The sequence below is a fragment of the Streptomyces sp. NBC_00249 genome, assembly GCF_026342355.1.
Taxonomy (GTDB): domain Bacteria; phylum Actinomycetota; class Actinomycetes; order Streptomycetales; family Streptomycetaceae; genus Streptomyces.
This window is the reverse complement of record NZ_JAPEMV010000005.1, coordinates 111,444-225,006: the sequence shown is the minus strand read 5'-3', so window position 1 is coordinate 225,006 and position 113,563 is coordinate 111,444. Positions and strand designations below refer to the sequence as shown.

At 72.3% G+C, this 113,563-nt stretch carries 102 protein-coding genes and 1 tRNA gene (2 of these 103 only partly in view); 57 read left to right on the top strand and 46 right to left on the bottom strand.

Features of this window, described 5'->3' with window-relative positions:
* From hsaD to OOK31_RS22745, 5 genes are all read left to right on the top strand, one after another.
* On the top strand, window positions 1-147 hold the 3' end of the coding sequence (hsaD, locus tag OOK31_RS22765; protein WP_267089148.1) for a 4,5:9,10-diseco-3-hydroxy-5,9,17-trioxoandrosta-1(10),2-diene-4-oate hydrolase. Its footprint begins 717 nt before the window's first position; the window shows 147 of its 864 coding nt (coding positions 718-864); the start codon falls outside the window, past its left edge; the stop codon is at window positions 145-147.
* A 13-nt stretch (window positions 148-160) separates the two neighbouring features.
* Window positions 161-1,054, top strand: coding sequence for a VOC family protein (locus OOK31_RS22760; protein WP_267089147.1), 894 nt, complete (start codon window positions 161-163; stop codon window positions 1,052-1,054).
* Window positions 1,042-1,542, top strand: a complete 501-nt coding sequence (locus OOK31_RS22755; protein WP_267089146.1) for a flavin reductase family protein — start codon at window positions 1,042-1,044, stop codon at window positions 1,540-1,542. Before OOK31_RS22760 ends, OOK31_RS22755 begins: the two co-directional genes overlap by 13 nt.
* Complete coding sequence (locus tag OOK31_RS22750) at window positions 1,539-3,212, top strand: FAD-dependent oxidoreductase (RefSeq protein ID WP_267089145.1); 1,674 nt, start codon at window positions 1,539-1,541, stop codon at window positions 3,210-3,212. The genes OOK31_RS22755 and OOK31_RS22750 overlap by 4 nt, the downstream gene beginning before the upstream one ends.
* 68 nt (window positions 3,213-3,280) lie before the next feature.
* The gene (locus OOK31_RS22745) at window positions 3,281-3,559 is read left to right on the top strand and encodes a hypothetical protein (RefSeq protein ID WP_267089144.1); all 279 of its coding nucleotides are present in this window, start codon (window positions 3,281-3,283) and stop codon (window positions 3,557-3,559) included.
* Between the two features lie 58 nt (window positions 3,560-3,617).
* Here the strand turns inward: OOK31_RS22745 and OOK31_RS22740 are convergent, their stop codons facing one another.
* Window positions 3,618-4,292 (bottom strand): HAD family acid phosphatase, encoded by a 675-nt coding sequence (locus OOK31_RS22740; protein ID WP_267089143.1) that lies wholly within the window; start codon window positions 4,290-4,292, stop codon window positions 3,618-3,620.
* A 245-nt stretch (window positions 4,293-4,537) separates the two neighbouring features.
* Between OOK31_RS22740 and OOK31_RS22735 the strand changes: the two genes are divergently transcribed.
* Window positions 4,538-5,497 carry an SMP-30/gluconolactonase/LRE family protein gene (locus tag OOK31_RS22735; RefSeq protein ID WP_267089142.1) on the top strand — a complete coding sequence of 320 codons (960 nt, stop codon included), beginning with the start codon at window positions 4,538-4,540 and terminating at the stop codon, window positions 5,495-5,497.
* A 43-nt stretch (window positions 5,498-5,540) separates the two neighbouring features.
* Here the strand turns inward: OOK31_RS22735 and OOK31_RS22730 are convergent, their stop codons facing one another.
* A complete protein-coding gene (locus OOK31_RS22730) occupies window positions 5,541-6,542 on the bottom strand; it encodes an NAD(P)-dependent alcohol dehydrogenase (RefSeq protein WP_267089141.1) in 1,002 nt (333 codons plus the stop codon).
* A 293-nt stretch (window positions 6,543-6,835) separates the two neighbouring features.
* Here OOK31_RS22730 and OOK31_RS22725 point away from each other — a divergent pair, with 293 nt between their 5' ends.
* The 3 genes from OOK31_RS22725 (at window position 6,836) to OOK31_RS22715 (ending at window position 9,861) form a co-directional block, all read left to right on the top strand.
* Window positions 6,836-7,657, top strand: coding sequence for a serine protease (locus OOK31_RS22725; protein WP_267089140.1), 822 nt, complete (start codon window positions 6,836-6,838; stop codon window positions 7,655-7,657).
* Window positions 7,658-7,892: 235 nt separating this feature from the next.
* The gene (locus OOK31_RS22720) at window positions 7,893-8,549 is read left to right on the top strand and encodes a response regulator transcription factor (RefSeq protein ID WP_267089139.1); all 657 of its coding nucleotides are present in this window, start codon (window positions 7,893-7,895) and stop codon (window positions 8,547-8,549) included.
* Between the two features lie 160 nt (window positions 8,550-8,709).
* Window positions 8,710-9,861 carry a sensor histidine kinase gene (locus tag OOK31_RS22715; protein ID WP_267089138.1) on the top strand — a complete coding sequence of 384 codons (1,152 nt, stop codon included), beginning with the start codon at window positions 8,710-8,712 and terminating at the stop codon, window positions 9,859-9,861.
* Window positions 9,862-10,166: 305 nt separating this feature from the next.
* Here OOK31_RS22715 and OOK31_RS22710 read toward each other — a convergent pair whose 3' ends face one another.
* Window positions 10,167-10,496 (bottom strand): transcriptional regulator, encoded by a 330-nt coding sequence (locus OOK31_RS22710; protein ID WP_267089137.1) that lies wholly within the window; start codon window positions 10,494-10,496, stop codon window positions 10,167-10,169.
* On the bottom strand, window positions 10,493-10,912 hold the full coding sequence (locus OOK31_RS22705) for a hypothetical protein (protein ID WP_267089136.1): 420 nt from the start codon (window positions 10,910-10,912) through the stop codon (window positions 10,493-10,495). Before OOK31_RS22705 ends, OOK31_RS22710 begins: the two co-directional genes overlap by 4 nt.
* Before the next feature lie 163 nt (window positions 10,913-11,075).
* Between OOK31_RS22705 and OOK31_RS22700 the strand changes: the two genes are divergently transcribed.
* The 4 genes from OOK31_RS22700 (at window position 11,076) to OOK31_RS22685 (ending at window position 18,201) form a co-directional block, all read left to right on the top strand.
* Window positions 11,076-11,399 (top strand): chorismate mutase, encoded by a 324-nt coding sequence (locus OOK31_RS22700; protein ID WP_267089135.1) that lies wholly within the window; start codon window positions 11,076-11,078, stop codon window positions 11,397-11,399.
* Between the two features lie 99 nt (window positions 11,400-11,498).
* Window positions 11,499-14,018: an aminopeptidase N gene (pepN, locus tag OOK31_RS22695; protein ID WP_267089134.1), complete on the top strand. Its 2,520-nt coding sequence runs from the start codon at window positions 11,499-11,501 to the stop codon at window positions 14,016-14,018.
* A 1,376-nt stretch (window positions 14,019-15,394) separates the two neighbouring features.
* Entirely contained in the window at window positions 15,395-16,795 is a 1,401-nt protein-coding gene (locus tag OOK31_RS22690; protein WP_267089133.1) for an aminotransferase class V-fold PLP-dependent enzyme, read from the top strand.
* Window positions 16,792-18,201: a lysine N(6)-hydroxylase/L-ornithine N(5)-oxygenase family protein gene (locus OOK31_RS22685; protein ID WP_267089132.1), complete on the top strand. Its 1,410-nt coding sequence runs from the start codon at window positions 16,792-16,794 to the stop codon at window positions 18,199-18,201. The genes OOK31_RS22690 and OOK31_RS22685 overlap by 4 nt, the downstream gene beginning before the upstream one ends.
* 83 nt (window positions 18,202-18,284) lie before the next feature.
* Here OOK31_RS22685 and OOK31_RS22680 read toward each other — a convergent pair whose 3' ends face one another.
* Window positions 18,285-20,096, bottom strand: coding sequence for a bifunctional UDP-sugar hydrolase/5'-nucleotidase (locus tag OOK31_RS22680; protein ID WP_267089131.1), 1,812 nt, complete (start codon window positions 20,094-20,096; stop codon window positions 18,285-18,287).
* A 140-nt stretch (window positions 20,097-20,236) separates the two neighbouring features.
* Here OOK31_RS22680 and OOK31_RS22675 point away from each other — a divergent pair, with 140 nt between their 5' ends.
* Both OOK31_RS22675 and pyk read left to right on the top strand, forming a co-directional pair.
* Window positions 20,237-20,953, top strand: a complete 717-nt coding sequence (locus OOK31_RS22675) for an SIMPL domain-containing protein (protein ID WP_267089130.1) — start codon at window positions 20,237-20,239, stop codon at window positions 20,951-20,953.
* Between the two features lie 146 nt (window positions 20,954-21,099).
* Window positions 21,100-22,527: a pyruvate kinase gene (gene pyk / locus OOK31_RS22670; protein WP_267089129.1), complete on the top strand. Its 1,428-nt coding sequence runs from the start codon at window positions 21,100-21,102 to the stop codon at window positions 22,525-22,527.
* Between the two features lie 36 nt (window positions 22,528-22,563).
* Here pyk and OOK31_RS22665 read toward each other — a convergent pair whose 3' ends face one another.
* The gene (locus tag OOK31_RS22665; protein WP_267089128.1) at window positions 22,564-23,136 is read right to left on the bottom strand and encodes an alpha/beta hydrolase; all 573 of its coding nucleotides are present in this window, start codon (window positions 23,134-23,136) and stop codon (window positions 22,564-22,566) included.
* A gap of 79 nt (window positions 23,137-23,215) precedes the next feature.
* Here OOK31_RS22665 and OOK31_RS22660 point away from each other — a divergent pair, with 79 nt between their 5' ends.
* Window positions 23,216-23,821, top strand: a complete 606-nt coding sequence (locus OOK31_RS22660) for a TetR/AcrR family transcriptional regulator (protein WP_267089127.1) — start codon at window positions 23,216-23,218, stop codon at window positions 23,819-23,821.
* Window positions 23,822-23,837: 16 nt separating this feature from the next.
* On the opposite strand, the gene OOK31_RS22655 is transcribed toward OOK31_RS22660, so the two are convergent.
* On the bottom strand, window positions 23,838-24,089 hold the full coding sequence (locus tag OOK31_RS22655; protein WP_267089126.1) for an EF-hand domain-containing protein: 252 nt from the start codon (window positions 24,087-24,089) through the stop codon (window positions 23,838-23,840).
* A 64-nt stretch (window positions 24,090-24,153) separates the two neighbouring features.
* On the opposite strand from OOK31_RS22655, the gene OOK31_RS22650 reads away from it, so the two are divergent.
* The gene (locus OOK31_RS22650) at window positions 24,154-24,612 is read left to right on the top strand and encodes a MarR family winged helix-turn-helix transcriptional regulator (RefSeq protein WP_267089125.1); all 459 of its coding nucleotides are present in this window, start codon (window positions 24,154-24,156) and stop codon (window positions 24,610-24,612) included.
* Here the strand turns inward: OOK31_RS22650 and OOK31_RS22645 are convergent.
* Window positions 24,609-25,397 carry a helix-turn-helix domain-containing protein gene (locus OOK31_RS22645; RefSeq protein ID WP_267089124.1) on the bottom strand — a complete coding sequence of 263 codons (789 nt, stop codon included), beginning with the start codon at window positions 25,395-25,397 and terminating at the stop codon, window positions 24,609-24,611. The genes OOK31_RS22650 and OOK31_RS22645 overlap by 4 nt on opposite strands.
* Window positions 25,398-25,482: 85 nt before the next feature.
* Window positions 25,483-25,565, bottom strand: a tRNA-Leu gene (locus OOK31_RS22640).
* A 92-nt stretch (window positions 25,566-25,657) separates the two neighbouring features.
* Here OOK31_RS22640 and OOK31_RS22635 point away from each other — a divergent pair.
* Window positions 25,658-26,311, top strand: a complete 654-nt coding sequence (locus tag OOK31_RS22635) for an ANTAR domain-containing response regulator (protein WP_267089123.1) — start codon at window positions 25,658-25,660, stop codon at window positions 26,309-26,311.
* 82 nt (window positions 26,312-26,393) lie between these two features.
* Here OOK31_RS22635 and OOK31_RS22630 read toward each other — a convergent pair whose 3' ends face one another.
* The 9 genes from OOK31_RS22630 to OOK31_RS22590 form a co-directional block, all read right to left on the bottom strand.
* On the bottom strand, window positions 26,394-27,110 hold the full coding sequence (locus OOK31_RS22630; protein WP_267089122.1) for an ABC transporter ATP-binding protein: 717 nt from the start codon (window positions 27,108-27,110) through the stop codon (window positions 26,394-26,396).
* Window positions 27,107-27,967, bottom strand: a complete 861-nt coding sequence (locus tag OOK31_RS22625; RefSeq protein WP_267089121.1) for an ABC transporter ATP-binding protein — start codon at window positions 27,965-27,967, stop codon at window positions 27,107-27,109. Before OOK31_RS22625 ends, OOK31_RS22630 begins: the two co-directional genes overlap by 4 nt.
* 3 nt (window positions 27,968-27,970) lie before the next feature.
* A complete protein-coding gene (locus OOK31_RS22620) occupies window positions 27,971-29,794 on the bottom strand; it encodes a branched-chain amino acid ABC transporter permease (protein ID WP_267089120.1) in 1,824 nt (607 codons plus the stop codon).
* Window positions 29,795-29,799: 5 nt separating this feature from the next.
* Window positions 29,800-30,729: a branched-chain amino acid ABC transporter permease gene (locus OOK31_RS22615; RefSeq protein WP_267089119.1), complete on the bottom strand. Its 930-nt coding sequence runs from the start codon at window positions 30,727-30,729 to the stop codon at window positions 29,800-29,802.
* 118 nt (window positions 30,730-30,847) lie between these two features.
* Complete coding sequence (locus tag OOK31_RS22610; protein WP_267089118.1) at window positions 30,848-32,077, bottom strand: branched-chain amino acid ABC transporter substrate-binding protein; 1,230 nt, start codon at window positions 32,075-32,077, stop codon at window positions 30,848-30,850.
* Window positions 32,078-32,377: 300 nt separating this feature from the next.
* Window positions 32,378-33,046 (bottom strand): Tat pathway signal sequence domain protein, encoded by a 669-nt coding sequence (locus OOK31_RS22605; protein ID WP_267089117.1) that lies wholly within the window; start codon window positions 33,044-33,046, stop codon window positions 32,378-32,380.
* A complete protein-coding gene (locus tag OOK31_RS22600) occupies window positions 33,043-33,444 on the bottom strand; it encodes a hypothetical protein (RefSeq protein ID WP_267089116.1) in 402 nt (133 codons plus the stop codon). The genes OOK31_RS22605 and OOK31_RS22600 overlap by 4 nt, the downstream gene beginning before the upstream one ends.
* A gap of 56 nt (window positions 33,445-33,500) precedes the next feature.
* Window positions 33,501-33,959, bottom strand: coding sequence for a PaaI family thioesterase (locus OOK31_RS22595; protein ID WP_267089115.1), 459 nt, complete (start codon window positions 33,957-33,959; stop codon window positions 33,501-33,503).
* A 54-nt stretch (window positions 33,960-34,013) separates the two neighbouring features.
* Complete coding sequence (locus OOK31_RS22590; RefSeq protein ID WP_267089114.1) at window positions 34,014-36,284, bottom strand: FdhF/YdeP family oxidoreductase; 2,271 nt, start codon at window positions 36,282-36,284, stop codon at window positions 34,014-34,016.
* Between the two features lie 143 nt (window positions 36,285-36,427).
* Between OOK31_RS22590 and polA the strand changes: the two genes are divergently transcribed.
* Window positions 36,428-39,148, top strand: coding sequence for a DNA polymerase I (gene polA / locus OOK31_RS22585; protein WP_267089113.1), 2,721 nt, complete (start codon window positions 36,428-36,430; stop codon window positions 39,146-39,148).
* 32 nt (window positions 39,149-39,180) lie between these two features.
* Here polA and OOK31_RS22580 read toward each other — a convergent pair whose 3' ends face one another.
* A complete protein-coding gene (locus OOK31_RS22580; protein WP_267089112.1) occupies window positions 39,181-40,050 on the bottom strand; it encodes a DUF4184 family protein in 870 nt (289 codons plus the stop codon).
* Between the two features lie 159 nt (window positions 40,051-40,209).
* Between OOK31_RS22580 and OOK31_RS22575 the strand changes: the two genes are divergently transcribed.
* From OOK31_RS22575 to OOK31_RS22565, 3 genes are all read left to right on the top strand, one after another.
* Complete coding sequence (locus OOK31_RS22575) at window positions 40,210-41,448, top strand: lytic transglycosylase domain-containing protein (protein ID WP_267089111.1); 1,239 nt, start codon at window positions 40,210-40,212, stop codon at window positions 41,446-41,448.
* Window positions 41,449-41,597: 149 nt separating this feature from the next.
* Window positions 41,598-41,738: an SPW_0924 family protein gene (locus OOK31_RS22570; protein ID WP_267089110.1), complete on the top strand. Its 141-nt coding sequence runs from the start codon at window positions 41,598-41,600 to the stop codon at window positions 41,736-41,738.
* 13 nt (window positions 41,739-41,751) lie between these two features.
* Window positions 41,752-42,747, top strand: a complete 996-nt coding sequence (locus OOK31_RS22565; protein WP_267089109.1) for a DUF3068 domain-containing protein — start codon at window positions 41,752-41,754, stop codon at window positions 42,745-42,747.
* On the opposite strand, the gene hrpB is transcribed toward OOK31_RS22565, so the two are convergent.
* On the bottom strand, window positions 42,737-45,268 hold the full coding sequence (gene hrpB, locus OOK31_RS22560) for an ATP-dependent helicase HrpB (RefSeq protein ID WP_267089108.1): 2,532 nt from the start codon (window positions 45,266-45,268) through the stop codon (window positions 42,737-42,739). The two genes, OOK31_RS22565 and hrpB, sit on opposite strands and share 11 nt — an antisense overlap.
* Window positions 45,269-45,272: 4 nt before the next feature.
* On the bottom strand, window positions 45,273-46,121 hold the full coding sequence (locus OOK31_RS22555; RefSeq protein WP_267089107.1) for a class I SAM-dependent methyltransferase: 849 nt from the start codon (window positions 46,119-46,121) through the stop codon (window positions 45,273-45,275).
* A gap of 369 nt (window positions 46,122-46,490) precedes the next feature.
* Between OOK31_RS22555 and rpsA the strand changes: the two genes are divergently transcribed.
* The 4 genes from rpsA to OOK31_RS22535 all read left to right on the top strand — a co-directional run bounded on the left by rpsA (window position 46,491) and on the right by OOK31_RS22535 (window position 50,354).
* Window positions 46,491-48,011: a 30S ribosomal protein S1 gene (gene rpsA / locus OOK31_RS22550; protein WP_267089106.1), complete on the top strand. Its 1,521-nt coding sequence runs from the start codon at window positions 46,491-46,493 to the stop codon at window positions 48,009-48,011.
* Between the two features lie 227 nt (window positions 48,012-48,238).
* Window positions 48,239-49,177 (top strand): PAC2 family protein, encoded by a 939-nt coding sequence (locus OOK31_RS22545; RefSeq protein WP_267089105.1) that lies wholly within the window; start codon window positions 48,239-48,241, stop codon window positions 49,175-49,177.
* Window positions 49,178-49,268: 91 nt separating this feature from the next.
* Complete coding sequence (coaE, locus tag OOK31_RS22540; protein ID WP_267089104.1) at window positions 49,269-49,883, top strand: dephospho-CoA kinase; 615 nt, start codon at window positions 49,269-49,271, stop codon at window positions 49,881-49,883.
* A gap of 60 nt (window positions 49,884-49,943) precedes the next feature.
* The gene (locus OOK31_RS22535) at window positions 49,944-50,354 is read left to right on the top strand and encodes a tetratricopeptide repeat protein (protein ID WP_267089507.1); all 411 of its coding nucleotides are present in this window, start codon (window positions 49,944-49,946) and stop codon (window positions 50,352-50,354) included.
* 4 nt (window positions 50,355-50,358) lie between these two features.
* Here the strand turns inward: OOK31_RS22535 and OOK31_RS22530 are convergent, their stop codons facing one another.
* Both OOK31_RS22530 and OOK31_RS22525 read right to left on the bottom strand, forming a co-directional pair.
* Window positions 50,359-50,619 carry a DUF6343 family protein gene (locus OOK31_RS22530; protein WP_267089103.1) on the bottom strand — a complete coding sequence of 87 codons (261 nt, stop codon included), beginning with the start codon at window positions 50,617-50,619 and terminating at the stop codon, window positions 50,359-50,361.
* Between the two features lie 71 nt (window positions 50,620-50,690).
* A complete protein-coding gene (locus OOK31_RS22525; RefSeq protein WP_267089102.1) occupies window positions 50,691-51,290 on the bottom strand; it encodes a hypothetical protein in 600 nt (199 codons plus the stop codon).
* A gap of 636 nt (window positions 51,291-51,926) precedes the next feature.
* Here OOK31_RS22525 and OOK31_RS22520 point away from each other — a divergent pair.
* Window positions 51,927-54,749 (top strand): DEAD/DEAH box helicase, encoded by a 2,823-nt coding sequence (locus tag OOK31_RS22520; RefSeq protein ID WP_267089101.1) that lies wholly within the window; start codon window positions 51,927-51,929, stop codon window positions 54,747-54,749.
* Window positions 54,746-55,951 (top strand): SWIM zinc finger family protein, encoded by a 1,206-nt coding sequence (locus tag OOK31_RS22515; RefSeq protein WP_267089100.1) that lies wholly within the window; start codon window positions 54,746-54,748, stop codon window positions 55,949-55,951. Before OOK31_RS22520 ends, OOK31_RS22515 begins: the two co-directional genes overlap by 4 nt.
* Here the strand turns inward: OOK31_RS22515 and OOK31_RS22510 are convergent.
* The gene (locus tag OOK31_RS22510) at window positions 55,932-56,480 is read right to left on the bottom strand and encodes a hypothetical protein (protein ID WP_267089099.1); all 549 of its coding nucleotides are present in this window, start codon (window positions 56,478-56,480) and stop codon (window positions 55,932-55,934) included. The two genes, OOK31_RS22515 and OOK31_RS22510, sit on opposite strands and share 20 nt — an antisense overlap.
* A gap of 127 nt (window positions 56,481-56,607) precedes the next feature.
* Here OOK31_RS22510 and OOK31_RS22505 point away from each other — a divergent pair, with 127 nt between their 5' ends.
* Window positions 56,608-57,300 carry a chaplin gene (locus OOK31_RS22505; RefSeq protein ID WP_267089098.1) on the top strand — a complete coding sequence of 231 codons (693 nt, stop codon included), beginning with the start codon at window positions 56,608-56,610 and terminating at the stop codon, window positions 57,298-57,300.
* Here OOK31_RS22505 and OOK31_RS22500 read toward each other — a convergent pair.
* Entirely contained in the window at window positions 57,293-57,964 is a 672-nt protein-coding gene (locus OOK31_RS22500; RefSeq protein WP_267089097.1) for a DUF2293 domain-containing protein, read from the bottom strand. The two genes, OOK31_RS22505 and OOK31_RS22500, sit on opposite strands and share 8 nt — an antisense overlap.
* A gap of 139 nt (window positions 57,965-58,103) precedes the next feature.
* Between OOK31_RS22500 and OOK31_RS22495 the strand changes: the two genes are divergently transcribed.
* Window positions 58,104-58,472: a cupin domain-containing protein gene (locus tag OOK31_RS22495; protein WP_267089096.1), complete on the top strand. Its 369-nt coding sequence runs from the start codon at window positions 58,104-58,106 to the stop codon at window positions 58,470-58,472.
* Between the two features lie 121 nt (window positions 58,473-58,593).
* Here OOK31_RS22495 and OOK31_RS22490 read toward each other — a convergent pair whose 3' ends face one another.
* Complete coding sequence (locus tag OOK31_RS22490) at window positions 58,594-60,039, bottom strand: WGR domain-containing protein (RefSeq protein WP_267089095.1); 1,446 nt, start codon at window positions 60,037-60,039, stop codon at window positions 58,594-58,596.
* Window positions 60,040-60,131: 92 nt separating this feature from the next.
* On the opposite strand from OOK31_RS22490, the gene OOK31_RS22485 reads away from it, so the two are divergent.
* Window positions 60,132-60,761: a uridine kinase gene (locus tag OOK31_RS22485; RefSeq protein ID WP_267089094.1), complete on the top strand. Its 630-nt coding sequence runs from the start codon at window positions 60,132-60,134 to the stop codon at window positions 60,759-60,761.
* Between the two features lie 284 nt (window positions 60,762-61,045).
* Here OOK31_RS22485 and OOK31_RS22480 read toward each other — a convergent pair whose 3' ends face one another.
* Together OOK31_RS22480 and OOK31_RS22475 are read right to left on the bottom strand one after the other, a co-directional pair.
* A complete protein-coding gene (locus OOK31_RS22480; protein WP_267089093.1) occupies window positions 61,046-61,948 on the bottom strand; it encodes a carbohydrate kinase family protein in 903 nt (300 codons plus the stop codon).
* Complete coding sequence (locus OOK31_RS22475) at window positions 61,945-62,877, bottom strand: pseudouridine-5'-phosphate glycosidase (protein WP_267089092.1); 933 nt, start codon at window positions 62,875-62,877, stop codon at window positions 61,945-61,947. Before OOK31_RS22475 ends, OOK31_RS22480 begins: the two co-directional genes overlap by 4 nt.
* Window positions 62,878-62,959: 82 nt before the next feature.
* Here OOK31_RS22475 and OOK31_RS22470 point away from each other — a divergent pair, with 82 nt between their 5' ends.
* Complete coding sequence (locus OOK31_RS22470; RefSeq protein WP_267089091.1) at window positions 62,960-63,745, top strand: class I SAM-dependent methyltransferase; 786 nt, start codon at window positions 62,960-62,962, stop codon at window positions 63,743-63,745.
* Between the two features lie 73 nt (window positions 63,746-63,818).
* A complete protein-coding gene (locus OOK31_RS22465; protein WP_267089090.1) occupies window positions 63,819-64,205 on the top strand; it encodes a cupin domain-containing protein in 387 nt (128 codons plus the stop codon).
* 3 nt (window positions 64,206-64,208) lie between these two features.
* On the opposite strand, the gene OOK31_RS22460 is transcribed toward OOK31_RS22465, so the two are convergent.
* The 3 genes from OOK31_RS22460 to OOK31_RS22450 form a co-directional block, all read right to left on the bottom strand.
* Window positions 64,209-65,498 (bottom strand): MFS transporter, encoded by a 1,290-nt coding sequence (locus OOK31_RS22460; protein WP_267089089.1) that lies wholly within the window; start codon window positions 65,496-65,498, stop codon window positions 64,209-64,211.
* 71 nt (window positions 65,499-65,569) lie between these two features.
* Window positions 65,570-66,133, bottom strand: coding sequence for a methylated-DNA--[protein]-cysteine S-methyltransferase (locus OOK31_RS22455; protein ID WP_267089088.1), 564 nt, complete (start codon window positions 66,131-66,133; stop codon window positions 65,570-65,572).
* A gap of 74 nt (window positions 66,134-66,207) precedes the next feature.
* Window positions 66,208-67,125, bottom strand: coding sequence for a glycerophosphodiester phosphodiesterase family protein (locus OOK31_RS22450; RefSeq protein WP_267089087.1), 918 nt, complete (start codon window positions 67,123-67,125; stop codon window positions 66,208-66,210).
* Window positions 67,126-67,326: 201 nt separating this feature from the next.
* On the opposite strand from OOK31_RS22450, the gene uvrB reads away from it, so the two are divergent.
* The 4 genes from uvrB to OOK31_RS22430 all read left to right on the top strand — a co-directional run bounded on the left by uvrB (window position 67,327) and on the right by OOK31_RS22430 (window position 73,397).
* Window positions 67,327-69,480: an excinuclease ABC subunit UvrB gene (uvrB, locus tag OOK31_RS22445; protein ID WP_267089086.1), complete on the top strand. Its 2,154-nt coding sequence runs from the start codon at window positions 67,327-67,329 to the stop codon at window positions 69,478-69,480.
* A gap of 88 nt (window positions 69,481-69,568) precedes the next feature.
* On the top strand, window positions 69,569-70,147 hold the full coding sequence (locus tag OOK31_RS22440; RefSeq protein WP_267089085.1) for a TerD family protein: 579 nt from the start codon (window positions 69,569-69,571) through the stop codon (window positions 70,145-70,147).
* A 45-nt stretch (window positions 70,148-70,192) separates the two neighbouring features.
* On the top strand, window positions 70,193-72,181 hold the full coding sequence (locus OOK31_RS22435; protein ID WP_267089084.1) for a TerD family protein: 1,989 nt from the start codon (window positions 70,193-70,195) through the stop codon (window positions 72,179-72,181).
* Window positions 72,182-72,413: 232 nt separating this feature from the next.
* Window positions 72,414-73,397: a TerC/Alx family metal homeostasis membrane protein gene (locus OOK31_RS22430; RefSeq protein WP_267089083.1), complete on the top strand. Its 984-nt coding sequence runs from the start codon at window positions 72,414-72,416 to the stop codon at window positions 73,395-73,397.
* Between the two features lie 40 nt (window positions 73,398-73,437).
* On the opposite strand, the gene OOK31_RS22425 is transcribed toward OOK31_RS22430, so the two are convergent.
* From OOK31_RS22425 to OOK31_RS22415, 3 genes are all read right to left on the bottom strand, one after another.
* Window positions 73,438-74,739 (bottom strand): MFS transporter, encoded by a 1,302-nt coding sequence (locus OOK31_RS22425; protein ID WP_267089506.1) that lies wholly within the window; start codon window positions 74,737-74,739, stop codon window positions 73,438-73,440.
* A gap of 227 nt (window positions 74,740-74,966) precedes the next feature.
* A complete protein-coding gene (locus OOK31_RS22420) occupies window positions 74,967-75,623 on the bottom strand; it encodes an MBL fold metallo-hydrolase (RefSeq protein WP_267089082.1) in 657 nt (218 codons plus the stop codon).
* A 10-nt stretch (window positions 75,624-75,633) separates the two neighbouring features.
* On the bottom strand, window positions 75,634-76,326 hold the full coding sequence (locus OOK31_RS22415) for a maleylpyruvate isomerase family mycothiol-dependent enzyme (protein WP_267089081.1): 693 nt from the start codon (window positions 76,324-76,326) through the stop codon (window positions 75,634-75,636).
* A 189-nt stretch (window positions 76,327-76,515) separates the two neighbouring features.
* Here OOK31_RS22415 and uvrA point away from each other — a divergent pair, with 189 nt between their 5' ends.
* Entirely contained in the window at window positions 76,516-79,515 is a 3,000-nt protein-coding gene (gene uvrA / locus OOK31_RS22410) for an excinuclease ABC subunit UvrA (RefSeq protein WP_267089080.1), read from the top strand.
* A 189-nt stretch (window positions 79,516-79,704) separates the two neighbouring features.
* Here uvrA and OOK31_RS22405 read toward each other — a convergent pair whose 3' ends face one another.
* Window positions 79,705-80,355, bottom strand: a complete 651-nt coding sequence (locus OOK31_RS22405; RefSeq protein ID WP_267089079.1) for an NAD(P)-dependent oxidoreductase — start codon at window positions 80,353-80,355, stop codon at window positions 79,705-79,707.
* Between the two features lie 68 nt (window positions 80,356-80,423).
* Here OOK31_RS22405 and OOK31_RS22400 point away from each other — a divergent pair, with 68 nt between their 5' ends.
* On the top strand, window positions 80,424-81,029 hold the full coding sequence (locus OOK31_RS22400; protein WP_267089078.1) for a TetR/AcrR family transcriptional regulator: 606 nt from the start codon (window positions 80,424-80,426) through the stop codon (window positions 81,027-81,029).
* Here OOK31_RS22400 and OOK31_RS22395 read toward each other — a convergent pair.
* Window positions 81,019-81,927, bottom strand: coding sequence for a carbohydrate kinase (locus tag OOK31_RS22395; RefSeq protein ID WP_267089077.1), 909 nt, complete (start codon window positions 81,925-81,927; stop codon window positions 81,019-81,021). The two genes, OOK31_RS22400 and OOK31_RS22395, sit on opposite strands and share 11 nt — an antisense overlap.
* Window positions 81,928-82,026: 99 nt before the next feature.
* On the opposite strand from OOK31_RS22395, the gene OOK31_RS22390 reads away from it, so the two are divergent.
* Window positions 82,027-82,461: a Rieske (2Fe-2S) protein gene (locus OOK31_RS22390; RefSeq protein WP_267089076.1), complete on the top strand. Its 435-nt coding sequence runs from the start codon at window positions 82,027-82,029 to the stop codon at window positions 82,459-82,461.
* On the opposite strand, the gene OOK31_RS22385 is transcribed toward OOK31_RS22390, so the two are convergent.
* Window positions 82,458-83,390, bottom strand: coding sequence for a hypothetical protein (locus tag OOK31_RS22385; RefSeq protein WP_267089075.1), 933 nt, complete (start codon window positions 83,388-83,390; stop codon window positions 82,458-82,460). The genes OOK31_RS22390 and OOK31_RS22385 overlap by 4 nt on opposite strands.
* A gap of 227 nt (window positions 83,391-83,617) precedes the next feature.
* On the opposite strand from OOK31_RS22385, the gene OOK31_RS22380 reads away from it, so the two are divergent.
* The 13 genes from OOK31_RS22380 (at window position 83,618) to pgi (ending at window position 99,671) form a co-directional block, all read left to right on the top strand.
* Entirely contained in the window at window positions 83,618-84,217 is a 600-nt protein-coding gene (locus OOK31_RS22380) for a papain-like cysteine protease family protein (RefSeq protein WP_267089074.1), read from the top strand.
* A gap of 5 nt (window positions 84,218-84,222) precedes the next feature.
* The gene (locus tag OOK31_RS22375; RefSeq protein WP_267089505.1) at window positions 84,223-85,005 is read left to right on the top strand and encodes a hypothetical protein; all 783 of its coding nucleotides are present in this window, start codon (window positions 84,223-84,225) and stop codon (window positions 85,003-85,005) included.
* Between the two features lie 363 nt (window positions 85,006-85,368).
* Window positions 85,369-87,399, top strand: coding sequence for an excinuclease ABC subunit UvrC (gene uvrC, locus OOK31_RS22370; protein WP_267089073.1), 2,031 nt, complete (start codon window positions 85,369-85,371; stop codon window positions 87,397-87,399).
* A 20-nt stretch (window positions 87,400-87,419) separates the two neighbouring features.
* The gene (gene rapZ, locus OOK31_RS22365; RefSeq protein ID WP_267089504.1) at window positions 87,420-88,391 is read left to right on the top strand and encodes an RNase adapter RapZ; all 972 of its coding nucleotides are present in this window, start codon (window positions 87,420-87,422) and stop codon (window positions 88,389-88,391) included.
* The gene (gene yvcK, locus OOK31_RS22360) at window positions 88,388-89,458 is read left to right on the top strand and encodes a uridine diphosphate-N-acetylglucosamine-binding protein YvcK (RefSeq protein WP_267089072.1); all 1,071 of its coding nucleotides are present in this window, start codon (window positions 88,388-88,390) and stop codon (window positions 89,456-89,458) included. Before rapZ ends, yvcK begins: the two co-directional genes overlap by 4 nt.
* Window positions 89,449-90,444 carry a DNA-binding protein WhiA gene (whiA, locus tag OOK31_RS22355; RefSeq protein WP_053681599.1) on the top strand — a complete coding sequence of 332 codons (996 nt, stop codon included), beginning with the start codon at window positions 89,449-89,451 and terminating at the stop codon, window positions 90,442-90,444. Before yvcK ends, whiA begins: the two co-directional genes overlap by 10 nt.
* Before the next feature lie 219 nt (window positions 90,445-90,663).
* Window positions 90,664-93,624, top strand: a complete 2,961-nt coding sequence (locus tag OOK31_RS22350) for a M14 family metallopeptidase (protein ID WP_267089071.1) — start codon at window positions 90,664-90,666, stop codon at window positions 93,622-93,624.
* Window positions 93,625-93,834: 210 nt separating this feature from the next.
* Complete coding sequence (gene gap / locus OOK31_RS22345; protein WP_267089070.1) at window positions 93,835-94,839, top strand: type I glyceraldehyde-3-phosphate dehydrogenase; 1,005 nt, start codon at window positions 93,835-93,837, stop codon at window positions 94,837-94,839.
* A gap of 131 nt (window positions 94,840-94,970) precedes the next feature.
* The gene (pgk, locus tag OOK31_RS22340) at window positions 94,971-96,182 is read left to right on the top strand and encodes a phosphoglycerate kinase (protein ID WP_267089069.1); all 1,212 of its coding nucleotides are present in this window, start codon (window positions 94,971-94,973) and stop codon (window positions 96,180-96,182) included.
* Window positions 96,183-96,187: 5 nt separating this feature from the next.
* Entirely contained in the window at window positions 96,188-96,973 is a 786-nt protein-coding gene (gene tpiA, locus OOK31_RS22335) for a triose-phosphate isomerase (RefSeq protein ID WP_267089068.1), read from the top strand.
* A gap of 135 nt (window positions 96,974-97,108) precedes the next feature.
* Window positions 97,109-97,339 carry a preprotein translocase subunit SecG gene (secG, locus tag OOK31_RS22330; RefSeq protein ID WP_267089503.1) on the top strand — a complete coding sequence of 77 codons (231 nt, stop codon included), beginning with the start codon at window positions 97,109-97,111 and terminating at the stop codon, window positions 97,337-97,339.
* Window positions 97,340-97,517: 178 nt separating this feature from the next.
* Window positions 97,518-97,853: an RNA polymerase-binding protein RbpA gene (locus OOK31_RS22325; protein WP_007263454.1), complete on the top strand. Its 336-nt coding sequence runs from the start codon at window positions 97,518-97,520 to the stop codon at window positions 97,851-97,853.
* A gap of 165 nt (window positions 97,854-98,018) precedes the next feature.
* Window positions 98,019-99,671, top strand: a complete 1,653-nt coding sequence (gene pgi / locus OOK31_RS22320; protein ID WP_267089502.1) for a glucose-6-phosphate isomerase — start codon at window positions 98,019-98,021, stop codon at window positions 99,669-99,671.
* 76 nt (window positions 99,672-99,747) lie between these two features.
* Here pgi and pgl read toward each other — a convergent pair whose 3' ends face one another.
* The 5 genes from pgl to tkt form a co-directional block, all read right to left on the bottom strand.
* On the bottom strand, window positions 99,748-100,530 hold the full coding sequence (pgl, locus tag OOK31_RS22315) for a 6-phosphogluconolactonase (protein ID WP_267089067.1): 783 nt from the start codon (window positions 100,528-100,530) through the stop codon (window positions 99,748-99,750).
* A 260-nt stretch (window positions 100,531-100,790) separates the two neighbouring features.
* On the bottom strand, window positions 100,791-101,801 hold the full coding sequence (gene opcA / locus OOK31_RS22310) for a glucose-6-phosphate dehydrogenase assembly protein OpcA (RefSeq protein WP_267089066.1): 1,011 nt from the start codon (window positions 101,799-101,801) through the stop codon (window positions 100,791-100,793).
* Window positions 101,798-103,327 carry a glucose-6-phosphate dehydrogenase gene (zwf, locus tag OOK31_RS22305; RefSeq protein WP_267089501.1) on the bottom strand — a complete coding sequence of 510 codons (1,530 nt, stop codon included), beginning with the start codon at window positions 103,325-103,327 and terminating at the stop codon, window positions 101,798-101,800. Before zwf ends, opcA begins: the two co-directional genes overlap by 4 nt.
* A gap of 2 nt (window positions 103,328-103,329) precedes the next feature.
* Window positions 103,330-104,448, bottom strand: coding sequence for a transaldolase (tal, locus tag OOK31_RS22300; protein ID WP_267089065.1), 1,119 nt, complete (start codon window positions 104,446-104,448; stop codon window positions 103,330-103,332).
* A 35-nt stretch (window positions 104,449-104,483) separates the two neighbouring features.
* Window positions 104,484-106,571, bottom strand: coding sequence for a transketolase (tkt, locus tag OOK31_RS22295; protein ID WP_267089064.1), 2,088 nt, complete (start codon window positions 106,569-106,571; stop codon window positions 104,484-104,486).
* A gap of 359 nt (window positions 106,572-106,930) precedes the next feature.
* Between tkt and OOK31_RS22290 the strand changes: the two genes are divergently transcribed.
* The 3 genes from OOK31_RS22290 (at window position 106,931) to OOK31_RS22280 (ending at window position 109,488) form a co-directional block, all read left to right on the top strand.
* The gene (locus OOK31_RS22290) at window positions 106,931-107,878 is read left to right on the top strand and encodes a heme o synthase (RefSeq protein WP_267089500.1); all 948 of its coding nucleotides are present in this window, start codon (window positions 106,931-106,933) and stop codon (window positions 107,876-107,878) included.
* A 30-nt stretch (window positions 107,879-107,908) separates the two neighbouring features.
* A complete protein-coding gene (locus tag OOK31_RS22285; RefSeq protein ID WP_267089063.1) occupies window positions 107,909-108,268 on the top strand; it encodes a hypothetical protein in 360 nt (119 codons plus the stop codon).
* Between the two features lie 122 nt (window positions 108,269-108,390).
* A complete protein-coding gene (locus OOK31_RS22280; protein ID WP_267089062.1) occupies window positions 108,391-109,488 on the top strand; it encodes an amidohydrolase family protein in 1,098 nt (365 codons plus the stop codon).
* A 15-nt stretch (window positions 109,489-109,503) separates the two neighbouring features.
* Here OOK31_RS22280 and OOK31_RS22275 read toward each other — a convergent pair whose 3' ends face one another.
* The 4 genes from OOK31_RS22275 to OOK31_RS22260 all read right to left on the bottom strand — a co-directional run bounded on the left by OOK31_RS22275 (window position 109,504) and on the right by OOK31_RS22260 (window position 113,454).
* The gene (locus tag OOK31_RS22275) at window positions 109,504-110,472 is read right to left on the bottom strand and encodes a heme A synthase (protein ID WP_267089061.1); all 969 of its coding nucleotides are present in this window, start codon (window positions 110,470-110,472) and stop codon (window positions 109,504-109,506) included.
* A 25-nt stretch (window positions 110,473-110,497) separates the two neighbouring features.
* Window positions 110,498-111,634, bottom strand: coding sequence for a hypothetical protein (locus OOK31_RS22270; RefSeq protein ID WP_267089060.1), 1,137 nt, complete (start codon window positions 111,632-111,634; stop codon window positions 110,498-110,500).
* 114 nt (window positions 111,635-111,748) lie between these two features.
* Window positions 111,749-112,531 carry an ABC transporter permease gene (locus tag OOK31_RS22265; protein WP_267089059.1) on the bottom strand — a complete coding sequence of 261 codons (783 nt, stop codon included), beginning with the start codon at window positions 112,529-112,531 and terminating at the stop codon, window positions 111,749-111,751.
* Window positions 112,528-113,454: an ABC transporter ATP-binding protein gene (locus OOK31_RS22260; protein WP_267089058.1), complete on the bottom strand. Its 927-nt coding sequence runs from the start codon at window positions 113,452-113,454 to the stop codon at window positions 112,528-112,530. The genes OOK31_RS22265 and OOK31_RS22260 overlap by 4 nt, the downstream gene beginning before the upstream one ends.
* Here OOK31_RS22260 and OOK31_RS39555 point away from each other — a divergent pair.
* Window positions 113,453-113,563 carry the beginning of a formate/nitrite transporter family protein gene (locus tag OOK31_RS39555; protein WP_353962694.1) on the top strand. 492 nt of this gene lie beyond the right edge of the window, so only the first 111 of its 603 coding nucleotides appear in the window; its start codon is at window positions 113,453-113,455; its stop codon lies off the right edge, out of view. The two genes, OOK31_RS22260 and OOK31_RS39555, sit on opposite strands and share 2 nt — an antisense overlap.

Genomic DNA, 113,563 nt, shown 5'->3' with positions numbered 1-113,563 from the left:
GACGGAGCCTTCCTCGCCCTCAAAGCCATCCCCGACGCCCGCCTCCACGTCTTCCCGAACTGCGGCCACTGGGCCCAGACAGAGGCCGCCGCCGAGTTCAACCGCCTCGCCACCGCCTTCTTTCAACAAGCACAGCTCACCCCGTAGGGAGCCCCATCCCATGGACATCCGCGCACTCGGCTACCTCCGCATCGAGACCGCCGACCTCCCCGCCTGGCGCACCTACGTCCTCGACGTCCTGGGCATGACCGAGGCCCAGGGCTCCACGGACGAGCTGCTGAACGTCCGCATCGACGACCGCATCCACCGCTTCCAGTTCGTCGCCGGAACCCAGGACCGGCTGCTCGCCGCCGGCTTCGAAGTGGCGAACGCCCGCGCCCTCGCCGAGGCCGCCGCCGCACTCGAGGCCGCGGGCCTGCCCGTCAAGCAGGCCGACGCCGCCACCCTCGCCGACCGCCGCGTCCAGGACCTGATCCACTGCGAGGACCCCAGCGGCAACCCCCTGGAGATCTACTGGGGCCAGGCCCAGGACCACACCCCCCTCGCCGCCCCCTACGGCAACCGCTTCGTCACCGGCGACCTCGGCCTCGGCCACGTGGTCCTGCCCGCCCCCGAAACCGAGGCCACCCTCGACTTCTACGAGAACCTCCTCGGCTTCCAGCTGCGCGACTCGATGAAGCTGCCCCCGGTCGCCGTCCCCACCGGAGCCCCCGGCAAGGACTTCCACCGGATGCACTTCCTCAGCCCCAACCGCCGCCACCACAGCCTCGGCCTCTACCCCGGCGCCCTGCCGCCCGGCATCGTCCACTTCATGGTCGAACTGGAGAGCCTCGACGACGTCGGCTACTGCCTCGACCGGATGAACCGGGCGGGCATCCCCATCGCCTCCACCCTCGGCCGGCACTCCAACGACCACATGGTCTCCTTCTACGCCCAGGCCCCCGGCGGCTTCCAGGTCGAGTACGGCTGGGACGGCCTCGTCGTCGACCCCGCCACCTGGACCGCGAAGGAGATCACCGCCGACAGCTTCTGGGGCCACCAGTGGAACGGCTGACCGAACCCCCGCTCGACCCGGCGCGCTTCCGCGAGGTCCTCGGCGCCTTCGCCTCCGGCATCACCGTCGTCGCCGCCCTCGGGGACGACGGCCGCCCGGCGGGACTCGCCTGCCAGTCCTTCGCCTCCCTGTCCCTGGACCCGCCGCTGGTCCTGCTCTGCGTCGGCAAGGGCTCCTCCAGCTGGCCCAAGGTGCGCGCCGCCGGCCGCTTCGGGGTCAGCATCCTCGCCGAGGAACAGCGGCAGGTGTGCGAGGCCCTCGGACGCAAGGGCGAGGACAAGTTCGCCGGCGTCGACTGGGAGCGCTCCGCGCACGGGGCCGTCCGCGTCCGCGGCGCCCTCGCCACCGTCGACTGCGCCCTCGACACCGTCCACGAGGCCGGCGACCACTACCTGGTCACCGCCCGGGTCCTCGAACTCGCCGCCCGCGACGGCGGATCGCCCCTGCTGTACTTCCGCAGCGACTACGCCACCGGAGCCTTCGGATGACCGACCCGTACGAGTACGACGCCGAGTACGACGTGGTGGTGGTCGGCTCCGGCGCGGCCGGACTGGCCGCCGCGGTCACCGCCCGGCTGCGCGGCCTCACCGCCCTCGTCGTAGAGAAGACCGACCGGTACGGCGGCTCCACCGCCCTGTCCGGCGGCGCCATCTGGGTCCCCGGCAACCTCCACCTCGACCGGGCCGGGCTCGCCGACACCCACGACAAGGCGCGCGCCTACCTCGACGCCACCGTCGGCGACCGGGTCCCGGACACCCGCAAGGAGGCCTACCTCGCCCACGGACCGCGCATGGTGCGGGAGTTCCACGACCGCACCGAGGTCCGCTTCATGTACACCCCGGGCTACCCGGACTACTTCCCCGAGGCGCAGGGCGGCATGGGCCAGGGGCGCTCCGTCGAACCGTGCATCGTGGACCTGAAGCTGCTGGGGGAGCTGGGCCGCGGAATGCGCCGGGCGGGCCTGCCCACGTACGGGCTGACCATGACCTCGTACGACTTCCGCTTCCTGAACATGGCCGGCCGGACCTGGGCGGGCCGCCGCACCTGCGTGAAGGTGGGCCTGCGGGCGCTCGGGGCGCTGGCCACCGGGCGCAGGCTGCTCTCCCTCGGCGAGGCCCTCGTCGCCCGGATGCGGCTCTCCCTGGACCGGCTCGGCGGGGACCTGTGGCTGTCGGCCCCGCTGACCGGCCTGGTCACGGACGCCTCCGGCCGGGTGAGCGGCGTACGCGTGACCCGCGCGGGCCGCGAGGTGAGCGTGGCGGCCCGGGGCGGTGTGGTGCTGGCCTCGGGCGGCTTCTCGCACGACCAGGCGCTGCGCGAGAAGCACCTGCCCGCCCCGACCTCCACCGCCTGGACCCACGCCTCCGAGGGGCAGACCGGCGACGCCCTGCGCCTGGGCGAGGAACTGGGGGCCGCCACCGACCTGCTGGACAAGGTGTGGGGCGCCCCCTCGGTGTGCCCGCCGGGCCAGAAGCCCTTCTTCCTCGTCGCCGACCGGGGCATCCCCGGCATGGTCATCGTCAACGAGGCGGGGGAGCGCTACGCCAACGAGGCGCTGCCGTACCACGCGTTCGTGGACCGGATGTACGCCGCCGACCGGCCCGAGGCGCGGACCGTACCGTCCTGGCTGGTCCTCGATGCCCGTTCCAAGGCCCGCTACCTCTTCGCGGGCCTCTTCCCGGGGCAGCCCTTCCCCAAGTCCTGGCGCGAGAGCGGCTTCCTGAAGCAGGCCGCCACCCTGGAGGAACTGGCCCGGGAGATCTCCGCGCCCGGCCTGCCCGCAGCGGTCCGCCGCTTCAACGCCTTCGCCGAGCGGGGCGTCGACGAGGACTTCGGGCGGGGGGAGAGCGTCTACGACCGCTACTACGGCGACCCGACACTGCCCAACCCGAACCTCGCGCCGCTCGACAAGGGTCCCTTCTACGCGGTCCCCGTGCACCCCGGGGACATCGGCACCAAGGGCGGCCTCGTCACCGACGGGGACGGCCGGGTGCTGCGCGAGGACTCCTCACCGATCGAGGGCCTCTACGCCTCCGGCAACTGCTCGGCGGCGGTGATGGGGGAGACCTATCCCGGTCCGGGCGCCACCATCGGCCCCGCGATGGCCTTCAGCTGGGCGGCGGTCAACGCCATCGCGGGCGAGCGCGGCCGCCCCTGACGGAGCCGCGTGTTCCGCCGTCGCGCGCCGGGAACATATGCCGGACACGTCGGTGAAGGGGGTAGAGCGTGATCCGGGACGGACGCTGGGCCACGATCAGTTCGGTGCTGTGCTTCGTGGTGTGGGGGGTGCTGGGCTGGATCCTGTTTGATCCGGACCTCCGGGGCGTCCAGGAGGGGCTCGGCTGGTGGATGGCCGCCATCGCCCTCGCGCCCATGCTGCTCGCCGGCGTGCTCATAGCCGTCAGCGACTCGCCCGATGACGGCGACGGCGCAACCACCGCCTGGGCCGACCGCCACGGCGCAGGCTGGCGGGGCGAGGACAGCTGCGGCGGGTGCGGGGGCTGAGGGACGGCGGGCCGCCGCAACCGGGCTGCGGGTGCGGCGGCCCTGGAGGGGCGCCGGGTCAGGAGAGCTTGCCGCCGTAGTCGGGGAGCTTGACGGTGCGCTCGGCGTGCCCGCCGACGAGGTCGCCCTCGTTGTTGCCGATGTTGGCGATGATCGTGTAGCCGCGGGCCTCGATCTCGGCGCGCTTGCCCGTCTTGTAGGCGCTGACCTGGCCGAACAGGTCGGGCAGGTCACGGACGTAGAGGCCGGAGACCGGGTATCCGACCGCCTTGAGGTTGCGCTCGGTGAGGGAGTACACGATGCCGGGGCGGGCGGTGACGAAGAAGATCGCCACCCCGCGGTCGTGCGCGTACCGGGTCAGCTCACGGACCTTGGCGATCGCGGGTGTCGGGGAGGTCCAGAACCAGTGGAAGTCCGTCTCCAGCGAGGTGTTGTCGATGTCGAGGACGATCGCGGGCTTCTCACCGGCGGGGGAGGCGGCGATCCGCTGCTCGATGGCGGGGCGGACCGCGTCGACGACGTCGGCCACGTCGCGCTGCCACGTCGCGTAGTCGATGCCGAGGAACACGGCGTTGCCGCCGGGCGCCGAGGCGGAGACGGCCGGCGCGGACGCGGCCGGGGCGACGGGGGCGGCCGCGGCGGCGCCCGCGGGCAGCAGGGCCATGACGGCGGCGGCCGCCGCTACGGTGGCGGCGGCGGTACGGGTGGTGCGGGTGCGGCGGGTGCTGCGCATGGGGGGGACGCTCCTCGGTCACGCTTGGCATGTACGCGATCAGACTCCGGGAGTGCCGTGGCTCATTTCTACTGGCCGGTAGCGAACATTTCGTGTCCGTCCGGTGAAGCGGTCTCCACATCCGCGTGATCCACACCTCTCCATTCGGATTCTCCTTGCACTGGCTGTAGATCATCCTGCAATCTTCGGTGTGAGCCAGATGGCATTCGGTCTGGCGTGTGATGTGCAGAGGAAGGGAAGGGCCCATGACCAGCGAGCGCCCCGCGCTGTACGAGCTGTTCGACGACCGGTTCCGCACCGGACGGTGCATGAACGGCGACGACGCGCTGGAGGTCCTGTACACCGGCTGCCGCTGGGCCGAGGGCCCGATCTACCTGCCCGCCTGGCGGCAGCTGATCTGGAGCGACATCCCCAACGACCGGATGCTGCGCTGGGACGAGGAGACCGGCGCCGTCAGCGTCTTCCGCCGCACCGCCGGACACACCAACGGCAACACCCTCGACCGCGAGGGCCGGCTCATCAGCTGCGAACAGGGCAACCGCCGCGTGACCCGCACCGAACACGACGGCACCGTCACCGTGCTGGCCGACCGCTGGCAGGGCAAGCGCCTGAACAGCCCGAACGACGCGACCGTCCGGTCCGACGGCTCGATCTGGTTCTCCGACCCGGACTTCGGCATCACCAGCGACTACGAGGGCTACCGGGCCGAGAGCGAGATCGGCGCCAACCACGTCTACCGCATCGACCCCGGCACCGGCGAAGTGAGCCTGGCCGCCGACTGCTTTGAAGCGCCGAACGGGCTGGTCTTCTCGCCCGACGAGAGCCGGCTCTTCGTCTCCGACACCCGCGCCGGAGTCATCCGGGTCTTCGACGTGCGCGACGACGGCACCCTCTCCGACGGCAAGGTCTTCGCCGACGCGGCCGCCCGCCCCCGGGCCCGCTTCGACAACCTCCGCTTCGACGACGGCGGCCGGCTGTGGGCCGCCGCGATGAACGACGGCGTGCACTGCTACGACCCCGACGGCACCCTGATCGGGCGGCTCGACGTCCCCGAGGCGGTCGCCAACATCTCCTGGGGCGGCGCCAAGCGCAACCGCCTCTTCATCGCCGCCGAGACCAGCCTCTACTCCCTGGTCATGGGTGTCACCGGCACCCACCCGGCCGGCCCGGGCCACCGCCCCTGGCAGGACACGGCATCCCGGTGACCCCCGGCGGGCGGGACGCTCGGGCCGTCTCTTCCGAGACGGCCTAGGGCTGCGCGACGACGACGTTCCCGACGAAACCGCCCGCACGGTAGTACCGCAGCGCCTGCGGAACCTCCTCGAAGGGGAACACCCGGTGCACCGGGGGCCGCAGCCCCGCACCCTCCACGGCCCGGTTCATCGCCTCGAACTGGGCCCGGCTGCCCACCGCGAGGGGCCGCAGCACCGCGCCCGCGCCGAACAGCGCCGCCGCACTCGGCGCGGCCGCGCCCAGCGAATGCCCGACGAAGGCGATCTCACCGCCGGGCGCGACCGCCGCCAGTGACTGCGGCAGGTTCCCCACGACGTCCACGACCCGGTCCACACCCCGCCCGCCGGTGCGGCGGCGCACCTGCGCACCCCAGTCGGGGTCGTCGCCGGTGACGACCACCTCGTGCGCGCCGAGCGCCCGCAGCCGCTCCGCCTTCCCGGGCGTCCTGGTGGTGGCGATGACCCGCGCGCCCGCCAGGGCCGCGAACCGGACGGCGAACAGGGACACCCCGCCCGACCCGAGGGTCAGTACGGTCTCACCGGCCGACGGCGGGCGCCCGCCGGTCACCGCGTTCCACGCCGTGACGCCGGTCAGCGGCAGGGCCGCCGCCTCCTCGAACGACAGGTGCCCGGGCAGCGGGACCAGCCCCCGCTCCCCGGCCAGCGCGTACTCGGTGAGCACACCGTCGAGGGAACTGCCCAGCTGGGCGGCGTTGTCCAGGGAGAACGGCCCGTCGAGCCAGTCGGGGAACACGCTCGCCGCGACCCGGTCGCCGGCCGTGACCCGGGTGACGCCCGGACCGACCGCGACGACCTCCCCGACCCCGGCGCACCCGGGGACCACGTCCGGCCGCACCGGCAGCGGGTACGTACCGTCCAGCACCAGCAGCTCCCGCAGGCTGAGCGCCGCCGCCCGCACCCGCAGCAGCACCTGCCCCGGCCCCGGCTCCGGTACGTCGTGCTCGCGCAGCGACAGCCCGTCGATGCCCGCGCCGGGGCGCAGGTGGTAGCTGCGCATCACGCCGTCCCGCGGTGGCGGAGGGCGGCGGGGGCGGTGACCTGGAGGGCGGCGGGGGCGGTGACCTGGAGGGTGACCTGGGAGGTTGGCACGGGACGTCTCCGATCGAAGGTCCGGCGGAAGCTGACGTGACCGATCCTCCGCCGGGCCCCTCCCTCCCACCATTCCCTCCGGGGGAATTGCCGCTGCGCCCGCCCTTGTGCGGTGCGGGGGCCCCGGGGCCGGAAGTTGTCCGAAAACACGTTCTTGTCGCCCGCCGGACCCGCATGTGTCATGGACGTGTCATTCACCCGATGGCAGCACGCACAGCCCAACCCCCCACGAAAGGCAGTGTGTTGACCGTGGCCAACCTGACGCGAATCCTCAAGCGCACCCTCGCCGTCGGCGCCGTCGCCCTCGCGGCCGTCAGCCTCCAGCCCTCCAGCGCCGGCGCCTCCCCGGCCCCCGTCGTCGGCGGAACCCGCGCCGCGCAGGGCGAGTTCCCCTTCATGGTCCGGCTCTCCATGGGCTGCGGAGGCGCCCTCTACACCCAGCAGATCGTCCTCACCGCCGCCCACTGCGTGAACGGCTCCGGCAACAACACCTCCATCACCGCCACCGCCGGAGTCGTCGACCTCAACAGCTCCAGCGCCGTCAAGGTCAAGTCCACCAAGGTCCTCCAGGCCCCCGGCTACAACGGCAAGGGCAAGGACTGGGCCCTGATCAAGCTCGCCAAGCCGATCAACCTGCCCACCCTCAAGATCGCCGACACCAAGGCCTACGACAACGGCACCTTCACCGTCGCCGGCTGGGGCGCCACCCGCGAGGGCGGCGGCCAGCAGCGCTACCTGATGAAGGCCACCGTCCCCTTCGTCTCCGACGCCTCCTGCCAGAGCTCCTACGGCAGCGACCTCGTCCCCGGCGAGGAGATCTGCGCCGGCTACAGCCAGGGCGGCACCGACACCTGCCAGGGCGACTCCGGCGGCCCGATGTTCCGCCGCGACAGCGCGAACGCCTGGATCCAGGTCGGCATCGTCAGCTGGGGCGAGGGCTGCGCGCGCGCCGGATACCCGGGCGTCTACACCGAGGTCTCCACCTTCGCCAACGACATCCGCAACGCCGCGGCCGGCCTCTAGCCGCTTCCGCCCCACCCCCTCGTCCTTCCGGCCCTCCCGCAACGGGCCGGAAGGACGAGGCGCAGTGCCCCGAATGTCCGTAACGTCGACCATGCTGTGGCGAGGCCGGAACAGCGCCGTCCCCGCCCCGCGGCACCCTCCCGACAGCCCGCCGCGCGGTTGCGGGCCCGCGCACGCGCAGGTCCCATGGGAAGAATCCGGCAGCGGCAGCGGGCGACAGTGGGGCAGGCAGCGCATGACGATCAGAGTGGTCATCGCCGACGACCAGGAAATGGTCAGAACCGGCTTCCGGATGATCCTCGAAAGCCGGCCCGACATAGAGGTCGTCGCCGACGTGGTCGACGGCGAAGCCGCCCTCGCCGCCGTCGCCGAGCACCAGCCGGACGTCCTCCTCCTCGACATCCGCATGCCCCGGCTCGACGGCCTCGAAGTCACCCGCCGCCTCGCCGGCCAGGACAAGCCGCGCATCGTCATCGTCACCACCTTCGACCTCGACGAGTACGTCCACGCGGCGCTCCACGGCGGAGCCTCCGGCTTCCTCCTGAAGGACGCGAGCCCGGCCATGCTGGTGGAAGCCGTCCGGGCGGCGGCCGTCGGCGACGCCCTCGTCTCACCCGCCATCACCGTCCGGCTGCTGCGCGACATGGCCCCGCGCATCCCGGCGGCCCAGGCCGCCCGCCGCCCCGCCGAACCCCTCACGGAACGCGAGCGGGAGGTCGTACGGTGCCTCGCGCGCGGGCTGACCAACGCCGAGATCGCCGGCGAGCTGTTCGTCTCCCTGTCCACGGTCAAGACCCACCTGGCCAACGTCCAGGCCAAGCTGGACGCCCGCAACCGCGTAGAAATCGCCGCCTGGGCCTGGGAAAGCGGCCTGGCCACCCCGACCCCATGACCCTGCGAATCCAGCCTCGCCGGCGTTTGAGGCGCGGGGTCCGGGGCGGAGCCCCGAAAAGCCCCGGCGCAGCCGCCCTCCCGGACCCCACCTCCCGCACGGACCCCCGTACCGCCGCACCAGGCGCGGCCCGGCCCCCGGCCGGGATCAGGGGCGGACGGTGAGCCCCCTCGCGACATGGGCCCGCAGACACCCGCACGCCGCCGACTGGATCCGGCTCCTGCTGTCCCTGGTCCTCCTCGCCCTCGTCACCTTCGAGGGCGTCGTCCTGGCCCGCCAGCCCAGCCTCCCGCACGCCACCGTCTGGATCTCCGGGATCCTCGTCTGCCTCAGCGCCGCGCCCTGGCCCCGCGTCCCGCTCCTCGCCCGCGCCTGGTTCGCCGCCGGCACGACCTGGACCGCCACCCTCCTCCTGATCTTCGGGAACCACCCCATCGTCGTCTGGGGCGGCGGCGAGGCCATCGCCCTCCTCGTCCTGCTCTCCCAGGTCCTGCTGCGCGCCCCCGCCCGCACCGCCGCCGTCCTCGGCCCCCTCCTCGGCCTCGGCTGCATGGCCGTACCCGTCCGGGACACCGACCCCGGCCGGTTCACGCTGCTCTTCTCCGTGCTGACCGTCGTCGTCGGCGCGTACTCGCTCCTGCTGCGCCTGCAGTCCGTCCAGCGGGTCCGCGAACTGCGCGCCGTACGCACCGCCGAGCGCCTCGAACTCGCCCGCGAGCTCCACGACCTGGTCGCCCACCACGTCACCGGCATCGTCGTCGAGGCCCGCGCCGCCCGCTTCACGCAGGTCTCCGCCGAACGCGCCGCCGAGATCTTCGGCCGGATCGAGACCGCCGGCGACGAGGCCCTCGGCTCGATGCGCCGCCTCGTCAAGATCCTCCGCGAGAACGACGCCGCGCCCGGCGCCGACCGCGCCCCCGTCGCCGGCCTCGCCGACATCCGCGTGCTCGCCGAACGGTTCTCCGCCACCGGCCCGCCCGTCGTCCTCTACGTGGAGGAGGGCCTGGAGCTCAGGCTCCCCGGCGACGTCGCCGCCACCGCCCACCGGATCGTCCTCGAAGCCCTCACCAACATCTCCAAGCACGCCGCCACCGCCACCCACGTCCGCATCGGCCTGCGCACCGTCCCGGCCGGCCTGGAAGTGCGGATCGCCGACGACGGGGGCCGCCCCGCCCGCCTCTCGGAGAAGGCCAGCGGCGGCGGCTACGGCCTCGCCGGCATGGCCGAACGCGCCGAGGCCCTCGGCGGCTCCCTCACCGCCGGCCGGCCCCCCGAGGGCGGCTGGCTGGTCACGGCAACCCTGCCCCTGTAGCCCGCCCGGCCTCCGAACGCACCCGGGCCGGGGGCGGGGTGGGGGGTCGTCCGGGGCTAAAACGTGATTTGTTGGCGCGCGGTACCCAGCACAACCCAGCCCGGATCAGGCGCCATAAATCATGCCCGCCCCGGGCGACCCCCCACCCCGTCCCCGTCCCCGCCCCCGGCCCACCCACCGACCCCGTCCCGCCCTGCCTGGACACGGCCAGGCCCGCCCAACGCCGCCCGATACCGCCGGTACCGCGCCGCACCCGCCCCGGCACCCCCTTCCGGTCACCGCGCGGCCCGCGCCCCCGCGCCCCCTCACCCCAGCGCGATGGCCCGCAGCGCGGCCAGGTGTCGTGCGTAGACGTCCCGCCCCTCGGCGGTCAGGGAGAGCCAGGTGCGCGGCCGGCGGCCGACCCGGCCCTTGTGGACGGACACCCAGCCCGCCTCCTCCAGCGCGGCGACCTGCTTGGACAGCACCGAGTCGCTGACCTCCACCAGGTCCCGTACGAAACCGAACTCCGCCTTGTCCAGCGGAACCAGCGCCGCCACCACCGACAGCCGCACCGGAGCGCTCAGCAGCGGCGCCAGATCGTGCCGGGGGTGCCGCCTGCCCGGTTCCGCGGCCTGCGGCCCCTCGTCCGTCACGGGGCGCCCCGCAGCTCGGACCGGGCGCCGAGCGCGGCCGGCAGCGCGCACACCAGCGCCGCCACCGCCGCGAAGCCCACATGATCGGTGAACACCGTGCTGCCGAGCACGACCGCGGCCGCGAAGGCCACCGCCCACACCCCGATCACCAGCCCGTGCCGCAGACCGAAGCCGCGCCGTATCACCCGCTGCCGCGCCGCGTACACGCTCAGCCCGGTCACCATCGCCGTGTTGACCACCGCGAAGACCGCCGCGGCCGCCGGCCCGTGCCACAGCAGTGCCATCGGCACCAGCACCAGCTGCCCCACGGCGAAGACCCCCAGGTAGCGCCCGTACCAGCCGCTCCCCGCCCGCGCGGCCCGCTCCAGCGCGGCCGCCCGGCCCAGTACGCCCGCCGCTTCCGCCGAATCGCTCATGACCCCGTTCCCCCTTCGTCCCCCGGACACCTCGTCACTTGCCACTCTGACGCCTACTTTCCAACTTGGCAAGTAAAAGGCCCCGGCGACCGGGCCGGGACATCCGTCTCACGGACCGGCCGACCGGGGAACCACCCGCGCCCGCCACGTATTCTCGGGAACCATGAACACCAGCGACATCGACGAGATCGACGAGAACGTCACCGCCGAACTGTCCCGCCTGCGCGACAGCATCGACAACATCGACGCGGCCGTGGTCCACATGCTCGCCGAGCGCTTCAAATGCACCCAGCAGGTCGGCCACCTCAAGGCCAAGCACCAGCTCCCCCCGGCCGACCCGGGCCGCGAGGCCAGCCAGATCGCCCGGCTGCGCCAGCTCGCCGAGAACGCCAAACTCGACCCGGCCTTCGCCGAGAAGCTCCTCAACTTCATCATCGCCGAGGTCATCCGCCACCACGAGACCATCGCCGCAGGCGAAGACCAGTAGCCACCCGGCCGGGGCGCGGGCGCGCCGCGCCCCGCCACCCGCCCCGCCCCACCGCATCACCCCTGCGCCGCCGCCCGGCCGTCAGGCAGCATGGGCCCCATGTCCGCACTGACGCGCAACGAAGCGCAGACCCGAGCCCAGCTCCTCGACGTCCACCACTACGGCGTCACCCTCGACCTCACCACCGGCGACGAGACCTTCACCTCCGCCACCGTCATCCGTTTCAGCGCCCGCGCCGCCGGTGACACCTTCGTGGAACTGAAGCCCGTCGAACTGCGCTCCGTCACGCTCGACGGCCACCCCCTCGACCCCGCCGCGCTCACCGGCAACCGCCTCCCGCTCACCGGCCTCACCGAAGGCCCCCACGAGCTGCGCGTCGACGCCACCATGCGCTACTCCCGCACCGGCGAAGGCCTCCACCGCTTCACCGACCCCGCGGACGGCGAGACGTACGTCTACTCCCAGATGTTCATGGACGACGTCCAGCGCGTCTTCCCCGCCTTCGACCAGCCCGACCTGAAGGCCGTCTTCGAGTTCACCGTCACCGCCCCCGCCCACTGGACCGTCCTCGCCAACGGCATCACCACCCGCACCGGCGACCGCGAGCGCGACGGGGCCGGCGTCTGGACCTCCGCCGCCACCCCCGTCATCTCCACCTACCTCGCCGCCGTCGCCGCCGGCCCCTGGCACAGCGTCACCACCGAACACGCCGGACTGCCCTTCGGCATCCACTGCCGCAAGTCCCTCGCCCCCCACCTCGACGCCGACGCCGACGAGATCCTCCACATCACCACCGCCTGCTACGACCGCTACCACGAGAAGTTCTCCGAGCCCTACCCCTTCGACTCCTACGACCAGGCCTTCGTCCCCGAGTTCAACGCCGGCGCCATGGAGAACCCCGGCCTCGTCACCTTCCGCGACGAGTTCGTCTTCCGCTCCGCCGTCACCGACACCGAACGCCAGCGCCGCGGCATGGTCATCGCCCACGAGATGGCCCACATGTGGTTCGGCGACCTCGTCACCCTCGCCTGGTTCGACGACATCTGGCTCAACGAGTCCTTCGCCGAGTACATGGGCTACCAGACCCTCGCCGAAGCCACCCGCTTCACCGGCACCTGGACCGAATTCGGCATGGAACGCAAGCCCTGGGGCTACGACGCCGACCAGCGGCCCTCCACCCACCCCGTCGCCCCCGGCCCCGACGACGTCCCCGACACCGCCTCCGCCCTCCTCAACTTCGACGGCATCTCCTACGCCAAGGGCGCCTCCGCCCTGCGCCAGCTCGTCGCCTGGCTCGGCGAGAAGGACTTCCTCGCCGGCATCAACACCCACTTCGCCCGCCACAAGTTCGCCAACGCCACCCTCGCCGACTTCGTGGACTCCCTCGCCGCCCACACCGACCGCGACGTCCACACCTGGGCCGAGAACTGGCTGCGCACCACCGGCATCGACACCCTCACCCCCCGCATCGAGGAGAGCGCCGGCGGCTGGACCCTCACCGTCGACCGCCACGGCAGCCGCCCCCACCGCATCACCGCGGGCGCCTACGAACTCGCCCCCGACGGCCTCCTGGAACGCGCCGAACTCCTCGACCTCGACGTCCCCTCCGAGGAGATCCTCTCCGTCAGCGGCCGCCGCCCCGACCTCCTCGTCCTCAACGACGGAGACCTCGGCTACGCCAAGATCCGCCTCGACGACACCTCCCTCACCACCGCCCTGCGCACCCTCTCCCGCATCCCCGACCCCCTCACCCGGGCCGTCGTCTGGGGCTCCCTGCGCGACATGGTCCGCGACGGCGAACTCGCCCCCGCCACCTACCTCGCCACCGCCGAGGCCCACCTCCCCTCCGAAGCCGACCTCGCCGTCGTCCAGGGCGTCCTCACCTTCGCCCGCACCCAGGTCGCCGACCGCTACCTCACCCCGGCCCACCGCACCGAAGCCCTCACCACCCTCACCTCCATCGCCCGCGTCCTCCTGCGCCGCACCGAGGACGGCAGCGAACCGGGACTGCGGCTCGCCGCCGTACGCTCCCTCATCTCCAGCGCCACCCAGCCCGACACCATCGCCGCCTGGCTCGCCGACGGCACCGTCCCCGGCGGCCCCGAACTCGACCCCGAGCTGCGCTGGCGCATCCTCGCCCGTCTCTGCGTACTCGGTGCCGCCACCCAGTCCGACATCGACACCGCCCTCGCCGCCGACCCCAGCGCCACCGGCCAGGAAGGCGCCGCCCGCTGCAGCGCCGCCCTCCCCACCGCCGAGGCGAAGGCCGCCGCCTGGCAGCGCCTCTTCCACGACGACACCCTGTCCAACTACCTCTTCAGCGCCACCGCCCAGGGCTTCTGGCAGCCCGAACAGAACGAACTCGTACGGGACTACGTGCCCCGCTTCTACCCCGACGCCGTCGCCCTCGGAGCCCGCCGCGGCCCCGCCATCGCCGAGGCCGCCGGCCGCTGGGCCTTCCCCGTCCACGCCGCCGACGAGGCCAACCTCCAGGCCGGCCGCGCCTGCCTGGAAGACCCCGACCTCATCCCGCTGCTCCGCCGCAAGCTCGTCGACCAGCTCGACGACCTGACCCGAGTCCTCCACGTCCGCACCGCCACACCCCCGCCCCGCCCCTGACCCACACCGCCCCCGACGGGCCCCCGCACGCCCGCCGCCCCTGCGGCCCACGGCCCCGGGGCGCCCGCCGTTCCTGAGGCCCACGGCCCCCGCGCGCCCGCTGTCCCTGCGGCCACGGCCCCGGGTGCCTGTCGGCTCTGGGGGTCACGGCCCCCGGGTGCCCGTCGGCCCTGGGGACCACGGCCCCCGTGTGCGCATCGGCCCTGTGGGGCACCGCGCCCGCGTGCCCTTCGGCTCTGCGGGTCACGGCACCGGACGCCCCGGGCCCGGCCGAAGACGGGCGGATCCGCCCCGTCGGGCAGCAGCGGCACCACGCAGCTGCCCGACGCCCCCCGGACCAGCCCCCACCCCCACCCCTGCCCCCTCAGCCCCGCCGGAGCCCGCCCACCCCCGGCCCCCCTTCAGCCTCGCCGGCGTTTGAGGCGCGGGGGTCCGGGGGCAGGCCCCCGGCAGCGGCGCCGCAGACGAACGCGGGGCCCGGGGGCGGAGCCCCCGGTTTCGGGAAGGGGCAGGGCGGGGGAAGCCGCCCGCAGGGCCCAACCCCGGCCCCGCTTCCGTACCCGCCATCCGCCCCCATGCCCACACCTGCGCCCGGCACCCGCCCCCGCACCAGTCCCCGCCATCAGCGCCCCGCCGCACCCGCGCCCGGTCCAGCGCCGCGCCCGCACCTCGCACCCACACCCGGCGTCCGCACCTAGCGCCTGGGCTCGGCGTCGGCGCCCGTGCTCGGTGCCCGCACCTAGCGCCTAGGCTCGGTGCCCGCACCCGGCCCCGGTTCCGTGCCCGCATCCCGCGCCCGTGCCCGGCACCCGCACCCCGCACCCGCACCCCGCACCCGCACGCCGCACCCGGCGCCCGCACCTAGCGCCGGCGTCCGCATCCCGCGCCCGTGCCCGGCGTCCGCACCCCGCGCCCGGCGTCCGCGCCCAACGCCCCGCACCCGAGGCCCGCGCCGCAGCTGCCTGCCCGCCCCCCCGACGCTGGGCAGCGCAGTCCCGTCACGACTCGTATCCCAGCGCGGGGAATTCAGGCATGCCCCTCCAGATCCGGCTGGCCGGGCGCCGCGCGCACAGGGCGGCCGCCCACGACCGGTCCGCCGCCCCGCGGGCGCGCCGAAGCACCCGCCGCCCAACGGCACTCCCGCCCGGCGCCAGCCGCCCCGCCGACCCAACCCCCGCCGGGCGACGGCAACGGCAACGGCTACGGCCGCGGCCGGAATTCGACCCCGGACAAACCCCGGCGGTTACCCCAAACGGGTCTGATCGTTGTACCACCCGGGTGTCCCGCCCGCCCCGGCACACCCCGCCCCGCGGAGCCCACCCCGCGCAGCCACCCCCGCGAAGGGGTCCTCACCCCGCCCGACCCCGGAGGCCCCCATGCCCGAACCGGCGCCGCCACCCGCACACCCCACAGCCCCCCTCGCCGGCGGCCCCGGCGGGCCCGACGCGCTGCGGCCCCTCCTCGACACCGTCCTCACCGCCCTCGCCACCGGCGCAGCCGAACGCGGCGGACCCCTCCCCGCCGGCGGCCCCGACACCGTCACCGCCCGCGTCCGGGCCGCCCTCGGCGAGGTGTTCCCCGCCCACGGAACCGGCGACCACGAAGCCCTCCGCACCCTCGTCCACACCCTCACCGCCGGCGCCGCAGACCCCGCCCACCCCCTGTGCGCCGCCCACCTGCACTGCCCGCCGCTCGCCGTCGCGGCCGCCGCCGACCTCGCCGTCAGCGCCCTCAACCCGTCCCTCGACTCCTGGGACCAGGCCCCCGCCGCCTCCGCCCTAGAAGCCGAACTCACCCGCACCCTCGCCGCCGAGTTCTACGACACCCCCCACCCCGACGCCCTCCTCACCACCGGCGGCACCGAAGCCAACCAACTCGCCCTGCTCCTCGCCCGCGAACGCCACGGCCCCCACCTCACCGTCCTGCACGGAGCCAACGCCCACCACTCCGTCCCCCGCGCCGCCTGGCTCCTCGGCCTGCCCCCCGCCGTCGCCCTCCCCACCCCCTCCGGCACCCTCGACCCCGCCACCCTCGCCGAGGCCCTCGCCACCACCCCCGGCCCCGTCCTCGTCACCGCCACCGCCGGCACCACCGACGCCGGACTCATCGACCCCCTCCACCCCCTCGCAGACCTCTGCGCCGCCCACCACACCGACCTCCACATCGACGCCGCCTACGGAGGCACCCTCGCCCTCAGCCCCCGACACCGCGACAAGCTGAGCGGCCTCTCCCGCGCCCACTCCGTCACCGTCGACCTGCACAAACTCGGCTGGCAGCCCGTAGCCGCAGGCCTCCTCGTCGTCCCCGACACCACCCTCCTGGCCCCCCTCGCCCACCAGGCCGACTACCTCAACCCCACCGACGACACCGAAGCCGGCCTGCCCGACCTCCTCGGCCGCTCCCTGCGCACCACCCGCCGCCCCGACGCCTTCAAGATCGCCGCCACCCTGCGCTCACTCGGCCGCGACGGCCTCGCCGACCTCCTCGACCGCACCTGCGCCGCCGCCCACCACCTCGCCGGACTCCTCGACGCCCACCCCCGCTTCGAACTCCACGCACACCCCACCCTCACCACGGTCCTCTTCCGCCCCACCCCCACGGACGACGCCCACCTCGCCGACCTGCGCCGCACCCTCCTCCAGGACGGCACCGCCGTACTCGGCCGCGCCACCGCCGACGGCCGCCTCTGGCTCAAAGCCACCCTGCTCAACCCCCACACCACGGCGCGGGACCTGGACGCCCTCGTCACCCTCCTGGAAGGCAGGACCCACCGATGACCGCCCACCTCGATGCACCCCACGACCTCGTCGGAATCGGCATCGGCCCCTTCAACCTCTCCCTCGCCGCCCTCGCCCACGGCCTCCCCCAACAAGGCGTCGGACCCCTCGCCACCGCCTTCTACGACCAGCGCAGAGACTTCCGCTGGCACCCAGGACTCCTCATCGACGGAGCCACCCTCCAAGTCCCCTTCCTCGCCGACCTCGTCACCCTCGCCGACCCCTCCAGCCCATGGAGCTTCCTCAGCTACCTCAAGCACAGGGAACGCCTCTTCCCCTTCTACTTCGCCCAGCAGTTCCACATCCAGCGCGCCGAGTACGACGCCTACTGCCGCTGGGTCTCCGGCCGCCTCCCCGGCCTCCACTTCGGCCACCAGGTCGACGCCGTCCGCTGGAACCCCGAACGCGACCTCTTCGAAGTCGACTACACCCAGCTCGACACCGACGGAGAAGCCGAAGCCCTCGGCCGCACCTACACCCGCCACCTCGCCCTCGGCATCGGCACCGCCCCCTACGTCCCCGAACCCCTACGCCCCCTCGCCGACGCCCCCACCGTCCCCGTCATCCACTCCGCCGACTACCTCGACAACCGCCAGCGGATCCTCGGCGCCGACCACGTCACCGTCATCGGATCCGGCCAGTCGGGCGCCGAGGTCTTCCTCGACCTCCTGCGCGCCCGCCCCCACGGCCGCGAAGGCCTCACCTGGCTCGCCCGCACCCCCTCCTTCGCCCCCATGGAGTACTCGAAACTCGGCCTCGAACACTTCACCCCCGACTACACCCGCTACTTCCACTCCCTCCCCGAACCCGTCCGCGACCAGCTCCTCCCCGCCCAATGGCAGCTCCACAAGGGCATCGACACCGCCACCATCGCCGCCATCCACGAGGAGCTCTACCGCCGCACCCTCCACGGAGGCTGGCCCGACGCCGTCCTCACCCCCGGAGTCACCGTCCGCACCGCCGGCCGCGTCGCCACCACCAAGGTCGAACTCCACCTCGAACACACCCAGCAGGGCACCCGCTCCCGCCTCACCACCGACGCCGTCGTCCTCGCCACCGGCTACCGGGAACGCCCCCTCACGAGCCTCCTCGCCGGCCTCGACCCCTACCTGCGCAAGGACTCCTCCGGCCGCCCCCGCATCGACGACCGCTACCGGATGGTCCTCGACCCCTCCGTCACCGGAACCGTCTTCGTCCAGAACGGCGAACGCCACACCCACGGCGTCGGCGCCCCCGACCTCGGCCTCGCCGCCTGGCGCAGCGCCGCCATCCTCAACACCCTCACCGACAAGGAGCCCTACCCCCAGCCCCACCGCACCGCCTTCACCACCTTCGGCCTCGAACAACGCGAACACACCCGCCCCCACCCCACCGTCGAACTCCTCCCCCTGGTCGACCACCCCTAGAACCCCCTCCCGTACCCCCGCCCGCACACACCGACGGCCGGGACCCGCCACAGCAGGACCCGGCCGCACACCCGCACAACGGACTAGAAGACCGGCACCCCGGCCCGCGTCAGACGCCAGTCCACCGAAGCGAAGGAGGCCGGGTCCACCGTCCCCTTCGCCTTCACCCACTGGATGATCGTGTTACGTATTTCGTCCGAGTTCGCCCACAGCTGCTTGGCCTGCGGGACGTGCGGGAAGTTCCCGCCACCCGAGGCCCGGTAGTTGTTCACCGCGAACACGAACCGCGCCGCCGGATCCACCGGCTTCCCCTGGAACGACAGCCCCGTGATCCGCGAACCCACCGGCTGCGCGATGTCGATGTCGTACGCCAGGCCGTACACCGCGTCGTAGTTGTAGTCCGGGATGTTCTCCGCGTTCGTCACCTTCGCCGGATCCACCGCACCACCCGCCGCGGTCTGCACGAAGTACCGCGCCGAATACTCCAGGTAGTCCTTCAGCTGCGCCCCCGTCAGGAGCCGCGCCTCCAGGGTGTTCTCGAACGGGTACAGCCCCGCCGCGTCCCGGATCGTCACCTGCCCGGCCGGTATCGCCGCCGTCCGCGAGAAACACGAAGCCTGCGACAGCACCGGCAGCGAGGCCCACTCCGAACCCGCCAGCGCCGTCTTCACCGTCTCCGCCTGCACGTGGTTGATCAGGTCGATGATCGGCACGTCCTTCACCGGACCCTCCGCGGAGGACATCGCCTGCGTCGAAGTACCGATCACCTGGTTGACGTACGCCACGACCTTGCGGTGCTCGTCCGACAGCAGCCCCGTGATCTTCGGGTCCTCGGCCACGGTGTTCGAGTTCAGCACCTTCGCCGCGACCTTCGCCACCGACCAGCGGCCCCGCTCCCACACCAGCTCGAAGTCGAACAGCGTCAGCCGCTGCCCCCACTTCAGCGGCTCCGACAGCACCACGTCCTTGCCGGTCGCCTTGTTCTTCACCCGGTACTCCGGGATCTCCGTGTGCGCGTGCCCCACCAGGATCGCGTCGATCCCCGGCACCTGCTCCGCCACCAGCGCCGCCGCGTTCTCGATGTACGGCAGCTGGTCACCGTAGGAGGACGTACCGCTCGACCCCGAGTGCGCGGAGACGATCACCACGTCCACCCCCATGGACCGCAGCCGCGGCACGTACTTCGCCGCCTGCTCCTCCAGCCCCGGGAACGTCATCTTCCCCTGCACGTTCGCCTTGTCCCAGATCGCGATCCCCGGGTTCGTCAGCCCCAGCACCGCCACCTTCACGTCCCGCCCGCACGGCGTCCGCAGCCGGTGCACGCTGTACGGCTCGAACGCCGGCCGCAGCGTCTTCGCGTCCAGCGCGTTCGCCCCCAGCAGCGGGAAGTCGCACTGCTCCTCGAACTTGCGCAGCACCGGGATCCCGTAGTTGAACTCGTGGTTCCCGAGCGCCGCAGCGTCGTAGCCGATCGCGTTCATGGCCTGCGCCATCGGGTGCACCGGACCCCGCCGCGCGGTGATCGGATCCACCTTCGCGTAGTAGTACGACAACTGCGTGCCCTGAATCGTGTCACCGGCATCGATCAGCAGCGTGTTGCGCCGCCCCTTCTCCGCCCGCACCTGATTCACCAACGTCGAGATCTTCGCCAGACCCACATCGTTGTGCGCCTTGTCGTCGAACTCCTTGTCCGTGAAGTAGTCCCAGTTGAAGACGTTCCCGTGCAGATCGGTCGTCCCCATCACCGTGAACGCGTACGTACGCGCCCCCTTCGACGACGCCGGCTGCGCGGCCGCCGGCGCGGCGGCGGCCGGGGAGCTCGTGGCCCCCGCCATCGCCACAGCCGCACCCGTCGCGGCCGAAGCCCCCATGAAAGTCCTACGGTCGAACGCCATGCCATCTCCCCTTGTGAGGCGTGTAATGAGCGTGAAACAACGCGCGTAGATTCTGACCCACCGGTAACAAGCCGCAACACCCCCGTCAGGTTTCGATCCGATGACCACACCCGTACGGACGACAGTGCGACAGTGAATCCATGACCCAGGACGCCCCGTACGACGCCCCGCACCAGCCCTACGGAACCCCCGAAGTCCCCCGCGTCGCCGTCCGCGGCGAGGCCCGCCTCGAAGTCGACCCCGAGATCGCCCGCATCGGCATCACCGTCAGCGCCCGAGGCACCGACCGGCGCACCGCACTCGAAGACCTCACCCGCCGCAACAACGCCGTCCTCGACCTCGTCAAGAGCTACGGCGACCCCGTCGAAAAACTCGAGACCGGCGCCTTCTCCATCACCCCCGAACTCACCCGCCACGGCCGCGCCGAACGCATCCGCGCCTACCACGGCCGCGTCCACATCACCGCCGAACTCAACGACTTCACCGCCCTCGGCGAACTCACCACCCGCCTCGCCGACCTCGAACTCACCCAGGTCGACGGCCCCTGGTGGGCCCTGCGCCCCACCTCACCCGCCCACGGCGAAGCCCGCCGCCAAGCCGTACTCGAAGCCGTCCAGCGCGCCCGCGAATACGCCCAGGCCCTCGGCGCCCAGCTCGCCGCCCTCGTCGAACTCGCCGACCTCGGCGCCGAGAACGCCTCCCCCATCGCCATGGCCGCCCCCGCCGGCATGCTCCGCTCCATGGCCTACGGCGCCGCCGAGGACGCCGGCGCCCCGCCCCTCGACCTCGAACCCCAACGCCAGACCGTCTACGCCCAGGTGAACGCCCGCTTCACCATGACCCCGCCCCAGCTCTGAAACACCTCCACCACCCCGTCCCGGGGGTGCTCATCGGAGCACCCCCGCGCACATTCAACATTTGTCAACAAGCTTTTGCTCAAAGGTTGTTGAGTGGACACCCGGAACCAATTTCCTACTGTCTGGTAGGGGCATACGCTCGCCCCATGCGCCGAGCAAAAATCGTATGTACCCTGGGCCCCGCCACCGACTCATACGACCAGATCAAAGCACTGGTCGAAGCCGGAATGGACATCGCCCGACTCAACCTCAGCCACGGCACCTACGCCGAACACGAGGAGCGTTACCAGCGCGTACGCAAGGCCTCAGACGAGACCGGCCGCAGCGTCGGCATCCTCGCCGACCTTCAAGGCCCGAAGATCCGCCTCGGCCGGTTCCGCGAAGGACCCGTACTCCTTGAACGCGGCGACGAATTCACCATCACCGTCGACGACCACGAAGGCGACCGCCACACCTGCGGCACCACCTACAAGGGCCTCAACGCCGACGTCACCACCGGCGAACGCATCCTCGTCGACGACGGCCGCGTCACCCTCGAAGTCACCGCCGTCGACGGCCCCCGCGTCCACACCACCGTCATCGAAGGCGGCATGGTCTCCGACAACAAGGGACTCAACCTCCCCGGCGTCGCCGTCTCCGTCCCCGCCCTCTCCGACAAGGACATCGAAGACCTCCGCTGGGCCCTGCGCACCGGCGCCGACGTCATCGCCCTCTCCTTCGTCCGCAGCGGCCGCGACATCGAAGACGTCCACCGCATCATGGACGAAGAAGACCGCCGCCTCCCCGTCATCGCCAAGATCGAAAAGCCCCAGGCCGTCGACAACATCGACGACATCGTCGCCGCCTTCGACGGCATCATGGTCGCCCGCGGCGACCTCGGCGTCGAAATGCCCCTCGAACTCGTCCCGATCGTCCAGAAGCGCGCCGTCAAACTCGCCAAGCGCAACGCCAAACCGGTCATCGTCGCCACCCAGATGCTCGACTCGATGATCGAAAACTCCCGGCCCACCCGCGCCGAAGCCTCCGACGTCGCCAACGCCGTCATCGACGGCACCGACGCCGTCATGCTCTCCGGCGAAACCAGCGTCGGCAAATACCCCATCGAGACCGTACGCACCATGTCCCGCATCGTCGAAGCCGCCGAAGAAGACATCCTCACCAAGGGCCTCCCACCCCTCACCGACCGCAACAAGCCCCGCACCCAAGGCGGAGCCGTAGCCCGCGCAGCCGCCGAAATGGGCGACTTCCTCGGCGCCAAATTCCTCGTCGCCTTCACCCAAAGCGGAGACACCGTCCGCCGACTCTCCCGCTACCGCAGCCCCATCCCCCTCCTCGCCTTCACCCCCGACCCCGCCACCCGCTCCCAACTCAACCTCACCTGGGGCGTCGAAACCTTCCTCGGCCCCCACGTCGACTCCACCGACGCCATGGTCGCCCAGGTCGAAGAAGAACTCCTGCGCATCGGACGCTGCGTCCCCGGCGACATCGTCGTCATCACCGCCGGCTCACCCCCCGGCGTCAGCGGAAAGACCAACCTCGTCCGCATCCACCACATCGGCGACCCCGTCCGCTGACCCACCACGGCGATACAGCCGCACCACCCACCGCGGCTACAGCACCTCCCGTATCAACCGCACCGCGTCGGGCAACACCAACCGGCTCTCACCCGTACTGGGAAAATGCCCGCCCGACGCGGTCACCGTCGCCGTAGCCCCCAACTCCCGCACGAACCGCATGATGTGCTCCGGAGTACGAACCCCCGTCACCGGATCGTCCGCCGCGTGCAACACCCGGAACTCCCGCGCCGCCCCACGGATCCGCGCCCAGTCGAACTCCGGCGAGAAGAACGGCGCCAACGCGTCGTACCCCACCTCGCCCGACATCGACGCCACGAACACCACCCCGGCAAAAGCCCCCTCGGCCGCCGTGTCGTGCCGCTGAAGCAACCGCAGCACATTCACCCCGCCCAGGCTGTGCCCCACCAGCACCGTCCCACCCGCAGACGCGCCCTCCGTCTGCACCGCCAGCTCCTTCAGCCACACCCCGGCATCCGGCGCCGCCGACTCCGAGAACGCCGGCACCCGCACCTCGTGCCCCTCACCCGAGAACTCCTCCGCCACCGACGGATACCAGTGCTCGGACGGCGCCATCCCGTACCCGTGCGCGATCACGATCCTGCTCATGACTCATCCCCCTGCTCGCCCTACCGTTTATCGAAACGCTACGCAGCGTTTCGATAAACGGTAGGGCTATCGTGATGGCGTGTCAACCACTCCCCAGAACCCGTCGCCCCGCACCGGTGGGCGACTCCGCAACGAAGACGCCCACCACTCCGTCCTCGAAGCCACCGCCGCCCTCCTCGTCGAGAACGGCTACGGCGCCCTCACCATCGAAGGCGTCGCCAAACGCGCCAACGTCGCCAAAAGCACCGTCTACCGCTGGTGGAAATCCAAACCCGCCCTCGTCATGGACGCCTACGCCCACGAAACCGCCACCCGCGTCCCCGAACCCGACACCGGCACCCTCGAAGGCGACCTCACCGCCTTCCTCACCGACCTCTACCGCATCGGCCACGACCCCGTCCGCGCCAAAGCCCTCACCGGCCTCATGGCCGAAGCCCAACTAGACCCCGCCTTCGCCGAAGCCTTCCGCGCCTGGGCCCGCACCCGCCGCGAACTCGTCGCCGGCCTCCTCACCCGCGCCCTCGCCCGCCAGGAAATCCCACCCACCACCGACCTCACCCACGCCACCGACCTGGTCTTCGGCCCCTTCTGGTACCGCCTCCTCGTCGAACACGCCCCCCTCGACCCCACCCAAGCCCAAGCCCACGCCGCCACCGTCCTGCACGGCCTCACCCACCGCCCCTGACGCCGGGCCCCAAGGCCTACCAGCCGAACCGCCGGTCCACCTCCGCCTCGAACTCCTCCAGCGACAACACCGCATCCCCGTTCTTGTCCGCCGCATCGAACAACGCCGACGACGCGTCCGCATCCCCCACACCCCAGAACGGCAGATCCCCCTGCGCGGCCAACGTCGGCCCCTTGCTCCGCAACGCCGAAATCACCTCCGCACGCGTCAGCTCACCGTCATGGTTCAGATCCAGCGCGTCGAACAGCTTCCGAGCCTTCTCGCTCATCGCGGAGTCCCCTTCATCTTCGATCCCTTGACCTCAACCAAACTCGAGGTCATACGTTCGCCATATGGAGATCAAGGAATACCCCGAAGAGCAGGTCGCTGCCCAGGCCATCGGCTACTGGACCGGCGCCGCCAACCGCATCATCGTCGGCGGCCTCCGCACCGCCCTCGCCGAGGAATCCCTCACCCAACCCCACTGGTGGATCCTCAACCACATCGCCGGAGCCCCGGACGAATGGACGGCCGCCACCCTCACCGCGAAACTCACCCCCTACGACGACCAGAACCTCGACTTCGACGCCATCCACACCGACCTCGCCGACCGGGGCTGGACCCGCACCTCGGGGGACCGCCTCACCCTCACCCCCGCCGGCGAAGCCGCCCGCGAACGCGCCCGCACCCGCAACGCCAAGGTCCACGCGACCATGCGAGCCGGCGTCCCCGACACCGACTACGCCGCCACCATCAACGTCCTGCGCCGCCTGATCCACAACCTCGGCGGCGCGAGCGACCTCCCGGCCTAATGCTTCGGCCCGACGTGCGCGTCCATCAGCGCGACGGATTCCTTCCGCGCGACGGACACGTTGAAGGGATCACTGCCCCGCGCCAGCACCGTCCACCGGACACCGACCTTGGTCAGGGTGTCGGTACAGAGCTTGCGGATGTCGTCCGACTTGTTGGTGAAGAAGTACCGCGGATACTCGTACCGCTTCCGCTCCCCACCGACCATCCGGGTGGTCCAGTTGGTGATCCGACACCCGTCGGAGTGGATCAGCCCCCGGATGAACTCCCAGGGGTGAGCGTCGACGATCTCCTCCTGCCAGTCCTCAAGGGTGATCCGGCGTTCGTGCTTCTTCCCGGGCCCGTGCTGGGGGAACAGGCACTCCAGGTGCTTCGAGTAGACCTTGATGTTGTGGCAGCCGACCTTGCGAACTCGGCAGACCTGATTCGCTGGGAAGACGCGGCGCATGGATTGCTCGGCCAAGTCCATCAGTCCAGGCCAGCCGTCATCGCAGGTGACCATCAGGTTGGGGACGCGGTGGCCGGAGTAGTGAGATATGTGGCCATCGCCCAGGTAGAGACCAAGCAGGTAGGCGTATGCCTCGGTATCGAGGGCGTCTCCGTGGCAATGCGGGCAAGCCGCCCGATGGGATCCGGGGCATTCGCCGCGTCTCGCGCGGTCCATGTGCTTCCAGTAGCTCACCGTGCCGAGGGGGATATCCAGTCGACGGGCCACCTCGCTGTTCGCCGTCCCCCCGCGCAGAAGGGTGAGTGCTGTTTGCCGGGTCTCCAGGCTGTGGAACTCCATGTCCACACTGTGAGTCACGCGTCATCGCCGTACGTAGCAAAAAGCGAACGTTCACGCGAAGGTGAACGTCCGCTTTTCGGACACGTGCCGAGTGCGGGACTCGAACCCGCAAGCCCTTACGGGCAGATGTGTTTGAGACATCCGTGTATGCCATTCCACCAACCCGGCAGGGCTGCTCGTCGGAGTGTACCGGGTGACCATGCGGCGGCGCTGCTAGGTAGGCTCATACAAGCAGCAGCGCCCCGCAACAAGGAGCCCCCGTGACCGCCGAGCACGAGTCGACGCCCACGCCCGACGCCGACCAGTCGCACGTTCCGCCGCTGACGACCCGGGTCGTCATCGCCGAGGACGAGGCTCTCATCCGTCTCGACCTGAAGGAGATGCTCGAGGAGGAGGGGTACTCCGTCGTCGGTGAGGCCGGGGACGGGGCGACGGCCGTGGAGCTCGCGCGCGAGCACCGGCCCGACCTGGTGATCCTCGATGTGAAGATGCCCGTCCTGGACGGGATCTCCGCCGCCGAGAAGATCGCGGAGGAGTCCATCGCCCCCGTCCTGATGCTCACCGCGTTCTCGCAGCGCGACCTGGTCGAGCGGGCCCGTGACGCCGGGGCCATGGCGTACCTGGTCAAGCCCTTCAGCAAGAGCGACGTCGTCCCGGCCATCGAGATGGCCGTCTCCCGCTTCGCCGAGCTGCGGGCGCTGGAGAAGGAGGTCGCGGACCTCTCCGCGCGCCTGGAGACCCGCAAGCTCGTGGACCGTGCCAAGAGCATCCTGCAGACCCAGTACGGGCTGTCGGAGCCGGCCGCGTTCCGGTGGATCCAGAAGACCTCCATGGACCGGCGGATGTCCATGCAGCAGGTAGCCGAGGCGGTCATCGAGGACGCCGAGGAGAAGAAGCGGGACGCCGCCAAGTAGCAGCCGAGTAGCAGCGGTACCGACATGCGTGAGGCCCGTCTCCCCCGAGGGGAGACGGGCCTCACGCATGTACGGGGAGGGGCTAGTCCTCGCCGAGGTAGGCCTTGCGGACGTCCTCGTTGACGAGGAGCTCGCGGCCCGGGCCGGACAGGACGACGTTGCCGATCTCCATGACGTGGCCCTGGTCGGCCAGGGACAGCGCGGCCTGGGCGTTCTGCTCGACCAGGAGGATGGTCGTGCCGTCGGCCTTGAGCTCGGAGATGGTGGCCATGATCTTCTGCATCATGATCGGGGAGAGGCCCATGGAGGGCTCGTCGAGCATGAGCAGCTTGGGACGGGACATGAGCGCGCGGCCCATGGCGAGCATCTGCTGCTCGCCGCCCGAGAGGGTGCCGGCGGCCTGCTTGCGGCGTTCTCCCAGGATGGGGAAGAGGTCGTAGGCGCGCTGGACGTCCTTCTGGATGCCTTCCTTGTCGCTGCGCAGGAAGGCGCCGAGGAGGAGGTTGTCCTCGATGGTCATGCGCGGGAAGATGTGCCGGCCCTCGGGGGAGTGGGCGAGGCCGAGCGAGACGATGTCGTGTGCGGCGACCTTCTTGAGCGACTTGCCCTGGAACCTGATCTGGCCGCCGCGCGGTTTGATCAGGCCGGACAGGGTGCGCAGCGTGGTGGTCTTGCCGGCGCCGTTCGTCCCGATGAGGGCGACGACCTGGCCTTCGTCGACGCTGAAGGAGATGCCCTTGACGGCTTCGATCTTGCCGTAGGCGACGCGGAGGTCCTCGACCTCCAGGAGTGCGGTCACCGGTCTTCTCCGTCCGTGCTGGTGATGCTGTTCGCCTCGGCTGTGTCGACCTCCGCGACTTCTTCGGCGCCGGGGGCGCCTTCGAAGGGTTCGCCGATGTAGGCGGCGATGACGCGCTCGTCGCCCTGGACTTCGGCGGCGGTGCCTTCGATGAGCTTTTCGCCCTGGACGAGGCAGGCGACGCGGTCGCAGAGGTTGAAGATGAAGCGCATGTCGTGCTCGATGACGAGGACGGCGATGCCCTTGTCCCGGATGGCGAAGATGAGTTCTTCGGTGGTCCGGGTCTCCTGCGGGTTCATGCCGGCGGTGGGCTCGTCCAGGAGGATGAGGCCGGGGTCGCTGGCGAGGGCGCGGGCGATTTCCAGCTTGCGCTGTTCGCCGTAGGGGAGGTTGCGGGCGAGGTGTTCGGCCTTGTGGTCGAGGCCGATGAACTCGAGGAGTTCCATGGCTCGCTCGCGGCTGGCGAGTTCTTCGCGGCCGAAGCTGGGCAGGCGCAGGAGGGCCGACCAGAGGCCTTCCTTGGTGCGGGTGTGGCGGCCTACGAGGACGTTTTCCAGGACCGTCATGTTGTTGAAGAGACGGATGTTCTGGAAGGTGCGGGCGATGCCGGCCGCGGTGACCTTGTAGGACTTGGGGGGCAGGACCGTGCCCTTGTACCGGACTTCGCCCTCGGTGGGGATGTAGAGGCCGGTGAGGCAGTTGAAGAAGGTGGTCTTGCCGGCGCCGTTGGGGCCGATGAGGCCGACGATCTCGCCGCTGCGCACGGTCAGGTCGACGTTCTTGACGGCGGTGAGGCCGCCGAAGCGCATCGTGACGCCGCGGGCGTCCAGGACCGTCTCGGTCGTGGTGGTGGTCATGGATCAGGCCCCTGTCTTGCCGAGGACTGTGGGCGCTTCGAGGTCCTTGTGGAGTTCGAGCTGGTTGCGCCGGTTGGGGATGAGGCCTTCGGGGCGCAGGCGCATCAGGATGACGAGCGCGATGCCGAAGACGAGGAGCTGGTATTCGCCGAGGAACTGGAGCTTGTTGGGGATCAGGAAGAGCAGGGATCCGCCGACGAGGGGTCCGGAGATGGTGCCCATGCCGCCGAGGACGACCGCGGCGAGCAGGAACGCGGAGTTCGGGGGCACGGCGTTGGCGAAGACGTACTGGTCCGGGGTGACGGTGTAGTTCACGTGGGCCTGTACGGCGCCGGCGAGGCCGGCGAGGGTGGCGCCGAGGGCGAAGGCGATGAGCTTGACGCGGAAGCCGTTGATGCCCATGGCTTCGGCGGCGGTCTCGTCCTCTCGGATGGCGACCCAGGCGCGGCCGATGCGGGATTCGGCGCTCCGGCGGAAGACCATGACCACGATGAGGGTGATCAGGAGCATCAGCAGGAAGTAGTTGGCGAAGCGGCCGATGGTGAGTCCGGCGATGGTGTGGCTGGCGCCGAAGTCGAATCCGAAGAGGTCGATGTTCGGGATGCCGGCGATGCCGTTGGGGCCGTTGGTGATGTCGGGGCCGGAGACACCGTCGAGGTTGTTCATCGAGATGCGGAAGATCTCTCCGAAGCCGAGGGTGACGATGGCCAGGTAGTCGCCGCGCAGGCGCAGGGTCGGGGCGCCGATGAGGACGCCGAAGACCATGGAGGCGACGGCTCCGACGAGGAGTGCGGCCCAGAAGGGGAAGTGCACGCCGAACGGGGAGTTGGGCGATCCGGAGACCAGGGCGGCGGTGTAGGCGCCGACGCCGAGGAAGGCGACGTAGCCGAGGTCGAGGAGGCCGGTGAGGCCGACGACGATGTTCAGGCCGAGGGCGACGGTGGCGAAGATGAGGATGTTGACGCCGAGGGTCGCGTACTGGTCGTCGGTCTGGGTGAGCGGGAACGCTGCGGCCGCGGCGAAGGCGCCGACGAGGGCGACGTTGCGGTGCTTGGCGGTGAGTGCGGTGAAGCGGGCGACCAGGCCGGCCTTGTTGAGGGCGGCGAAGCCGAAGGCCGCGGTGATCAGGAAGCCGATGAAGAGTTCCTGGTACGGGGTGGTGATGCCGTAGGTGAAGACGGCGAGGGCCAGGGCGAGGACTGCGGTGATGAGCAGGATCTCGGTCCAGGCCGGCAGCGGGGGCGCCGGGCGGGCGGTGCCGGTGGAGAGGGCGGCCTTGACGGTCGTCCAGCGGTTGCCGAGGTGGTGCTTGCGCTGCTCCCACGCGGTGTCGTCGGGGTCGGGGCCTTCGAGGACCGGGTGCTCGAAGGGGAGCGCGAGGGCGCCGACGAGGGCGAGGAGGGTGGTGACCGCGACGATGTAGCCGCCGGGCTCCAGGTTGACGACGCCGCCGAGGGTGGTGGTGATCGCGAGGATCGTGTACCAGGCGGTGGCGAAGGCGGCGGCGGCGGACAGCTTGAGGGCTGCGTCGGTGCCTGCGGGGGCGAGCCAGCCGAGGCCCTTGACTCCGTAGGAGGCGAGGCCGAAGAGGGTGGTGAGGGTGCCGCCGACGAGGACGAGCCACTGGAGGCCGCCGGGGTAGCCGTAGACGGTGAGGTCACCGGGGAAGGCGGAGGTCCAGGTCCAGGCGAGGAAGCTGGAGATGACGGTGAGGGCGCCGCCTGCGGTGGCGAGGGCGCGGGCCGTCTTCTCGGGGAGGGCGATGAAGCCCCGGGCGGGGGTGGTGGTCTTCACGGTGTCCGTGAGTTCTGCGGTGTTGGTCGTCATGGTTCTCACGCCCTGTCCGCCACGCGCTCACCCAACAGACCCTGAGGTCGGAAGAGGAGCACGAGGATGAGGAGTACGAACGCCCAGGTGTTGCCCCAGGACTGGCCGCCGAGCTGGCTCATGCCGGGTACGTCGGCGATGTAGGCGGTGGTGAGGGTTTCGGCGAGGCCGAGGACCAGGCCGCCGATCATGGCGCCGTAGATGTTGCCGATGCCGCCGAGGACTGCGGCGGTGAAGGCCTTGAGTCCGAGGATGAAGCCCATCCGGTAGTTGACCTCGCCGTACTTGAGGCCGTAGGCGACGGCTCCGACGGCGGCGAAGGCCGCGCCGAGGGCGAACGCGACCGTGATGATGCGGTCGGTGTTGATGCCCATGAGCTTCGCGGTGTCCGGGTCCTGCGCGGTTGCCTGCATGCCGCGGCCGGTGCGGGTCTTCTTGACGAAGAAGCCGAGGAAGGCCATGGAGATGGGGGCGGCGAGGAGGAGGAAGACGTCACCGGTCTGGATGGTGATGCTGCCGAGGTGGAAGGGGCCCCCGGGGATCTCGGGGAAGACGACGGAGGACCGCGCGTCGGGGTACCAGGCCCAGACCGCCTGCTGGAGGACGATGGAGAGTCCGATGGCGGTGATCAGCGGTGCGAGGCGCGGGGCGCTGCGCAGCGGCCGGTAGGCGAAGCGTTCCGCGCCGACGGCTATGAGGGTGGCGACGATGATGGCGCCGATGAGCATGAGGGGCAGGGCCACCCACATGGTGGTGCCGCCGGGGAGCATCAGCCAGACCGTGAGGGCTCCGAACCCGCCGGTCATGAAGATCTCGCCGTGGGCGAAGTTGATGAGCTGGACAATGCCATAGACCATCGTGTAGCCGATGGCGACGAGCCCGTACATGGATCCCAGTAGCAGGCCGTTGACCAGCTGTTGCGGCAGTTCGTGCACCGCAGGTCCTCCGAGTCTTTCGACGGATGTGACACCGCGCGGGGCGCTTGTGGTGCGCGCCCCGCGCGGCAAATGAGGGGTGAGGGGCTAGCGAGCTAGAGGGCTAGCCGGTGGGAGGTCAGCCGCCGTAGGTGCCGGACTCGACGGACTTCCACTCGCCGCCTTCGACCTTGTAGACGGTCAGCTGCTTGTTGGTGGCGTCGCCGAACTCGTCGAAGGAGACCTTGCCGGTCACACCGTCGAAGGAGACGCCCTGGACGGCCTCGAGGACCTTGGCGCGGGCGTCGGAGGGGAGCTTGCCGTTGTTGGCGTCGACGACCTTCTTGACGGCCTCGATGACGGCCCAGGCGGAGTCGTAGGAGTAGCCGCCGTACGCTGCGAACGGGTCCTTGTAGCCGGCCTTCTCGTAGTTGGCGACGAACTCCTTGGCGGACGGCAGGCTCTCGACCGGCGCGCCGACGGAGGTGGCGAAGTCGCCGATGGCGCCGTCGCCGGCGAGCTCGACGTACTTCTTGTCGTAGATGCCGTCACCGCCGACGAGCGGGATGTTGGCGCCGGAGGCCTTGATCTGCTTGCTGAGCGGGCCGGCCGCGGGGTACTCGCCGCCGTAGTAGACGACGTCGGCGCCGGAGTTCTTGACCTGGGTCACGATGGCCGAGAAGTCCTTGGACTCCGGGTCGATGTGGCCCTCGCCGACGACCTGGCCGCCGAGCTTGGTGAACTCGCCCTTGAAGGTGCCGGCGAGGCCGGAGCCGTAGGTCTTCTTGTCATCGATGATGAAGACCTTCTTCTTGCCCGCCTTGTTGAAGAGGTACTGCGCCGCGAACGGGCCCTGGATGGCGTCCGTGGTGGCGGTGCGGAAGTAGCTCTTGTAGGTGCGGGTCTTCTGGCCCTCGGCCCACTTGGCGCCCTGGGTCAGGGACGGGCTGGTGTTGGCCGGGGAGATCTGGGCCAGCTTGGCGTCGTCGAAGACCTTCTGCATGGACTCGGAGACCGAGGAGTTCAGCGGGCCGACGACGCCGAGGACGTCCTTGTCGGCGGTCAGCTTGGTGGCGTTCTGCTGGCCGGAGGAGGCCTGCGCCTGGTCGTCGAGGGCCTGGATCTTGAAGGTGACGCCCTTGACGTACTTCTTCTCGTTGGCCTGCTTGGCGGCGAGGTCCGCGGAGTTCTTGATGCCGAGGCCGAGGGCCGAGAGGTCGCCCGTCAGGGGGGCGTCGACGCCGATGACGACCGTGGTGCCGGAGCCACCGTCACCGGTGGAGCCGCCGTCGCGCGAGCCGCAGGCGGTGAGAGTGAGAGCGCCCGCGGCGAGGGCGGCGGTCACGGCGATGAGCTGACGAGAACGCACGATCAGTCCTTTCCTGGCGCCGCGTCCCCCGTGGGACGCGCCGAGTCGAACGCGGGGAACCGAACTGAAGGAAATCCGGCGGTCGCGGTAACTGGCCGTGACTCTAAGCGGGAGATCGGGGGATATGGAGGGCTGAGGCCAATGATGTGACTCTCTTGTTATGCCACGGCGTAATGCATAGCGGATCTCTGCGGGTGGAACGGGGGAATTCAGGCCGTTTCGTCGCGTCCGCATGCTGAGATGCGGCAGGTGCTTGGTGTGGTTTCAGTACTGTCGCACCAGGCGTCTGGGGGGTTTTGGTCATGACGGCGTCGGGATGGGGGTGTCTCGATCTTCGGGACAGGCCCTGGTCAGAGCGGTGGAAAGATCCCTGGCATATCGGTCACCGGGGATGTAACTGTGATCCTCTTTCTGGAATCCATTACTCAGGGTTACTTCCAGGAAAGGCAGCCCGGAATTCCGTGCTACATGCACGCAGTCATTTGTCCCGATCAGCACCGTGAGCTCGCGGGCCTCCCCGGGGGCGACCGTGACCGGTGCCGGTGGCCGGATCGTCACGCTCAGCGCCGGCGACGGCTGGGCGATCCGCTCCACCGAGACGGCCGGCCCGGAGGCGTTCCGCACACGGACAGTGAAGGCGAAGGCGGCGCCGGGAGGGGTCGGCTCCACCGGCTCCAGGTAGGTCAGGGACACCGACTGCGACGGCGCCGGCGGGGGCGGGGCCACGGGCGGCTCGGGCCGGGTGGTGTACCAGCGGGCGGCGCTCGCGGCCAGCAGCAGCGCCGCGGCCGTGGCGAGGGTCGCCCGGCGGTGGCGGGCGTAGCCGACGCGGAGGCGTTCCGCCGCCGCCCTGGCCGCCCGGGGCGTACGGGGGGCCGTACGCGGGCCCTCGTGGCTCTCGGGGTCCTCGCGGTCCTCGCGGTCCGCCGTGCCGTCCCCGGGCTCGACCGGGCCGATGCCCCCGCTCACTGCCAGGGCCCGCCGGTCGGGGCGCCCGAGCGGTAGCGCTCGGCGCAGCGGGCCGAGGCCTCGCGGGCGGTGAGGGCGCGGGCGGCGTCGCGGCCCTGGGTGCGCTGGACGGGGCGGGCCAGGTCGAGGACGGTGCGCAGGATCTCGTTCTGGCCGCCGGACAGGCCCATCGCCTGGTAGTCGAGGTGGACGGCGTCCTGGCCCTCGCCGCCGTCGAGGACGACCCCGGCCCAGTGGGTGATCAGTGCGGTGCACAGTTCTTGCGGGGTGGTGGTGTGCGGGGCGGGTGTGGCGGGGGTGGTGCGGGTGCCGCCCGCGCAGCCGAGGAGTGCGGCGGTCAGGAGCGCCGTCGTCGCGCACGCGGCCGTGGCGCGCAGCGGCGCCGGTCCGGATCCCATGCGGGAACGCTAGACCGGCGCCGGTGGTGGCACAACAGGTCGTATCGGCCCTGTTGTTAAGACTCCGTGTCGCGCAGCAGGCACGTCAGGCGGGCGCTGCAGACGCGGCGGTCCTGGTCGTCGGTGATGACGATCTCGTAGGTGGCGGTGGAGCGGCCCCGGTGGACGGGGGTGGCGACGCCGGTGACCAGGCCGGAGCGGGCGCCGCGGTGGTGGGTGCAGTTCAGGTCGACGCCCACGGCGATCTTGCCGATGCCGCCGTGCATCATGGCGCCGACGGATCCGAGGGTCTCGGCCAGTACGGCGGAGGCGCCGCCGTGCAGGAGTCCGTAGGGCTGGGTGTTGCCCTTGACGGGCATGGTGCCCACGACGCGGTCGGCGGAGGCCTCCAGGACGCGGATCTCCATGCGCTGGCCGAGGTCGCCCGCCGAGAAGAGGGCGGGGAGGTCGATGCCCAGGGCCGCGTACTCGTCGAGTACTTCCTGGGGGAACTTCACAGCGTGCTGCTGACCCATGGGCCGGCTCCGTTCGTCAACGATCGTTAACCATCTTGTCCTGGAGTCGTTCTATCAGGCCGGTTCGAAGCGCACGACGACGGACTTGCTCGCGGGGGTGTTGCTGACGTCGGCGGTCGAGTCGAGGGGGACCAGCACGTTCGTCTCGGGGTAGTAGGCGGCGGCGCAGCCGCGCGCGGTCGGGTAGTGCACGACGCGGAAGCCGGGGGCGCGGCGCTCCACGCCGTCCTTCCACTCGCCGACGATGTCGGTGTACGAGCCGTCGGCCAGGCCGAGCTCGGCGGCGTCCTCGGGGTTGACCATGACGACGCGGCGGCCGCCGGTGATGCCGCGGTAGCGGTCGTCGAGGCCGTAGATGGTGGTGTTGTACTGGTCGTGGCTGCGCAGGGTCTGCAGGAGCAGCCGGCCGGCCGGGACGCGCGGGTACTCGACGGGGGCGGCGGTGAAGTTGGCCTTGCCGGTCTTCGTGGGGAAGCGGCGCTCGTCGCGGGGGGCGTGCGGCAGCTGGAACCCGCCGGGGTGCGCCACGCGGGCGTTGAAGTCCTCGAAGCCGGGGACGACGCGGGAGATCCGGTCGCGGACGGTGGCGTAGTCCTTCTCGAACTCCTCCCACGGGGTGGCGGAGGCGGCGCCGAGGACGGCGCGCGCCATCCGGGCCACGATCGCCGGTTCGGAGAGCAGGTGCGGGGAGGCGGGGGCGAGGTTGCCGCGGGAGGCGTGGACCATGCCCATGGAGTCCTCGACGGTCACGAACTGCTTGCCACCCGCCTGGACGTCCTTGTCGGTGCGGCCGAGGGTGGGCAGGATCAGGGCGCGCCGGCCGGTGACCGCGTGGGAGCGGTTGAGCTTGGTGGAGACGTGGACGGTCAGGGAGGCGCGGCGGATCGCCGCCTCGGTGACGTCGGTGTCGGGGGTGGCGCCCACGAAGTTGCCGCCCATGGCGATGAGGACCTTGGCCTTGCCGTCGCGCAGGGCCTCGATGGAGCGGACCACGTCGTAGCCGTGCGCGCGGGGCGAGGTGATGGCGAATTCGCGGTCGAGGGCGTCGAGGAAGGCGGGCGCGGGGCGTTCGAAGATCCCCATGGTGCGGTCGCCCTGGACGTTGGAGTGGCCGCGGACGGGGCAGACGCCGGAGCCGGGGCGGCCGATGTCGCCGCGCAGCAGGAGGAGGTTGACGACCTCGCGGATGGTGGCGACGGAGTGTTTGTGCTGGGTGAGGCCCATGGCCCAGCAGACGATGGTGCGCCGGGAGGCCAGGATCATGGCCAGGGCGCGTTCGATGTCGGGGCGGGTGAGGCCGGTGGCGGTGAGGGTCTCGTCCCAGTCGGCGTCTGCGGCGGCGGCCGCGAGGTCCTCGTAGCCGTGGGTGTGCTCGCGGACGAAGTCCTGGTCGACGGCGCCCTCGGTCTCGATGACGAGCTTGTTGAGGAGGCGGAAGAGGGCCTGGTCGCCGCCGATGCGGATCTGGAGGAACAGGTCGGTCAGGGCGGTGCCCTTGAGCATGCCGAGGGGGCTCTGCGGGTTCTTGAACCGTTCGGTGCCGGCTTCGGGCAGCGGGTTCACCGAGATGATCTTCGCGCCGGCCTGCTTGGCCTTCTCCAGCGCGGAGAGCATGCGGGGGTGGTTGGTGCCCGGGTTCTGCCCGGCGACGATGATCAGTTCGGCCTGGTGGAGGTCTTCGAGGGAGACGCTGCCCTTGCCGATGCCGATGGTCTCGTTCAGTGCGGAGCCCGAGGACTCGTGGCACATGTTGGAGCAGTCCGGCAGGTTGTTGGTGCCGAACTCGCGGGCGAAGAGCTGGAAGAGGAACGCGGCCTCGTTGCTGGTGCGGCCCGAGGTGTAGAAGAGGGCCTCGTCGGGGGAGGCGAGGGCGCGCAGCTCCTCGGCGATCACCGCGAAGGCCCGCTCCCAGCTCACCGCCTCGTACCGGTCCGCGCCGGCCTCCAGGAGCATCGGCTCGGTGATCCGGCCCTGCTGCCCCAGCCAGTACCCGGAGCGGGTCTCCAGGTCGGCCAGGGGGTGCGCGGCGAAGAAGGCCGGGGTGACCCGGCGCAGCGTGGCCTCCTCGGCGACGGCCTTGGCGCCGTTCTCGCAGAACTCCGCCGCGTGCCGCTTGTCGCCCTCGGGCCAGGCGCAGCCGGGGCAGTCGAAGCCGTCCTTCTGGTTGACCTTGAGGAGGGTGCGCGCGGTGCGGGCGAGGCCCATCTGCTGCTGGGCGATCCGCAGGGTGTGCCCGATGGCGGGCAGGCCGGCCGCGGCGTGCTGGGGAGGCGCGACCTGCGGCGCGTCCTGTACGGGATCACCTGCGGGCGGCTTGGTGGCCATGTCGCTCCCCTTTGAGCTTCCTGAGTGTGCTGCCGCCGCACGGATGCGGCTTCGCGCGTATTCGCCTACACGTCCGATCCTGTCACGCTCCACCGACATCGCCGACGCCGGAATTGTCGGTGGGGGCGCCTAGGATCGGGGGCGTGGCAGAGACAGCATCGAAGAAGACCGACCAGACGACCGCAGCGGACCGCCCCCGCCTGATGCTCATGGACGGGCACTCCCTGGCGTACCGGGCGTTCTTCGCCCTGCCCGCGGAGAACTTCACGACGGCGACCGGCCAGCCGACCAACGCCATCTACGGCTTCGCGTCGATGCTGGCGAACACGCTGCGCGACGAGGCGCCCACGCACTTCGCGGTGGCCTTCGACGTATCGCGCAAGACGTGGCGCTCGACGGAGTTCCCCGAGTACAAGGCGAACCGCTCCAAGACCCCCGACGAGTTCAAGGGGCAGGTCGAGCTGATCGGCGAGCTCCTCGACACCATGAAGGTGCCGCGGTTCGCGGTCGACGGCTTCGAGGCCGACGACGTGATCGCGACGCTGGCGACGCAGGCCGAGGCCGCCGGCTTCGACGTGCTGATCGTCACCGGGGACCGGGACTCCTTCCAGCTCGTCTCCGAGCGCACCACCGTGCTGTACCCGACCAAGGGCGTCTCCGAGCTGACCCGCTTCACCCCCGAGAAGGTCGAGGAGAAGTACGGGCTGACCCCGCAGCAGTACCCGGACTTCGCGGCGCTGCGCGGCGACCCGTCCGACAACCTGCCGGGCATCCCGGGTGTCGGAGAGAAGACCGCCGCCAAGTGGATCACCCAGTTCGGGTCGTTCAAGGAACTGGTGGAGCGCGCCGACGAGGTCAAGGGCAAGGCCGGGCAGAACTTCCGGGACCACCTGGAGGCCGTCAAGCTCAACCGCGTCCTGACCGAGATGGTCAAGGACGTGGAGCTGCCCAAGACCCCCGCCGACCTGGAGCGCGCCCCCTACGACCGGGCCGCCATGATCGGCGTCCTGGACGTCCTGGAGATCCGCAACGCCTCGCTGCGCGAGCGGCTGCTCGCCGTGGACCCGGGCGCGGCCGAGGAGGAGGCGCCGGCCCCGGCGGCCGGTGTGGAACTGGACGCGTCGGTGCTGGGCGCGGGCGAGCTGGCGCCGTGGCTGGAGAGCCACGCGGGCGGCCCGCTCGGCGTCTCCACCGTGGACAGCTGGGCGCTGGGCCAGGGCAACGTCACCGAGATCGCGCTCGCCGCGGCCGGCGGGGCCGCCGCCTGGTTCGAGCCCTCCGCCCTGGACGAGGCCGACGACAAGGCCTTCGCCGCCTGGGCGGCCGACGCCTCGCGGCCCAAGGTCGTGCACAACGCCAAGGGCCTGATGCGGGTCTTCCCCGAGCACGGCTGGAGCCTGGCCGGGGTCACCATGGACACCGCGCTCGCCGCGTACCTGGTCAAGCCGGGCCGCCGCTCCTTCGCGCTGGACGTCCTGTCCAACGAGTACCTGCACCGGGAACTGGCGCCCCCGGCCGCCGACGGCCAGCTGGCCTTCGGAGCCGACGAGACCGCCGAGGCCGACGCCCTGATGGCGCAGGCCCGCGCCGTCCTCGACCTGGGTGACGCCTTCACCGCGAAGCTGCCCGAGGTCGGCGCCGTCGAGCTGCTGCACGAGATGGAACTGCCCACCTCCGAGCTGCTGGCCCGGCTGGAGCGGGCGGGCATCGCCGCCGACCGCGACCACCTGGAAGGCATGGAGCAGCAGTTCGCGGGCGCCGTGCAGCAGGCCGTGAAGGAGGCGCACGCGGCGGTCGGCCACGAGTTCAACCTCGGCTCGCCCAAGCAGCTCCAGGAGGTGTTCTTCGGCGAGCTGGACCTGCCCAAGACGAAGAAGACCAAGACCGGTTACACCACGGACGCGGACGCCCTGGCCTGGCTGGCCACGCAGACCGACCACGAACTCCCCGTGATCATGCTGCGCCACCGGGAGCAGGCCAAGCTGCGCGTCACCGTGGAGGGCCTGGTCAAGTCCATCGCCCCGGACGGCCGGGTGCACACCAGCTTCAGCCAGACCGTCGCCGCGACCGGCCGGCTGTCCTCCACCGACCCGAACCTGCAGAACGTGCCGGTACGCACCGACGAGGGCCGCGCCATCCGCCGAGGGTTCGTCGTCGGCGAGGGCTACGAGTCCCTCATGACCGCCGACTACAGCCAGATCGAGCTGCGCGTCATGGCCCACCTGTCCGAGGACGAGGGCCTCATCGAGGCCTTCGCCACCGGTGAGGACCTGCACACCACCGTCGCCTCCCAGGTGTTCGCAGTGGAGCGGTCCGAGGTCGACGCCGAAATGCGCCGCAAGATCAAGGCCATGTCCTACGGCCTGGCGTACGGGCTGTCCGCCTTCGGTCTCGCCCAGCAGCTGAACATCGAGCCCGCCGAGGCGCGCGGCCTGATGGACACCTTCTTCGAGCGGTTCGGCGGGGTCCGCGACTACCTCCAGCGGGTGGTGGACGAAGCCCGCGCCACCGGCTACACGGCGACGGTCTTCGGCCGCCGCCGCTACCTGCCCGACCTCAACAGCGACAACCGCCAGCGCCGCGAGGCCGCCGAGCGGATGGCGCTGAACGCCCCGATCCAGGGCACGGCCGCCGACATCGTCAAGGTCGCCATGCTGCGCGTGGACAAGGCCCTCACCGAGGGCGGCCTCGCCTCGCGGATGCTGCTCCAGGTCCACGACGAAATCGTGCTGGAGATCGCCCCCGGGGAGCGGGAGCGGGTCGAGGAGCTGGTGCGGCGGGAGATGGGCGCCGCCGTCTCGCTGCGGGCCCCGCTCGACGTGTCGGTGGGCGTCGGCGCGGACTGGGAGTCCGCCGCGCACTGACCCCGCCGTCGAGTACCGAGCGCCCGTCCCCGCTACGCCGTGGGGACGGGCGTCCGCGTCTCCTGGTCCGGGTGGTGGCGGTCCCGGCGGTCCCGGCCGGGGCGGTGGAGCAGCCGCACGAGGACCCCGTAGAGCAGCAGTCCCACGACGAAGCCGCCGCCCGCTCCGAAGCAGACCGTCGGGATGATGTCGAAGGGGGTGCGGATCTCCTCGAAGAACGTGAAGAAGCGCACCACCCGCACCGTCACCCCGACCGCCACGCACACCCCGAGCAGGGCCAGCGCGCCCCACACCTGCGCCGGGCGGAGCACCGGCACGGACGGCGGGGCGGGCGTGGCCGGGAGCCGGCGCAGCGCGCTCACCGCGAACCACACCAGGGCGCAGGCGGCCATCGCCGAAGTGCCGTACTGGAGCAGGGAGTAGAGGGGAAGGCCGAAGGCGGCGGTCCGGCCGAGCTCCGGCACGGCGTCCGTACCCCAGCGGTCGTGGTGCGTGAAGCTGTCCCACACCACGTGCGTGAGCGACCCGGCCACCGCCGACAGGTAGAACCACAGCGCGAGCGCGGGCCGCGCCCGGCCCCGCCAGTCCTCCCCGCGGACGAACGCGTACACCCGGCCCCGCAGTCCGCGCGGCAGGAGCGCCGTCAGCGGCTCGCGCAGCAGCAGCCAGCACGCGGCGAGGACGGCGGTGAGCACGGCGTCCGCGGTGGCCACGCCCAGCAGCGAGTGGGTGAAGGTGCCGTACGACATGAGGGGACCCGGCAGGACGGCGTCCGCGAAGAAGAAGGTGTCCGGCGCGAACGAGCCCAGGACCAGGGCCGACGCGACCAGTGGCCCCCGCGCCCGCCCGGTCCGGCGGACGGCCGGCAGGACGGCGGCCGCATGGCTGAGTGTGAACGGCACGGTGTCTCTCCCGGTGGTGCTCGACGTCGGGACAGTATGCGCGATACGACCCGAACCCCCTCGCGGTCGTGGGGATGTGGTGAACAACGCCGCACACTGCGTGCCCTGTGCAGGGAGTCGACGTAGGGTCACGCGGACGTCCAGGAGGGGAGCCCGCTCATGTCGGCACGGATATTCGGACGCGGCCTGCGCAGGGGTGCGGCCGCCGCTCTGGTCTCGGCGCTGGTCGCCGCCGCGATGACGGCCTCGCAGGGTCCCGGAGGCGGCCGGCAGCACCTCGCGGCCGCCGACGAGGGCCTCGCGCAGCCGGCCCCGGCGGCCGCGGGGGCCGGGGGAGACTCCTCCTACTACACCGAACTGCCGCCGCTGGTCAGCCCGCAGCCGCCGGCCGTGCTCCTGCCCGAGGGCGGGACCGTGGAGGCGGCCGTCCCGGCGGGGCCCGCGCCGGCACCGCGGGCCGTGGTGCCCGCTGTCGCCCCGGAGGCCGGACCGGTGCCGGCGGGCGCGCAGGGGATACCGGCGAGCGTGCTCGCGGCGTACCGGCGGGCCGAGCAGCGGGTGGGGGAGAACGACCCGGGGTGCGGGCTGCGCTGGCAACTCCTCGCGGCCATCGGCAAGGTCGAGTCGGGACAGGCGCGGGGCGGACAGGTGGACGCCGCCGGGACCACGCTGCGGCCCATCCTGGGACCCGTCCTCGACGGCAACGGCTTCGCGAACATCTCCGACACCGACGGCGGCGCCTACGACGGCGACGTCCGCCACGACCGGGCCGTCGGACCGATGCAGTTCATCCCGTCCACCTGGGCGGCCTGGGGGCAGGACGCGGACGGCGACGGCCGCCGCGACCCGAACAACGTGCACGACGCCGCGCTGGCCGCCGGCCGCTACCTGTGCGCCGGCAGCAGGGACCTGCGGGTCGGCGCCGACCTGGACCGGGCCGTCCTCTCCTACAACCAGTCCGCGGAGTACCTGCGGACGGTGCGGTCCTGGTTCACGTACTACCTCCAGGGGGCGCACGAGGTCCCGGACGGCGGCGGCACCGCGGCGGCGGCGGCCCCGGCGAAGCCGTCGGACCCGAAGCCCACCCCGAAGCCGACCCCGAGCCCGACCCCGACTCCGAGCCCTGAGCCGAAGCCGACCCCGACTCCGAGCCCGAAGCCGACTCCCACGCCCAGCCCGATGCCGACCCCGAGCCCGACGCCCACGCCCAGCCCGACGCCCACCCCCACGCCGACCCCCACCCCGACGCCCACGCCCACCCCCACGCCCAGCCCCACCCCCACCCCGAAGCCGAGCCCCACGTCGTCCCCCACCCCGAAGCCCAGCCCCACCTCCAGCCCCACCCCGAAGGCGACCCCCTCGGCCGCGCCGAGCGCCACGCCGACGCCGACCGGCTGAGCCCCGTACCGCACCCCGCGACGGACCGTCGACGCCCGGGGCCGGTCCTGAACCCGTGCCCACCCGGGGCCGTCGCACGGTTCTCATCTCACGTCCGCATTGCTACGGTGCCTCCGCCCTGACGCTCCATCAGATCCCGGAGGCCCTGCATGCGCGCACTCGTCGCCGCCGCCATCGGGCTGGCCGCCGCGCTGGTCCTCGTCCTCGCCGTCACGGCGGCCGGGGTGCCGGAAGGCAGGACCTCGCCCAGACCGCTGCTCACCACCGCGCCCCCCGCGCCCGGAAAGTAGAGGAGGCCCGGCCATGAGACGCAGAGCGAGCCTCGTCCTGCTGGCCCTCGCCGTGTTCTGCGCGGCCCTCGCACCGCTGCTGCGCTGGTACGTGTACCCGCGGCTCGCCAAGATCCCGGCCGGCCAGTACCAGGAGATGGTCCTGGAGGCGAAGGACGCGACCCTCCTCGACTACACCGGCGGCATGCAGCCCAAGCAGGTCGACAAGGTCACGATCGTCCAGACCCTCAAGGGCAACGTCGAGGCCTCGAAGGAGATCGAGGCGACCGCCGGCAAGGACGTCGTGGTCTGGGACACGCTGTCCTACATCCTCGGGCCCGACGGCAAGATGGTCTCCCGGATCCCCGAGCGCTACATCTTCGACGCCCACACCCAGGACCCGGTGCACGCCACCGGCGAGATGGTCGACGGGGACCCCGTCAAGCGCGAGGGCATCGAGTTCAAGTGGCCCTTCTTCACGGAGCCGCGCGACTACCTCTACTTCGACGCCCAGACCCGCACCTCCTCGCCGATCCACTACGTCGGACCGCGCGACTACAAGGGCATGGAGGTCTACTACTTCGAGCAGACCGTGCCCTGGACCAAGGTCCCCATGCCCAAGAAGATGCCGATCGAGGGCATCGACCCGGCCACGATCGAGCAGAGCACCGGCACCACCCTCTGGTACACGGTCAAGGCGATGTTCTGGGTCGACCCGGTCACCGGGGCCCCCGTCAACGCCGAGCAGGAGATCCGGCAGGAGATGCGCGGCGGCATCGCGGCGAGCGGACCCGACGGCAAGCTCACCGCCTTCGCCGGACACGTCAAGATGCGGGAGGACTACGCGAAGCACACCTTCGACCTGGTCTCCGCGAACCGTACGAAGATCCTCGCCCTGCACACCTACGCGCCCGCCGGCCTCGCCCTCACCGGCCTCGCCCTCCTCGCGCTCGCCCTGTGGCTGGAAGCGCGCGGCCGGGGCCGCCGCGAACCGCGGGCCGCGGCGGACGGGGGCCCGCTCAGCGCCTGAGCCGGGCGTTGGTGTGGCGGGTCGGCTCCGCGGTCGCCGGGTCCTCGGGCCACGGGTGCTTCGGATAGCGGCCGCGCAGCTCCGCGCGGACGGCGCGGTAGCCGCCCTGCCAGAAGGAGGCCAGGTCGGCGGTGACGGCGGCGGGCCGCCCGGCCGGGGACAGCAGGTGCACCAGGACCGGCACCCCCGCCACGCGCGGCGTCTCGGCCAGCCCGAACAGCTCCTGGAGCTTCACCGCCAGTACGGGCTGACCCGCCCCGTAGTCCACGCGGATCCGGGAACCGCTGGGCACCTCGATCCGCTCGGGGGCCAGCTCGTCGAGCCGGGCCGCCTCGCCGGTCGCCCACGGCAGCAGCCGGTTCAGGGCCTGACCGGCGTCGATCCGGCCGAGGTCGGCGCGCCGCCGGGCCCGCGACAGCTCGGGCTCCAGCCAGTCGTCGGCCCGCTCCACCAGCGCGGAGTCCTCCTCCACGGCGGGCCAGTCGCCGCCCAGCGTGCGGTGCAGGAAGCCGAGGCGGGCCCGCAGCCCCACCGCGTCCGGGGACCAGCGCAGCAGGCCGAGGCCCTCGGCCCGCAGCCCGTCCAGCAGGGCGGCCCTGACGAGCGCCGGATCGGGGTCGCGCAGGGGCCGCGCGGCCAGCTCGACCGCACCGAGCCGGGTGACGGCGCGGGCCACGAGGTCCCCGTCCTCCCAGCGCACCTCTTCGCCCTCGGTCAGCAGGTGGGCGGCCGCGGCCCGGGCGGTGTCCTCGTCGATGACGGCGGCGAGCCGGGTCCTCGCGGAGGCGGAGTGCGGGGGCCGGTCGGCGACGGCGACGGCCAGCCAGGGTGCGCGGCGCAGCGGTGACCCCTCCGGGAGCTCGGCCGCGGTCCCGGAGGCCATCAGGAACGCCCCCTCACCCTTGGCCTTCGCTACCCGCTCCGGGAACGCGAGCGCGGCGACGAGCCCGGCGGCGAGGTCATCGGGTGCGGCCCCAGCAGGGCCCCGGCCACCACCGGCGGCGGCCCGCTCCAGGCGCCCCGCCTCCGCACGCCAGCGCGCCGCGTAGGCGTCACCGCCGCGCCGCGCCGCGCGCCACGCACCCGCCAGGTCGTCCCCGTACTCCCGCGGCGGCTCCTCGCTCAGCAGCGCCACCACCTCCGCGGCCCGCCGCGGGCCCAGCGCCCCGGCCCCGTCCAGCAGCGCCCGCGCCAGCCGGGGGTGCAGCCCCAGCCGGACCATCCGCAGCCCGCGCGGCGTGGGCCGCCCGGCGGCGTCCACCGCCCCGACGGCCACCAGGACCTCCCGCGCGGCGGCCATGGCCCCGGCCGGCGGCGGATCCAGCAGGGCCAGCCCGGCCGCGTCCGGGTCGCCCCAGCAGGCGGCCTCCAGCGCGAACCGTGCCAGGTCCGCGATCCGGATCTCGGGGGAGGGGAAGGCGGGCAGCCGCCCGTCCTCCGCCTCGGCCCAGCAGCGGTACACCGTGCCCGGCGCCTCCCGCCCGGCCCGCCCCGCCCGCTGGCGGCCCGCCGCGCGGGAGGCCCGTACGGTCGCGAGCGCGCCCAGGCCCCGGGCGTGGTCCACCCGGGGCTCGCGGGCCAGCCCGGAGTCCACGACCACCCGTACGCCCGGCACGGTCAGGCTCGATTCCGCGACCGCCGTCGCCAGGATCACCCGGCGGTGGTCCGAGGCCGTCAGCGCCGCGTCCTGGACGGCCGCGGGCGCCCGGCCGTGCACCTGGAGCACCTCCGCGTCCACCCCGCCGAGCTGTCCGGCGACCCGGGCCAGCTCGCCCACGCCGGGCAGGAAGCACAACACGTCGCCGGAACGTTCCGCCAGCGCCCGCCGCACCACCGACGCCACGTGCGCCAGCTGCGCCGGATCGACCCGAGTCCCGTGCGGGGGCCGCACCGGGCGGGCCGGCGGCGCCCAGACGGTCTCCACCGGGTACGAGACCCCGGCCGCCTCCACCACCGGCGCGTCCCCGGCCCCGTCCCCGCCGCCGAGCAGCCGGGCCCAGCCCGCCGCGTCGGTCGTCGCCGAGGCCGCCACCAGGCGCAGCTCCGGGCGCAGGGTCTCCCGTACGTCCAGTAGGAAGGCGGCGACGGTGTCGGCGTCCAGGTGCCGCTCGTGGCACTCGTCCAGCACCACCACGTCCACGCCCGTCAGCTCCTGGTCCCGCTGGAGCCGCTGGAGCAGCACCCCGGTGGTGACCACCTCCACGACGGTGCCGGGCCCCGCCACCCGCTCCCCGCGCACCGTGAAGCCCACCGAGTCCCCGACCCGCTCGCCGAGCAGCCAGGCCATCCGCCGCGCGGCGGCCCGGGCGGCGATCCGCCGGGGCTCGGCGACGACCACCCGGCGCCGCGGCCCGCCTCCGACGAGGCCCGCCAGCACCAGCGGCACCAGCGTGGTCTTGCCGGTGCCGGGCGGCGCGCACAGCACCGCCGTGCCCCGGGAGTCCAGGGCCGCGACGAGCGCGGGCACGGCCTCCCGTACGGGAAGGGCGTCGAGCTCGGCGTGCCGGAGCTGGCGGTTCAAGGGGTCAGTCCCTCTCGCAGACGAAGATCGCGGTACCGGGGATCAGATTGCCGCGCAGCGGGGACCAGCCGCCCCACTCCTGGCTGTTCCACTCGGGCCACTCCGGCTCCACCAGGTCCAGCAGCCGGAACCCGCCCGCGACCACGTCCCGGACCCGGTCGCCGAGGGTGCGGTGGTGCTCGACGTAGACGGCGCGGCCCTGCTCGTCCTGCTCGACGTACGGGGTCCGGTCGAAGTAGGAGGCGGCCACGGAGAGCCCCTCGGGGCCCGGCTCGTCGGGGAAGGCCCAGCGGATCGGGTGCGTGACGGAGAAGACCCAGCGGCCGCCGGGGCGCAGGACGCGGCGGACCTCGCGCATGACGTTCACCGGGTCGGCGACGAAGGGCACCGCCCCGTACGCGGAGCAGGCGAGGTCGAAGGAACCGTCGCGGAAGGGCAGCCGGCCGGCGTCCGCCTCGACCAGCGGGACGTCATCGCCGATGCGCAGGGCGTGCTGGAGCTGGCGGTGCGAGAGGTCCAGGGCCACCGGGCGGGCGCCCCGGGCGGCCAGCCAGCGCGAGCACTGGGCGGCGCCGGCGCCGATCTCCAGGACGTCCTTGCCCTTGAGGGAGGAGGCGGGGCCGAGCAGTGCGGCGTCCGCCTCGTCGAGGCCCTCCGGCCCCCACACGAAGCGGTCGTCGCCGAGGAAGGCGCCGTGCTCGTTCTGGTACTCGTCGGCGTTGCGGTCCCACCAGCCCCGGCTCGCGCGACTGCTCTCCGCTTCGCCCGCGTCACGCCGTGTGGCCTGCGCGTCGTCCTCGGCGGAGCCGTCCGCCTCGTACGCGTCCTGGGGGGAGTGGTCCTCTTGGTTCATGGGGCCCGTCGTCGTAGTCTGCGAATGGGTGGCGGAATGGGTGGCGCCGGACGGATCTGGACGGCCCATCGGGGCGTCCCCGCCCACGAATTGTGCCGGTTATGCGGTGATCTGCCTGCGGTGTGCGCCTTCGCGCATTGACCCTGTCCGGCTGCCCCCGTATGCTACAAGTTGCGCTGCGAGCCTGTGCTCCTCAGACCTAGCAGGCTGCGCTTGCATCTGTTGAATGTCCCCTCGGTTTTCGAGGCCCTCCCCCTTCTGGGGATCCTGGGCTTCTTTGGCTGTCCGGCTTCTTCGGCAGATGCCGATAAGGGCTCCCGGCGTAGCAGTACCTACGACTTTCTGTCCGTAACCGGAGCCCTTTCCCACATGACGAGCAGCACCGAGACCACCGCCACCACCCCTCCGCAGGTAGCGGTCAACGACATCGGTAACGCGGAAGCCTTCCTGGCCGCGATCGACGAGACGATCAAGTACTTCAACGACGGCGACATCGTCGACGGCGTCATCGTGAAGGTCGACCGGGACGAGGTCCTGCTCGACATCGGTTACAAGACCGAAGGCGTGATCCCGAGCCGCGAGCTCTCGATCAAGCACGACGTCGACCCGAACGAGGTCGTCAAGGTCGGCGACGAGATCGAGGCCCTGGTTCTCCAGAAGGAGGACAAGGAAGGCCGCCTGATCCTGTCCAAGAAGCGCGCTCAGTACGAGCGTGCCTGGGGCACGATCGAGAAGATCAAGGAAGAAGACGGCATCGTCACCGGTACCGTCATCGAGGTCGTCAAGGGTGGTCTCATCCTCGACATCGGCCTCCGCGGCTTCCTGCCGGCCTCTCTCGTCGAGATGCGTCGCGTCCGCGACCTCCAGCCCTACGTGGGCAAGGAGCTCGAGGCGAAGATCATCGAGCTGGACAAGAACCGCAACAACGTGGTCCTGTCCCGCCGCGCCTGGCTCGAGCAGACCCAGTCCGAGGTTCGCCAGACGTTCCTCACCACCCTGCAGAAGGGTCAGGTCCGCTCCGGCGTCGTCTCCTCGATCGTCAACTTCGGTGCCTTCGTGGACCTGGGTGGCGTCGACGGTCTCGTGCACGTCTCCGAGCTGTCCTGGAAGCACATCGACCACCCGTCCGAGGTTGTCGAGGTCGGCCAGGAAGTCACCGTCGAGGTCCTCGACGTGGACATGGACCGCGAGCGCGTCTCCCTGTCGCTGAAGGCGACGCAGGAAGACCCGTGGCAGCAGTTCGCCCGGACCCACCAGATCGGTCAGGTCGTCCCGGGTAAGGTCACCAAGCTGGTTCCGTTCGGTGCGTTCGTCCGCGTGGACGAGGGCATCGAGGGTCTGGTCCACATCTCCGAGCTGGCCGAGCGCCACGTGGAGATCCCGGAGCAGGTCGTCCAGGTCAACGACGAGATCTTCGTCAAGGTCATCGACATCGACCTCGAGCGTCGCCGGATCTCGCTGTCCCTGAAGCAGGCCAACGAGTCCTTCGGTGCCGACCCGGCGTCGGTCGAGTTCGACCCGACCCTGTACGGCATGGCCGCGTCCTACGACGACCAGGGCAACTACATCTACCCCGAGGGCTTCGACCCCGAGACCAACGACTGGCTCGAGGGCTTCGACACCCAGCGCGAGACGTGGGAGCGCCAGTACGCCGAGGCGCAGGTCCGCTTCGAGCAGCACCAGGCCCAGGTCATCAAGAGCCGCGAGGCCGACGAGGCTGCCGCTGCCGAGGGCGCTGCCGCCCCGGCCGCCGGTGGCAACGCCGGTAGCGGTGCCGGTATCTCCGGCGGTTCGTACTCCTCCGAGGGTGCGGACGAGACCTCGGGCGCCCTGGCGTCCGACGAGGCCCTGGCCGCGCTCCGCGAGAAGCTGGCCGGCGGCCAGAGCTGATCGCAGCGCGCAGCACAGGCTTCACGCCTGCGGTGTGAACTGAGCTGAACGACGAGGCCCGTCCCCTTCGGGGGGCGGGCCTCTTCGCGTACCCGGCAGCGTCGTGTTCCCGACGATCTCGCACACCCGGCCATGGCGCGTTCTCGGCAATTCGGCCAACTGGGGAATGGCCGGGCCGCCTTGGACGTTCTTTGCAGAGAACACGCGGCGAGGGAGGAGTGGTGACGGTGCTTGATCCACAGGGTCTGTACGAATGGGACGCCAAGGGCCTGGCGGTGGCCGACCTGGCGCTGGCCCAGGACTCGGCCGGACTGGTCATGCTCTACCACTTCGAGGGGTACATCGACGCGGGCGAAACCGGCGAGCAGATCGTCGAACGGCTCCTGGACACCCTGCCGCACCAGGTGGTGGCCCGCTTCGACGCCGACCGGCTGGTCGACTACCGGGCCCGGCGCCCGCTGCTGACGTTCCAGCGCGACCACTGGACCGAGTTCGAGGAACCCCGCCTGGAGGTCCGCCTCGTGCAGGACGCCACCGGCGCGCCCTTCCTGCTGCTCTCCGGCCCCGAGCCGGACGTGGAGTGGGAGCGCTTCGCCCTCGCCGTCCGGCAGATCGTCGAGCGCCTCGGCGTACGGCTCGCCGTCAACTTCCACGGCATCCCGATGGGCGTCCCGCACACCCGGCCCGTCGGCATCACCCCGCACGGCAACCGGACCGACCTCATGCCCGGACACCGCAGCCCCTTCGACGAGGCCCAGGTCCCCGGCAGCGCCGAGTCGCTGGTCGAGTTCCGCCTCGGCCAGTGGGGGCACGACGTCCTCGGTGTCGCGGCCCACGTGCCGCACTACGTCGCCCGCTCCCCGTACCCGGACGCCGCGCTGACCGCCCTGGAGGCGATCACCGCCGCGACGGGGCTGGTCCTGCCGGCCGTCGCGCACGCACTGCGGACCGAGGCCCACCGGACGCAGACCGAGATCGACCGGCAGATCCGCGAGGGCGACGAGGAGCTCGTCAGCCTCGTCCAGGGCCTGGAGCACCAGTACGACGCCGCCGCCGGCGCCGAGACCAGGGGCAACATGATCGCCGAGCCCGCCGAGATCCCCTCGGCGGACGAGATCGGCCGCGAGTTCGAGCGGTTCCTCGCCGAGCGGGAGGGCGAGGCGTAGGTGCTGCGGCACCGGCCGGGGCGGCCGGCCGGGGCGGTGGGGGCCGTAGGGGCCTGGCAGGGGCGGTCCGGCGGGCCGTAGGGTGCTGAGCATGCTGAAAGTGGGCCTGACAGGCGGAATCGGTGCCGGCAAGAGCGAGGTCTCGCGGCTGCTGGCGGGGTACGGGGCGGTCGTCGTGGACGCCGACCGGATCGCACGGGAGGTCGTCGAGCCGGGCACCCCCGGTCTCGCGGCCGTCGTGGAGGCCTTCGGGGACTCCGTACTGACCGCCGACGGGCACCTGGACCGGCCCGCACTGGGAGCCGTCGTCTTCGCCGACCCGGCCGAACTCCGGACCCTCAACGCGATCGTGCACCCCCTGGTCGGAGCCCGCTCCGCCGAGCTGGAGGCGGCGGCCGGCGCCGACGCCATCGTCGTGCACGACGTACCGCTCCTCGCGGAGAACGGCCTCGCACCGCTCTACGACCTCGTCGTGGTCGTGGACGCGGCCCCCGCCACCCAGCTGGCCCGGCTGACCGCGCTGCGCGGCATGACCGAGGAGGAGGCGCGGGCCCGGATGGCCGCACAGGCCACACGGGAGGACCGGCTCGCCGTGGCCACCCTCGTCATCGACAACGACGGGCCGCTGGAGGCGCTGGAGCCTCAGGTGCGCAAGGTGTGGGAAGAGCTCACGGCGCGGGCCGGGGCCGGGGCCGGTACGCAATAGCGTGCGCGGCGTGGGGAGTTGAGGGCGCGCCCGCAGGGAAGGAAAGACACCGTGTCCGATATCGAGCCCCCACAGCCGCCCTCTTCCCCTTCCTCCTCGGGCCGGTCGCCCGGGGCGGCGAGCCCCGAGACCCATGTGATCAGCTTCCGGGCCGCCGAGCAGCTCCTCGCCGCCCGCGACCCGCGCGGCGCGGTCCGGCTGCTCGACTCCGTCATAGCCGCCCACCCCGAGAACACCGCGGCCCGGCTGCTGCGCGCCCGCGCCTTCTTCGCGGCCGCGCAGCTGCGCCCGGCGGAGCTCGAGTTCGAGCTGGTGCTGGAGCGGGAGCCCGACAACGCCTTCGCCCACTTCGCGCTGGGCCGCACCCACGAACGCTCCGGGCGCAGCGAGCAGGCCCGCCGGCACTTCCGGCTGGCCGCCGCGCTCGACCCGAGGCCGGAGTACCTGGAGGCGGCCCGGTTCGAGGAGTGAGGGCTCAGCGGGCGTGGGGAGGCTCGTACGGGGGGACGTCCGGGCCCGGCTGGTAGTGCGGGCCCTGGTGGATGTGCCGGACGACGACGGCCATGTCCGCCGCCGTCAGCAGGACCAGTGCCGCGCAGGCCGCCGCCCAGCCGGCCCGGCCCACCAGGGAGAACAGGACGGCTCCGGCGGTGGCCCAGAGCAGCCCCCACAGGCTCAGCCAGAACCGCAGCCGCAGCGGACTGCGGGCGGTCACCGGCTCGTTTCCGGTACGCATGGCCATCGCCGCCTCGCGGTGGGTCGGGGCCCCGCTTCCATGGTCCCACCGGGGGTCCGGGGGTGGGGAGGTCAAGGATTCAGCTTGTTCACGGCCGTCACGGTCGTCCGCTTGAAGGCGGGCACCGGGGCGTCGGTCAGGTGGCCCATCTGGCCCCAGTTCACGACGGTCACCGTGGAGCCGTCGCGTCCGATTCCGTACAGGTGTACGCCCGGCTCGGAGTCCGGGATCGAGGTGTCGACGCCGTAGACGTGCGCGCCCTCCTCGACGGCCAGCTTCCCGTAGTCCTGCCAGGACGCCGTGCCGCCGGGCGTCGTGCGCAGCCAGTCGGCGGCGCAGGCGGCCACCTTGCGCTCCAGGGACGCGGCGAGCTTGGCCGCCGCGGTGTCCGAGGCCGTCCGTACGGAGATCTGCGTGGCCCCGGCGTCCACGTCGGTGCCGAAGGTGCGGTGCCAGGTGCCCGTCGCCGGGAGCACGCCGTCCAGGCAGAACGGGGTGGTCTCGGGCAGGCCCTTGGTGACCTGGCCCTGGAACCAGGCGGAGGAGGGGTGGGGCGGCAGGTCGGTGCCCTTGAGGAAGCCGGGGGCGGTGGGTGCGGCCACGGCGGTGGCGGAGGCGGTGAGAGCGAGGGCGGTGGCCGCCACGATGGCGGCGCTGGAGCGTCGGAACACGGTGGTCTCCCCGGAGGAGGTGCGGTCGAGGTCTGAACCTGTGAACAGCCATACCCAGCCCTGGCGCCAGGTCGACGCGCTGTGGCGGAATCGGGACACGGGGGGCGGCCGGGGTCGGGGACGGGGTGGGGTGCCGTCCGGGATAGGCATGATTTATGGCGCCCGTTCCGCAGCTGCGTTGGTGCGGCGGTACCGCGCGCCAACAAATCACGTTTTACATCCCGGACGACACCCCACCCCGTCCCCGACCCCTCACGTCTCACGTCTCTGATCCGGTCCCGCCCCCTTTCCCGGCTACGCCGGCAAATCCAGCCCCGCCGCCAGATCCAGCCTCGCCGGCGTTTGAGGCGCGGGGTCTGGGGCGGAGCCCCAGGTCTGTGAGCCGCACCGGCCACCTTCAGCCCCGCCGGCGTTTGAGGCGGGAACGGTGGAAGGGCGGGGCGGGGAGCAGCTCCGCGCAGAGGGACATCCGGTGCCGCCCGGCCAGGGCAGGCGCAGCGGGGCATCCGGTGCCGCCCGGCCAGGGCAGGGGCAGGGGTGGAGGGCGGTGGGGTTGTCAGTGGGCCCGCCTAGACTCGGCGGCAGTGGGGTGCGCCATGACCGGGCGCAGCCGGGTACGAGGAAAGGGGGGACATCGTGGCCTCGACGTTGGAGGGGGAGCAGCTGTTGCTGCGTCGGGCGGCCGTGTTCCTTCCCGCCGCCGTGCCCCGCGAGGGAAGGGTCGCGTTCTGGTGTCCCGAGGGGGATCCGCTGCCCGACGCGGGGACCGCGCAGCAGCTCCAGGTGGTCCGGCCGCACGGCGACGGCGTCCGTACGCGTACGGTGCCCGCCGTGACCCTGTCCGTGGCGCGCGCCCTGCCCGTGCTCGTGCGCGCGGCCCGCAGTCCCGTCTCGCATCCCGCGACCCGCGCCTGGGGTACCGCGGCCGCTCAGGCGCTGTCCCTCGTGGCGCGGGGTCGGCTGCTGCCGGGGCTCACCCCTGAGGGGATCGACGCCTGGCGTGCCGGGCCGCTCGACGCCGATGACATCGGGCACCTGCGCGCCGTCGCGGCCGCCCTGCCGTACGAGGGGTACGCCACCCCGCTGCCCGGCCGCCGCCCGTTGACGCTGCCCGAGCCGGAGGCCCTGGTCCGGGCGTTCCTCGATGCCGTCGCGGACACCCTGCCCCGCACCCCGGCCGCGCCGGTCGCCGCCGGGCGGCCCTTCGCCGCGCTGGAGCCCCAGCGGGTGCCCGCGCTGGCGGAGTGGGCCGCGCAGGTCGCGGCGGGGGCGGATGCCGGGGTGGGGATCTCGCTGCGGCTGGACCTGTCCTCGTTCCGGCTGTTCGACGAGGCCGAGCCGGAGGACGTGCGCCGCGCCGGGGCCGCCGTGGTCCAGGTGCACAGCCTCGCCGATCCGACGCTGGTGACCGACGCCGGCCTGCTGTGGGCCGGCGTCGCCGCCGCCGGTTTCGGGCCCCGGGCCAGGATCGATGCCGTGCTCGCGCTGCGCCGGGCCGCCCGGGTGTGGCCGCCGCTGCTGAGGCTGCTGGACCAGCCGGTGCCGGACGCCCTGGCGCTCTCCGATCCGGAGCTGGAGGACCTGCTGGGGGCCGTCGCGAACCGGCTCGCGGCGGCCGGGGTCCTGGTCCACTGGCCGCGCGAGCTGGCTCGTACGCTGTCCGCGACCGCCGTCGTACGCTCCACCGCGCCCGGCTCGGCCACCGACGGCACCGCCTTCTTCGACGCCGCCGGGCTGTTCGCCTTCTCCTGGGAGCTCGCGCTGGGCGGGGACCGCCTCACCCCGGGGGAGATGGAGGCGCTCGCGCAGGCCCACCGGCCGGTGGTGCGGCTGCGTGACCAGTGGGTGCGGGTCGATCCGGAGCTCGTGCGCAAGGCCCGCAAGCGGGAGCTGGGGCTGCTGGATCCGGTGGACGCGCTGGCCACCGTACTGAGCGGGACGGCCGAGGTGGACGGCGAGGCGGTGCCGGCGGTTCCGGTGGGTGCGCTGGCCGCCCTGCGGGACCGGCTGACGGGGGAGCCGGCCGCGATCGCCCCGCCGGCCGGGCTGCGGGCGACGCTGCGCGACTACCAGCTGCGCGGCCTGGCCTGGCTGGACCTGATGACCTCCCTCGGCCTCGGCGCCTGCCTCGCCGACGACATGGGCCTCGGCAAGACCGTCACCCTGATCGCGCTGCACCTGCACCGCGACCGCCCCGAGCCGACGCTCGTGGTGTGCCCCGCCTCCCTGCTCGGCAACTGGCAGCGGGAGATCGAGAGGTTCGCCCCGGGGGTTCCCGTACGCCGTTTCCACGGCGCCGACCGGAACCTCGACGACCTGCGCGGCGGGTTCGTCCTGACCACGTACGCGACGATGCGCGCGGCCGCCGCCCGGCTGGCGGAGCAGAGCTGGGGCATGGTCGTCGCGGACGAGGCCCAGCACGTCAAGAACCCGCACTCGGCGACGGCGAAGGCGCTGCGCACCCTGCGGACCCCGGCCCGGGTGGCGCTCACCGGCACCCCGGTGGAGAACAACCTCTCCGAGCTGTGGGCGCTCCTCGACTGGACCACGCCCGGACTGCTGGGCCCGCTCACCACCTTCCGGGCCCGCCATGCCCGCCCGGTGGAGCACCAGCAGGAGGAGGACGGGGGCAACGAGGCGGCGGTGGCCCGGCTGGCCGCGCTCGTACGGCCGTTCCTGCTGCGCCGCAAGAAGTCCGACCCGGGGATCGCCCCCGAGCTGCCGCCGAAGACGGAGACCGACCATCCGGTGTCCCTCACGCGGGAGCAGGTCTCCCTCTACCAGGCCGCGGTGGACGAGGCGATGGCCGTGATCGAGGCCAGCGAGGGCATCGAACGGCGGGGCATGATCATGAAGTTGCTGGCCTCCCTCAAGCAGATCTGCAACCACCCGGCGCAGTACCTGAAGGAGGCGGAGCCCCGGATCCCGCACCGCTCCGGCAAGCTCGCCCTCCTCGACGAACTGCTGGACACGATCCTGGCCGAGGGCGGCTCGGTGCTGGTCTTCACCCAGTACGTGACCATGGGCCGGATCATCGAACGGCATCTGGCCGCGCGGGGGATCCCCCACCAGTTCCTGCACGGGGGCACGCCGGTGGCGCGCCGCGAGGAGCTCGTCGACCGTTTCCAGTCCGGCGAGGTCCCCGTCTTCCTGCTCTCCCTCAAGGCCGCCGGTACCGGCCTCAACCTGACCCGCGCCGGGCACGTCGTGCACTACGACCGCTGGTGGAACCCGGCCGTCGAGGAACAGGCCACCGACAGGGCCTACCGCATCGGGCAGACCCAGCCCGTCCAGGTCCACCGCATCATCGCCGAAGGCACCGTCGAGGACCGCATCGCCGAACTGCTGGAGGCCAAGCGGGCCCTGGCCGATGCCGTGCTGGGCTCCGGAGAGTCGGCGCTGACCGAGCTGACCGACCGTGAACTGGCCGATCTCGTCTCCCTGCGCAGGCCCTCGTGATCACCGCGCGGGACGACCGCCGCCGCACCTTCGAGACGCTGCCCGCCGGAGCGGAGGCCGGGACCTGGTGGGGCCGGGCCTGGGTGGCCGCCCTGGAGCAGCGCGCGCAGGATCCGGCCCGCCTCGCACGCGGCCGTGCCTACGCCGTCGAGGGCCACGTCGACGCGGTCACGGTCACCCCCGGGCGGATCGTGGCCTACGTCCGGGGCAGCCGGCCCCGCCCGTACCGCACCGAGCTGACCCTCGGGGCCTTCACCGACAGCGAGTGGGCGGAGGTCCTGGAGGCGGTGGCGGCCGATCCGGCGGCCCTCGGAGCGCTGCTGGAGCGGGAGGTTCCGCAGTCGCTGGCGGAGACGATCCTGCCCGGCGCGGGCGAGCTCGTGGCCCGCTGCTCCTGCCCGGACACGACGCGGCCGCCCTGCAAGCACGCCGCCGCCCTCTGCTACCGGGCGGCCCGCCTGCTCGACGAGGACCCCTTCGTCGTCCTGCTGCTGCGCGGCAGGGGCGAGAGGGAGCTGCTGGAGGAGCTGACCCGTCGCAATGCCGCGCACGCGGCGCGCGAACAGCCCGACACGGCACCGGACTTCCCCGGCGTCCCGGCCCGCGCCGCCGTGGCCCGTACGGTGCTGCCCCCGCTGCCCGCACCGCTCACCGCGCCCGCCGCCGTGGGCGTACCGCCCGCCTGCCCGGCGGAGCGGGGCGCCCCCGATCCGCTGGCGCTGGACCAGCTCGCCACCGACGCCGCCGCCCGGGCCCTGGCCCTGCTCACCACCGGAGCCGACCCGACCGGGGACCTGACGCTGTGGCAGGACGCCGTGCGGCTGGCCTCCGCGCACCCCACCGCCGGTCTCACCGGCGGTGCCCGCGCCCTCTACCGCGATCTGGCCCGGGCCACCGGCCGCACCACCACCGACCTGGCCCGCGCCGCAGCGGCCTGGCGGCAGGGCGGGCTGCCCGCGCTCACCGTCCTCGACGAGCCCTGGGACCCCCCGGCCGGGCCCTTCGACCGGGCCCGCCCGGCGCTCCTCGCCGCCGGACAGGGTTCCTTCCGCCCCGACCGCAACCGCCTCACCGCCCGCACCCGCCAGCTCCGGCTGAGCCGCGAGGGCCTCTGGTACGCCTACGAGTCCCGCCCGGACGACGAGGACTGGTGGCCCACGGGCACGCCCTCGCCGGACCCGGTCACCGTCCTGCCGCGCTGAGCCCGGCCGCCCAGGCGGACAGGGTGGTGAAGTCGCGCTCGCGCAGGCCGTGGCGGGGGTGGATGCGCAGCAGGAGGGCCGGCGCCGGGTGGTGGGCCGCGATCCAGGCCCGGTCACGGTCGTTGATCATGTCGTCGACCCAGGCGAAGGGCCGCCCGGCGGCCCAGGCGTGGAGGGTGCGGGTCTTCCAGGAGAGGCCGTCGGGGTCGTCGACGAAGAGTTCCGGCCATTCCACGACCGGAAGATCGTCGGGTAGTCCGATGTGCGGCGCGATCAGGGTGTTGGCCTGGTGCGTCCAGGCCGTGGCCCAGGTCAGTTCGAAGGGCAGCGCGAGGAGCCGGGCGCCGTGCGAGGGGTGCAGGCGCACCCGCGCCCCGCGCCGGGCGGCGCGGGAGTTCGGATCGCGGTAGGCGAGCCAGATGTCCGGGCGCATCCGGTGGTTCGTGTACCCGCGCAGGGCTGCGAACGGGTCCCGGAAGGGGTTGAGCGGACCGTCCACGTCGAGCAGGAGCAGAGGTCGTTCAGTCATGAAGTAGGCAGTACCCAGTACACGATGGAGTGAAATGCCTACCGGCTCTATAACCCGAATGGGTTTACGGCGTTGTCTCCGGTACGGGGCAGGACGCCCCTGAACCCTCCGGAAGGCAGGAAATCTGATGCGCCACACTCGTCGGAACGGCTTGATCGCGGCGATGGTCGCGGGCGGTGGACTGGCGGTCGCGGGGGTGGGCGGCCTCGCCCACGCCGACGCCGAAGCGGGCGGACAGGCCGAGCGCTCCCCGGGGCTGCTCTCCGGGAACCTGGTGCAGCTGCCCGTGCACGCCCCGGTGAACCTGTGCGGCAACACCGTCAGCGTGGTCGGGGTCCTCAACTCCGCCGCCGGCAACCGATGTTCCAACGAGGCGCCGGGCGGCGGGAATCCCGGGCCGAGGCCCTCACGTCCCGGCTCGTCCGCGCACCCCTCGAAACCGGGGGGCGCCACCGGCGGGGGAGCGGTCGCCGAGGGGCGCGGAAAGGATTCGCCCGGGCTGCTGTCCGGCAACGGCCTCCAGCTCCCCGTCGACCTCCCGCTGAACGTCAGCGGCAACTCCGTGAGCGTCGTCGGGGTCGGCAACACCTCCCACGGCAACACCTCCGTCAACGGGGAGACCCCGACCGGGGGCAAGCCGCCCCAGCTGCCGCCCGTCACCCAGCGGCCGGTGACCCCGCCGCCCGCCCCGCAGCCCCATCAGCGGCACGTCTCGGCGCTCGCCCACACCGGCTCCGAAGGCGTCGGCTACCTGCTGCCCGGCGGTGGCGCGCTGCTCCTCGGCGGGGCGCTCCTGTACCGGCGGTTCCGGCTCAACTAGCCTCTTCGCGGGCGGGATCCGTCCGCCAGGCGTCCAGGATCGCGTCGATCCGCGCCGCCAGCCGGGCCCGGGCCGCGAACCGGTGGACCCCCGCCATCAGCAGGGAGTCGTACTCGGTGTCCGTGTGCCGCACGGCCGCCCGTACCGCCACCGACACCGCCTGCTCGTCGAGGGCCCGGCCCGCCGCCGTACGCCCGACCCGGCCGCTGCCGCGCACCGACGCGTGCGCGGCGATGGCCCGCGCCCGCTCGGGCGGGCAGCCCGGGAACAGCCGCAGGATCTCGGCGGCGAAGGCGGCGGTGAACCGGACGTCCTCGGCCGCGCGCCGCCGGCGGTCCCGCTCCCGGCGGCGGGCCCGCGCCTCGGCGTCCGCGAGGCAGGCCCGCTCGGCGCGGGCCAGGGCGGCGTCCTCGACCAGCAGCCCCTGACGTTCGTAGCGGTGGCGGCGCTTGTGCAGCCGCACCACGACCGCGGAGAGCGAACTCGCCTCGCGGGCCCGCCGGGTGAGCGCCGTGTCGCCGCGCGGCAGGTACACGAGATGCCCGAGATCGGCACAGTCCAGACAGCGGGGCACACCGGATTCGCGCACGAGATGCCGCAGCGGGCCCCGCCGGCACTCCGCGCAATGGATCTGCTTCTGCGACTCGAAAACGACGAGACTCATACGGTGGTGATACCGCCGACCGGTGCGTATATCACCTTGTACAGATAGGTTGTTAGCCTTTCATCAACTCTGGCTGGACGTCATGATGTCCTCCTACCGTGAGTCGAGTGGGCCGCGGCGGGCCCATGGAGGAGGGCACATGGGTGTACGGCAGGCGACGGTACGGCGCCCGAGGGCGACGGCGCCTTCGGACCTCATGGGCCGCGAGGTGGTCATAGAGCCCGGCGGCTGCACGGGCTGGCACTACCACCGGGTGCCGCTCGTGGCCGTGGTCATGGCCGGAACCCTGACCCGGATCCTCAGCGACGGCGCCGTTGAGGTGCACGTGGCGGGGGACACCTTCGTCGAACCCGCCGGCACCGGGCACATCCACCTCGGCCGCAACTTCGGGGACGACCCGGTGGTGCTCCTCGTCACCTGCGACCTTGCGCCGGGCGCGCCGTTCGCGTTGCCCGCCGCGGTTCCGTTCGGTGCGAAGCCCTGCGGGTGCCCGGGGCACGGGGCCTGAGCCGGGTTGGTCCGGCCTCGTCGGCCCCCGTCCGTCTGGCCGTCTGGTCGGCCGTCCGTCCGTTGGGCCGTCCGGTGGGCTGTCCGTCCGTGGAGACCCCCGTCCACCACGGACCCCGACGTCAGACCAGTCGGCGGATCTCCCCGCGCACCCGGTAGAAGCCGCCCGAGGCGGGATGCAGGCCGTCGACCACGTACCGCGCGCCGGCCTCCCGGATGCCGCGTGGGAACTGCACGTTCCAGGAGGACTCGAAGCCCTCCGACAGCACCTGCACCCGGGTCCGTCCGCCCTGCTGGACGCACTCGACCACCACACCGCCCGTCGGCACGGCGGCCACCGACACCGTCGCCACCGCCGCGGCCGAGGCCGCCGGGGTGAACACGGGCAGCGCGGCGGCGGACTTGACGTCCCTCGCCGCCGGGACGGAACCCTGCTGGGCCGCCGCGATGGCCGCCTCGCTCGCGTCCACGCACACCAGGGAACCGTCCGTGGTCACCAGGTAGAGCCGCTCGTCCAGGTACTGCATGGACAGGGCGGAACCGCCGCCCGTCCCCAGCTTCCACAGCCGTCGGCCGTCGGCGTCGAAGCAGTACACCGAGGACGAGGAGTCGCCCGCGAACACGTGCCGGCCGTCGGCGGAGGTCGCGCAGGAGTACACCGCCGCGTCGCACGGGTACGAGGCCTCGACCGCCCCCGTCGCCTTCGACAGGCGCTGCACGGTGTTGCGGACCGTGCCCGCGTACACGGCGTGCTCCTCCTGCCAGCCGAACAGCACCCCGCCCGGGGTCGGCGTGTGCCACAACTCCCCCGTGCCGTCGGCCGCGTAGGCCGTCACCCCGGCGCTGTGGCCGTGGTAGACCGCCCGCTCGTCCGCCCGGACCATCCACGCGCCGGTCCCCGAGGACCGGCGCGACCACTGGTGCTCGTCCTCGTGGTCGATGACCGTCAGGCCGCCGCCGGCGTCCGAGACGTTGAGCACGCCCTCGTGGATGTCGAGCCAGTAGATGTCCACGTCCGCCGCGATCCCGTACGCCCCGAACGGCACCTTCGAGGAGAGGTCGTAGACCGTGCCGTCGTCGCAGCCCGCGTAGATCCAGAACTCGTCGGCCACCAGGCACTTCACCCCGTCCGGCAGCGAGTACCGGGCCAGCACCTCGCCGGCGTGGCTGACCGTGTACACGTCGCCGGCCTGGTTGCCGACCCAGCAGCGGTCCTCGTCGACGTGGATGCCGAAGGCCGAGGAGCCGGTGCGGAAACGCCACAGCACCGGTGCCACCGCGCGCGCCGTCGACGGCGCCGAGGTCACCTGGCGGCGCGTCACCGAGCGGGCGGCGCGGGCGCCCTGGACGGCGGGGGCGTACCCCTTGCGGACCTTCTCGCCGATCTTCTTGGCGGCGGCCGCGCGGGCCTTCTCCGCCGTCGGGAACGAGGAGACCTGGAGCTGGCCGTCCGCGCCGATGCGGCCGTACCGGACGGAGACGGCGGTGCCGTCCACCGTCACCTCGTAGAACTTGTGCGCACCGCCGCCGTCCTGAGACAGCTCCAGATACGTCGTCTCCCGTGCCATGACAGACCTCTCCCCACGGTCGGGCCGCCGGTTCCTGAACACCGGTGATCCCCTCGTGGATGAAGTTAGGGGGCAGCACTGACAATGGGCCGGTGAAGCTGGAACCGATCACCTGGCAGCGGATGGCCGAGCGGATCGCCGGCCGCCTCGACGACTCGGACTCGCCGTCCTGGCGGAGGGTGGGCATCGACGGGGCGCCGGCCGCCGGTACCGGGGTGCTCGCCGGGCACCTCGCGGAGGCGCTGCGCGGGCGGGGGCGGGCGGTGCTGGTCGTCGGAGTGGAGGGGTTCCTGCGGCCGGCGTCGCTGCGGTTCGAGTTCGGGCGGGAGGACGTGGACGCGTTCCTCGGGGGCTGGTACGACACCGGTGCGCTGTGGCGGGAGGTCTTCGGGCCGACGGACCCGGGCGGCGGTGGGCGGGTGCTGCCGGACCTGTGGGATCCGGTGAGGGACCGGGCCACGCGGAGTCCGTACGTCGAACTCCCGGAGGGGGGTGTGCTCGTCGTGCACGGGCCGCTGTTGTTGGGGCAGTGGTTCCCGTTCGACCTCAGCGTGCACATCAGCCTCTCGGCGGGGGCGCTGGCGCGGCGGACGGAGTCGTCGGCCCGGTGGACCCTGCCGGCGTTCGCGCGGTACGCCGCCGAGACGAACCCGGTGTCGGTGGCGGACGTCCTGGTCCGGGCGGACGATGCGGGGCATCCGGCGTGGACGGGGTTGCCGTAGGGCGGGGTCGGGGGCGGGGGGGGGTGCCGTCCGGGATGGGCATGATTTATGGCGCCCCCTCCGCAGCTTCGTCAGTACTGCGGTACCGCGCGCCAACACATCACGTTTTACATCCCGGACGACACCCCACCCCGTCCCCGACCCCTCACGTCCGTGATCCGGTCCCGCCAAATCCAGCCCCGCCGGCGTTTGAGGCGCGGGGTCTGGGGCGGAGCCCCAGGGAACGGTGGAAGGGTGGGGCGGGGACCGCTCCGCGCAGCGGGACCGGGTACCGGCCGGCCAGGTCAGGGGCGGCCGCCCAGGTGGGTCACGGCCAGCGCAGCGGTACGGCAGCCCGCGCGGGCGGCTTCCGCCGGGGTGGCTCCCGCGAGGCGGGCGGAGAGGAAGCCGCCCGTGAACGCGTCGCCGGCCCCGGTGGAGTCCACCGCCTCGGCGGGCTCCGCGTCGACCTCGGCGGTGATCCGGCCGTGCTCGGCGACGAGCGCCCCGCCCGTGCCCCGTGTGACCACCACCAGCGGGACCCGTCGGCTCAGTTCCACCGCCGCCCGGGCCACCCCGGCCGGCTCCGGCAGGCCGGCGAGCAGCCGGGCTTCGTCCTCGTTCGGCAGGAGCACCCCCGCCCCGGCCACGGCGGCGAGGAAGCGTTCGGGGCCCAGTACGGCCAGGAAACCGGCAGAGGCGGGGTCCACGCTGACCGGCACCCCGCGCGTCCGCGCGGCCCGCAGTGCCACGAGGGCCAGCTCCCGGCTGCAGTCCGCGAAGAACAGGTACCCCGAGAGGTGCAGGTGTGCGGCGTCGTCCAGCAGGGCGGGGGCCCAGTCGGCGGGGCACAGCCGCAGTGAGGCCCCGCTGTCGGTGAGGAAGGTGCGCTCCGCGTCGTCGCCGACCAGCGCCACCACCGTCCCGGTCGGCTCCGCCGGGTCCACCACCAGTCGGGGCCGTACTCCGGCGTCGACCAGGGCCCGTTCGTGCCACCGTGCCGATTCGGAGCCCACCCGCGCGAGGAGGCGTACCTCGGCCGCGCCGGTACGGGCCGCCCAGCAGGCGGCGTTGGCCCCGGCGCCGCCGGGCAGGGTGCGGATGCGGGCGACGGTGTCGGTGGCGGGGGCCAGGGGGCCGGGGTGGACCGCGACGACGTCCGTGACGACGTCGCCGACGACCACCAGCGCCCCGGAGGCCGTGCTCATGCCCGTGCCGCCCAGGCCGCCGCGATCCGGGCCCCGAGGCGTACGTTGCCCCGTACCGCCGCCAGGTTCGCCTCCAGGGAGGCCCCTCCGGTGGCGCGTACCAGGAACCCCAGCAGGAACGGTGTCACCGCCTGCCCAGTGATCCCGCGTTCCCGGCATTCGGCGAGGGCTTCGGCCAGGACCCGGTCGTGGAGGGCGGGGTCCAACTGGTCGGATTCGGCCACCGGGTTGGCGACCAGCAGTGCCGATTCCGGTCCACCGAGGGCGTCCTGAGCGGCCATCGCGGCCGCCACCTCGTCGGGGGTCTGCACCGTCCAGTCCACCGGTTCGCCGGAGTCGGCCAGGTAGAAGCCGGGGAAGCGGTGCGTCCGGTAGCCCAGGATCCCTACACCGAGGGTCTCCAGCCGCTGGAGCGTGGCCGGAACGTCCAGGATCGACTTCACCCCCGCGCACACCACAGTGATCCGGGTCCGCGCGAGGAGGGGGAGGTCCGCCGACTCGTCCTGGGAGAGGGCCCATTCGCGGTGGACGCCGCCCAGCCCGCCGGTGGCGAAGACCCGCAGTCCGGCCCGCGCGGCGAGGAAGGCCGTCGCCGACACGGTCGTCGCGCCGGTCGCCCCGGTGGCGAGGGCGGGTGCCAGGTCCCGGTGGCCGAGTTTGCGTACGTCCTGATCTGCGGCGATCCGTTCCAGTTGGGTCTTGTCCAGGCCCGCGTACGCCACCCCGTCGATCACCGCGACCGTCGCCGGAACGGCGCCTTCCGCGCGGACCAGGGCCTCCAGTTCGAGGCCCACCTCCAGATTGCGGGGGCGGGGCAGGCCGTGCGCGATGATCGTCGACTCCAGGGCGACGACGGGCCTGCGCGCCGCGAGGGCCTCGCGTACCTCGTCCGACAGGACCGGGACCTGGGTTGCTCTGTGCTGTGGCATGTCCCCATCCATGGCACGGGATTCGCGCCCCCAAACGCGCTTCCCACGCCCCGGCGCCAACCTGTCCGAGTAGCGTTCCTCCATGGACACGCGCGTTTTCTACGACGAACTCGCCGCCCGCTACGACCTCATGTACGCGGACTGGGACGCGAGCATCGACAAGCAGGGCCGGGCCCTCGACACCCTGCTCACCAAGTCCCTGGGCCCCGGACCGCACAAGGTGCTGGACAACGCCTGCGGCATCGGCACCCAGGCGCTGGGCCTGGCACGCCTGGGACACCGGGTCACCGGCACCGACCTCAGCCCCGTCGCCACTGCCCGCGCCGCGCGGGAGGCGGCCGCCCGCGGGCTGAGCCTGTCGGTCGCCGCCGCCGACATGCGGGCGCTGCCCTTCCCGGCCGCCTCCTTCGACGCCGTCGTCTGCGCCGACAACGCCCTGCCGCACCTGCTCAGGGCCGAGGACGTGCGGGCCGCGCTGGCCGAAACCCGGCGGGTGCTGCGCCCGGGCGGCCTGCTGCTGCTCTCGACGCGCCCGTACGGCGCGCTGCGCCGCACCCGGCCCGCGAGCGAGGCCCCGCGGGTGCGGACCGGGCCGGACGGGCGGACGGTCACCTTCCAGCTGTGGCACTGGCACGAGGACGGTGAGCGCTACGACGTGGAGCTCTTCCAGCTGCTGCCCTCCGGCGGTACCTGGGCCGCCAGCGCCTCGACGACGACCTACTGGGCGCTGGCCGAGGAGGAGACGGCGCAGTACGTGCGGCAGAGCGGTTTCGGCGAGCCCGTCTGGCACTCCGCCGAGGACACCGGCTTCCACCAGCCCGTACTGGGCGCCCGCCGCCCGGTTCCCCGTACCCGCTCGACGGAATGACGCGTCCGGCGCGCCCGCGCTGGACGCTCTGGTCACCCCGGCGCCGGGGACGCCCGGATTAGGCTGACGCGCCATGAGCACCAGTGACCACAGCCCCGCCGTCCCCGCCCCCGCGTCCTTCGCCGTGTCCGTCGCGGACCTCCCCGACGCCGAACTGGAGGCCGAGGAGCTCGACCCCGGGCAGATCCTCTCCGGCACGCCCGTCGTGACGGGCAAGGTGCTGTGGGAGTCCGAGGACGGCTCGCAGATCCGGGGCATCTGGCAGATCACCCCCGGGGTGGTCACCGACACCGAGGCGGACGAGCTGTTCGTGGTCGTCAGCGGCCGCGCCACCATCGAGGTCGAGGGCGGCGCGACGATGGAGGTGGGCCCGGGTTCGGCCTGTGTCCTGCGGGAGGGTGACAAGACCATCTGGACGGTCCACGAGACCCTGCGCAAGGCCTATCACATCAACTGCTGAGGTCTAGGCCTTCTCTTTGGGCACCGGGTGGCGTCGGCCGGTGAACAGGGCGAGCGCGGCCATCGGCAGGAGCAGCGCGGCCCCGATCGCGTTGAGCCAGCCGTAGCCCGCCGTCGACATGACGAGCCCGGCCGCCGCGCCGCCGACGCCGGCGGCCGTGTTCATGGTCAGGTCGCTCAGGCCCTGTACGGCGGCCCGTGCGGGCTGCGGCACCGAGTCGGTCAGCAGCGCCGAGCCGGAGACCATTCCGGCGGACCAGCCGAGGCCGAGCAGGAAGAGGCCGACCGCGCTCTGCGTGTGGTTGCCGTCCGCCGTGCCGGCGAGCAGCGCGGCGACCGACAGGAGCCCGGCCGCCAGGCCGATCCCGGAGAGCCGGCCGATCCGGTCGGCGAGCCACCCCATGACCGGGGAGAAGGCGAACATGCCGGCGATGTGGCCGCTGATGACCAGGCCGACGAGCTTGAGGCCGGCGCCGTGGTGCCCGAGATCGACCGGGGTCATCACCATGATCGAGACCATGACGGTGTGCGACACCGCGACGGTGACCAGCGCGAGCCGGGCCCGGGGCGAGGCCTTGACGGCGGCGAACCCGGCGCGCAGCGAGCGCCCCTGGGGGGACTGCTCCGCGGGACCTGCCAGGGCCCTGGCCGTCAGCAGCGGATCGGGGCGCAGGAACACGGCGATCAGGGTGCCGGTGAGGACGAAGACGGCGCCGGCCCAGACGAAGGGGCCCGCCGTCTGGGGTATGGAGGTGCCGGCGAAGCTGTCGCTGGCGGGGGCGGAGAGGTTGGGCCCGAGGACCGCGCCGATGGTGGAGGCCCAGACGACCAGGGAGATCGCGCGGGCCCGCCGGTCGGGCGCCGCGAGGTCGGCGGCGGCGAAGCGGGCCTGGAGGTTCGCGGAGGAGGCGGCGCCGAAGGCGGCCATGCCGAGCATGAGCAGCGGGAAGCTCCTCACCGAGGCGGCCAGCACGACCAGGGCGGAGCCGATCGCCCCGATCCCGTACCCGACGATCAGCCCGGGGCGGCGGCCGCGCGCGGTCATCAGCGCGGCCAGGGGCAGCGAGACCAGGGCGGTGCCGATCACCGCGGCGGTGGAGGCGAGCCCGGACAGGGCCTCGGTGCCGCTGATCTCGGTGGCCAGGACCGGGGCCAGGGCGATGCTGATCGGCACGCCGAGGCCGCCCAGCATCTGGCTGGCCATGAGCACGCCCGACGTCCGGCGCTGGAGCCGGGGCAGGTCCGCCGCGTCGAGCGGGGGCGCGGTGGGGCCGGGGGCGGCGGAAGTAGTCACCGGTGCAGTTTCCCACCGCTCCCCGTCCGGGGGAACCGGGTATCGGGCGCCCGCCCGCCAGGACGCGCAGGTCAGAAGAGGGGCTGCGGGAGCACGCCCTCCAGCGCGAGCAGGATCCGCTTGGTCTCCACACCGCCGCCGAAGCCCCCGATCCCGCCGTCGTTCTCCACGACCCGGTGGCAGGCCACGACCAGCGGCAGCGGATTGGAGCCCATGGCGTTGCCCACGGCCTGGGCCGCCCCCGGCTGCCCGACCCGGGCGGCCAGCTCCCCGTACCCGACCACCGATCCGTAGGGCACCGAGCGGTCCAGCTCCAGCAGCACCTGGCGGTTGAAGCCGGAGCTGAGCCGCCAGTCGAGCGGCAGCTCGAAACGCCGCAGCGAACCGGCGAAGTACGCGGTCAGCTGGCGTATCGGCTCGGCGAGCAGGACCTCCTCGCCCGGGGCCGGCCGCCGGGCGTCGGCGCCGAGCCGGGAGACGAGGGAGGCGATCATCCGGTCGGCCCGGTCGGGCCCGGCATGGAACTCGACCCGGACCAGCCCCTCGGGGGTCGCGGCCAGGAGCAGGGGACCGACATCGCTGGGGACGACGGTCCATTCGAGGTGCGGCCCGCGGGGCCGCTCGGTGCTGTCCACGTCTCCCACGGTAAGCCGCCGCACCGACAGCCCCGCCGACAGCCCCCGGCGCGGGCCCCGGGGCCGTCCGGTGCTCAGAAGCCGCGCACCGCGTCCTGGACGACGTCGGGCGCGTTCGTGATGATCCCGTCCACGCCCATCGCCTGGACCTTCCGGGCGGTCGCCGCGTCGTCCACGATCCAGGTGTCCACCTCCATGGCCTTGCCGTGGGCGCCCCGCAGGCCGTGCACGGCCGCCACCCAGTCGGCGGAGATGGTCGTGTGCCACGGGTTGATCCGGTCGGTGAACTCCGCGTACCGGGGCAGGTCCGCAACGGTCGGCGTGCCCAGGAAGGCCGTCACCAGATCGGGGCGCAGGCCGTGCACGATCCTGACGGAGTCGGCGCTGAAGCTCTGCACGACCAGGCGGCCCTCGACGTGCTGCCGGTCGAGCCAGCCCGTCTCCTCCAGCAGCTTCAGGGTCTGCTCCTCGATCCCCGGGTAGAACTCCGGCTTCTTGATCTCCAGCAGCAGTTTCTGCTGGTTGTCCTGCACCCGCTCCATGTACTCCCGCAGGGTCGGCACCCGGGCCCCCGCGTAGCGCCCGTCGCCGAACCAGCTGCCCGCGTCGAGCCGGGCGATCTCGGCCGCCGTGAAGTCCTTGACCCGCCACGGCTTGCGGTCGGGGAACACCTCCTCGACATTGGTGGTGCGGGCCAGGGTGTCGTCGTGGACCACCACGAGTTCCCCGTCCTCGGTCCGCTGGACGTCGTTCTCCACCCAGTCGAAGCCCATCCACATCGCCAGGTCGATCGATTCGAGGGTGTTCTCCGGGGCGTACGCCGAAGCCCCCCGGTGGGCGTACAGGACGGGCCCCAGGACGGCCACGGACCCGGTGCCGGCGGAGGGTGCGGTGGGCCCGGGCGCGGCGGTGGCGGCCGTCCCGCCCAGCACGGTGAGGGTGAGGCCCAGGAACGCGGCGGCTGCCGCGGCGGCGGGTCGGACGAGGTGCATGTGCGTTCTCCTCGGGTCGTGGGCCCTGCTTCTGCCTCAAACGGGTCCGGAGCGCCAGACGTTGCGGCGTCGCCCCCGGTGCGCTCCGGTTGCGGCACCGCTTCAGGTGATCATGGGGTTGAAGATCACCGGGACGCCACCGAACTACGACAAACGGACCAGACCGCGCTGAGTGTCAGTGGGGGGCCGTACGGTTGACCCATGCGGCCCGTATCGAAGATCGAACGCACGGTGGCGCCTTTCGAGGTCGTCAGCCCCTACCAGCCCAGCGGCGACCAGCCGGCGGCCATCGCCGAGCTGGAGAAGCGCATCCGTGCAGGTGAGAAGGACGTCGTCCTGCTGGGTGCGACCGGCACCGGCAAGTCGGCCACCACGGCCTGGATGATCGAGAAGCTTCAGCGCCCCACGCTGGTGATGGCGCCGAACAAGACCCTCGCCGCCCAGCTGGCGAACGAGTTCCGCGAGCTGCTGCCGAACAACGCCGTCGAGTACTTCGTCTCGTACTACGACTACTACCAGCCCGAGGCCTACGTACCGCAGTCGGACACCTACATCGAGAAGGACTCCTCCATCAACGAGGAGGTGGAGCGGCTGCGCCACTCCGCGACCAACTCCCTGCTGACCCGGCGCGACGTCATCGTCGTCGCCTCCGTGTCCTGCATCTACGGCCTCGGCACCCCGCAGGAGTACGTCGACCGGATGGTCTCCCTCAAGGTGGGCGAGGAGACCGACCGGGACCAGCTGCTGCGCCGCTTCGTCGACATCCAGTACACCCGCAACGACGTCGCCTTCACCCGCGGCACCTTCCGGGTCCGCGGCGACACCATCGAGATCTTCCCGGTCTACGAGGAACTGGCCGTCCGCATCGAGATGTTCGGCGACGAGATCGAGGCCCTCTCCACCCTCCACCCGCTGACCGGCGAGGTCATCAGCGAGGACCGCGAGCTGTACGTCTTCCCCGCGAGCCACTACGTCGCCGGCCCCGAGCGCATGGAGAAGGCGGTCGCCGGCATCGAGGCCGAGCTCGCCGAGCGCCTCGCGGAGCTGGAGAAGCAGGGCAAGATGCTGGAGGCCCAGCGGCTGCGCATGCGCACCACCTACGACCTGGAGATGATGCGCCAGATCGGGTCCTGCTCCGGCATCGAGAACTACTCGCTGCACATGGACGACCGCGAGCGCGGCTCCGCGCCCAACACCCTCATCGACTACTTCCCCGAGGACTTCCTCCTCGTCATCGACGAGTCGCACGTCACGGTGCCGCAGATCGGCGCGATGTACGAGGGCGACGCCTCCCGCAAGCGGACCCTCGTCGACCACGGCTTCCGGCTGCCGTCCGCCCTCGACAACCGCCCGCTGAAGTGGGAGGAGTTCCAGGAGCGGATCGGCCAGACGGTCTACCTGTCCGCCACCCCGGGCAAGTACGAGCTCTCGCGCGGCGACGGCTTCGTCGAGCAGATCATCCGCCCCACCGGCCTCGTCGACCCCGAGGTCGTCGTCAAGCCCACCGAGGGCCAGATCGACGACCTCGTGCACGAGATCCGCGCCCGCGTGGAGAAGGACGAACGGGTCCTGGTCACCACCCTCACCAAGAAGATGTCCGAGGACCTCACCGACTACTTCCTGGAGCTCGGCATCCAGGTCCGCTACCTGCACAGCGACGTGGACACCCTGCGCCGCATCGAGCTGCTGCGCGAGCTGCGCGCCGGCGAGTACGACGTCCTCGTCGGCATCAACCTCCTGCGCGAGGGCCTCGACCTGCCCGAGGTCTCCCTCGTGGCGATCCTCGACGCCGACAAGGAGGGCTTCCTGCGCTCGGGGACCTCCCTCATCCAGACCATCGGCCGCGCCGCCCGCAACGTGTCCGGCCAGGTCCACATGTACGCGGACAAGATGACTCCCGCGATGGAGAAGGCCATCGACGAGACGAACCGGCGCCGCGAGAAGCAGATCGCCTACAACACGGCCCACGGGATCGACCCGCAGCCGCTGCGCAAGAAGATCAACGACATCGTCGCCACCATCGCCCGCGAGGAGCTGGACACCGAGGAACTGCTCGGCACCGGCTACCGGCAGGCCAAGGAGGGCAAGGGTGCCAAGGCCCCGGTGCCCGCGCTCGGCGGCAAGGCCGACCGGGGCAAGGCCGCCAAGGGGGCCAAGGCGGCCAAGGGAGCGAAGGCCGCCGAGGTGCTCACCGACCGGCCCGCCGCCGAACTCGCCGCGCTCATCGAGCAGATGACCGAGCGGATGCGGGGAGCGGCGGCCGAGCTGCAGTTCGAGGTCGCGGCCCGGATCCGGGACGAGGTGAGCGAGCTGAAGAAGGAGCTCCGACAGATGAAGGAAGCGGGCCTCGCCTGACCGGGAGCCGGTCAGTAGGGTTGGGGACCAGCCACAGTTACACGCTGCGCGCCCGTAAACGGGGCGGGCTATGGAGAGGGGACAGCGCGTGACGGTCAACATGACCAAGGGTCAGGCGATCAGCCTGCAGAAGGCGGACGGCGGCACGCTGACCGCGGTCCGGATGGGCCTCGGCTGGCAGGCGGCCAAGCGCCGCGGCCTGTTCGGCTCGCGGACCCGGGAGATCGACCTGGACGCGTCGGCGGTGCTCTTCGCCGACAAGCAGCCCGTGGACGTCGTCTTCTTCCGGCACCTGCAGAGCGACGACGGCTCGGTCCGGCACACCGGCGACAACCTCGTCGGCGGCGTCGGCCAGGGCGGGGACGACGAGGCCATCCTCGTCGACCTCCAGCGCGTGCCGGTGCACATCGACCAGATCGTCTTCACGGTGAACTCGTTCACCGGCCAGACGTTCCAGGAGGTGCAGAACGCCTTCTGCCGCATCGTCGACGAGACCAACGGGCAGGAGCTGGCCCGCTACACCCTCGACGGCGGCGGCCAGTACACGGCGCAGATCATGGCGAAGGTGTCCCGCGAGGGCTCCGGCTGGAAGATGACGGCCCTCGGGAACCCGGCCAACGGCCGGACCTTCCAGGACCTGATGCCGGCCATCCTGCCGCACCTGTAGCGGCAGCGCGGAACAAGAGAAGAAGGCACGGGGGAGGGCTGCACGATGACGGCCGAACTGGTCCGGGGGCAGAACCACCCCCTGTCCCGCAATCGCGTCGAGATCAGGGTCACGGCGGGCGCCGGCCTGCTGGCCCTGGCCTCGACCGGTGACGAAGGGGGCCGGCTCACCGGCCCCCGGGCCCTGGCCCACCCCGGGGCCCGGGCCCTGCCGGGCCTCGAGGTACCGGACCGGGTCGGGGACCGGCTCCGCATCGACGTCGACCTCGACGCCGTCGGGGCGGCCGTGCACCTGGTCCGGGTGCTGCTCGTCCTGCCGCCCGGCGGACCGGCCCGCTTCGGCGCCCTGGCCGCCCCGCACCTGGCCGTGGCCGAGCCGGAGGGCGCCGAGCTCGCCGCGTACACCCTCACCGGGCTGGACGCCGAGCGCGCCGTCGTGGCCCTGGAGCTGTACCGGCGCCAGGGCGCCTGGAAGGTCCGGGCCGTGGGCCAGGGCTACGCCGAGGGCCTCGGCGCCCTGCTGGCCGACGTCGGTCTGGCCGGCCCGGACGCCGCCGAGCTGACCGCCGCCGCCCTGGGCGCCGTGGCCTCCGACGGCATCACCCTCGCCGCGCTGCCCACCGGCGGCGCCCCCACCGTCCCGCGCGGCCTGCGCGCCCCGCAGGACGCGCCCCCGGCCGGCCCCGCCGCACCGGCCCCCGAGCCGCCGGACCGGATCCCGGTCTCCGGCAGCCCCTACGCCGCCGGCCCCGGCCCCGCAGACACCCCGGCCCCCGGCCCCGCGGACACCGTCGCGGGCCCGCCGACCATCGACTACGCGCATCCGCGCCGCCGCCGCACCAGCACCGAGGCGCCCGAGCCGGCGCCCCGCCCCGCCCCCGCGGCCGAGCCCGGCCGGCCCCCGCGGCCCGTCGCCGGGGACGCCAGCGGCTGGTCCATGGACGAGCGGCTCTACAACCAGGTCTGGGGCATGTTCGAGGACCTGGCCCGCACGGTCGCCGCCTACCGCAGCGCCGTCGACTTCGCCGACTCCCGCCTCGACCGCGAGCTCGACGACGCCCTGTCCGACCCCCGCCACCGGCTCGGCGGATCCGGCAGCGCCGCCCGCGACACCGCCCGCGCCCGCCGCGAGGACCTCGTCGCCCAGGCCCGCGCCGTCCTCGACCGGGACCTGGCCCAGCTGGCCGAAGAGTCCGAGGTGGTCGAACCCGCGCTGCCCGCCGCGTACGCCCGCTGGGGCAACCCGGTCTGGCACGCCGACGGCGGCGCACCGCAGGAGGCCCCCCTCGCCCTGCGCCTCGGCGACCTCAGCCTGCCCGAGCGCCCCGACCTGCGGATCCCGATGCTGATGCGGCTCCCGCTGGAGCGGGGCCTGTGGATCGACAACGGCCGCACCGGTTCCGAGGCCGCCATGACCATGGACACCGACCGGCTGCGCCGGGCCGCCATGGACATGGCCGTCGCGCACGCCGTGCGGCTGCTCGCCGTCCACCCCGCCGACCGGTTCTCCGTCCACGTCATCGACGCCGCCGGGGCGGGCGCCGCCTCCCTGGCCCCGCTGGTACGCGCCGGGGTGCTGGCCTCACCGCCCGCCGCGGGCGCCGCCGGGGTCACCCGGACCCTCGCGGAGCTGACCCGGCGCGTGGACCTCGTACAGATGGCGCTGCGCGCCGGAGCCCCGGACGAGCTGCCGCCCGATGTGGACCGGGCCGACCAGCTGCTCGTCGTCCACGACTTCCCGCACGGCTTCGACGACCGGGCCGTCACCCAGCTGCGCTACCTCGCCGACGAGGGGCCGGCGGTCGGCGTGCACCTGCTGATGGTCGCTGACCGTGACGAGGCCTCCGCCTACGGACCGCTGCTGGATCCCCTGTGGCGCTCGCTGCTGCGGCTCTCGCCCGTCCCGGACAACCACCTCGCCGACCCTTGGGTCCAGCACGCCTGGACCTTCGCCCCCGACCTTCCGCCGCAGGGCAGCAGGGTCCTCGACCAGGCACTGGACCGGATAGCGGCGGCCCGGCGCGGAGGCCGATGACCAGCAGCTGACCAGTCCTTGGGACTCCCTTTACCTTTCACGCTTCTGGCGGGTACCCTGGTGCGTGCGGAGGGGAGTATTCCTGCTTTCCTGCTACGGCGTGCCCGTCAATACGGACTGTGACTTGTCCCGGGGCGCCGGCCCACGGCCTCCAGGCCGCCCGGGTGGAAGAGACCTCCGGCAGCGATGACGCTGACGATGTGCTGAGCCATCTGCCGGAGGCGTGTTAACAGTGGACGTTTCGTTGACCCTGTGGGTCCTGACCATCGCGGGCCTGGGCCTTCTCATCGGAGCCGATTTCTTCATCGGCCGCAAACCGCACGACGTCTCCATGAAGGAGGCGGGCATCTGGACGGTCGTCTGGATCGTGCTCGCCGCCCTCTTCGGCCTCGGCCTGCTGTTCTTCGGCAACGGCCAGGCCTCCCAGGAGTTCTTCGCCGGGTTCATCACCGAGAAGTCCCTGAGCGTGGACAACCTCTTCGTCTTCGTCCTGATCATGGCGAAGTTCTCGGTGCCCTCCCACCTCCAGCAGCGCGTGCTGCTCGTGGGCGTGCTGATCGCCCTGGTCCTGCGGGCGATCTTCATCGCGGCCGGAGCCGCGATCATCACCACCTTCTCGTGGGTCTTCTACATCTTCGGCGCGTTCCTGATCTACACCGCGTGGAAGCTGATCCAGGAGGCCCGCAAGGACGAGGAGGAAGAGGAGTTCGAGGAGAACCGTCTCCTCAAGTCGATCGAGAAGAAGTTCGGCGTCGCCGACCGCTACCACGGCACCAAGCTCTTCATCCAGAAGAACGGCAAGCGCATCATGACCCCGCTGATGGTGGTCATGCTCGCCATCGGCACCACCGACGTGCTGTTCGCCCTGGACTCGATCCCCGCGATCTTCGGCCTCACCCAGGACCCGTACATCGTCTTCACCGCCAACGCCTTCGCCCTGATGGGCCTGCGCCAGCTGTACTTCCTCATCGGCGGACTCCTCAAGAAGCTGGTCCACCTCAGCTACGGCCTGTCCGTCATCCTGGGCTTCATCGGCATCAAGCTGGTGCTGCACGCCCTGCACGAGTCCGGGGTGCACGTCCCGCAGATCTCCATCCCGGTCTCGCTGGGCGTCATCTGCGGCGTCCTGGTGATCACCACGATCACCAGCCTGATGGCCTCCAAGAAGCAGGCGGCGGCCGAAGCCGCCGCCGACTCCCGGAGCGTCGACGCCTGACCGGTCCTCGAAGGGTCCGGGCGTCCACGGACCTACGGATCTACGCGGGGGCGGCCGCTTCGGCCGCCCCCGTTCCCGTGTCCCGGGCCCGCGCGAGCGCCGGGTGCGTCTCCGGCAGCAGGGCGAAACAGCCCAGGCTGACCAGCGCGATCACGGTCAGGTACACCGCGACCCCCCACGGCGGGCCGGAACCGTCCGCCAGGGCCGTCGCCACGATCGGGGTCAGCGCGCCGCCGAGCACCCCGCCCAGGTTGTAGCCGACGGCCGCGCCCGTGCAGCGGATGCGCGGGGCGTACAGCTCGGGCAGGTACGCGCCCACCACGGCGAACATCGTCACCATGCCCAGCAGCGAGCCGAGGCAGCCCACGGTCATCAGGACCGGGTCGGCCGTGCGCAGCAGGGCCACGAAGGGGAACATCCACACCGCGCAGGCCGCGCTGCCGGCCAGGCACAGCGGCCGCCGTCCCCAGCGGTCGCCGAGCACCGCCACCAGCGGTGTGGCCAGCCCCATGAGCAGGACCGCCACCATCACGCAGGCCAGCATCACGGTGCGGCCCACGCCCAGGTGCGTGGTGGCGTAGGCGAGGGACCAGGTGGTGACCGCGTAGAAGACGGCGTAGCCGACGGCCATCGCCCCGCCGGTCAGCAGGAGCAGCCGCCAGTGCCGGCGCACCACCTCGGTGAACGGCGCCTCCGCCCGCCGGCCGGTCTCGGCCAGCCGCCGGAACTCCGGGGTCTCCTCGACCGACCGGCGCAGCCACAGCCCGGCCAGCGCCAGCACTCCGGCGGCCCAGAAGGGCACCCGCCAGCCCCATGCGGTGAAGCTCGCGTCGCTCAAGGTGCCCGACAGGGTCAGCATCAGGCCGTTGGCCAGCAGGAACCCCACGGCGGGCCCCATCTGCGGGAAGCTCGACCACAGCCCGCGCCGGCCCTCCGGGGCGTGCTCGGCGGTCAGCAGCACCGCCCCGCCCCATTCGCCGCCGAGGCCGAGCCCCTGCAGGAAGCGCAGCAGGAGCAGCAGCAGGGGCGCGGCGATGCCGATGGAGGTGTACGTGGGCACGAACCCGACGGCCACCGTGGCGAGGCCCGTCATCAGCAGGGAGGCCAGCAGGACCGGACGGCGCCCGTAGCGGTCGCCGATGTGGCCGAAGACCACCGAGCCGAGGGGGCGGGCGAGGAAGCCGACGCCGAAGGTGGCGAAGGCGGCGAGGGTTCCGGCGAGCGGGGAGAACGAGGGGAAGAAGAGCGGGCCGAGCACCAGGGCGGCGGCCGTGCCGTAGACGAAGAAGTCGTAGAACTCGATGGCGGTCCCGGCGAGGGCGGCCGTGGCGAGCCGCAGCATCGGGGCCGCGGGGGAGGGGTCCGGGGAAGCGGAGCCCGGGGAAGAGGAACCCGGGGAAGCGGGGTCCGGGGAAGGGCGGGGGTCCGGCACCGGGGAGGCGGCGGCGGAGGAGGACGGGGAGGGGTGCTGTCGCATGGTGCAGCAACTACCCCAACCCGTACCCCCAGGACATGCGTTCGGCCGTCATCGACCGGAAGGAGTGCATGCCCCCGCCGTGTTGACCGGGATCACCAGCCGCGTTCGCGCCATTCGGCCAGGTGCGGACGCTCGGCGCCGAGCGTGGTGTCGTTGCCGTGCCCGGGGTAGACCCAGGTCTCGTCCGACAGCTGGTCGAAGAGCTTGTGCTGGACATCGTCGATGAGGCTGGCGAAGGCCTCCGCGTCGCCCGAGGTGTTGCCGACGCCGCCGGGGAAGAGGCAGTCGCCGGTGAACACGTGGGCGTGCCCGTGCGGGTCGTCGTAGACGAGGGCGATCGAGCCCGGGGTGTGGCCGACCAGATGCCGGGCGGTCAGCTCGACCCGCCCGACGCGCACGGTGTCCCCGTCCGCGACCAGGACGTCGGTCTTCACCGGGATGCCCTCGGCGTCGAGAGCGCCCGCGTACGTGGTGGCCCCGGTCGCCGCGACCACCTCGGCGAGCGCGCCCCAGTGGTCGCCGTGGCGGTGGGTGGTGACGACGGAGGCGATGCCGTCGTCCCCGATCAGGCTCAGCAGCGTGCCGGCCTCGGCGGCCGCGTCGATGAGCAGCTGCTCGTCGGTGGCGCGGCAGCGCAGCAGGTAGGCGTTGTTGTTCATCGAGCCGACCGCGACCTTGGAAATCATCAGGTCCGCGAGCTCGTGCACGTCGGCCGGACCGCCGACTTTGACCTCTCCGGTGTACGTCATGGTCTTGATCCTAGAGCGGGGGGAGCTCGGGCAGGCCGTCGCCGGCGACGACGGAGAGGCGGGCGCCCCGCAGGCCCCGGCCGGCCAGCCAGCCGAGCAGCTCGTCCTTCGGGCCTTCGAGGACGACCGGGGTGCCCTCCGTGCCGCCGGTGTGCCAGACCTGGCCGGACGGGGCCCGTAGGGTCACCGGCGGCACCTCGGGACGGCCCGACCAGCGGTCGGCGAGGAAGACGATCTCCCGGTCGGTGAACTCCTCGGGGAGGTCCTGGAGCCCGTAGCCGACGTTCAGGTCGACGTGGTGCAGCTGCACCTCCACCAGGCGCCGGAACGGCACGTTCGAGGCCAGGTCGGTGACCCCGTTGCGCAGCTCGACGGTGCGCGACCAGTCCTGTGCGGGCTCGGTGGTGGCGAGGAAGCGGGCCCCGGAATCACGGAGGTCCGTCAGGTGTTCTTCCAGGGGCCGGCCGGCGTCGCGCTCGATGTCCGCGTCGCGGGCGGTGCCGCTCTCGTACATGGGGCGGCCCTCGAAGACGTTCACCAGGGCGTCCGCGTTGCGTGCGAGGTGGGCCAGGATGTGCCCGCGGGTCCAGCCGGGAAGGTGTGACTCCTCGGCCAGGGCGGCGTTGTCCAGTTTCGCGACCGCGGTCAGCAGCTGGTCCGTCGCCTCGCGTACGGACCGCAGGTCGTCCACATGATCAGTCATGGATCGGAGCCTAGTGGGCCCCGGGCTCCCGCCACACGATCGGGTGAAGCGGTCTCCGGAGTGCCCTAAATCGAATGTGCGTGCTATACGCTCGGAAGTCCAGACCCACTCCACCGCAGAGGCGCCCCCCATACCCTGGACAGCCGGGGCCCGTGGCCCCCGCTTCTCTCAAGAAAGGTGCGGACCGGCGTGACCGACCGTCTCATCGTTCGTGGCGCTCGCGAGCACAACCTGAAGAACGTCTCGCTCGACCTGCCCCGCGATTCACTCATCGTCTTCACCGGACTCTCCGGCTCGGGCAAGTCCTCCCTGGCCTTCGACACGATCTTCGCCGAGGGCCAGCGCCGCTACGTCGAGTCGCTCTCCTCCTACGCCCGCCAGTTCCTCGGGCAGATGGACAAGCCCGACGTCGACTTCATCGAGGGCCTCTCCCCGGCCGTCTCCATCGACCAGAAGTCGACCTCGCGCAACCCCCGCTCCACCGTCGGCACCATCACCGAGGTCTACGACTACCTCCGCCTGCTCTTCGCCCGCATCGGGAAGCCGCACTGCCCCGAGTGCCGCCGCCCGATCTCGCGGCAGTCCCCGCAGGCCATCGTCGACAAGGTGCTCGCCCTCCCCGAGGGCAGCCGCTTCCAGGTGCTGTCCCCGCTGGTCCGCGAGCGCAAGGGCGAGTTCGTCGACCTCTTCGCCGACCTCCAGACCAAGGGCTACAGCAGGGCGCGGGTGGACGGGCAGACCGTCCAGCTCTCCGAGCCGCCCACCCTGAAGAAGCAGGAGAAGCACACGATCGAGGTGGTCATCGACCGCCTCACCGTCAAGGACAGCGCCAAGCGCCGGCTCACCGACTCCGTCGAGACCGCGCTCGGCCTCTCCGGCGGCATGGTCATCCTGGACTTCGTCGACCTCGCCGAGGACGACCCCGAGCGTGAGCGGATGTACTCCGAGCACCTCTACTGCCCGTACGACGACCTCTCCTTCGAGGAGCTGGAGCCGCGCTCCTTCTCCTTCAACTCGCCCTTCGGTGCCTGCCCCGAGTGCACCGGCATCGGCACGCGCATGGAGGTGGACCCCGAGCTGATCGTCCCGGACGAGGACAAGTCGCTGGACGAGGGCGCGGTCTCGCCCTGGGCGCTCGGCCACACCAAGGACTACTTCCAGCGGCTGATCGGCGCGCTCGCCGAGGAACTGGGCTTCCGCACCGACATCGCCTGGGCCGGACTGCCGCTGCGCGCCAAGAAGGCCCTGATGTACGGGCACAAGACGCAGATCGAGGTCCGCTACCGCAACCGGTACGGACGGGAGCGCGCGTACACGACGGCCTTCGAGGGCGCCGTGCCCTTCGTCAAGCGGCGGCACTCGGAGTCCGAGAGCGACGCCAGCCGCGAGCGCTTCGAGGGCTACATGCGCGAGGTGCCCTGCCCGACCTGTGAGGGCACCCGCCTCAAGCCGATCGTCCTCGCGGTGACGGTGATGGAGAAGTCCATCGCCGAGGTCGCCGCGATGTCGATCAGCGAGTGCGCCGACTTCCTCGGGCGGATGCGCCTCGACGCCCGCGACAAGAAGATCGCCGAGCGGGTCCTCAAGGAGGTCAACGAGCGGCTGCGCTTCCTCGTGGACGTCGGCCTGGACTACCTCTCCCTCAACCGAGCCGCCGGCACCCTCTCGGGCGGCGAGGCCCAGCGCATCCGGCTGGCCACGCAGATCGGCTCCGGGCTGGTCGGCGTGCTGTACGTGCTCGACGAGCCCTCCATCGGCCTGCACCAGCGCGACAACCACCGGCTGATCGAGACGCTGGTGCGGCTGCGGGACATGGGCAACACCCTGATCGTCGTCGAGCACGACGAGGACACCATCAAGGTGGCCGACTGGGTCGTCGACATCGGCCCCGGCGCGGGCGAGCACGGCGGCAAGGTGGTGCACAGCGGCTCGCTGAAGGACCTGCTGAAGAACCCCGAGTCGATGACCGGGCAGTACCTGTCGGGCAAGCGGTCCATCCCGGTGCCGGACGTACGCCGCCCCGTGGACGGGGAGCGCCGCCTCACCGTCCACGGTGCCAAGGAGAACAACCTGCGGGACATCGACGTGTCCTTCCCGCTGGGCGTGTTCACGGCGGTCACCGGTGTCTCGGGCTCCGGCAAGTCGACGCTGGTCAACGACATCCTGTACACGCACCTGGCCCGCGAGCTCAACGGCGCCCGGTCCGTGCCGGGCCGCCACACGCGCGTCGCGGGCGACGAGCTGGTCGACAAGGTCGTCCATGTCGACCAGTCGCCCATCGGCCGGACCCCCCGGTCCAACCCGGCGACGTACACGGGCGTCTTCGACCACGTGCGCAAGCTGTTCGCGGAGACGATGGAGGCGAAGGTGCGCGGCTACCTGCCGGGCCGCTTCTCCTTCAACGTCAAGGGCGGCCGGTGCGAGAACTGCTCCGGCGACGGCACCATCAAGATCGAGATGAACTTCCTGCCGGACGTCTACGTCCCGTGCGAGGTGTGCCACGGCGACCGGTACAACCGGGAGACGCTGGAGGTCCACTACAAGGGCAAGTCCATCGCCGAGGTCCTGAACATGCCGATCGAGGAGGCGCTGGACTTCTTCGAGGCCGTCCCGACGATCGCCCGCCACCTGCGGACGCTCAACGAGGTGGGGCTGGGCTACGTCCGGCTCGGCCAGTCCGCGCCGACCCTGTCGGGCGGTGAGGCGCAGCGCGTGAAGCTGGCCTCCGAGCTGCAGAAGCGCTCCACGGGCCGCACGGTGTACGTCCTGGACGAGCCGACGACCGGTCTGCACTTCGAGGACATCAGCAAGCTCATCAAGGTGCTGTCGGGCCTGGTGGACAAGGGCAACTCGGTGATCGTCATCGAGCACAACCTGGACGTCATCAAGACCGCCGACTGGGTCGTGGACATGGGCCCGGAGGGCGGTTACGGCGGCGGGCTCGTCGTCGCCGAGGGCACTCCCGAGCAGGTCGCCTCGGTGGGCGCGAGCCACACGGGCAAGTTCCTGCGGGACATCCTCGGCGCGGAGCGGGTGTCGGACGCGGCCATGGCGCCGCCGCAGGCCCCGGCGCGGGCGGCGCGCAAGACGGCGACCGCGAAGAAGGCGGCCCCGGCGAAGAAGACGGCGACGGCCGCCGCGAAGAACGCGGCCCCGGCGAAGAAGGCGACGCGCGCCCGCAAGGCCTAGCTCGTCCAGCCCGTACGCGACGGGGCGGGGTCCCGGCCGGAGAAGGCCGGGGCCCCGCCCCGTTTCCGTGCCCGGCCGGGGCCGACCCCACCCCCGAGGGAGGTCGGCCCCGGCCGCGCCGTCCGCCCGGGGAGCCGGGCGCGCACCGGGCGCGGCCGGCCCCGTCGGGGTCCGCCGCCCGTCCCGGGGTCAGGCGGCGACGCCGACCGCGTGGCCCGCCGTCGACGGGTCGGTCAGGGTGGTCAGCAGGGCATCCGCGACGTCCGCGCGGGCGATGACCTTCCCGCCGGGCACATTGGCGTCCAGAGCGCGGCGGTAGGTGCCGGTGCGGGGACGGTTCAGCAGGCGCGGCGGGCGGATCACCGTCCACCGAGTGCCGCTCGCCCCGATGGCGGCCTCCATGACCGCCAGGTCCGCGTACAGGTCGCGCAGCGCCCTGCGCAGCAGCGGGTAGACCACGGCCCGGACCAGCAGGCCGTCGCCCGGGGCCTCGGGTCCGAGCGGGGCGGCGCTGACCGCCGACAGCCGGGTCACCCCGGCCCGGTCCATCGCGGAGACGACGGCCTTCAGGGCCGGCCCCGCGATGGGGGTGAGCCGGGCCTGCTTGTTGTTCGCGGGGCCCAGCGCGGAGACCACCGCGTCCCGGCCCGCCAGCAGCGGGACCAGCGCGTCCTCGTCCGTCAGGTCGGCCAGCACCGCCACCCGCAGGCGGTCGTGGGCCGGTACGCCGAGGCGGGCCGGGTCGCGGACCACCGCCGTCACCTCGTGGCCCGCCGCGAGGGCCTGGCGGACGACCTCGCGGCCGACTCCGCCCGTGGCTCCGAACACCGTGAGTTTCATGGGGACCCCCTGGACTCCGTGATGGTGGGTGAGTATTCACTCACCCCCGTGTCCACTAGGGTGAGTGAATGCCCACCCCCACGTCAAGCCGACCCACTCCCGAACGGCTGCTGGACGCCGCCGAGACCCTCATGCGCACGGTCGGCCTCGCCAACACCACCACCAAGGCCATCGCCCGCGAGGCCGGCTGCTCGGAAGCCGCGCTCTACAAGCACTACGCGAACAAGGAAGAGCTGTTCGTCCGCGTGCTGATGGAACGCACCGCCGACGCCGGGCCGCTCATGGCCGCGCTCACGGCGGAACCGGGGGAGGGAGGCACTCTGGACGCCCTCACCGACATCGCCCTGCACGCCTCGCTCTTCTACGCCGAGGCCATGCCCATGGCCGCCTCTCTCTTCGCCGAACCCGCCCTGCTCACCCGCCACCGCGAGGGCGTCCAGCGGATCGGCGCGGGCCCGCACGTGGTGCGCGACGCCCTGGCCGGGCGGCTGCGGCGGGAGCTCGACGCGGGCCGGCTCAGGCCCGGCGCCGACCCCGGCGCCGCCGCCGCGCTGCTGCTCGGCGCCTGCTTCCAGCGGGCCTTCTTCCTGCACTTCTCCGGCGCCGAGTCGGTCGAGCCGGTCGAGGAGTTCGCCCCGGCCGTCGCCCGGACCCTGTGGGCCGCTATCGGCTGAGCTCCAGCTCGGCCGCGTACGGCGGCTCCGCCCCCGCCCGGGTGCAGGTCAGCGCGGCCGCGTGGGCGGCGTAGGCCAGGACGGACGGCCAGTCCACCGGGCTCCCGCCCCGGCCGCCGAGGCCCGTGTCCGGGCCGCCCGCCAGCCGGTGCAGCAGCGCCGCGTTGACGGTGTCGCCCGCGCCGATCGTGTCCGCGACCACGACCGGGCGGGCCGCCGCACCGTGCTCCGCGCCCTCCCGCGTCCGGACGGTCAGGCCCGCCGCGCCCCGGGTCAGCACCACCGCCGACGGCCCGGCCGCCAGCCAGTCGGGGATCCGGCCGCCCAGCCAGGCCGCGTCCTCCTCCGACAGCTTCAGCACCGACACGTACGGCAGCCAGCCCAGGAACCGCTTCCGGTAGCCGGCCGGGTCCGCGATCAGCGCCGGGCGGATGTTGGGGTCCAGCAGGGTCAGCAGCCCGCGCCGCGACTCCCGGCGCAGCAGGGCCTCGTACGCGCTCGCGCCCGGCTCCAGCGCCAGCGAGCAGGTACCGAGCGCGAGGGCCCGGGCGCCCCGGGGCAGTGCGGGCGGCAGCGTGAACAGCCGGTCGGCCGTCCCCTCCGTGTAGAAGCGGTACGCGGCCGAGCCGTCCGGGGCCAGGGAGGGCACGGCCAGCGTGGTCGGCTCGGGCCCGCGCTGCACCAGCGACAGGTCCACCCCGGCGGCCCGGAGCCCGGCGAGGAGGCTCTCGCCGAAACCGTCCGACGACACCCGGGAGCAGAAGGCCGCCCCGGCCCCGAGCCGCCCGAGCGCCAGCGCGGTGTTGTACGGGCCGCCACCGGGCCGGGGCAGCAGCGCGCCCGGCGGCTCCGCGACGGGCACCAGGTCGATCAGGGCTTCTCCACCGACGACGATCACGCGGGGAAGGTATCCCATCGGAACCCCGCACCAGGCCCCCGGTATCGTCGGCGGGGCCCGGCCCCCCTCGGGCCCGCCGCCTCTTCCCAGGAGAACCCCATGTCCGCGTCGCAGTCCGCCGCCGCCCGCCGCACCGTCCTCAAGGGCGCTGCCGCGCTCGCCGGGGCCGTCGGCGCCGGAGCGACGCTCTCCGCGTGCTCCACGGAGACCAACAGCGGCGGCGGCACCCCGGCCGTCCCGAAGGAACCGGTGGAGCTGGGCGCCGCGAGCGAGGTCCCGGTCGGCGGCGCGAAGCTGTTCCGGGAGCGCAAGCTCGTCGTCAGCTGCCCGGCGGAGGGCGAGTACAAGGCGTTCAGCGCCCAGTGCACGCACGCGGGCTGCGTCCTGGACAAGATCGTCGAGGGCGAGGGCAACTGCCCGTGCCACGGCAGCCGCTTCGACGTGAAGACGGGCAAGGTCCTGCGCGGCCCGGCCACCGACCCGCTGCCCTCCGTCCCGGTCAAGACGGAGAACGGCAAGCTCATCGCGGGCTAGTCCCAGTCCCAGGCGATGCCCAGGATCCCGCGCCGTACGGCCTGTTCCACCAGGTGGACCGCGCGGTGGCGGCCGCTCGGGGTGAGGTCGCAGAGGGCGGTGCGGGGGGAGTTGGGGCCCGTGCGGGCGAAGCGGTGGCAGCGCACCGGGAGGGCCGCCTCGTCGAAGCGGACCTGGAGCATGTACTGGCCGCCCGCGTAGCTGAACCCCCGTACGTACTCCGAGCTGCGCGCGCCCGTGCCGTCCTCGACGCCGTAGCCGAAGACGTACGTGTCCCCGCGCCGCAGCCGGGCGTCGAAGAGCAGCTCGGCGACCACCACCCCGGTCTCCGGGTGGCAGCGCACCCGGCCCGTGCGGCAGTTCTCGTACGCCGTCACCCGCACCCGGGCCGCGTCGCAGCCCGGGTCGCCGTGGTGGACGGCGAGGTAGCGGTCGACGCCGTCGCGGTGGGCCCGGACGATCTGCTGCGAGGACCGGGTGCGCAGTTCGCCGCCCGCCCCGATGCGGACCCGCTCGTGGTGGTCCACCGAGTGCAGCCCGCCGTCCGCCGGCAGCTCCATCGCGTCCAGCAGCTGTTCCACCGCCGCGCCGACGCTCACCAGCGCCCGGTACGAGCGGGCCGCCGGGCGGCCGGTCCCGGGGGCGTCCTCGGGGGTGCTCAGCAGGCGCAGGAGGGCGCCGTCGGGGAGTTCGAGGATCTGCTCCAGGGCGCGTACGGCCCGCAGCGACTCCGGGTGGCGGGGGCGCCGGGCGCCCTGCTGCCAGTAACTGAGGCTGGTGACGCCGACCTTGATGCCGAGGGCCGCGAGGCGGTGCTGCACGCGGTGCAGCGGCAGGCCGCGGGCGGTGAGGGCGGCGCGCAGGGCGAGGTGGAAGGGGCCGCCGTGCAGGAGGCGGCCGAGTTCGGCCGTGTCGCCGGTGGGTCGCATGGCGACTCCTCTGTGAACGTTCACACGCGCCGGTGTGGGGGACCGGGACGGTGGGGCCGGGGGACCAGGTGAAACGACCGCAACCGTTCACACCACAGCCCCACCGTTCACACTGCAATGTCACCGCGTATTGAAGCGTGTTGACCTGATCGCGACAACTCCCTGATGCTCCTCCACAGCGTCCGGACGCGCTCCTCCACCCCCACATCCCCCTCGGGAGGAACGCGATGCGCAACCGAAAGCGGCGGCTGTACCCGGCCGCCCTCCTCACCGCCCTGCTCATGGCCCTGCCCGCCATCGGTACCGGCACCGCCGCCGCCGCCGATGCGGCAGCCGACTCCGCCCTCGCCTCCAAGCGCCTGAACATCACCATGCAGGCCCAGCAGAAGAACAACTGGTGCTGGGCCGCGGGCGGCAACACCATAGCCACCTGGTTCGGCCGCAACTACAGCCAGAACCAGTTCTGCAACGCCGCCTTCAACCGGCAGCAGGGCACCGAGTGCCCCAACAACCAGGCCACCCTGGGCAACGTGCAGAACGGCCTGCGCTGGGCCGGCATCAACTCCGGCAGCTACGTGACCGGCTGGCTCCAGTACTCCACCGTGCAGACCGAGATCAACGCCGACCGTCCGATCGAGACCCGCATCCAGTGGTCCAACGGCGGCGGCCACATGCACGTCGTCTACGGCTACGACACCGCCAACAGCTGGGTCTACTGGGGCGACCCCTGGCCCTCCAGCGACCGCTACAACTGGGCCTCGCACGCCTGGTACGTGGACAACAGCACCTTCTCCTGGACCCACTCCCTCTACCGGATCGGGGCGTGACCGCCATGACCCTGCGCGCCACCGCCGCCGCGGTCCTCGCCTCCACCGCCCTCCTCGGCCTCGCCGGACCGGCCTCCGCGGCCCCCGTGCCGCAGCCCCAGGCGGCCACCGCCGAGACCAGGGCGGCCGCCCACGAGGCCGCCGCCGCACCCGACACCCTGGCCACCCTCTCCCGGTTCTTCGCCCGCGAGGGCAAGGTCTCCCTCACCGCCGCCCAGCCCCGGATCGAGGGCGGGGCCATCCCCGTGCACTACCTGTCCCCGGACTTCGTCGCGGGCAAGGCGGGGGCGACCGTCGCCCGCCTGGAGTTCCTCGCCAGCAAGGCGGTGTCCTCCGACGGACAGCAGGCGGCCCTGTGGACCGCGAAGACGGAGGCCGGCTGGCAGGTCGTGAACATAGCCACCGGCGACGAGGAATTCCGCTACGCGCAGCTCGGCGCCGAGAAACTGCCCGGCGGCACCGTGTTCCGCGAGCCGCAGATCGACGCCTGGTACGTCGCCGGGGACAGCCGGGTGCTGCCGCTGGACGAGGACGCGGTGCGGGCCGTGGGCGAGCGGGGCACGACGCTCGGCGCGTACCGGGTCCGGGTGACGAAGGCCTACGGGGACAAGCTGCCGGGCTCGGCGTACGCCGAGGGGGGCCGGGCGGGGGGCTTCGAGGAAGCCGGGGCGCCGGGGGCGCCGGGGGTTCCGGTGGGGGTGGTCGCCGGCGGGGCCGGAGTGCTCGCGCTGGGCGCGGCCGGGTCCGTGGCGCTGCTGCGGCGGCGCCGGGTCCCTGCCGGGGGCTGACCCCCGCGCCCCGTGGGGCCCGGCCGCCGCCAGGGGCCGGGCCCTGCGGGGCTGTCCCCGACCCGCCCTTCCACCGTTCCCCGGGCGCTGCCCGGACCCGCGCCTCAAACGCCGGCGGGGCTGAAACGCCTCAAACGCCGGCGGGGCTGAAACGCCTCAAACGCCGGCGGGGCTGAAACGCCTCAAGCGCCGGCGGGGCTGAAAGACCTGGGGGTCCGCCCCGGACCCCGCGCCTCAAGCGTCGGCGGGGCCGGATGTGGCCGGCGCGGGTGTTCGGGTGCGGCGGCGGTGGATCCGGGGGGCTGGAACATGGCCCACGTAGGCGTGCGGCTCGTTGTCGGTGGGCGACAGTAGGGTGGCGGCATGGCCGATCCTTCCAGCTACCGTCCCAAGCCTGGACAGATCCCCGACTCCCCGGGGGTCTACAAGTTCCGCGACGAGCACCGCCGGGTGATCTACGTCGGGAAGGCCAAGAGCCTGCGCCAGCGCCTGGCCAGCTACTTCCAGGACCTCGCGGGCCTGCACCCCCGTACCGCCACCATGGTGACCACCGCCGCCTCCGTCGAGTGGACCGTCGTCTCCACCGAGGTCGAGGCGCTCCAGCTCGAGTACTCCTGGATCAAGGAGTTCGACCCCCGGTTCAACGTCAAGTACCGGGACGACAAGAGCTACCCCTCCCTCGCCGTCACCCTGAACGAGCAGTACCCCCGCGTCCAGGTCATGCGCGGGCCCAAGAAGAAGGGCGTGCGCTACTTCGGACCGTACGGGCACGCCTGGGCGATCCGCGAGACCGTCGACCTGATGCTCAGGGTGTTCCCCGTGCGGACCTGCTCCGCAGGGGTGTTCAAGCGGTCCGCGCAGATCGGCCGGCCCTGCCTGCTCGGCTACATCGGCAAGTGCTCCGCGCCCTGCGTCGGCCGGGTCACCCCCGAGGAGCACCGTGAACTCGCCGAGGACTTCTGCGACTTCATGGCGGGGCGGACCGGCACCTACCTCTCCCGGCTCGAAGCCGAGATGCACGAGGCCGCCGAGGAGATGGAGTACGAGAAGGCCGCCCGGCTGCGCGACGACATAGGGGCCCTGCGCCGGGCCATGGAGAAGAACGCCGTCGTCCTCGCCGACGCCACCGACGCCGACCTCGTCGCCGTCGCCGAGGACGAGCTCGAAGCCGCCGTGCAGATCTTCCACGTCCGCGGCGGCCGGGTCCGCGGCCAGCGCGGCTGGGTCACCGACAAGGTGGAGGCCGTCGACACCGCCGGGCTCGTCGAGCACGCCCTCCAGCAGCTGTACGGGGAGGAGCAGGGCGAGGCCGTACCCAAGGAGGTGCTGGTCCCGGCCCTGCCCGAGGACACGCCTGCGCTGAGCGAGTGGCTCGCCGAGCGGCGCGGCTCCCAGGTCAGCCTGCGGATCCCGCAGCGCGGGGACAAGAAGGCCCTGATGGAGACCGTCCACCGCAACGCCCAGCAGTCCCTGGCCCTGCACAAGACCAAGCGCGCCAGCGACCTCACCACCCGCTCCCGGGCCCTGGAGGAGATCGCCGAGGCCCTGGAGCTGGACAGCGCCCCCCTGCGCATCGAGTGCTTCGACATCTCCCACCTCCAGGGCGACGACGTGGTCGCGTCGATGGTCGTCTTCGAGGACGGACTCGCCCGCAAGAGCGAGTACCGGCGCTTCGCGATCAAGTCCTTCGAGGGGCAGGACGACGTCCGCTCCATGCACGAGGTGGTCTCCCGCCGCTTCCGCCGCTACCTCCAGGAGAAGCTGAAGACGGGGGAGTGGGATGCGCAGGACGCCGAGGGCGCCGAGGACGCCGACCGCGGGGACACGCCCGGGGACGACGGCCGGCCCAAGCGTTTCGCGTACCCGCCGCAGCTGGTCGTGGTCGACGGCGGGCAGCCGCAGGTCGCCGCGGCCAAGCGGGCCCTGGAGGAGCTCGGCGTGGACGACGTGGCCGTGTGCGGCCTCGCCAAGCGCCTGGAGGAGGTCTGGCTGCCCGGCGAGGACGACCCGGTCGTGCTGCCCCGCACCAGCGAGGGCCTCTACCTGCTCCAGCGGGTGCGTGACGAAGCCCACCGGTTCGCGATCCAGTACCAGCGCAGCAAGCGCGGCAAACGCCTGAAATCCGGGCCCCTCGACGAGGTCCCCGGCCTCGGCGAGAGCCGCAAGCAGGCCCTGGTGAAGCACTTCGGTTCGGTGAAGAAGCTGAGACAGGCGACAATCGACCAGATCTGCGAGGTCCCGGGCATAGGCCGTAAGACGGCCGAGACCGTGGCCGCGGCTCTCGCCCGGTCGGCCCCCGCCGGTCCTGCCGTCAATACGGCGACAGGAGAGATCATGGAGGACGAGGCCCCCGCACCGGCGGGAGCAGCGTCCGAACGGGGGACCGAGCAATGACCGAGCACGCGTCCGATCACATGACCGACCACGCGACCGAGCAGACCACCGACCACACGACCGAGCACGACCGAGACGGAGCACAGGTGAGTACGGGCACGACACTGGAGCCCGGCGACAGCGCCGAGGCCGCCATCCCCGAGCTGGTGATCATCTCCGGGATGTCCGGGGCCGGCCGCAGTACGGCGGCCAAGTGTCTGGAGGACCTCGGCTGGTTCGTCGTCGACAACCTTCCGCCGGCGCTGATCCCCACCATGGTGGAGCTCGGCGCCCGCTCGCAGGGCAACGTGGCGCGCATCGCCGTCGTCGTCGACGTCCGCGGCCGCCAGTTCTTCGACGCCCTGCGCGAGTCCCTCTCCGACCTCGACAGCCGGGGCGTCACCCGCCGCATCGTCTTCCTGGAGTCCTCCGACGACGCGCTGGTCCGCCGCTTCGAGTCCGTCCGCCGCCCGCACCCCCTCCAGGGCGACGGCCGCATCACCGACGGCATCGCCGCCGAGCGCGACCTGCTGCGCGAGCTGCGCGGCGACGCCGACCTGGTCATCGACACCTCCAGCCTGAACGTGCACGAGCTGCGCGCCAAGATGGACGCCCAGTTCGCGGGCGACGAGGAGCCCGAGCTGCGGGCCACCGTCATGTCCTTCGGCTACAAGTACGGCCTCCCCGTCGACGCCGACCTCGTCGTCGACTGCCGCTTCATCCCCAACCCGCACTGGGTCCCGGAGCTGCGCCCCTTCACCGGCCTCAACGAGGAGGTGTCGGGCTACGTCTTCGCCCAGCCCGGCTCCAAGGAGTTCCTCGACCGCTACACCGAGCTGCTCCAGCTCATCGCCGCCGGCTACCGCCGCGAGGGCAAGCGGTACGTGACCATCGCGGTCGGCTGCACCGGCGGCAAGCACCGCAGCGTGGCCATGTCCGAGAAGCTCGCCGCCCGCCTCGCCTCCGAGGGAGTCGAGACCGTCGTCGTCCACCGGGACATGGGGCGCGAGTGACCGGTCGGACCCTGCGGCTGCGCCGGCTGCGCCGCCTCACCCCCGGCCGGGGTGAGGACGGCGCGGCCCGCGCGGGCCGCCGCGGCGCGGCGGCGGCCAAGGTGGTCGCGCCCAAGGTCGTCGCCCTCGGCGGCGGCATGGGCCTGTCGGCCTCCCTCGCCGCCCTGCGCCGGATCACCGGCGAGCTCACCGCGGTGGTCACCGTCGCCGACGACGGCGGCTCCAGCGGCCGGCTCCGGGAGGAGCTCGGCGTGCTGCCGCCCGGCGACCTGCGCAAGGCGCTGGCCGCGCTGTGCGGGGACGACGACTGGGGGCAGACCTGGGCCCGCGTCATCCAGCACCGCTTCCAGTCCGAGGGCGACCTCCACGGCCACGCCGTCGGCAACCTGCTGATCGTCGCCCTGTGGGAACAGCTCGGCGACCCCGTCCAGGCCCTCGACCTGGTCGGCAAGCTGCTCGGCGCGCACGGCCGGGTGCTGCCCATGTCGGCGGTGCCGCTGGAGCTCCAGGCCCTGGTCAAGGGCCACGACCCGGCGCGCCCGGAGGACGTGGACACCGTACGGGGGCAGGCCACGGTCGCCCTCACGCCCGGCGAGGTGCTCTCCGTACAGGTCGTCCCCAGCGACCCGCCGGCCGTACCCGAGGCCGTCGCCGCCGTCCTCGACGCCGACTGGGTGGTGCTCGGCCCGGGATCCTGGTTCTCCTCCGTGATCCCGCACCTGCTGGTGCCGGAACTGCTCGACGCGCTGGTCGAGACGAAGGCCCGGCGGGTCCTCTCGCTGAACCTCGCTCCGCAACCCGGTGAAACCGAGGGCTTCTCTCCGCAGCGTCATTTGGAGGTTTTGGCCCGACACGCCCCTAAACTCGCCCTGGACGTGGTGCTGGCCGACGAGGCCGCCGTGCCCGACCGCGAGTCCCTCGCCGAAGCCGCCAAACGGTTCGGTGCCGCGGTCGAGCTGGCGCCGGTTGCCAGGCAGGACGGCTCTCCGAAGCACGACCCGGAGCTGCTGGCCGCCGCGTACGACCGTATTTTTCGGATGCATGGAAGGATCGGCCCATGGCGATGACGCCTGCGGTGAAGGATGAGATCTCCCGCCTGCCCGTCACCCGGACCTGCTGCAGGAAGGCGGAGGTCTCGGCGATCCTTCGGTTCGCCGGCGGGCTGCACCTGGTGAGCGGCCGCATCGTCATCGAGGCGGAGCTGGACACCGGGGTCGCCGCGCGGCGGCTGCGCAAGGACATCCTGGAGATCTTCGGGCACTCCTCCGACCTGGTGGTGATGGCCCCGGGCGGACTGCGCCGGGGCAGCCGCTTCGTCGTACGGGTCGTCGCGGGCGGGGACCAGCTGGCGCGCCAGACGGGCCTCGTGGACGGCCGCGGCCGCCCCATCCGGGGTCTGCCCCCGCAGGTGGTCTCCGGGGCCACCTGTGACGCCGAGGCGGCCTGGCGCGGTGCCTTCCTGGCCCACGGCTCCCTCACCGAGCCGGGACGGTCCTCCTCCCTGGAGGTCACCTGCCCGGGTCCGGAGGCCGCCCTGGCCCTGGTGGGCGCCGCCCGCAGGCTCTCCATCGCCGCCAAGGCCCGCGAGGTGCGCGGCGTGGACCGGGTCGTCGTCCGCGACGGCGACGCCATCGGTGCCCTGCTGACCCGCCTCGGCGCCCACGACTCGGTGCTGGCCTGGGAGGAGCGGCGGATGCGGCGCGAGGTGCGCGCCACCGCCAACCGCCTCGCCAACTTCGACGACGCCAACCTGCGCCGCTCGGCGCGGGCCGCGGTCGCCGCCGGGGCCCGGGTGCAGCGCGCGCTGGAGATCCTCGGCGAGGAGGTCCCCGAGCACCTTGCCGCGGCCGGCCGGCTGCGGATGGAGCACAAGCAGGCCTCCCTGGAGGAGCTGGGCGCGCTCGCCGACCCGCCGCTGACCAAGGACGCGGTCGCGGGCCGGATCCGGCGCCTGCTGGCGATGGCCGACAAGCGCGCCCAGGACCTCGGTATTCCGGGCACGGAGTCCAACCTGGACCTCAGCGAGGAGCTCGCCGACAACATGGCGGGCTGACCGCCGCGCCGCCGCCCGCGGGCCGCTACGGACCAGCGAGGGGGCCCGCACGCACACGCGTGCGGGCCCCCTGCCGTACGGCCCGCCGTACAGGCCGCCGGGCACCCCGATCCGGCCGGTCCGGCAGGACACAACCCCCACGCACCATTGACATGCGCACAGGGTGATCGTGAGCCTGTCGTCCGAAGCTTTCGTGGCAGACGACGCCCAGGGGGGCATATGAGGCACCGCGCGAGATCTTTCCTCGCCGCAAGCGCACTCGTCTTCGGAACCACACTGGCCGCGCTCCCCGTGGCGGCCCAGGCCCAGCCCGCCTCCGGCAACGCACCCGGCGCCGACGAGGTACGCGTCTACGAGGCCGACATCAGCCGCGAGCAGGTCCCGCTCGTGCTCGCGGCCGGCCAGGACGCCCACGAGCTCACCGAACGCGCCCCCGAGACGGGGACCGCCAAGGTCGAGCTCTTCCTCACCTCCGGCCAGGCCGAGGGCCTCGCGGCCCAGGGCGTGAAACTCGCCGAGCGCAAGGTCACCGCCCAGGGGCTCGCCCGCGCCAAGGCCGCCGGGGACGGGGTCTTCCGCCCCTACAGCGGCAAGGGCGGCCTCCAGGAGGAGATCCTGCGGACCGCCCAGGAGAACCCGGGCCTCACCAAGGTCGTCTCCATCGGCAAGACCGTCCAGGGCAAGGACATCCTCGCCCTCAAGGTCACCAAGGACGCCAAGAAGTCCAAGGACGGCGACAAGCCGTCCGTGCTCTACATGTCCAACCAGCACGCCCGTGAGTGGATCACCCCCGAGATGACCCGGCGGCTGATGCACCACACCCTCGACAACTACGGCAAGGACGCGCGGATCACCAAGCTGGTGGACTCCAGCGAGCTGTGGTTCCTGCTCTCGGCCAACCCCGACGGCTACGACCACACCTTCACCGCCGACAGCGCCCGCCTGTGGCGCAAGAACCTGCGCGACAACAACGGCGACGGGAAGATCGCGGCGGGCGACGGGGTCGACCTCAACCGCAACTTCGCCTACAAGTGGGGCTACGACAACGAGGGTTCCTCGCCGAACCAGTCGAGCGAGACCTATCGCGGCCCCAAGGCCTCCTCCGAGCCGGAGACCGTCGCCCTCGACGCCTTCGAGAAGCGCATCGGCTTCCAGTACGCCATCAACTACCACTCCGCCTCCGAGCTGCTGCTCTACGGCGTCGGCTGGCAGGTCGCCACCCCGACCCCGGACGACGTCGCCTACAAGGCACTCGCCGGCACCCCCGAGCACCCGGCCGTCCCCGGCTACTACCCGCAGCTCTCCTCCGAGCTGTACACGACGAACGGCGAGGCCGACGGGCACGCGGCCAACGCCAACGGCATCATGATGTTCACCCCGGAGATGACCACCTGCCAGACGGCCTCCGCGATGGACCCGGACGACCGCTGGAAGCCCGAGGACTGCGCCTCCGGCTTCAACTTCCCGGACGACGAGAAGCTCATCCAGGGGGAGTTCGCCAAGAACGTCGCCTTCGCGCTGTCCGTCGGCGAGAGCGCGGCGCGCCCCGACCAGCCGGCCTCGTCCGTCGGCATCAGCGCCGCCGACTTCACCCTGGACCCCTTCACCACCTCCTACGTCGCCCGCGGTGAGGACCAGACCGTCGCCGTCACCGCCCGCAAGGCGCTGCGCGACAAGCAGCTCAAGTTCCGGATCAACGGCGGCCGCACCCATGACGACGGGCTCAAGGCCTGGAAGGGCGGCGAGGTCTACGGCGGCGAGGACAACAACTGGTTCGACGAGTACCGGGCCAAGGTCGACGGCGCCAGGCCCGGCGACAAGGTCGAGGTCTGGTTCACCGGCCGCGACCGCTCCGACAAGGAGGTCTCCAGCGCACACTTCACCTACACCGTCGCCGAACGCCCCCGCGCGGACGTCCTGGTGATCGCCGAGGAAGGAGCCAAGGCCCAGCACGCCCAGACCTACGTCGACGCACTGCGCGCCAACGGCCGGTCCGCCGCCGTCTGGGACGTGGCCACGCAGGGCGTCCCGCACCACCTCGGCGTCCTCGCGCACTTCGCCACGGCCGTCCACTACACCGGCGCCAAGACCCCCGGCGGTGACACGCAGCTGGCGGTGCGCGACTTCCTCAACGAGGGCGGCAAGCTGGTCGAGGCCGGTGAACTGGCCGGCGGCAACGCCCAGGTCGGCCGCGCCGTCACGAACGACTTCAGCCAGTACTGGCTCGGCGCCTACGGCCGCGCCTCCGTCAGCGGGCCCACCGGCTTCACCGGCACCGGGGCCCTGAACGGCGCCAAGGGCGCCCTCGGTGCCGCAGCCGGCAACCCGCTGAACGCCCCCGGGGCCTACACCGTCACCTCCGACACCCTTCCCGCGGCGCAGTTCCCGCAGTTCAGGAGCGCCCAGGCGGGCCAGTACAGCGGGGTCGTGAACCCGTACGCCCCCTACGCGGGCACCGGGATGGCCTCGGCCACCCACGAGGACGACGACTGGAAGCGCCTGACCCGCACCCTCGACCTCACCAAGGTCACCGCGGCCGACAAGCCGCAGCTGAAGATGGCCCTCAACTGGAACACCGAGGAGGGCTACGACCACGTGCTCCTGGAGGCCCGTAGCGCGGGCGGCGACGACTGGACCACACTTCCGGAAGCGGGCGGACTGAGCTCGGCCACAGTTCCGGCGGAGTGCGAGGCCGGATTCTTCATGAACGGCCACCCCTTCCTGCGCCGCTACCTCACCCTCGACAGCGCGGGCTGCACCCCCCGGGGCAGCAGCGGGACCTGGAACAGCTTCACCGGATCCTCCGGCGGCTGGAAGCAGGTCACCTTCGACCTGAGCGCCTACGCGGGCAGGAGCGTGGAGGTGTCCCTCTCCTCCGTCACCGACCCGGGCTCCGGCGGCCGGGGGGTCTTCGCCGACGAGGCGCGACTGTCCGTGGGCGGCTCCGACCAGGCCGCCGAGGGCTTCGAAACCTCCCTCGGGAGCTGGGCCGCCCAGGCCGCACCTGCCGGAAGTCCCGATGTTCCGGGCGATTGGTCCAGGACCGGTGAGCTGTTCAAGTCCTACGCGTCGGTCACTACGCGTGACACGGTCCTCCTCGGCTTCGGGCTGGAGCACCTGCCCTCGGCGGGGGACCGTGCCGTACTTGTCGGTAAGGCACTTCGCTCCCTGAACCACTGACGTGTGACCCCCAGCCCCGCTCACACTGAGTGAGCGGGGCCAAAGTCCCCGAGGTCCCGTGCCGGCGCCTTTGGTACAGGGCGGAGGGGCGTGTCCGGTCCCCGCCGATGTCACTCCGAAGCTCACGGAGAGGTAGGGTCGTAAGCGGTCGGGGACATCCCATACAGCTCGCCGGCGGACAGGCCGGCGCACCAACGAGGAGATCGGTTCGTGACGATCCGCGTAGGCATCAATGGTTTTGGCCGAATTGGCCGTAACTACTTCCGGGCGCTCCTGGAGCAGGGAGCGGACATCGAGATCGTCGGTGTCAACGACCTGACTGACAACGCCACCCTGGTGCACCTTCTCAAGTACGACACCATCCTGGGCCGCCTCAAGGCCGAGGTCTCCCACACCGACGACACCATCACGGTCGACGGCAAGACCTTCAAGACCTTCGCCGAGCGCGATCCCGCGAACCTGCCCTGGGCGGAGCTGGGCGCGGACATCGTCATCGAGTCGACCGGCATCTTCACGAAGAAGGCCGACGCCGCCAAGCACATCGCGGCCGGCGCGAAGAAGGTCCTCATCTCGGCTCCGGCCAAGGACGAGGACATCACCATCGTGATGGGCGTCAACCACGACAAGTACGACGCCGCCAGCCACCACGTCATCTCCAACGCCTCCTGCACCACCAACTGCGTGGCGCCGATGGCCAAGGTTCTCCTGGAGAACTTCGGCATCGTCAAGGGCATGATGACCACGGTCCACGCGTACACGAACGACCAGCGCATCCTGGACTTCCCGCACTCGGACCTGCGCCGCGCCCGCGCCGCCGCCGAGAACATCATCCCGACCACCACCGGTGCCGCCAAGGCCACCGCCCTGGTGATCCCGGAGCTGGCGGGCAAGCTCGACGGCATCGCGATGCGCGTCCCGGTCCCCACCGGCTCCGTGACCGACCTGGTCATCGAGCTGGAGCGCGAGGTGACCAAGGATGAGGTCAACACCGCCTTCCAGAAGGCCGCCGAGGGCCAGCTGAAGGGCATCCTCGACTACACCGAGGACGCGATCGTCTCTTCCGACATCGTGAACTGGCCGGCCTCCTGCACCTTCGACTCCTCCCTGACCATGGTCCAGGGCAAGAGCGTCAAGGTCGTCGGCTGGTACGACAACGAGTGGGGCTACTCCAACCGTCTCGTCGACCTCACCGTCTTCGTCGGCGGTCAGCTTTAAAGGCTTAGGGCAAGGCACCACGATGTGAGCACAGGGTCCGGCAGCGCGACGATGCGCCGCACGGGCCCTGTTGCTTGCCTCGTTCTCCCGTCCTCGCCCTTCGGGTGAAGCGCACAAAGGAGCAGTAACACATGAAGACGATCGACGAACTTCTCGCCGAAGGGGTCCAGGGCAAGCGGGTCTTCGTCCGCGCGGACCTCAACGTGCCGCTGGCGGAAGGCCGCATCACCGACGACGGCCGCATCCGCGCCGTCCAGCCGACCATCGCGAAGCTCGCCGAGGCCGGCGCCCGCGTGGTCGTCGCCTCGCACCTGGGCCGTCCCAAGGGCGAGCCGGACCCGGCCTTCTCGCTCGCCCCGGCCGCCACGCGCCTGGGTGAACTGCTCGGCGCGGACGTCAAGTTCGCCACCGACACCGTCGGGGCCTCCGCCAAGGAGACCGTCGCGGCGCTCGCCGACGGCCAGGTCGCCGTCATCGAGAACCTGCGCTTCAACGCCGGTGAGACCTCGAAGGACGACGCCGAGCGCGGCGCCTTCGCGGACCAGCTGGCCGAACTCGCCGACATCTACGTGGGCGACGGCTTCGGCGCTGTCCACCGCAAGCACGCCTCGGTCTTCGACCTGCCCGCGCGCCTCCCGCACGCGGCCGGCTACCTGATCGCCACCGAGGTCGGCGTCCTGAAGAAGCTCACCGCCGAGGTCAAGCGCCCCTACGTGGTCGTCCTCGGCGGCGCCAAGGTCTCCGACAAGCTCGCCGTCATCGACGAGCTGCTCGGCAAGGCCGACCGCATCCTGATCGGCGGCGGCATGGCGTACACCTTCCTCAAGGCCAAGGGCTACGAGGTCGGCATCTCCCTGCTCCAGAAGGACCAGCTGGACAAGGTCGCGGAGTACATGGAGCGCGCCGACAAGACCGGCGTCGAGCTGGTCCTGCCGGTCGACGTCCTCGTCTCCGCGGACTTCCCCGACCTCAAGGGCAAGACCCCGGCCGACTTCGACACCGTCGACGCGGACAAGATCCCCGCCGACAAGGAGGGCCTGGACATCGGCCCCAAGACGCGCGAGCTGTACGCGTCGAAGATCGCGGACGCCGAGACCGTCTTCTGGAACGGCCCCGTCGGCGTCTTCGAGCACCCCGACTACGCGAACGGCACGAAGGCCGTCGCGCAGGCGCTCGTCGACAGCGACGCCTTCACCGTGGTCGGCGGCGGCGACAGCGCCGCGGCGGTCCGCATCCTGGGCTTCGACGAGAACGCCTTCGGCCACATTTCCACCGGTGGCGGCGCCAGCCTCGAATACCTCGAGGGCAAGACGCTCCCCGGCCTCGCTGCCCTGGAGGGCTGAACCACATGACCGCAGCAACCGGCCGCACCCCGCTGATGGCGGGCAACTGGAAGATGAACCTCAACCACCTCGAGGCCATCGCCCACACCCAGAAGCTCGCCTTCTCCTTCGCGGACAAGGACTTCGACGCCGTCGAGGTCGCGGTGCTCCCGCCCTTCGTCGACCTGCGCTCCGTGCAGACCCTCGTCGAGGCCGACAAGCTGAAGATCAAGTACGGCGCCCAGGACATCTCGGCGCACGAATCCGGTGCCTACACCGGCGAGATCTCCGGCCCGATGCTCGCCAAGCTCGGCTGCGCCTACGTGGCCGTCGGCCACAGCGAGCGCCGCCAGTACCACGGCGAGACCGACGAGATCTGCAACGCCAAGGTCAAGGCCGCCTACAAGGTCGGGATCACCCCGATCCTGTGCGTCGGCGAGGGCCTGGACGTCCGCAAGGCCGGCGAGCAGGTCGAGTACACGCTGGGGCAGGTCGACGGCGGCCTCAAGGACCTGCCCGCCGGGCAGGCCGAGTCCATCGTGATCGCCTACGAGCCCGTCTGGGCCATCGGGACCGGCGAGGTCGCCACCCCCGACGACGCCCAGGAGGTCTGCGGGGCCATCCGCGGGCGCCTCGCCGAGCTGTACTCCCAGGAGCTGGCCGACAAGGTCCGCATCCAGTACGGCGGCTCGGTCAAGTCCGGCAACATCGCCGCGATCATGGCCCAGCCCGACGTCGACGGCGCGCTGATCGGCGGCGCCGCACTGGACGTCGACGAGTTCGTCAAGATCGTCCGCTTCCGCGACCAGTGAGTATGCGGTAGGGCGGATCCGTCGTACCCTTGCGGGGGCCGGGGGCTGCATCGCAGTCGTCGGCCCCCGCGCTCGTCGTGGCGCCTGTGAAACCTGAAAGCCAGAATGCCCAGAAAGTAGGAATCAGCCGTGATTATGGGGTTCTCGATCGCCCTGGTCGTCTTCAGCGCCCTGCTGATGCTGCTCGTGCTGATGCACAAGGGCAAGGGCGGCGGCCTTTCCGACATGTTCGGCGGCGGCATGCAGTCCTCGGTCGGCGGCTCCTCCGTGGCCGAGCGCAACCTCGACCGCATCACCGTCGTGATCGGCCTCCTGTGGTTTGCCTGCATCGTGGCGCTGGGTCTGCTCATGAAGGCCAACAGCTGACGGTTCCGGCCATTGTGGCTGCCCCGTGGGGTCCCCCCGGCCTATCATGAGGTCCGGCGGCCCAGCCTGGAGCGAGTAACTCCGGTTGCTGGACCGGCGTTGGGCCTTCCGTAGACTGGGGCGCCCGCAGCGGACATCCCGCACGCTCCGCGGCACCATCACGCAGGGAGTTACGACCGTGGCAAGTGGCAACGCGATTCGTGGAAGTCGGGTCGGAGCCGGGCCGATGGGCGAGGCCGAGCGCGGCGAATCCGCGCCCCGTCTGCGCATCTCCTTCTGGTGCTCGAACGGGCACGAGACGCAGCCGAGCTTCGCCAGCGACGCTCAGGTCCCCGACACCTGGGACTGCCCGCGCTGCGGCTTCCCCGCCGGCCAGGACCGGGACAACCCGCCGGCGCCGCCGCGCACCGAACCGTACAAGACGCACCTCGCGTACGTACGGGAGCGCCGCACCGACGCCGACGGCGAGGCGATCCTCGCCGAGGCACTCGCCAAACTCCGGGGCGAGATCTGATACTCGGCCCGAACCGGGACCACGCTCAAGAGTGACTTGGGGCCCGGCCCGTGGGAGCACGAATCCCGCGGGCCGGGCCCCTTTGTGCGCGTTGGCCCCCTTCGGATCCCTTAGGTTGGAGGTGGCGGGGCACAACAGGACGGAAGAAGTGGGTTGATGTCCGAGATGAACGCAGACAGCCGTACGAGGCTCAACCGGACGCCGGAGTGGACCGCACTCGGCAAGCACCGGGAAGAGCTGGGGCAGACGCATCTGCGGGAGCTGTTCGAGAAGGGTCCGGACCGGGGAACCGGCTACACGCTGCGGGTCGGGGACCTGCACATCGACTATTCGAAGCACCTCGTGACGGACGAGACGCTCGCGCTGCTCCGCGAACTGGCCTCGGCGACGGGCGTGGCCGAGCTGCGCGACGCGATGTTCCGCGGCGAGAAGATCAACACGACCGAGGACCGGGCGGTCCTGCACACCGCCCTGCGCGCCCCGGAGAGTGCCACCGTCGAGGTCGACGGCGAGAACGTCGTCCCCGCCGTGCACGCGGTGCTGGCGAAGATGGCGGCCTTCTCCGACCGGGTCCGGTCCGGGGAGTGGACCGGGTTCACCGGCGAGCGCATCAAGAACGTGGTCAACATCGGCATCGGCGGCTCCGACCTCGGCCCGGTGATGGCGTACGAGGCCCTGCGCTCCTTCACCGACCGGGACCTGACCGTACGTTTCGTCTCCAACGTCGACGGCGCCGACCTGCACGAGGCCGTGCGCGACCTGGACCCGGCGCAGACGCTGTTCATCGTCGCCTCGAAGACCTTCACGACCATCGAGACGATCACCAATGCCACCGAGGCGCGGAACTGGCTGCTGTCGGCGCTCGGCGGTGACGAGTCGGCCGTGGCCCGGCACTTCGTGGCCCTGTCGACGAACGCCGAGAAGGTCACCGAGTTCGGCATCGATCCGGCCAACATGTTCGAGTTCTGGGACTGGGTCGGCGGGCGCTACTCCTTCGACTCGGCCATCGGCCTCTCGCTGATGATCGCGATCGGCCCGGAGCACTTCCGGGCGATGCTGGCGGGCTTCCACCTGATGGACGAGCACTTCCGCACGGCGCCGCCGGAAGAGAACGCGCCGCTGCTGCTTGGCCTGTTGGGGATCTGGTACGGCAACTTCCACGACGCGCAGGCGCATGCGGTGCTCCCGTACAGCCACTACCTGTCGCGGTTCACCTCGTACCTGCAGCAGCTGGACATGGAGTCCAACGGCAAGTCGGTCGACCGTGACGGCGAGCCGGTGGACTGGCAGACCGGCCCGGTGGTGTGGGGCACGCCCGGCACCAACGGCCAGCACGCCTACTACCAGTTGATCCACCAGGGCACGAAGCTGATCCCGGCGGACTTCATCGGTTTCGCCCGCCCGGTGGACGACCTCCTGCCCGGCCTGGTGGCCCAGCACGACCTGCTGATGGCGAACTTCTTCGCCCAGACGCAGGCCCTGGCCTTCGGCAAGACCGCCGAAGAGGTCCGCGCGGAGGGCGTGGCCGAGGAGCTCGTCCCGCACAAGACCTTCCAGGGCAACCACCCGACGACGACGATCCTCGCGACCGAGCTGACCCCGTCGGTGCTGGGCCAGCTCATCGCGCTGTACGAGCACAAGGTGTTCGTCCAGGGCGCGGTGTGGAACATCGACTCCTTCGACCAGTGGGGCGTGGAGCTCGGCAAGGTCCTCGCCAAGCGGGTCGAGCCGGCGCTGACGGAGGGCTCGCACGTCGAGAGCCTGGACCCCTCCACGCGGGCGCTGGTGGCCCGCTACCGTGAGCTGCGCGGGCGCTGAGCCTGACGGAACGGACGAAGGGCCCCGCACCGGTCGGTGCGGGGCCCTTCGCGTGGCCTGCGGAGCGGTGTGCCGCTCAGGAGGAGGCCGGGGGGTACAGCCCTGCGGGCAGCTTGGCCGCCGCCGCGCGGTCCAGCAGCCACAGGGTGCGGCTGCGGCCGTACGCCGCCGCGGCCGGGGCCTGGACCTCGCCCGCGCCGCCCAGCGCGATGGCCACGGCGCCCGCCTTGTCCTCACCGGCAGCCAGCAGCCAGACCTCGCGGGCCGCGCGGATCGCCGGGAGGGTGAGGGAGACCCGGGTCGGCGGGGGCTTCGGGGCGCCGTGCACGCCGACCACGGTGCGCTCGGTCTCCCGGGCCGCCGGGTGCTCGGGGAACAGCGACGCCACGTGCGTGTCGGGACCCACGCCCAGCATCAGCACGTCGAACCGGGGCACCGGGCCGTGGTCCTCGGGGCCGGCGGCCTTGCGCAGCTCCTCGGCGTAGGCGGCGGCCGCCGCGTCCACGTCGGCGCCGTACGGGCCGTCGGAGGCGGGCATCACGTGCACGCGCGCCGGGTCCACCGGGACGGAGTCCAGGAGGGCCTCGCGGGCCTGTACGTGGTTGCGTTCGGGGTCGTCGGCGGGGACGTAGCGCTCGTCGCCCCACCAGAGGTCGAGCCGGGACCAGTCGACGGCGTCCCGGGCGGGGGCGGCGGCGAGGGCCGCGAGGAGGCCGTTGCCGTTGCGGCCGCCGGTCAGGACCACGGAGGCGCTGCCGCGGGCGGCCTGCGCGTCCACGATCTTCGTGATGAGCCGGGCCGCCGCGGCCTGGGCCATCAGCTCCTTGTCCCGGTGGACGACGACCTGGGGAGTCGTCATACCCATGTGCTGCCGCCTTCTTGGTAGTTCGGGTGGTTCCGTTGCGCGTGCCGGGCGCCGGGTGCCGCTGCGCGGAGCCGTTCCCCCACCCCGCCCCTTCCCGAAACCGGGGGCAAGCCCCCGGACCCCCTGCGCCCTCAAACGCCGGGCGGGCTGGATCTATCCAGCCCCGCCGGCGTTTGAGGCGCGGGGTCTGGGGCGGAGCCCCAGGGAACGGAGGAAGGGCGGGGCGGGGAGCAGCTCCGCGCAGCGGGGCCGGGCTACTTGGCCGCGGCCTTCTTCGCCGGCTTCGGGGCCGGCTTGGCCGGGGCGGCGGGGGCTTCGGCCTTCGCCGCAGGGGCCGCGGACTCCGCCAGGCGGGCCACGCCGAACTTCAGCGAGGCCTCGTAGGTGTTGTCCGGGTCCAGCCGGCGCAGCTCCTCCGCCAGCAGCTCGGCCGTGTCGCGGCGCTTGAGCGCCACCGCACGGTCGGGCTGACCCGGCATGCACAGCGTCGCCAGCGCGCCGTCCGCGCGGTCCAGGACGATCTCGCCGTCCTTGCTGACCAGCCGTACGGCGGTCAGGCCCGGACCCCCGGACAGGGTGCGCTCGACGGGGACGCCGAGGCGGTCCGCCAGCCACATGGCCAGCAGCTCGCAGCTCGGGTTCTCGTCCTCGCCCTCGACGGTCGCCGAGACGACCTTCACCGTCTGCTGGTCCAGCGCGGCCGCCAGCATCGAGCGCCACGGGGTGATCCGGGTCCACGACAGGTCCGTGTCACCCGGCGCGTACGCCGCCGCCCGCGTGGCGAGGGCGCCGATCGGGTGCTCGGCGGAGGACGTGTCCGTGATCCGGCGCTGCGCCAGCGCACCGAGCGGGTCGCCCGCCAGGTCCGCGGGAGCGCCCTGCGGCCACCAGAGCACCACGGGGGCGTCGGGCAGCAGGAGCGGGAGTACCACCGACTGGGCGTGGTTGACCAGTTCGCCGTGCAGGCGCAGCACGACCGTTTCGCCGGTGCCGGAGTCCGCCCCGACGCGGAGTTCCGCGTCGAGACGGGCCTCGCGGCGGCTACGCGGAGAGCGGCTGACCCGCTTGACCACGACGATGATCCGCGAAGGGTGTTCGTGGGAAGCGTCGTTCGCCGATTTGAGCGCGTCGTACGCGTTCTCCTCGTCGGTCACGATCACCAGCGTGAGGACCATGCCGATGGCCGGCGTGCCGATGTCCCGGCGTGCCTGCACCAACGCGGCATTGATCTTGCTGGAGGTGGTCTCCGTGAGGTCGATCTTCATGGCCGGCGCCAGCTCCGTCCGTCTCGTGCGAGCATCTCGTCCGCCTCGACCGGTCCCCAGGTGCCCGCCGGGTACTGCGCGGGCTTGCCGTGCTTGTCCCAGTACTCCTCGATCGGGTCGAGGATGTTCCAGGACAGCTCGACCTCCTGGTGGCGCGGGAAGAGGTTCGCGTCGCCGAGGAGGACGTCGAGGATGAGCCGCTCGTAGGCCTCGGGGCTGGACTCCGTGAAGGACTCGCCGTAGGCGAAGTCCATCGTGACGTCCCGGACCTCCATGGAGGTGCCCGGTACCTTCGAGCCGAAGCGGACCGTCACGCCCTCGTCCGGCTGGACCCGGATGACCAGGGCGTTCTGCCCCAGCTCCTCGGTCGCGCCCGACTCGAACGGGAGGTACGGCGCCCGCTTGAAGACCACGGCGATCTCGGTCACCCGGCGGCCCAGGCGCTTGCCCGTCCGCAGGTAGAACGGGACGCCCGCCCAGCGGCGGTTGTTGATCTCCAGGCGGATGGCCGCGTAGGTGTCGGTCTTCGACTTGGGGTCGATGCCGTCCTCTTCGAGGTACCCGACGACCTTCTCGCCGCCCTGCCAGGCCGCCGAGTACTGGCCGCGCACGGTGTGCTTGCCCAGGTCCTCGGGCAGCTCCACGGCGGTCAGCACCTTGAGCTTCTCGGCCACCAGCGCCTTCGGGTGGAAGGAGCCGGGCTCCTCCATCGCGGTGAGCGCCAGCAGCTGGAGCAGGTGGTTCTGGATGACGTCGCGGGCCGCGCCGATGCCGTCGTAGTAGCCGGCCCGGCCGCCGATGCCGATGTCCTCGGCCATGGTGATCTGTACGTGGTCGACGTACGACCGGTTCCAGATCGGCTCGAACATGGTGTTGGCGAAGCGGAGCGCCAGGATGTTCTGGACGGTCTCCTTGCCGAGGTAGTGGTCGATCCGGAAGACCTCGTCACGGGGGAAGACCTCGTGGACGACCTTGTTCAGTTCCTCGGCGCTCTTGAGGTCGTGGCCGAAGGGCTTCTCGATGACGGCGCGCCGCCAGGAGCCCTCCTTCTGCGCCAGACCGTGGTCCTTGAGCTGCTGGACCACCTTCGGGAAGAACTTCGGCGGGACCGACAGGTAGAAGGCGAAGTTGCCGCCCGTGCCCTGGGCCTTGTCGAGTTCCTCGATCGTCGACTTCAGCGTCTCGAACGCCGCGTCGTCGTCGAAATCGCCCTGGACGAACCGGCAGCCCTGGACGAGCTGCTGCCAGACCTCCTCACGGAAGGGCGTGCGCGAGTGCTGCTTGACCGCGTCGTGCACCTCCTGGGCGAAGTCCTCGTCCTGCCACTCGCGCCGGGCGAAACCGATCAGCGAGAAGCCCGGGGGCAACAGGCCGCGGTTGGCGAGGTCGTAGACGGCGGGCATGAGCTTCTTGCGCGACAGGTCACCCGTAACGCCGAAAATGACCAGGCCGGACGGCCCCGCGATACGCGGGAGCCGCCGGTCCTGTGCGTCACGAAGCGGGTTCGCTCCGTTCACCGACAAAATACTCAGTCCTCCGCGGGGGCGAGGCGCTTGAGCTCCGCCTCGGTCGACTTCAGCAGGTCGTTCCACGACGCCTCGAACTTCTCGACGCCTTCGTCTTCGAGCAGCTGCACCACATCGTCGTACGAGATGCCCAGCTTCGCGACCGCGTCGAGCTCGGCGCGCGCCTGCTCGTACGTGCCGCGGATGGTGTCGCCGGTGACCTCGCCGTGGTCGGCGGTGGCCTCCAGCGTGCCCTCGGGCATGGTGTTGACGGTGCCGGGGGCGACCAGGTCCACCACGTACAGGGTGTCCTTGTAGGCCGGGTCCTTGACGCCGGTCGAGGCCCACAGCGGACGCTGCTTGTTGGCCTGCGCCTTGTCCAGGGCCGCCCAGCGCTCGCCGCCGAACACCTCCTCGTAGGCCTCGTAGGCCAGACGGGCGTTGGCGAGGGCCGCCTTGCCCTTCAGGGCCTTGGCCTCGTCGGTGCCGATGCCGTCCAGGCGCTTGTCGATCTCGGAGTCCACGCGGGACACGAAGAAGGAGGCGACCGAGTGGATCTTGGAGAGGTCCAGGCCGGCGGCCTTGGCCTTCTCCAGACCCGCCAGGTACGCGTCCATCACCGCGCGGTAGCGCTCCAGCGAGAAGATCAGCGTGACGTTGACGCTGATGCCCTTGCCGATGACCTCGGTGATCGCCGGCAGGCCGGCCTTCGTCGCCGGGATCTTGATGAGCGTGTTCGGGCGGTCCACCAGCCAGGCGAGCTGCTTGGCCTCGGCGATGGTCGCCGTGGTCTCGTGCGCCAGGCGCGGGTCGACCTCGATCGACACGCGGCCGTCCTGGCCCTGGGTCGAGTCGTAGACCGGGCGCAGGATGTCGGCGGCGTCGCGGACGTCCGCCGTGGTGATCATCCGGATCGCCTCGTCCACGGTGACCTTGCGGGCGGCGAGGTCCGCGAGCTGCTGCTCGTAGCCGTCACCGCTGCTGATCGCCTTCTGGAAGATCGACGGGTTGGTGGTGACACCGACGACGTGCTGCTGGTCGATCAGCTCGGCGAGGTTGCCGGACGTGATGCGCTTGCGGGACAGGTCGTCCAGCCAGATCGCCACGCCCTCGTCGGAGAGGCGCTTGAGTGCGTCTGTCATGGGAATTGCATCTCCTACTGGTTCTTGTACCGGCGTCAGCGCGCGGCGGCGGCGAGGGACTGCTTGGCTGCTGCGGTCACGGCTTCGGCGGTCAGGCCGAACTCGCGGTACAGCACGGCGCCGTCGGCGGAAGCACCGAAGTGCTCCAGCGACACGATCCGGCCCGCGTCGCCGACGTAACGGTGCCAGGTCAGGCCGATGCCCGCCTCGACCGCGACTCGCGCCTTGACGGACGGAGGCAGGACGCTGTCCTTGTACTCCTGGTCCTGCTCCTCGAACCACTCGACCGACGGCATCGAGACCACGCGGGCCGGGACGCCCTCGGCCTGCAGCGCCTCGCGCGCGGCGACGGCGAGCTGGACCTCGGAACCGGTACCGATCAGCACGACCTGGGCGGGGCCGCCCTCGGCCTCGAACAGCACGTACCCGCCCTTGGCGGCGTCCTCGTTCGCGGCGTACGTGGGCACGCCCTGGCGGGTGAGCGCCAGACCGTGCGGCGCGCCCTTGCCGAACACCTTGGTGTGGCGCCGCAGGATCTCGCGCCAGGCGATGGCGGTCTCGTTGGCGTCGGCCGGACGGACCACGTTCAGGCCCGGGATGGCGCGCAGCGCGGCGACGTGCTCGACCGGCTGGTGGGTCGGGCCGTCCTCGCCGAGGCCGATGGAGTCGTGCGTCCACACGTACGTCACCGGCAGGTGCATCAGCGCGGAGAGGCGCACGGCGTTGCGCATGTAGTCGGAGAACACCAGGAAGGTGCCGCCGTAGATACGGGTGTGGCCGTGCAGCGCGATGCCGTTCATGGCCGCGGCCATGGCGTGCTCGCGGATGCCGAAGTGGATGGTGCGGCCGTACGGGTCGGCCTCCGGCAGCGGGTTGCCCACCGGCAGGAACGAGGAGTTCTTGTCGATGGTCGTGTTGTTCGAGCCGGCCAGGTCGGCCGAGCCGCCCCACAGCTCCGGGATGACGGCGCCGAGCGCCTCCAGCACCTTGCCGGACGCCGCGCGGGTGGCGACACCCTTGCCGGGCTCGAAGACGGGGAGCTTCTCCTCCCAGCCCGCGGGCAGCTCGTTGGCCTCGACGCGGTCGAACTCGGCGGCGCGCTGCGGGTTGGCGGTGCGCCAGGCGGAGAAGTCCTTCTCCCACGCGGCCTTGGCCTCGCGGCCGCGGTCCCCCAGGGCGCGGGTGTGGGCGATGACCTCGTCGGAGACCTCGAAGGTCTGCTCCGGGTCGAAGCCGAGAACGCGCTTGGTCGCGGCGACCTCGTCGTTGCCGAGGGCCGAGCCGTGGGAGGCCTCGGTGCCCTGGGCGTGCGGGGCGGGCCAGGCGATGATCGAGCGGGCGGCGATGAAGGACGGCCGGCCGGTCTCGGCCCTGGCCGCCTGGAGGGCCGCGTACAGCGCCTTCGGGTCGAGGTCGCCGTTCTCCTGCTGCTCGACGCGCTGGACGTGCCAGCCGTACGCCTCGTAGCGCTTCATGGTGTCCTCGGAGACGGCCGTCTCCGTGTCACCCTCGATGGAGATGTGGTTGTCGTCCCACAGCAGGACCAGGTTGCCGAGCTTCTGGTGGCCCGCCAGCGCGGACGCCTCGTGGGAGATGCCCTCCTGGAGGCAGCCGTCGCCCGCGACCGCGTAGACCATGTGGTCGAAGGGGGAGGTGCCCGCGGCGGCCTCCGGGTCGAACAGACCGCGCTCGTAGCGGGCGGCCATGGCCATGCCCACCGCGTTGGCGATGCCCTGGCCCAGCGGGCCGGTGGTGGTCTCGACCGCGGTGGTGTGGCCGTACTCCGGGTGGCCGGGGGTCTTGGAGCCCCAGGTGCGGAACGCCTTGAGGTCGTCCAGCTCCAGGCCGAACCCGCCCAGGTAGAGCTGGGTGTACAGGGTCAGGGACGAGTGCCCCGCGGAGAGCACGAAACGGTCACGGCCGACCCACTCGGGGTCGGCCGGGTCGTGCCGCATGACCTTCTGGAAAAGGGTGTACGCGGCGGGGGCCAGGCTCATCGCCGTACCGGGGTGGCCGTTCCCGACCTTCTGGACCGCGTCCGCGGCCAGGATGCGGGCGGTGTCGACGGCCCGCTGGTCCAGTTCGGTCCACTCGAGCTCTGTGGTGGTCGGCTTGGTGCTCACCGTTGGTCAGGGCTCCTCTCCACATGTTGTTTTCCCGGTGACGAACGATGCACCGGCGCGATTCCGAGCCTACCCCCGCCAGGGCGTGCGGCTATTCGAGTGCCGGTAGTGCGTCGCCAGGTCGCTGCCTCGTGTTCATCTGGGAGAGGGGAGCGACATTCGAGCGGGCATCCGAACGGAGGTCCGGGCGGCGGCCGGGCGACGCTCCGCCCGTCCGGTCCGATCGGCCCAACACGAGGCGACCCCCGCGCGGGGCGAGGTAAGGGCAACGTCTACAGTGGCGTGGTACGCGCAAGCCTTTACCGGACCTTCATGCACTGAAGGGTCCGCGTCGGAGCTTGCTGGATTCTCTCTCAGGGGTGTGCGTGACGGCCGTCGAATCCCGTCCAGCGGGGGTACTCGGGACGAGCCCCGGTCACCGGCCGTTCGGGGCCCGGTTCATGGCTTTCGTGGCACTGACCAAGCCGCGGATCATCGAGCTGCTTCTCATCACGACCGTGCCGGTCATGTTCCTCGCGGAACAGGGCGTGCCGTCGCTGTGGCTGGTGCTCGCCACCTGCTTCGGCGGGTACCTCTCCGCGGGCGGCGCCAACGCGCTGAACATGTACATCGACCGCGACATCGACGCGCTGATGGACCGTACGTCGCAGCGGCCGCTGGTGACCGGCATGGTGAGCCCGCGCGAATGCCTGGTCTTCGGCATCTCGCTCGGGGTGATCGCGACCCTGTTCTTCGGGTTCCTGGTCAACTGGCTGTCGGCCGCCCTGTCGCTCGGCGCGCTCCTCTTCTACGTCGTCGTCTACACGATGCTGCTGAAGCGGCGCACCACGCAGAACATCGTGTGGGGCGGCATCGCGGGCTGCCTGCCGGTGCTCATCGGCTGGTCGGCGGTGAAGAACGAGGTCTCCTGGGCCGCGGTCATCCTCTTCCTCGTCATCTTCTTCTGGACGCCGCCGCACTACTGGCCGCTGTCCATGAAGGTCGCGGACGACTACGCGCGGGTCGGCGTGCCGATGCTGCCGGTCGTCGCGGGCAACAAGGTCGTCGCGCGCCAGATCGTCATCTACAGCTGGGTGATGGTCGCCGTCTCGCTGCTGCTGACCCCGCTGGGGTACACGGGCTGGTTCTACACCTCGGTCGCGCTGGTGGCCGGCGGCTGGTGGCTGTGGGAGGCGCACGCGCTGAACGCCCGGGCCAAGTCCGGGGTGACGGGCGCGAAGCTCAAGGAGATGCGGCTGTTCCACTGGTCGATCACCTATGTGTCGCTCCTCTTCGTCGCCGTGGCCGTGGATCCCTTCCTCCGGTGATGCTTCCGCCGTTCATTACCGGCCGGTAGCATGCCGTCCATGGCAGAGAACGCGGAGACCGCAGACACCGCAGACAAGAAGCAGGACCGCAAGGCGGCGAAGCTGGCCAAGCAGATCGGCGCGTTCGCCCGGCAGCACGGCGGCGCCGAGGGCCAGCTCGCCTACATCGGCCAGGTCGGCGCCCGGATCGTCCTGGTCGGTACGGACGGCGGCTGGGGCGACCTGGTCGCCCCGACCTACGGCGTGGCCCAGCTGGCCGCCGAGAAGGCCGGACTGACCCTCCACGAGGAGTTCGACGGCGAGTTCGCCGCGCGGGTGAAGACGGGCCCGTACGAGTGGACCCGCATGGCGGGCATCCAGATCGGCGGCCCGGCCAACCCCGCCGCCTGAGCGTCCTGCCGCAGCCGGCCCCCGAAAACGGGTCGGTCAACCTTGCGGGCAATACTTCATACCCCGCTCACCCGTTAGGACGTGTGGAAGCCGCTTCCTCACGTCCGCAACGGGATGCCCGGATGATCGAAACGCCGCCCCTGGTGGACCAGCACTGCCACGGAGTGCTCCGAACGGAGCTGGGTCTCGGGACCTTCGAGGCCCAGCTGATCCGCTCGGCCGGCCCGCCCGCCGCGGGCACCACCTTCTTCGACACCCAGACCGGCTTCGCCGTGCGCCGCTGGTGTCCGCCCCTGCTGGGGCTGGAGCCGCACTGCGCGCCCGCGCGCTACCTGGCCCGGCGCCGTGAGCTCGGCGTCGTCGAGACCGGGCGGCTGCTGCTGCGCGGCTCGGGGGTGGGGGCCTACCTCGTCGACACCGGGGCGCCGGGGGACCTCACCGGGCCCAAGGAGCTGGCCCTGGCCGGGCGGGCGGAGGCCTACGAGGTGGTCCGGCTGGAGTTGCTGGCCGAGCAGGCCGCCGACACCTCCGGGACCGTGGCCGCCTTCCTGGCCAACCTCGCCGGAGCCGTCCACCACGCCGCGGCCGGGGCCGTCGCCTTCACCTGCGGAGCCGGCGCTGCGTCCCTCGGCGCGGCCCTGGCCGGGGAGCCCGAGCCGCCGGGGCCGGGCGAGGTGCGGGGCGCGGCCGGGCGGTGGCTGGCCGGACGGGCCAGGGGCGAGGCCGTACGGGACCCCGTACTCCTGCGGCACCTGCTGTGGAGCGCGGTGTCGTCCGGGCTGCCGCTCCAGCTGCACACCGGCGGGGCGGAGCCCGGCCAGCTGACCGGGTTCGTCCGGGCCACGGCCGGGCTCGGGGCCCCGCTCGTGCTGCTCGGCGGGTACCCGCACCACCGGGACGCGGCCCACCTGGCGGCGCGGTACCCGCACGTCCACGCCGACCTCGGAGCGGTGCTCGCGCGGACCGGGGCCCGGGCCGCCGCCGTCCTGGCCGAACTGCTGGAGCTCGCGCCCTTCGGGAAACTGCTGTTCTCCAGCGGAGGCCGAGCGCTGCCCGAGCTCCACGCGGTCGGCGCCCTGGTGTTCCGCGAGGCGCTGGGCCGGGTCCTGGGCGGCTGGGTCGCCGACGGGGCCTGGTCCTGGCGGGACGCCGACCGGGTCGCCGGGATGATCGCGGCCGGCAACGCCCGGCGCGTCTACCGGCTGGACGAGCGGACGTAGGGCCCGGTAGACGGCCTAGACGGCGGAGAGCTGCGCCTCGTCCCGCGCCGGGGTGTCCGTCTCTCCGACGGGGCGCTCGCGCAGGCTCAGCGCGACGCGGAGCACCGCGATCCACACCAGGCAGGAACCCAGCATGTGCGCGGCGACCAGGACCTCGGGCAGTGCGGTGAAGAACTGGACGTAGCCGACGGCGCCCTGTGCGAGCAGGACGAGCAGCAGGTCGCGGGCGCGCGCCCGGGTGTCGACGGGGGCGTCGACCACCCGCAGCACCAGCCACATCGCGACGGCGAGCGCGCACACCAGCCAGGCGGCGATCGCGTGCACGTGGGCGGTGGCCGCCCAGTCGAACGGCATCCGCTTGATCTCGCTCTTGTCGCCGGCGTGCGGTCCGGAGCCGGTCACGACGGTGCCCGCCGCGATCAGTACGAGGGTGGTGGCGATCAGCGCCCACGACAGCTTGCGCACCGGGCCCGGGACGCGCGGCCGGGGGGCGGTGTCGCCCTCGCGGGTGCGCTGCCAGCTGATGGTGGTGACGGCGATCAGGCTGGTGGCGAGCAGGAAGTGGCCGGCCACGCTGTACGGGTTCAGGCCCGTCAGGACGGTGATGCCGCCGAGGATCGCGTTGGCCGTCACCAGGGCGAACTGGACCCAGCCGAGCTCCGTCAGCGAGTGCCGCCACGGCTTCGCGGAGCGTGCCGCCAGGATGAACACGCCGACGGCCGCGGAGAGCACGTAGGTCAGCATCCGGTTGCCGAACTCGATGGCTCCGTGGAAGCCCTGCGCCTGCGTGACGATGAGGCTGTCGTCGGTGCACTTGGGCCAGGTGTCACAGCCGAGGCCGGAGCCGGTCAGCCGCACCGCGCCGCCGGTGACGACGATGACCACGCTCATCACGAGCGCGGCGAGCGCCGCGCGCTGGACGATCCGCGGTGACGGGGTCCAGCGGTCGGCGATGTATGTGAATGGGTTCGACACGGCAACCATCGTAGGCGCCGCCTTGTGCAAAGTTTCACGAGGGGTGGGGTCCGGGAGCGTCGGGCCCCACGACCAGGCGGAACGCCGCTCCGGCAGGGTCGCCCTCCGTGTGCCACCAGAGCCGGATCCGCCACAGCGCGCCGTCGCCGGGATAGTCCGCCGACTCCATGAACCCGCGCATCAGCCCCGAGGCCACCTCCTCGGCGGTCCGGCCCCGCACCTCGGTCCCGCCGTGCCACGGGCGGGGCCGTACGGTCCACAGCCCGTCGGCGCCGCGCACCTCCACGCGCCACACCGCGCGCCAGGGGGTGACCTCCAGCATCGTGGAGACCTGCTCGGTGTCCAGGCCCAGCCGGGCGGCGGTCTCCTCCTCGGACACGCCCTGGATCAGGGCGGCCACCACGGCCTGCGGCAGCAGCCGCTCCGGCAGCAGGCCCTGCGTCCGCAGGCCGGCCAGGGAGTCGAAGGTCAGGAAACGCAGCCGCAGCTCCAGCTGGCGGCCGATGTGGTCCAGGGCCTCCTCCGCCTCCTGGGCCTCCTCCGGGCCGGGGGCCCCGAGGAGCAGCCGGCGGAAGCCGGCCTCGGCGTCCACCGCCCAGGCCACCGCGTCGGAGGCGAAGCCCAGCTCGGCGAGGCGGTCCCCGAGGAACACCTTGGCCTGGGCGAGACCCCGGCGGTTGACCGGGTCGTGCTGGTCCAGGGAGGCCCACACCTCGACGGCGGCCCGGGTCAGGTCACGGGCGCGCTCGCCGGCGGCCCGCTCCATGGGGTTCGGGCCGTTCTCGGCGGCGGTGCCGACGGGGTGGCGGGGCAGCCGGTCCGCATCGCTCAGCGGCCAGGCCAGCCAGACCCCCTGGTTGATCAGCCCCCGCGCGTACCAGCGGGCGTACTCCGGCGCGTGCCCGGCGGCCTGCCGCGCGTGGCGCAGGCCCTCCTCGATGGCGGCCAGCGCCCCGGCCCGGTCCCCGGCCGCGAACCGGCGCGCCGCCAGGTCGCCCAGGCGCAGCCCCAGCCGGGCCGCGCACTCGGCGTCGGTACGGGCGGGCCCGCGCAGCGCCCCGATCAGCTCGGCGAGCAGCCGGTCGGCCTCGCCGTGCTCCGCGTGCGCGGCTCCCGATCTGATCCGGGCCCATTGCTCGTCCAGCCGCAGAACGGCCTCCCGCTGCGCCATGCCCGCCCCCCGGCGTCCTGGTCGTGCGTCGTCGTACGTGGTCTCGTACGCCGTGTGGTCCTGCTGTGCGGAGGTGGTCGTCCTCCTGCCAGGCCAACGTCCGGCGGGCGGGATTCACTCCCAGCGGAAGAACCTCGCGGCGGCGCCGAGCCCGAGCACGGCCCAGACCGCGAGGACGGCCGCGTCGCCCAGCGGCAGCGCGGCCCCGTGCTGGAGCACCTCGCGCAGGCCGTCGGAGAGCGCCGAGATGGGCAGCAGCCCCAGGACGGACTGCACGGCGCCGGGGAACTTCTCCAGCGGCACGATCACCCCGCCGCCGACGAGCAGCAGCAGGAAGACCAGGTTGGCGGCGGCCAGGGTCATCTCCGCCTTCAGGGTGCCCGCCATCAGCAGTCCGAGCCCGGAGAAGGCGGCCGTGCCCAGCAGCACCAGCGCGGCGACCGACAGCGGGTCGCCGTGCGGGGACCAGCCCAGCGCGAGGGCGATGGCCGTCAGCAGGGCGATCTGGAGCACCTCGGTGACCAGCACCGACAGGGTCTTGGCGGTCATCAGCGCCCAGCGCGGCAGCGGGGAGGCGCCGAGCCGCTTGAGGACCCCGTAGCGGCGGTCGAAGCCGGTGGCGATGGCCTGGCCGGTGAAGGCGGTGGACATCACGGCGAGCGCGAGGACGCCCGGGGCGACGAAGTCGACTCTGGAGCCGGCTCCGCCTTCCTGACCCGGCACGGTGATGATGTCGACGGCGGAGAAGAGGGTCAGCAGCAGCGCCGGGATGATCACGGTGAGCAGCAGCTGCTCCCCGTTGCGCAGGAGCATGCGGGTCTCCAGCGCGGTCTGCGCCCGGATCATCCGGGACACGGGCGCGGCGCCGGGGCGGGGGGTGAACGTACCGGCGCTCATGCGCGCAGCTCCTTGCCCGTGAGCTCGAGGAAGACGTCTTCGAGGGTGTGCCGCTCCACCGAGAGGCTGTCCGGCATCACCCCGTGCTGGGCGCACCAGGAGGCGACGGTGGCCAGCAGCTGCGGGTGGATGTCGCCGGTGACGCGGTAGACGCCCGGGGTGAGCTCGGCCGCCTGGGTGCCGTCGGGCAGTGCCTTCAGCAGCGAGGCGAGGTCGAGGGCGGGGCGGCCGGTGAAGCGCAGGGTGTTCTCGGCGCCGCCCCGGCACAGCACGTCGGGGCTGCCGTGGGCGATGACCCGGCCGGCGTCCACGATGGCGACCTCGTCGGCGAGCTGTTCGGCCTCGTCCATGTGGTGGGTGGTGAGGACGACGGAGACCCCGTCGGCGCGCAGTTCCCGTACGAGCTCCCAGGTCGCGCGCCGGGCCTGCGGGTCGAGGCCGGCGGTGGGCTCGTCGAGGAAGACCAGTTCGGGGCGGCCGACGACGGCCATGGCCAGGGCGAGGCGCTGCTGCTGGCCGCCGGAGAGCCGGCGGTAGGGGGTGCGGCCGCAGCCGCCGAGGCCGAGGCGTTCCACCAGGGTGGCGACGTCCAGGGGGTGGGCGTAGAGGCTCGCCATGTGGCGGAGCATCTCGACGGCGCGGGCGCCGGAGTAGACGCCGCCGGACTGGAGCATGACGCCGATCCGCGGGCGCAGGGCCTCGGCCCGGGCGACGGGGTCGAGGCCGAGGACGCGGACGGTGCCGGCGTCGGGGCGGCGGTAGCCCTCGCAGGTCTCCACGGTGGTGGTCTTGCCCGCGCCGTTGGGACCGAGGACGGCGGTGACGGCGCCCGCGGGGACGGTGAGGTCCAGGCCGTCGACCGCTGTCTTGGATCCGTACCGTTTCACCAGTCCGCGGATCTCCACGGCGGGGTCGTTGCTCATGGGGGGTGAGTCTACGGAGCCGGGGAGGGGGGCTTTGGTCCTGGGGGTGGCGGGGTCAGGGGCCCGGGGGGTCATGACCTTTTCGGCGGGGCGGGCCGGGGGCGCGGTC

What these genes read in the sequence shown, in the direction of transcription:
- OOK31_RS22760 (WP_267089147.1), top strand. Translation starts at nt 161, where the DNA reads ATGGACATCCGCGCACTCGGCTACCTCCGCATCGAGACCGCCGACCTC.
- OOK31_RS22750 (WP_267089145.1), top strand. Translation starts at nt 1,539, where the DNA reads ATGACCGACCCGTACGAGTACGACGCCGAGTACGACGTGGTGGTGGTC.
- OOK31_RS22740 (WP_267089143.1), bottom strand. Translation starts at nt 4,292, where the DNA reads ATGCGCAGCACCCGCCGCACCCGCACCACCCGTACCGCCGCCGCCACC.
- OOK31_RS22735 (WP_267089142.1), top strand. Translation starts at nt 4,538, where the DNA reads ATGACCAGCGAGCGCCCCGCGCTGTACGAGCTGTTCGACGACCGGTTC.
- OOK31_RS22730 (WP_267089141.1), bottom strand. Translation starts at nt 6,542, where the DNA reads ATGCGCAGCTACCACCTGCGCCCCGGCGCGGGCATCGACGGGCTGTCG.
- OOK31_RS22725 (WP_267089140.1), top strand. Translation starts at nt 6,836, where the DNA reads ATGGCAGCACGCACAGCCCAACCCCCCACGAAAGGCAGTGTGTTGACC.
- OOK31_RS22720 (WP_267089139.1), top strand. Translation starts at nt 7,893, where the DNA reads ATGACGATCAGAGTGGTCATCGCCGACGACCAGGAAATGGTCAGAACC.
- OOK31_RS22705 (WP_267089136.1), bottom strand. Translation starts at nt 10,912, where the DNA reads ATGAGCGATTCGGCGGAAGCGGCGGGCGTACTGGGCCGGGCGGCCGCG.
- OOK31_RS22700 (WP_267089135.1), top strand. Translation starts at nt 11,076, where the DNA reads ATGAACACCAGCGACATCGACGAGATCGACGAGAACGTCACCGCCGAA.
- pepN (WP_267089134.1), top strand. Translation starts at nt 11,499, where the DNA reads ATGTCCGCACTGACGCGCAACGAAGCGCAGACCCGAGCCCAGCTCCTC.
- OOK31_RS22690 (WP_267089133.1), top strand. Translation starts at nt 15,395, where the DNA reads ATGCCCGAACCGGCGCCGCCACCCGCACACCCCACAGCCCCCCTCGCC.
- OOK31_RS22685 (WP_267089132.1), top strand. Translation starts at nt 16,792, where the DNA reads ATGACCGCCCACCTCGATGCACCCCACGACCTCGTCGGAATCGGCATC.
- OOK31_RS22680 (WP_267089131.1), bottom strand. Translation starts at nt 20,096, where the DNA reads ATGGCGTTCGACCGTAGGACTTTCATGGGGGCTTCGGCCGCGACGGGT.
- OOK31_RS22675 (WP_267089130.1), top strand. Translation starts at nt 20,237, where the DNA reads ATGACCCAGGACGCCCCGTACGACGCCCCGCACCAGCCCTACGGAACC.
- pyk (WP_267089129.1), top strand. Translation starts at nt 21,100, where the DNA reads ATGCGCCGAGCAAAAATCGTATGTACCCTGGGCCCCGCCACCGACTCA.
- OOK31_RS22665 (WP_267089128.1), bottom strand. Translation starts at nt 23,136, where the DNA reads ATGAGCAGGATCGTGATCGCGCACGGGTACGGGATGGCGCCGTCCGAG.
- OOK31_RS22655 (WP_267089126.1), bottom strand. Translation starts at nt 24,089, where the DNA reads ATGAGCGAGAAGGCTCGGAAGCTGTTCGACGCGCTGGATCTGAACCAT.
- OOK31_RS22650 (WP_267089125.1), top strand. Translation starts at nt 24,154, where the DNA reads ATGGAGATCAAGGAATACCCCGAAGAGCAGGTCGCTGCCCAGGCCATC.
- OOK31_RS22645 (WP_267089124.1), bottom strand. Translation starts at nt 25,397, where the DNA reads ATGGAGTTCCACAGCCTGGAGACCCGGCAAACAGCACTCACCCTTCTG.
- OOK31_RS22625 (WP_267089121.1), bottom strand. Translation starts at nt 27,967, where the DNA reads ATGACCACCACCACGACCGAGACGGTCCTGGACGCCCGCGGCGTCACG.
- OOK31_RS22620 (WP_267089120.1), bottom strand. Translation starts at nt 29,794, where the DNA reads ATGACGACCAACACCGCAGAACTCACGGACACCGTGAAGACCACCACC.
- OOK31_RS22600 (WP_267089116.1), bottom strand. Translation starts at nt 33,444, where the DNA reads ATGGGATCCGGACCGGCGCCGCTGCGCGCCACGGCCGCGTGCGCGACG.
- OOK31_RS22595 (WP_267089115.1), bottom strand. Translation starts at nt 33,959, where the DNA reads ATGGGTCAGCAGCACGCTGTGAAGTTCCCCCAGGAAGTACTCGACGAG.
- OOK31_RS22590 (WP_267089114.1), bottom strand. Translation starts at nt 36,284, where the DNA reads ATGGCCACCAAGCCGCCCGCAGGTGATCCCGTACAGGACGCGCCGCAG.
- OOK31_RS22575 (WP_267089111.1), top strand. Translation starts at nt 40,210, where the DNA reads ATGTCGGCACGGATATTCGGACGCGGCCTGCGCAGGGGTGCGGCCGCC.
- OOK31_RS22570 (WP_267089110.1), top strand. Translation starts at nt 41,598, where the DNA reads ATGCGCGCACTCGTCGCCGCCGCCATCGGGCTGGCCGCCGCGCTGGTC.
- OOK31_RS22565 (WP_267089109.1), top strand. Translation starts at nt 41,752, where the DNA reads ATGAGACGCAGAGCGAGCCTCGTCCTGCTGGCCCTCGCCGTGTTCTGC.
- OOK31_RS22555 (WP_267089107.1), bottom strand. Translation starts at nt 46,121, where the DNA reads ATGAACCAAGAGGACCACTCCCCCCAGGACGCGTACGAGGCGGACGGC.
- rpsA (WP_267089106.1), top strand. Translation starts at nt 46,491, where the DNA reads ATGACGAGCAGCACCGAGACCACCGCCACCACCCCTCCGCAGGTAGCG.
- coaE (WP_267089104.1), top strand. Translation starts at nt 49,269, where the DNA reads ATGCTGAAAGTGGGCCTGACAGGCGGAATCGGTGCCGGCAAGAGCGAG.
- OOK31_RS22530 (WP_267089103.1), bottom strand. Translation starts at nt 50,619, where the DNA reads ATGCGTACCGGAAACGAGCCGGTGACCGCCCGCAGTCCGCTGCGGCTG.
- OOK31_RS22510 (WP_267089099.1), bottom strand. Translation starts at nt 56,480, where the DNA reads ATGACTGAACGACCTCTGCTCCTGCTCGACGTGGACGGTCCGCTCAAC.
- OOK31_RS22505 (WP_267089098.1), top strand. Translation starts at nt 56,608, where the DNA reads ATGCGCCACACTCGTCGGAACGGCTTGATCGCGGCGATGGTCGCGGGC.
- OOK31_RS22500 (WP_267089097.1), bottom strand. Translation starts at nt 57,964, where the DNA reads ATGAGTCTCGTCGTTTTCGAGTCGCAGAAGCAGATCCATTGCGCGGAG.
- OOK31_RS22495 (WP_267089096.1), top strand. Translation starts at nt 58,104, where the DNA reads ATGGGTGTACGGCAGGCGACGGTACGGCGCCCGAGGGCGACGGCGCCT.
- OOK31_RS22490 (WP_267089095.1), bottom strand. Translation starts at nt 60,039, where the DNA reads ATGGCACGGGAGACGACGTATCTGGAGCTGTCTCAGGACGGCGGCGGT.
- OOK31_RS22480 (WP_267089093.1), bottom strand. Translation starts at nt 61,948, where the DNA reads ATGAGCACGGCCTCCGGGGCGCTGGTGGTCGTCGGCGACGTCGTCACG.
- OOK31_RS22475 (WP_267089092.1), bottom strand. Translation starts at nt 62,877, where the DNA reads ATGCCACAGCACAGAGCAACCCAGGTCCCGGTCCTGTCGGACGAGGTA.
- OOK31_RS22470 (WP_267089091.1), top strand. Translation starts at nt 62,960, where the DNA reads ATGGACACGCGCGTTTTCTACGACGAACTCGCCGCCCGCTACGACCTC.
- OOK31_RS22465 (WP_267089090.1), top strand. Translation starts at nt 63,819, where the DNA reads ATGAGCACCAGTGACCACAGCCCCGCCGTCCCCGCCCCCGCGTCCTTC.
- OOK31_RS22450 (WP_267089087.1), bottom strand. Translation starts at nt 67,125, where the DNA reads ATGCACCTCGTCCGACCCGCCGCCGCGGCAGCCGCCGCGTTCCTGGGC.
- uvrB (WP_267089086.1), top strand. Translation starts at nt 67,327, where the DNA reads ATGCGGCCCGTATCGAAGATCGAACGCACGGTGGCGCCTTTCGAGGTC.
- OOK31_RS22435 (WP_267089084.1), top strand. Translation starts at nt 70,193, where the DNA reads ATGACGGCCGAACTGGTCCGGGGGCAGAACCACCCCCTGTCCCGCAAT.
- OOK31_RS22425 (WP_267089506.1), bottom strand. Translation starts at nt 74,739, where the DNA reads ATGCTGCGGCTCGCCACGGCCGCCCTCGCCGGGACCGCCATCGAGTTC.
- OOK31_RS22420 (WP_267089082.1), bottom strand. Translation starts at nt 75,623, where the DNA reads ATGACGTACACCGGAGAGGTCAAAGTCGGCGGTCCGGCCGACGTGCAC.
- OOK31_RS22415 (WP_267089081.1), bottom strand. Translation starts at nt 76,326, where the DNA reads ATGACTGATCATGTGGACGACCTGCGGTCCGTACGCGAGGCGACGGAC.
- OOK31_RS22405 (WP_267089079.1), bottom strand. Translation starts at nt 80,355, where the DNA reads ATGAAACTCACGGTGTTCGGAGCCACGGGCGGAGTCGGCCGCGAGGTC.
- OOK31_RS22400 (WP_267089078.1), top strand. Translation starts at nt 80,424, where the DNA reads ATGCCCACCCCCACGTCAAGCCGACCCACTCCCGAACGGCTGCTGGAC.
- OOK31_RS22390 (WP_267089076.1), top strand. Translation starts at nt 82,027, where the DNA reads ATGTCCGCGTCGCAGTCCGCCGCCGCCCGCCGCACCGTCCTCAAGGGC.
- OOK31_RS22385 (WP_267089075.1), bottom strand. Translation starts at nt 83,390, where the DNA reads ATGCGACCCACCGGCGACACGGCCGAACTCGGCCGCCTCCTGCACGGC.
- OOK31_RS22380 (WP_267089074.1), top strand. Translation starts at nt 83,618, where the DNA reads ATGCGCAACCGAAAGCGGCGGCTGTACCCGGCCGCCCTCCTCACCGCC.
- OOK31_RS22375 (WP_267089505.1), top strand. Translation starts at nt 84,223, where the DNA reads ATGACCCTGCGCGCCACCGCCGCCGCGGTCCTCGCCTCCACCGCCCTC.
- uvrC (WP_267089073.1), top strand. Translation starts at nt 85,369, where the DNA reads ATGGCCGATCCTTCCAGCTACCGTCCCAAGCCTGGACAGATCCCCGAC.
- rapZ (WP_267089504.1), top strand. Translation starts at nt 87,420, where the DNA reads ATGACCGACCACGCGACCGAGCAGACCACCGACCACACGACCGAGCAC.
- whiA (WP_053681599.1), top strand. Translation starts at nt 89,449, where the DNA reads ATGGCGATGACGCCTGCGGTGAAGGATGAGATCTCCCGCCTGCCCGTC.
- OOK31_RS22350 (WP_267089071.1), top strand. Translation starts at nt 90,664, where the DNA reads ATGAGGCACCGCGCGAGATCTTTCCTCGCCGCAAGCGCACTCGTCTTC.
- pgk (WP_267089069.1), top strand. Translation starts at nt 94,971, where the DNA reads ATGAAGACGATCGACGAACTTCTCGCCGAAGGGGTCCAGGGCAAGCGG.
- tpiA (WP_267089068.1), top strand. Translation starts at nt 96,188, where the DNA reads ATGACCGCAGCAACCGGCCGCACCCCGCTGATGGCGGGCAACTGGAAG.
- secG (WP_267089503.1), top strand. Translation starts at nt 97,109, where the DNA reads ATGGGGTTCTCGATCGCCCTGGTCGTCTTCAGCGCCCTGCTGATGCTG.
- pgi (WP_267089502.1), top strand. Translation starts at nt 98,019, where the DNA reads ATGAACGCAGACAGCCGTACGAGGCTCAACCGGACGCCGGAGTGGACC.
- pgl (WP_267089067.1), bottom strand. Translation starts at nt 100,530, where the DNA reads ATGACGACTCCCCAGGTCGTCGTCCACCGGGACAAGGAGCTGATGGCC.
- opcA (WP_267089066.1), bottom strand. Translation starts at nt 101,801, where the DNA reads ATGAAGATCGACCTCACGGAGACCACCTCCAGCAAGATCAATGCCGCG.
- tal (WP_267089065.1), bottom strand. Translation starts at nt 104,448, where the DNA reads ATGACAGACGCACTCAAGCGCCTCTCCGACGAGGGCGTGGCGATCTGG.
- OOK31_RS22285 (WP_267089063.1), top strand. Translation starts at nt 107,909, where the DNA reads ATGCCGTCCATGGCAGAGAACGCGGAGACCGCAGACACCGCAGACAAG.
- OOK31_RS22280 (WP_267089062.1), top strand. Translation starts at nt 108,391, where the DNA reads ATGATCGAAACGCCGCCCCTGGTGGACCAGCACTGCCACGGAGTGCTC.
- OOK31_RS22275 (WP_267089061.1), bottom strand. Translation starts at nt 110,472, where the DNA reads ATGGTTGCCGTGTCGAACCCATTCACATACATCGCCGACCGCTGGACC.
- OOK31_RS22270 (WP_267089060.1), bottom strand. Translation starts at nt 111,634, where the DNA reads ATGGCGCAGCGGGAGGCCGTTCTGCGGCTGGACGAGCAATGGGCCCGG.
- OOK31_RS22265 (WP_267089059.1), bottom strand. Translation starts at nt 112,531, where the DNA reads ATGAGCGCCGGTACGTTCACCCCCCGCCCCGGCGCCGCGCCCGTGTCC.
- OOK31_RS22260 (WP_267089058.1), bottom strand. Translation starts at nt 113,454, where the DNA reads ATGAGCAACGACCCCGCCGTGGAGATCCGCGGACTGGTGAAACGGTAC.